This is a genomic window from Cupriavidus sp. HPC(L), assembly GCF_000307735.3.
In the GTDB taxonomy this organism is placed as follows: domain Bacteria; phylum Pseudomonadota; class Gammaproteobacteria; order Burkholderiales; family Burkholderiaceae; genus Cupriavidus.
Genome location: NZ_AMPR02000001.1, coordinates 1 through 115,343 on the forward strand (window position 1 = coordinate 1; position 115,343 = coordinate 115,343).

General features: G+C 65.5%; 86 protein-coding genes, 3 tRNA genes and 2 pseudogenes (1 of these 91 running past the window's edge). 44 read left to right on the plus strand and 47 right to left on the minus strand.

Annotated elements, in window-relative coordinates:
- The 8 genes and pseudogenes from B551_RS00005 to B551_RS00040 form a co-directional block, all read right to left on the minus strand.
- A pseudogene (locus tag B551_RS00005) lies at window positions 1-213 on the minus strand (amidase); the annotation flags it as partial.
- The gene (locus B551_RS00010) at window positions 210-887 is read right to left on the minus strand and encodes a DUF2848 domain-containing protein (RefSeq protein WP_006575512.1); all 678 of its coding nucleotides are present in this window, start codon (window positions 885-887) and stop codon (window positions 210-212) included. The pseudogene B551_RS00005 and the gene B551_RS00010, both read right to left, overlap by 4 nt.
- A gap of 33 nt (window positions 888-920) precedes the next feature.
- Window positions 921-1,604, minus strand: a complete 684-nt coding sequence (locus B551_RS00015; protein WP_052511220.1) for a GntR family transcriptional regulator — start codon at window positions 1,602-1,604, stop codon at window positions 921-923.
- A 388-nt stretch (window positions 1,605-1,992) separates the two neighbouring features.
- Entirely contained in the window at window positions 1,993-2,622 is a 630-nt protein-coding gene (locus B551_RS00020; protein ID WP_006575514.1) for a 2-hydroxychromene-2-carboxylate isomerase, read from the minus strand.
- Window positions 2,619-3,947 (minus strand): MFS transporter, encoded by a 1,329-nt coding sequence (locus tag B551_RS00025; RefSeq protein WP_023263252.1) that lies wholly within the window; start codon window positions 3,945-3,947, stop codon window positions 2,619-2,621. Before B551_RS00025 ends, B551_RS00020 begins: the two co-directional genes overlap by 4 nt.
- A gap of 38 nt (window positions 3,948-3,985) precedes the next feature.
- Entirely contained in the window at window positions 3,986-4,765 is a 780-nt protein-coding gene (locus B551_RS00030) for an aldolase (protein ID WP_006575516.1), read from the minus strand.
- Window positions 4,766-4,863: 98 nt separating this feature from the next.
- A complete protein-coding gene (locus B551_RS00035; protein ID WP_023263253.1) occupies window positions 4,864-5,757 on the minus strand; it encodes a LysR family transcriptional regulator in 894 nt (297 codons plus the stop codon).
- Between the two features lie 86 nt (window positions 5,758-5,843).
- Window positions 5,844-6,803: a GlxA family transcriptional regulator gene (locus tag B551_RS00040; protein WP_052511217.1), complete on the minus strand. Its 960-nt coding sequence runs from the start codon at window positions 6,801-6,803 to the stop codon at window positions 5,844-5,846.
- A 144-nt stretch (window positions 6,804-6,947) separates the two neighbouring features.
- On the opposite strand from B551_RS00040, the gene B551_RS00045 reads away from it, so the two are divergent.
- Both B551_RS00045 and B551_RS00050 read left to right on the plus strand, forming a co-directional pair.
- Window positions 6,948-7,640, plus strand: coding sequence for a DJ-1/PfpI family protein (locus B551_RS00045; RefSeq protein ID WP_006575520.1), 693 nt, complete (start codon window positions 6,948-6,950; stop codon window positions 7,638-7,640).
- Window positions 7,637-8,626 (plus strand): tripartite tricarboxylate transporter substrate binding protein, encoded by a 990-nt coding sequence (locus B551_RS00050; RefSeq protein WP_006575521.1) that lies wholly within the window; start codon window positions 7,637-7,639, stop codon window positions 8,624-8,626. Before B551_RS00045 ends, B551_RS00050 begins: the two co-directional genes overlap by 4 nt.
- A gap of 53 nt (window positions 8,627-8,679) precedes the next feature.
- On the opposite strand, the gene B551_RS00055 is transcribed toward B551_RS00050, so the two are convergent.
- The 4 genes from B551_RS00055 to B551_RS00070 form a co-directional block, all read right to left on the minus strand.
- A complete protein-coding gene (locus tag B551_RS00055) occupies window positions 8,680-8,994 on the minus strand; it encodes a non-heme iron oxygenase ferredoxin subunit (protein ID WP_006575522.1) in 315 nt (104 codons plus the stop codon).
- Between the two features lie 14 nt (window positions 8,995-9,008).
- Complete coding sequence (locus tag B551_RS00060) at window positions 9,009-9,479, minus strand: aromatic-ring-hydroxylating dioxygenase subunit beta (RefSeq protein WP_043436489.1); 471 nt, start codon at window positions 9,477-9,479, stop codon at window positions 9,009-9,011.
- Window positions 9,480-9,481: 2 nt separating this feature from the next.
- The gene (locus tag B551_RS00065; protein ID WP_023263256.1) at window positions 9,482-10,735 is read right to left on the minus strand and encodes an aromatic ring-hydroxylating dioxygenase subunit alpha; all 1,254 of its coding nucleotides are present in this window, start codon (window positions 10,733-10,735) and stop codon (window positions 9,482-9,484) included.
- 61 nt (window positions 10,736-10,796) lie between these two features.
- Window positions 10,797-11,792 (minus strand): 2Fe-2S iron-sulfur cluster-binding protein, encoded by a 996-nt coding sequence (locus tag B551_RS00070; RefSeq protein ID WP_023263257.1) that lies wholly within the window; start codon window positions 11,790-11,792, stop codon window positions 10,797-10,799.
- A 134-nt stretch (window positions 11,793-11,926) separates the two neighbouring features.
- Here B551_RS00070 and B551_RS00075 point away from each other — a divergent pair, with 134 nt between their 5' ends.
- The 9 genes from B551_RS00075 to B551_RS00110 all read left to right on the plus strand — a co-directional run bounded on the left by B551_RS00075 (window position 11,927) and on the right by B551_RS00110 (window position 37,243).
- On the plus strand, window positions 11,927-12,832 hold the full coding sequence (locus tag B551_RS00075) for a LysR family transcriptional regulator (protein ID WP_023263258.1): 906 nt from the start codon (window positions 11,927-11,929) through the stop codon (window positions 12,830-12,832).
- Between the two features lie 504 nt (window positions 12,833-13,336).
- Entirely contained in the window at window positions 13,337-23,974 is a 10,638-nt protein-coding gene (locus B551_RS00080) for a hemagglutinin repeat-containing protein (RefSeq protein ID WP_023263259.1), read from the plus strand.
- Window positions 23,971-24,234, plus strand: a complete 264-nt coding sequence (locus B551_RS25925) for a hypothetical protein (RefSeq protein ID WP_157071876.1) — start codon at window positions 23,971-23,973, stop codon at window positions 24,232-24,234. Before B551_RS00080 ends, B551_RS25925 begins: the two co-directional genes overlap by 4 nt.
- A gap of 265 nt (window positions 24,235-24,499) precedes the next feature.
- On the plus strand, window positions 24,500-26,275 hold the full coding sequence (locus B551_RS00085) for a ShlB/FhaC/HecB family hemolysin secretion/activation protein (RefSeq protein WP_083492473.1): 1,776 nt from the start codon (window positions 24,500-24,502) through the stop codon (window positions 26,273-26,275).
- Window positions 26,276-26,323: 48 nt separating this feature from the next.
- Window positions 26,324-26,923, plus strand: a complete 600-nt coding sequence (locus tag B551_RS25930) for a hypothetical protein (protein WP_023263262.1) — start codon at window positions 26,324-26,326, stop codon at window positions 26,921-26,923.
- A gap of 12 nt (window positions 26,924-26,935) precedes the next feature.
- On the plus strand, window positions 26,936-27,484 hold the full coding sequence (locus tag B551_RS00095) for an AAA family ATPase (protein ID WP_006575529.1): 549 nt from the start codon (window positions 26,936-26,938) through the stop codon (window positions 27,482-27,484).
- Window positions 27,485-29,015: 1,531 nt separating this feature from the next.
- On the plus strand, window positions 29,016-33,866 hold the full coding sequence (locus tag B551_RS00100) for an ATP-binding protein (protein ID WP_023263263.1): 4,851 nt from the start codon (window positions 29,016-29,018) through the stop codon (window positions 33,864-33,866).
- Between the two features lie 912 nt (window positions 33,867-34,778).
- Window positions 34,779-36,083 carry a hypothetical protein gene (locus B551_RS00105; RefSeq protein WP_157071877.1) on the plus strand — a complete coding sequence of 435 codons (1,305 nt, stop codon included), beginning with the start codon at window positions 34,779-34,781 and terminating at the stop codon, window positions 36,081-36,083.
- A 482-nt stretch (window positions 36,084-36,565) separates the two neighbouring features.
- Complete coding sequence (locus tag B551_RS00110) at window positions 36,566-37,243, plus strand: alpha/beta hydrolase (RefSeq protein ID WP_006575531.1); 678 nt, start codon at window positions 36,566-36,568, stop codon at window positions 37,241-37,243.
- A 19-nt stretch (window positions 37,244-37,262) separates the two neighbouring features.
- Here the strand turns inward: B551_RS00110 and B551_RS00115 are convergent, their stop codons facing one another.
- A complete protein-coding gene (locus tag B551_RS00115) occupies window positions 37,263-38,198 on the minus strand; it encodes a LysR substrate-binding domain-containing protein (RefSeq protein WP_006575532.1) in 936 nt (311 codons plus the stop codon).
- Between the two features lie 78 nt (window positions 38,199-38,276).
- The gene (locus B551_RS00120) at window positions 38,277-40,112 is read right to left on the minus strand and encodes a CocE/NonD family hydrolase (protein ID WP_023263264.1); all 1,836 of its coding nucleotides are present in this window, start codon (window positions 40,110-40,112) and stop codon (window positions 38,277-38,279) included.
- 389 nt (window positions 40,113-40,501) lie between these two features.
- Here B551_RS00120 and B551_RS00125 point away from each other — a divergent pair, with 389 nt between their 5' ends.
- Window positions 40,502-41,473, plus strand: a complete 972-nt coding sequence (locus tag B551_RS00125) for a tripartite tricarboxylate transporter substrate binding protein (RefSeq protein WP_006575533.1) — start codon at window positions 40,502-40,504, stop codon at window positions 41,471-41,473.
- Between the two features lie 89 nt (window positions 41,474-41,562).
- Here the strand turns inward: B551_RS00125 and B551_RS00130 are convergent, their stop codons facing one another.
- Both B551_RS00130 and B551_RS00135 read right to left on the minus strand, forming a co-directional pair.
- The gene (locus B551_RS00130) at window positions 41,563-42,087 is read right to left on the minus strand and encodes a YtxH domain-containing protein (RefSeq protein WP_006575534.1); all 525 of its coding nucleotides are present in this window, start codon (window positions 42,085-42,087) and stop codon (window positions 41,563-41,565) included.
- Between the two features lie 389 nt (window positions 42,088-42,476).
- A tRNA-Val gene (locus B551_RS00135) sits at window positions 42,477-42,553 on the minus strand.
- Window positions 42,554-42,704: 151 nt separating this feature from the next.
- Between B551_RS00135 and xth the strand changes: the two are divergent.
- The 3 genes and pseudogenes from xth to B551_RS00150 form a co-directional block, all read left to right on the plus strand.
- Window positions 42,705-43,508 (plus strand): annotated as a pseudogene (xth, locus tag B551_RS00140) (exodeoxyribonuclease III); the annotation flags it as partial.
- Window positions 43,509-43,771: 263 nt separating this feature from the next.
- Window positions 43,772-44,803, plus strand: coding sequence for a MerR family transcriptional regulator (locus B551_RS00145; protein WP_006575536.1), 1,032 nt, complete (start codon window positions 43,772-43,774; stop codon window positions 44,801-44,803).
- 146 nt (window positions 44,804-44,949) lie between these two features.
- Window positions 44,950-45,840: an SAM-dependent methyltransferase gene (locus B551_RS00150; RefSeq protein ID WP_006575537.1), complete on the plus strand. Its 891-nt coding sequence runs from the start codon at window positions 44,950-44,952 to the stop codon at window positions 45,838-45,840.
- Between the two features lie 42 nt (window positions 45,841-45,882).
- Here B551_RS00150 and B551_RS00155 read toward each other — a convergent pair whose 3' ends face one another.
- The gene (locus tag B551_RS00155; RefSeq protein WP_006575538.1) at window positions 45,883-46,653 is read right to left on the minus strand and encodes an aldolase; all 771 of its coding nucleotides are present in this window, start codon (window positions 46,651-46,653) and stop codon (window positions 45,883-45,885) included.
- Between the two features lie 53 nt (window positions 46,654-46,706).
- Window positions 46,707-47,684 (minus strand): tripartite tricarboxylate transporter substrate binding protein, encoded by a 978-nt coding sequence (locus B551_RS00160; RefSeq protein ID WP_043436492.1) that lies wholly within the window; start codon window positions 47,682-47,684, stop codon window positions 46,707-46,709.
- Window positions 47,685-47,819: 135 nt separating this feature from the next.
- Here B551_RS00160 and B551_RS00165 point away from each other — a divergent pair, with 135 nt between their 5' ends.
- Window positions 47,820-48,371: a helix-turn-helix domain-containing protein gene (locus B551_RS00165; protein ID WP_006575540.1), complete on the plus strand. Its 552-nt coding sequence runs from the start codon at window positions 47,820-47,822 to the stop codon at window positions 48,369-48,371.
- Between the two features lie 102 nt (window positions 48,372-48,473).
- Here B551_RS00165 and B551_RS00170 read toward each other — a convergent pair whose 3' ends face one another.
- A complete protein-coding gene (locus tag B551_RS00170; protein WP_006575541.1) occupies window positions 48,474-49,328 on the minus strand; it encodes a D-amino acid aminotransferase in 855 nt (284 codons plus the stop codon).
- A 377-nt stretch (window positions 49,329-49,705) separates the two neighbouring features.
- Complete coding sequence (locus B551_RS00175; RefSeq protein WP_006575542.1) at window positions 49,706-50,740, minus strand: alpha/beta hydrolase; 1,035 nt, start codon at window positions 50,738-50,740, stop codon at window positions 49,706-49,708.
- 210 nt (window positions 50,741-50,950) lie between these two features.
- Between B551_RS00175 and B551_RS00180 the strand changes: the two genes are divergently transcribed.
- The 5 genes from B551_RS00180 to B551_RS00200 all read left to right on the plus strand — a co-directional run bounded on the left by B551_RS00180 (window position 50,951) and on the right by B551_RS00200 (window position 58,859).
- On the plus strand, window positions 50,951-52,957 hold the full coding sequence (locus B551_RS00180) for an alkaline phosphatase (RefSeq protein WP_006575543.1): 2,007 nt from the start codon (window positions 50,951-50,953) through the stop codon (window positions 52,955-52,957).
- A 255-nt stretch (window positions 52,958-53,212) separates the two neighbouring features.
- Window positions 53,213-55,924, plus strand: a complete 2,712-nt coding sequence (locus B551_RS00185) for a pitrilysin family protein (protein ID WP_253281307.1) — start codon at window positions 53,213-53,215, stop codon at window positions 55,922-55,924.
- A gap of 144 nt (window positions 55,925-56,068) precedes the next feature.
- Window positions 56,069-56,800, plus strand: coding sequence for a glutathione peroxidase (locus B551_RS00190; protein WP_006575545.1), 732 nt, complete (start codon window positions 56,069-56,071; stop codon window positions 56,798-56,800).
- Window positions 56,801-56,950: 150 nt separating this feature from the next.
- The gene (locus B551_RS00195) at window positions 56,951-58,351 is read left to right on the plus strand and encodes a dihydrolipoyl dehydrogenase (protein ID WP_006575546.1); all 1,401 of its coding nucleotides are present in this window, start codon (window positions 56,951-56,953) and stop codon (window positions 58,349-58,351) included.
- A gap of 205 nt (window positions 58,352-58,556) precedes the next feature.
- Window positions 58,557-58,859: an H-NS family nucleoid-associated regulatory protein gene (locus B551_RS00200; RefSeq protein ID WP_006575547.1), complete on the plus strand. Its 303-nt coding sequence runs from the start codon at window positions 58,557-58,559 to the stop codon at window positions 58,857-58,859.
- 280 nt (window positions 58,860-59,139) lie between these two features.
- On the opposite strand, the gene B551_RS25420 is transcribed toward B551_RS00200, so the two are convergent.
- Window positions 59,140-59,469, minus strand: a complete 330-nt coding sequence (locus tag B551_RS25420) for a DUF2917 domain-containing protein (protein ID WP_172682419.1) — start codon at window positions 59,467-59,469, stop codon at window positions 59,140-59,142.
- Window positions 59,470-59,659: 190 nt separating this feature from the next.
- Between B551_RS25420 and B551_RS00205 the strand changes: the two genes are divergently transcribed.
- A complete protein-coding gene (locus tag B551_RS00205) occupies window positions 59,660-60,580 on the plus strand; it encodes a LysR substrate-binding domain-containing protein (RefSeq protein ID WP_052511221.1) in 921 nt (306 codons plus the stop codon).
- A 24-nt stretch (window positions 60,581-60,604) separates the two neighbouring features.
- Here B551_RS00205 and B551_RS00210 read toward each other — a convergent pair whose 3' ends face one another.
- Together B551_RS00210 and B551_RS00215 are read right to left on the minus strand one after the other, a co-directional pair.
- Complete coding sequence (locus tag B551_RS00210) at window positions 60,605-61,693, minus strand: porin (RefSeq protein ID WP_006575550.1); 1,089 nt, start codon at window positions 61,691-61,693, stop codon at window positions 60,605-60,607.
- Between the two features lie 237 nt (window positions 61,694-61,930).
- On the minus strand, window positions 61,931-62,854 hold the full coding sequence (locus B551_RS00215) for a LysR family transcriptional regulator (protein WP_006575551.1): 924 nt from the start codon (window positions 62,852-62,854) through the stop codon (window positions 61,931-61,933).
- 206 nt (window positions 62,855-63,060) lie between these two features.
- Between B551_RS00215 and B551_RS00220 the strand changes: the two genes are divergently transcribed.
- Both B551_RS00220 and B551_RS00225 read left to right on the plus strand, forming a co-directional pair.
- The gene (locus B551_RS00220) at window positions 63,061-63,486 is read left to right on the plus strand and encodes an OsmC family protein (protein ID WP_006575552.1); all 426 of its coding nucleotides are present in this window, start codon (window positions 63,061-63,063) and stop codon (window positions 63,484-63,486) included.
- 144 nt (window positions 63,487-63,630) lie between these two features.
- Window positions 63,631-64,368 carry a BON domain-containing protein gene (locus B551_RS00225; RefSeq protein ID WP_006575553.1) on the plus strand — a complete coding sequence of 246 codons (738 nt, stop codon included), beginning with the start codon at window positions 63,631-63,633 and terminating at the stop codon, window positions 64,366-64,368.
- Window positions 64,369-64,422: 54 nt separating this feature from the next.
- On the opposite strand, the gene B551_RS00230 is transcribed toward B551_RS00225, so the two are convergent.
- A complete protein-coding gene (locus B551_RS00230) occupies window positions 64,423-65,451 on the minus strand; it encodes a GlxA family transcriptional regulator (protein WP_253281309.1) in 1,029 nt (342 codons plus the stop codon).
- A gap of 275 nt (window positions 65,452-65,726) precedes the next feature.
- On the opposite strand from B551_RS00230, the gene B551_RS00235 reads away from it, so the two are divergent.
- The 6 genes from B551_RS00235 (at window position 65,727) to B551_RS00260 (ending at window position 70,390) form a co-directional block, all read left to right on the plus strand.
- Window positions 65,727-67,007 carry a M20/M25/M40 family metallo-hydrolase gene (locus B551_RS00235; RefSeq protein ID WP_023263270.1) on the plus strand — a complete coding sequence of 427 codons (1,281 nt, stop codon included), beginning with the start codon at window positions 65,727-65,729 and terminating at the stop codon, window positions 67,005-67,007.
- Between the two features lie 282 nt (window positions 67,008-67,289).
- Window positions 67,290-68,465 (plus strand): hypothetical protein, encoded by a 1,176-nt coding sequence (locus B551_RS00240; RefSeq protein ID WP_006575556.1) that lies wholly within the window; start codon window positions 67,290-67,292, stop codon window positions 68,463-68,465.
- 84 nt (window positions 68,466-68,549) lie between these two features.
- A complete protein-coding gene (locus B551_RS00245; RefSeq protein WP_006575557.1) occupies window positions 68,550-69,299 on the plus strand; it encodes a DUF892 family protein in 750 nt (249 codons plus the stop codon).
- 94 nt (window positions 69,300-69,393) lie between these two features.
- Window positions 69,394-69,717, plus strand: a complete 324-nt coding sequence (locus B551_RS00250) for a hypothetical protein (protein ID WP_006575558.1) — start codon at window positions 69,394-69,396, stop codon at window positions 69,715-69,717.
- A complete protein-coding gene (locus B551_RS00255) occupies window positions 69,714-69,992 on the plus strand; it encodes a DUF2795 domain-containing protein (RefSeq protein ID WP_006575559.1) in 279 nt (92 codons plus the stop codon). The genes B551_RS00250 and B551_RS00255 overlap by 4 nt, the downstream gene beginning before the upstream one ends.
- Window positions 69,993-70,144: 152 nt before the next feature.
- Window positions 70,145-70,390: a type II toxin-antitoxin system Phd/YefM family antitoxin gene (locus tag B551_RS00260; RefSeq protein WP_006575560.1), complete on the plus strand. Its 246-nt coding sequence runs from the start codon at window positions 70,145-70,147 to the stop codon at window positions 70,388-70,390.
- A gap of 167 nt (window positions 70,391-70,557) precedes the next feature.
- Here B551_RS00260 and B551_RS00265 read toward each other — a convergent pair whose 3' ends face one another.
- Window positions 70,558-71,523, minus strand: coding sequence for a LysR family transcriptional regulator (locus B551_RS00265; protein WP_006575561.1), 966 nt, complete (start codon window positions 71,521-71,523; stop codon window positions 70,558-70,560).
- 318 nt (window positions 71,524-71,841) lie between these two features.
- On the opposite strand from B551_RS00265, the gene B551_RS00270 reads away from it, so the two are divergent.
- The 4 genes from B551_RS00270 (at window position 71,842) to B551_RS00285 (ending at window position 79,270) form a co-directional block, all read left to right on the plus strand.
- Window positions 71,842-72,762, plus strand: a complete 921-nt coding sequence (locus B551_RS00270; RefSeq protein WP_006575562.1) for an alpha/beta hydrolase — start codon at window positions 71,842-71,844, stop codon at window positions 72,760-72,762.
- 193 nt (window positions 72,763-72,955) lie between these two features.
- A complete protein-coding gene (locus B551_RS00275; protein ID WP_006575563.1) occupies window positions 72,956-74,203 on the plus strand; it encodes an efflux RND transporter periplasmic adaptor subunit in 1,248 nt (415 codons plus the stop codon).
- Window positions 74,204-74,454: 251 nt separating this feature from the next.
- Window positions 74,455-77,655 carry an efflux RND transporter permease subunit gene (locus tag B551_RS00280; protein WP_006575564.1) on the plus strand — a complete coding sequence of 1,067 codons (3,201 nt, stop codon included), beginning with the start codon at window positions 74,455-74,457 and terminating at the stop codon, window positions 77,653-77,655.
- Window positions 77,656-77,782: 127 nt separating this feature from the next.
- Entirely contained in the window at window positions 77,783-79,270 is a 1,488-nt protein-coding gene (locus B551_RS00285; RefSeq protein ID WP_043436494.1) for an efflux transporter outer membrane subunit, read from the plus strand.
- Window positions 79,271-79,368: 98 nt separating this feature from the next.
- On the opposite strand, the gene B551_RS00290 is transcribed toward B551_RS00285, so the two are convergent.
- Complete coding sequence (locus tag B551_RS00290) at window positions 79,369-80,130, minus strand: SDR family NAD(P)-dependent oxidoreductase (protein WP_006576615.1); 762 nt, start codon at window positions 80,128-80,130, stop codon at window positions 79,369-79,371.
- Window positions 80,131-80,278: 148 nt separating this feature from the next.
- Between B551_RS00290 and B551_RS00295 the strand changes: the two genes are divergently transcribed.
- On the plus strand, window positions 80,279-81,214 hold the full coding sequence (locus B551_RS00295; protein ID WP_006576616.1) for a LysR family transcriptional regulator: 936 nt from the start codon (window positions 80,279-80,281) through the stop codon (window positions 81,212-81,214).
- A gap of 68 nt (window positions 81,215-81,282) precedes the next feature.
- The gene (locus B551_RS00300; protein ID WP_006576617.1) at window positions 81,283-82,227 is read left to right on the plus strand and encodes a cation diffusion facilitator family transporter; all 945 of its coding nucleotides are present in this window, start codon (window positions 81,283-81,285) and stop codon (window positions 82,225-82,227) included.
- Here B551_RS00300 and B551_RS00305 read toward each other — a convergent pair.
- Window positions 82,224-82,436: a DUF3820 family protein gene (locus B551_RS00305; RefSeq protein WP_006576618.1), complete on the minus strand. Its 213-nt coding sequence runs from the start codon at window positions 82,434-82,436 to the stop codon at window positions 82,224-82,226. The two genes, B551_RS00300 and B551_RS00305, sit on opposite strands and share 4 nt — an antisense overlap.
- A gap of 131 nt (window positions 82,437-82,567) precedes the next feature.
- On the opposite strand from B551_RS00305, the gene B551_RS27310 reads away from it, so the two are divergent.
- Window positions 82,568-82,969 carry a nucleotidyltransferase domain-containing protein gene (locus B551_RS27310; protein ID WP_369118716.1) on the plus strand — a complete coding sequence of 134 codons (402 nt, stop codon included), beginning with the start codon at window positions 82,568-82,570 and terminating at the stop codon, window positions 82,967-82,969.
- Window positions 82,869-83,375 (plus strand): hypothetical protein, encoded by a 507-nt coding sequence (locus B551_RS00315; protein ID WP_006576620.1) that lies wholly within the window; start codon window positions 82,869-82,871, stop codon window positions 83,373-83,375. Before B551_RS27310 ends, B551_RS00315 begins: the two co-directional genes overlap by 101 nt.
- On the opposite strand, the gene B551_RS00320 is transcribed toward B551_RS00315, so the two are convergent.
- Window positions 83,344-84,534, minus strand: coding sequence for an MFS transporter (locus B551_RS00320; protein WP_043436536.1), 1,191 nt, complete (start codon window positions 84,532-84,534; stop codon window positions 83,344-83,346). The two genes, B551_RS00315 and B551_RS00320, sit on opposite strands and share 32 nt — an antisense overlap.
- Before the next feature lie 166 nt (window positions 84,535-84,700).
- Here B551_RS00320 and B551_RS00325 point away from each other — a divergent pair, with 166 nt between their 5' ends.
- Window positions 84,701-85,627, plus strand: a complete 927-nt coding sequence (locus B551_RS00325) for a LysR family transcriptional regulator (protein ID WP_006576621.1) — start codon at window positions 84,701-84,703, stop codon at window positions 85,625-85,627.
- 115 nt (window positions 85,628-85,742) lie between these two features.
- Here the strand turns inward: B551_RS00325 and B551_RS00330 are convergent, their stop codons facing one another.
- The 10 genes from B551_RS00330 to B551_RS00375 all read right to left on the minus strand — a co-directional run bounded on the left by B551_RS00330 (window position 85,743) and on the right by B551_RS00375 (window position 102,385).
- Window positions 85,743-86,096 (minus strand): hypothetical protein, encoded by a 354-nt coding sequence (locus B551_RS00330; RefSeq protein WP_006576622.1) that lies wholly within the window; start codon window positions 86,094-86,096, stop codon window positions 85,743-85,745.
- A 145-nt stretch (window positions 86,097-86,241) separates the two neighbouring features.
- Window positions 86,242-87,990, minus strand: a complete 1,749-nt coding sequence (locus B551_RS00335; RefSeq protein ID WP_006576623.1) for an FAD-dependent oxidoreductase — start codon at window positions 87,988-87,990, stop codon at window positions 86,242-86,244.
- Window positions 87,991-88,013: 23 nt separating this feature from the next.
- The gene (locus tag B551_RS00340) at window positions 88,014-90,239 is read right to left on the minus strand and encodes a xanthine dehydrogenase family protein molybdopterin-binding subunit (RefSeq protein WP_043436538.1); all 2,226 of its coding nucleotides are present in this window, start codon (window positions 90,237-90,239) and stop codon (window positions 88,014-88,016) included.
- Between the two features lie 52 nt (window positions 90,240-90,291).
- A complete protein-coding gene (locus B551_RS00345; RefSeq protein WP_023263275.1) occupies window positions 90,292-91,275 on the minus strand; it encodes a xanthine dehydrogenase family protein subunit M in 984 nt (327 codons plus the stop codon).
- Window positions 91,275-91,955, minus strand: a complete 681-nt coding sequence (locus tag B551_RS00350; RefSeq protein WP_006576624.1) for a (2Fe-2S)-binding protein — start codon at window positions 91,953-91,955, stop codon at window positions 91,275-91,277. The genes B551_RS00345 and B551_RS00350 overlap by 1 nt, the downstream gene beginning before the upstream one ends.
- A gap of 177 nt (window positions 91,956-92,132) precedes the next feature.
- Window positions 92,133-94,835 (minus strand): sensor histidine kinase, encoded by a 2,703-nt coding sequence (locus B551_RS26945; protein WP_083492477.1) that lies wholly within the window; start codon window positions 94,833-94,835, stop codon window positions 92,133-92,135.
- Complete coding sequence (locus B551_RS26950; RefSeq protein ID WP_006576626.1) at window positions 94,727-95,107, minus strand: response regulator transcription factor; 381 nt, start codon at window positions 95,105-95,107, stop codon at window positions 94,727-94,729. The genes B551_RS26945 and B551_RS26950 overlap by 109 nt, the downstream gene beginning before the upstream one ends.
- Window positions 95,108-95,137: 30 nt before the next feature.
- Window positions 95,138-95,806, minus strand: a complete 669-nt coding sequence (locus B551_RS00365) for a response regulator transcription factor (RefSeq protein WP_023263277.1) — start codon at window positions 95,804-95,806, stop codon at window positions 95,138-95,140.
- Window positions 95,807-95,825: 19 nt separating this feature from the next.
- Window positions 95,826-101,378 carry an AAA family ATPase gene (locus tag B551_RS00370; RefSeq protein ID WP_023263278.1) on the minus strand — a complete coding sequence of 1,851 codons (5,553 nt, stop codon included), beginning with the start codon at window positions 101,376-101,378 and terminating at the stop codon, window positions 95,826-95,828.
- Window positions 101,379-101,536: 158 nt separating this feature from the next.
- The gene (locus B551_RS00375; protein ID WP_157071881.1) at window positions 101,537-102,385 is read right to left on the minus strand and encodes a hypothetical protein; all 849 of its coding nucleotides are present in this window, start codon (window positions 102,383-102,385) and stop codon (window positions 101,537-101,539) included.
- 231 nt (window positions 102,386-102,616) lie between these two features.
- Here B551_RS00375 and B551_RS25040 point away from each other — a divergent pair, with 231 nt between their 5' ends.
- Entirely contained in the window at window positions 102,617-103,666 is a 1,050-nt protein-coding gene (locus tag B551_RS25040) for an AraC family transcriptional regulator (RefSeq protein WP_083492478.1), read from the plus strand.
- A 121-nt stretch (window positions 103,667-103,787) separates the two neighbouring features.
- Window positions 103,788-106,784 carry a winged helix-turn-helix domain-containing protein gene (locus tag B551_RS00385; protein ID WP_157071882.1) on the plus strand — a complete coding sequence of 999 codons (2,997 nt, stop codon included), beginning with the start codon at window positions 103,788-103,790 and terminating at the stop codon, window positions 106,782-106,784.
- Window positions 106,785-106,796: 12 nt separating this feature from the next.
- Here the strand turns inward: B551_RS00385 and B551_RS00390 are convergent, their stop codons facing one another.
- From B551_RS00390 to B551_RS00425, 8 genes are all read right to left on the minus strand, one after another.
- Window positions 106,797-107,390, minus strand: coding sequence for an AAA family ATPase (locus B551_RS00390; RefSeq protein WP_006576634.1), 594 nt, complete (start codon window positions 107,388-107,390; stop codon window positions 106,797-106,799).
- 73 nt (window positions 107,391-107,463) lie between these two features.
- Entirely contained in the window at window positions 107,464-107,916 is a 453-nt protein-coding gene (locus B551_RS00395; RefSeq protein WP_157071884.1) for a M23 family metallopeptidase, read from the minus strand.
- Window positions 107,917-108,055: 139 nt separating this feature from the next.
- Complete coding sequence (locus B551_RS00400) at window positions 108,056-108,457, minus strand: OsmC family protein (protein WP_006576636.1); 402 nt, start codon at window positions 108,455-108,457, stop codon at window positions 108,056-108,058.
- 95 nt (window positions 108,458-108,552) lie between these two features.
- Window positions 108,553-110,769: an amylo-alpha-1,6-glucosidase gene (locus tag B551_RS00405; RefSeq protein WP_023263282.1), complete on the minus strand. Its 2,217-nt coding sequence runs from the start codon at window positions 110,767-110,769 to the stop codon at window positions 108,553-108,555.
- Between the two features lie 19 nt (window positions 110,770-110,788).
- A complete protein-coding gene (locus B551_RS00410) occupies window positions 110,789-111,907 on the minus strand; it encodes a glycosyltransferase family 4 protein (RefSeq protein ID WP_006576637.1) in 1,119 nt (372 codons plus the stop codon).
- A gap of 255 nt (window positions 111,908-112,162) precedes the next feature.
- Window positions 112,163-112,657, minus strand: a complete 495-nt coding sequence (locus tag B551_RS00415; protein WP_006576638.1) for a GFA family protein — start codon at window positions 112,655-112,657, stop codon at window positions 112,163-112,165.
- A 161-nt stretch (window positions 112,658-112,818) separates the two neighbouring features.
- Window positions 112,819-112,895, minus strand: a tRNA-Asp gene (locus B551_RS00420).
- A 37-nt stretch (window positions 112,896-112,932) separates the two neighbouring features.
- Window positions 112,933-113,008: transfer RNA gene (locus tag B551_RS00425), tRNA-Glu, on the minus strand.
- Window positions 113,009-113,163: 155 nt separating this feature from the next.
- Between B551_RS00425 and B551_RS00430 the strand changes: the two genes are divergently transcribed.
- The 3 genes from B551_RS00430 (at window position 113,164) to B551_RS00440 (ending at window position 114,827) form a co-directional block, all read left to right on the plus strand.
- On the plus strand, window positions 113,164-113,559 hold the full coding sequence (locus tag B551_RS00430) for a TM2 domain-containing protein (protein ID WP_197498343.1): 396 nt from the start codon (window positions 113,164-113,166) through the stop codon (window positions 113,557-113,559).
- Between the two features lie 38 nt (window positions 113,560-113,597).
- Window positions 113,598-114,065 (plus strand): DUF2127 domain-containing protein, encoded by a 468-nt coding sequence (locus tag B551_RS00435; protein WP_006576640.1) that lies wholly within the window; start codon window positions 113,598-113,600, stop codon window positions 114,063-114,065.
- A 165-nt stretch (window positions 114,066-114,230) separates the two neighbouring features.
- The gene (locus tag B551_RS00440; RefSeq protein ID WP_043436551.1) at window positions 114,231-114,827 is read left to right on the plus strand and encodes a phosphatidylcholine/phosphatidylserine synthase; all 597 of its coding nucleotides are present in this window, start codon (window positions 114,231-114,233) and stop codon (window positions 114,825-114,827) included.
- A 73-nt stretch (window positions 114,828-114,900) separates the two neighbouring features.
- Here the strand turns inward: B551_RS00440 and B551_RS00445 are convergent, their stop codons facing one another.
- Window positions 114,901-115,343, minus strand: the 3' portion of a protein-coding gene (locus B551_RS00445) for an aldehyde dehydrogenase family protein (RefSeq protein ID WP_023263284.1). The gene runs 1,051 nt beyond the window's last position; 443 of the gene's 1,494 nt are visible here — the last part of the coding sequence; the start codon falls outside the window, past its right edge; its stop codon occupies window positions 114,901-114,903.

Here is a 115,343-nt window from a genome sequence, read left to right on the forward strand (position 1 = left end):
GGCCAAGGGCGAGGCCACCAGACCGGCGGCCCGTGCCTGGTCGGCGGCGCGCGCGGCAGCGAGCGCACCGGCTCCGTCCACCTCGACGAACGCCGCGCCGCCGGCGCTGCGATGGCTGTCGATGCGCGCCAACGCCTGCTCGGTCAGCGCGACACTGGTGGTCTGTCCAGCGGCCAATTGGGCCGCCAGCGCTGCAATGGTCGGCTCGCTCATTCGGCCACCGCCAGGGTTTGCACGCGATAGGCGTGGCGCAGCGTGCGGTTGCGCACCGGGTCATGCAGTTCGACCTCGAACGCCTCGCCATGGCCCAGCTCGCCGATCACGGCCTGGGTGCCGCAGAACATCGCCGTGCCAGGCGGCAGCGAGGCCTCGCCGGTCAGGCGCTGGATCAGTTCGCGCGGATCGAGCAGGCGCGTGACCTTGCCCTCCTGGTACAGCGCGCGCTCGCCGTCACGCACACGCCAGCAGCGCATCTCGAGACTGTCCCAGTGGTCGGCCACATCGTCGAAGCGCCAGACCTGCGTGCCGACCGGCTTGTCGCACATCTGCTTGGACACCGTCACGTCGTAGGCCTCGACCTTGCGGTCGGTGTGGTCCGACCCGACGCCGACGTACAGCCCATCGTTACCCTGCAGCAGCACGACTTCGATTTCGCCGGACGAGTCGTCGCGCGGCACTTCGATGACCTCCGCCGTGGTCAGCAGCGACGCGGCCAGCGGATAGAAGGTCGGCACGCTGGCGGGCGGCTTCACGCCGATGGCCTGCAGCTCTTCGATATGGTGCTGGACGGCCTCGAGATCGCGGCCGGTCCAGCCGGCAATGATCAAACGTTGAATGTCGAGGGCGAGTTCGCCCCCGCCGGCGACTTGGAAATGCAGTGTCGGCATTGCGTACTACCTTGATTGGGGAAAAGAGGGTGGTTAGAGCGTCCGGATGATGTTCTTCCGGAATTCGTCGATATGCGTGCGGACCGCTTCCCGCACAGCGGGCACGTCCCTGCGCTCCAGTGCGTCGACGATCTCCAGGTGCTCCTGGTAGACGTTCTCGAGATGCTGCGGGTCGGACAGCGACAGGAACCAGAAGCGCGCCTGCTTTTCATGCAGGCCGCGCAGCAATTCGGCCAGTACCCGGTTGCGCGAGGCGGCTGACATCGCGGTGTGGAACTTGAGGTCCAACGAGGCCAGCGCGGGGATGTCGCGACCGGCGATCAGCGGTGGCGAGCGGTCGACGATGTCGCGCATCGCCTTGAAATCGCTGTCGTGCCCGCGCTCGCAGGCCAGCGTGGCGCACAGCACCTCATTGGTGGCGCGCACCTCGATCATGTCGAGCACTTCGTTCAGCGACAGCGGCGTCACCAGCACGCCCTTGCGCGGCATGATCGACACCAGCCCTTCGACTTCCAGCCGATGCAGCGCCTGATGGACCGGGGTGCGCCCCAGGCCGAGCATGGTCGCGACCTGGGCTTCGTTCAAAGGCTCCCCGGGCCGGAATTCGCACGAAATGATGCGCCGCTTGATTTCCGTATAGGCCATTTCACGCATGGCCGCCCCCGTCTGGGAGGCGGTCTGCTTGCCGGTTTCGTCGTCGGTTCCTACCAGTCGGATGGATGTCGCCACGGTCCGCTCTCGTTCTCGTCTGAAGTGAGAGTGATACTAGTGTGATATTTCACTGAGGACAAGGGTGGGATTTATCAGGGTTTACGCTGAGGGGTAGTACATCGAGGAGGCGGGGCGGATGGGGAGGCTGGCGACGTGCGTGGCAAGGACGCCGCTTTCGGTGCCTACTGGCTGCCGCGGAACTCGCGGTGGACTGACTCCCGGCATCGAGCTTCAAACGTGCGGCTCGCTGTTCCACCTCGGCCGCCGTGCGCAGCATAGGTCGTGGAGGGGGATAGTGGAGCGCCGCTGCCGGGATTCCCGCGGCGGGAACCGGTGCGAAGGCGCATAAAAAAATCGGGGCCACCGACAGGCCATGCGCCCCACCGACAGCCTCCTACGAGCCATCCGGGCGAGATCGTTCTTGGCTGGCCTCGATGGTTTCCTCCAGCATCTCCAGCCGGTCCTGTCCCCAGAACAGCTCGCCGCGATAGACGTAGGAGGGTGAGCCAAAGACGCCCGCCGCGACGGCCTCGTCGGTGTAGCGCCGATACTGTTGCGAGATCTCGGCCGTTCTCGCCTTCGACAGCAGGGCGCGATCGTCCATGCCATAGGCAATCAGGATTTGCCGAAGCGTCGCCTCCGATGAAATGTCCTGATCGTCGCACCATTGCGCATGGAGGATCGCCTTGTGCAGACGGCCCACGGATAGTCCAAGGGAATCGGCCGCGATGACGATGCACGAGGCGAGATCCGCGTTCGGACACATGAAAGCCGGCTTGGGGTTGATCGGCATGCCTAGCTTGTCGCACCAGCGACGCAGTTCCGTCAGGCGGTAGGCCTGGCGCTCGGGGGAGCGCTGGTGCAGCAGGATGCCCCCGGTGCGCGCATAGATTTCGGGAAGATCGACAGGCCGGTACCGGATCGCGATGTCGTGCCGCCGCACAATCGCCTCGAGGCGGTCGGCACCGAGATAGGCCCAGTCGGAGTTCATCCAGAAGTAGTAGTCGATGGCGGCCGTGCTCATGTGCGCGCTCCTTCGGTGGTTGCCGGCGGCACGGCGAATCGAAGCGGGCCATGCATCCGTGCCGCGCTGATTGCCGCAATGATGCCCAGCGCGCTCAGATACCAGACGATGTAGCGCGGGTCGCCATTGCCGTAGGCGAGCAGCGAAGTCGCGACGATCGGCGCCAGGCCTCCGCCGATAGCGCCCGAGACCTGCACCGCGATCGAAATGCCGCTGTAGCGCACTTCGGGCGGAAACTGTGCGGAAAACAGGCTCCCTTGCGGACCATACAGGCAGGCGTAGACGACACCGATGGCGATCACCATGGCGAAGGTGATCGAGCCGGGGTCGCGGTACTGCAGCATGCCGAAGAACAGCGGTGCGAAGCCGATGACGCCGACCGCGCCCGCCATGAAGACCCACTTGTAGCCCACCCTGTCGCCGAGCATGCCGAACAGCGGCATGGCGAACAGCGCAACCACCGCGCCCCACACCGTGGCGTCGAGCATGGCGATGCGCGGAATGCCGAGCGTACCGGTCGCGTAGGCCAGCGCAAAGGTCACCACCGTATAGAACCACGTCACCTCGGCCAGCCGGCCGCCGATGACGACGAGCAACTCCCTGGGGTAGCGCCGCAGCACGACCTTGGCGGGCACCTGTACCTTGTCCCCCTTGCTCTTCATCCGCTCGAAGTCGGGAGACTCGGCGACCTTGACGCGAATGAACCAACCCACCAGCAGCAGGATGACGCTGGCCAGGAACGGCACGCGCCAGCCCCATGTCAGCATGTCTTCGTCGGGCAGCGTCGACACCGCGGCCATCGCCAGGGAAGAGAGGATGAGCCCGGGCGCGACGCCGGCCTGCGGCAGGCTGCCGAAAAAGCCCTTCTTGCCTTCCGGTGCGTGCTCGACCGCCATCAGCACGGCGCCTCCCCATTCGCCGCCCACGGCCACCCCCTGCAGCAGGCGCATCAGTACCAGCAGCACGGCGGCCCAGTATCCAATGCTGTCATAGGACGGAATCAGTCCGATCAGGATGGTCGGAATCCCCATCAACAACAACGTGATCAGCAGCATCGACTTGCGGCCGACCCTGTCGCCAAAGTGTCCGAACACGATACCGCCAAGGGGGCGTGCGAAGAAGCCCACCGAGTAGGTGGCGAAGGCTGCCAGCGTGCCGGTGATCGGATCGAAGGCGGGAAAGAAGATCTTGTTGAAGATCAGGGCTGCGGCGGTACCGTAGAGGAAGAAGTCGTACCACTCGATGGTGGTGCCCATCATGCTCGCGAGTCCGGCGGTAATGTATTGGCGGCGCGACCGCGCCGCCTGTGGAACAGGCGCTGTCATAGCGGCTTCCTTGAAGTGAGATGGCGAAAGCCGACCGGTCAGGCCGCCGGCAACGGGGCGATGCCACGGGTCTGGCGCGCCCAGTAGTCGAAAGTCGCGTTGACGATCGAGGGCTTGAGCAGATAGTCGTGCGCTTCGCGCGCGAGGGCGTCGTCGACCGGCGTCAACGCGCCGAAGGCTTGCGCGCGGATCTGCATGCGCGCCGCCCGTTCCAGATAGACCGATAGATACGTCGCCTCTTCGCACGAGGCGCCCGCGGCCAGATAGCCATGGTGCGCCAGCACGATCGCACGCTTGTCACCCAGTGCCTCGGAGATCAGCACGCCCTCCTGGTCCGCGATCGGAACGCCCGGCCAGTCCGCCAGAAAGGCACAGTCATCGTGCAACGGCGTCATGTCCATATGCGCGATTACCAGCGGCTGGCGAGCGGCCGCCAGTGCCGACGCCCACGGGGAATGGGTATGGATGATCGATTGCACGTCGGGGCGAGCCTCGTACACCCACAGATGAAAACGCGTAGCCGGGTTGGCCATGCCTTTGCCCGTCAGCGTGTTCAGGTCGCGGTCGACCTCGATGAAATCGTCGGGGGTCGCTTCATCGAAGCCAAGGCCAAAGCGCAGGGTCCAGTAAGCACCGGGCCGCTGAGAACGGACGCTGATTTGTCCGGCCAGTCCGGCTTCCTGTTCTGTCATGGCGAGGATGCGGCAGGCATAGGCCATGGTTTCCTGCACGCTGCGCTCGACGGCGTGCAGGTGCTGCGCCATGTCGCGTGTCGCGCGGGCATCGAAATAGGCCTTTTCTCTGAAGGCGGTGCTCATACTGTCTCCTGGTCATGGATGGATGCGGAACGCTGTCGTTCCAGGAGCGAGTATGAAAAGCGAACGCCATGGGAGCCATGCAGCTCAGCTCATAGCTGCTATTCCAGCGGATTGGGCGGCAGTTTGGCCGAGATGCGCATGGCGCAATCGAGCAGATCGGCAGTCAGCGGCAGCGGCTGACGGTCGGCGCGCAGGATGGCGACGACGCGGCGATGCAGCGAGGGCCGTTGTATCGGCACCTTGCGCAAGCCATAGTCCGTCAGCAGCTTCTCGGGAATGCGGTTGGGCAGGATGCACGCGCCGACGCCGGAAGAAACCAGCCTGAGCATGGCATCGATCGTTTCGGCTTCGGCCACGAATTCCGGATTCAGTCCGCTGCTGTGAATCATGCGGCGAAGGGCGTAGTGCGGCGGAAATCCGACCAGCCGCAAGGTCGAGTCGGTCAGGTCGCTGGCCTGCAATGTCGACGTGTCCCGCACGATCAGGCACATGGCATCGTCGAACAACACATGCGATACCAGCCCACCGGAATCGACGGCGGCATCGTAGACGAAGCCCAGGTCCACCTTGCCCGCCTCGACCAGCGAGACAACTTCCGGAGAGCTGCGGCCCAGCAGCGACAGGTTGACGCTCGGATGGGTGCTGACGAAGGCCGCGACCACGTCCGCGGTGAAGTAGTAGCTCAACGTATGCACGGTGGCCAGCCGAACCGTGCCCTGGCTGACGCCATGCCGCAGGCGAATGGCGTCGACGGCGCGATCGATGGCGCCATAGGCGGGCAGGACCGCCTCCTGCAGTTGCCGCCCCGCCTCGGTCAGCTCGACGCCGCGTCCGGTCCGCACGAACAGCGGCTTGCCGAGGCTGGTTTCCAGGGCGGCAAGCTGCTTGCTGATGCCGGACTGCGTCTGATCCAGTTGCTCGGCGGCCTTCGACAGCGATTTGAGTTCCGCGATCCGGAGGAAATAGCGCAGTTGGCGGTCCATGGCTTCCATGGCCGCAGTGTGCGCCGGCAAGGGCCGGGCTGTCTCTCGGGGTTTGTCTGCAGCGGGGCGGCTGGCGTCAGGCAGGCGGCCCGCTGTTATGCGGTCTCGCGGCGATTCCCGCTCGCGGCCCGCACGATGCTCGACGGCAGACGGCCGGCGACCCGCAGGAACGACCGGCGCATCGCCTGCTCGGAAGTGAAGCCGCTGCGGCGTGCGACTTCCTTCAGCGAGGCTGCGGTCGTCTTGAGCATCGCCGTTGCATGTTCGACGCGAATACGCTCCAGCGCCGCCGATGGCGATTCCTGGGTCTGCTCCATGAATTTGCGATAGAACGATCGCACCGAATGTCCGCTGTATTCGGCCATGTCCTCGGCGCGCCATGGCTCCGCCGGCCGCGCCGCGATCTGCGCAAGCAGCTCCCCGAAGGCCCCGGCGCTGCTGGTTTGCAGGCGCAGCGCATCGCTGTATTGCGCCTGACCGCCAGGCCGGCGCATGTGCACGACCAAGCGTTTGGCAACGGCCGCGGCGCAGCTGGTGCCGGCATCCTCTTCAATGAGCGCGAGTGCCAGATCGATCCCCGCGGAAACGCCCGCGGAGGTGTAGACGTTGCCATCGCGCAGGTAGATCGGGACCGGGTCGACCCGCACGCCCGGATAGGCGCGGGCAAGCCGGTCAGCCGCACGCCAATGAGTGCAGGCGGCACGTCCTTCCAGCAGTCCGCTGGATGCCAGCAAGAACGCGCCCGTACAGACCGAGCAGACCCGCCGCGCGCTTGCCGCCAACGCGGTCAACGCGTGGCGCAACGCCGGTTCGTCGCAGGCCGTGTCGACGCCCGGTCCGCCGGGCACCATCAGGGTATCGACCGGCAGCGACAGTTCGCTCCAGGGTTCGGTCAGCACGGCCAGCGGTCCGGTGCCCTTCACCGGGCCACCCATTGTGCTGACGATGCGGACGTCGTAGGCGGGGCCGCGCTCGCCGGCGGCGGTCACGAAGGCCTGCACCGGGCCGGCGAGGTCAATTGCCTGGAAGCCGGGGTAAACCAGCAGGGCGACCACCGGTGACGCCGGCTTCGGCGCAGGCACGGCGGCTGGCAGCGGTTGAGGGCAAGTTGGCAGGGCCATGAGGAAGGGCGCTCCTAGTATGACTGGACGTCGTGTCCGCTGAAGCAAGCGTCGCCACGCGTTCTTGGGAGCTATTCGATGCTGGTGAATTTTGCGTTATTCGAAGGTGTCACACAACTGGACCTGACGGGGCCGTATGAAGTCCTGGTTCGCGCGCCGGGCTTTCAATGCGAGCTGGTCGCCAAGCAGGCCGCACCGGTTCGGTCCGATCGTGGCCTGATGCTGGTGCCGACCACGACCATCGCGCAGGCCTCGCCTTGCGACCTGCTGGTCGTGCCCGGCGGCCCGGGCACCGATGCCGCCCTGGTCGATCCCGAGTGGATCGCGTTCGTGCGTGAGCAGGCCAAGCAGGCGCGTTGGGTGTTCGGCATCTGCACGGGATCGCTGCTGCTCGGCGCGGCGGGTTTGCTGCACGGGCGTCGCGCCTCCGGCCACTGGCTGGCCCGCGATCTGCTGACTCAGTTCGACGCCATCCCGATGGACGACCGCACCACCATCGACGGCAAGTACTTCACGTCCGGTGGCGTGACCGCGGGCATCGACATGGCCTTGCGCGTGGTCGCCAACGTGCTCGACCAGGAGGCGGCCGAGCAGATCCAATTGCAGATCGAGTACGACCCCGAACCTCCTTTCGTTGGCGGCACGCCATTTACCGCTCGGCCGGAGATCATCGCCCGCTGCAGGAGTGCGGGCGCGCAGCGGCGCAGACTGCGCGAGGTCGCCGTACATGAAGCCGCGCAGCGGCTGGCCCTCGAATGGAGCCGGCAATGAACGCCGTGGCCATCCGTCTTCGCCGTGCCGCCGTTGTCGTCGCTGCGATCGCGGGCATGTTCCATGGCGCGGCAGCACGCGCGGAGGCGTACCCGGCTCGGCCGGTGACCATTGTGGTGCCGTATGCAGCCGGAGGACCGATGGACCTCGTGGCCCGCCAACTCGCGGTGGTTCTGAAGGACCGGCTCGGCACCACCGTAGTGGTCGAGAATCAGGGCGGGGCCGGAGGCACGATCGGATCGCAGCGAGTCGCGCGCGCTGCTGCCGACGGCTACACGCTGCTGCTGCATCATGTCGGGCTTGCGACCGTGCCGGCGCTGTATCCGTCGCTGAAGCTCGATCCGCGGCGTGACCTGGTGCCGCTGGCGCTGGTATCGGAAGTGCCGATGATGATCGTCGTCCCATCGGGTTCATCGATAGCGGGAATCGAACACCTCGCATCCAGGAGTCGTGGCGGCCAACTGAACTGGGGAACCGCGGGGCCCGGCTCGGCCTCGTCGCTTTGCATGCGGCTGGTCGGGGCAGCGATGCGCGGCCGCGATACCGAGATCGCCTACAAGGGCACCGGGCCTGCGCTGATCGACCTGATGGCAGGACGCGTCGATGCGATGTGCGATCTGGTCACCAACCTGAAGCCGATGCTCGATAGCGGCAAGGTCGCCGCAATCGCAACGGTGTCGGAACGCCGCAATCCCTTGTTCCCCGCAGTGCCTGCGCTCGTCGAGCAAGGCTTGCCAGTGGCCAGTTTCGCGGTGTGGTACGGGTTGTTCGCCCCGTCCGGCACATCCACGGCGGTCGTGCAGGCATTGCGCCGTGCCAGTGAGGCGGCGGTGGGCGATGCTGCGTACCGCACGGCGCTGGCCGGCGCCGGGGCCACTGTACCGAACGCCGGCGACGCTACGGGGAATCGACTCGGTGAGCGGTTGCTGCAGGACATAGCCCGGTTGCGCCCTTTGCTGACGGCTGCCGCGGAGGGCCGTCAATAGGGAAAACCGGGGACGCCGTCCCGCGAGTCGAGGCGGCAATCGTTGGGCAGCGGCTATCCCAGATCGACCAGGACCTTCCTTCCCTCGACGCGCACCGGATAGCTGCGAATGTTCTCTGTCACCGGCGCGCACACCGCCGCGCCGGTCCGCACATCGAACTTGCCCTGATGCAGCGGACATTCGATCTCGTGTCCATCGAGAAAGCCGTCGCACAGTCGCGCGTGTCCATGCGTGCAGAGATTGTCGGTGGCATAGATTTCGCCATCGACGGCGTAGAGCGCAATCTCGCGTCCGGCCACTTCGACAGCGATCACGTCGTCGTGCGGCACGCTGGAAAGTGGGGCCGCTTCGGTCCAGGTTTCGGTCATCGTTCGCTCCAGGATCAAATCGGATAGATCAGCGAGTTCGGAATCATCTCGCTGTCGAAGATGCAAAGCCGCGAGGCGAAACGCAGGCCGCCCGGCGTGCGCACCACCGTGTCCAGATAGCGGCCGGTGTTCAGCACATCGGTCAGCTGATCGGGCTTGGTGCGCAGCACCGCGTAATTGGCCTCGGACACGATGCGCTCGCCGTCGGCGCTGCGCACCAGCGGTGCGCCGACGATGTGGCGCTGATAGTAGGGATCGTGGAACAGCGTCTCCCGAATGCCGTAAATGCGATCCCGCAGCATGGCCTTGCTTTCGAACGACAGCGTCGCCAGCGGCAGGCCGCGTTCGTGGTTTTCGCGCGGCTGGACCCTGTAGAGGCAGTCGTCGGTGAAGAACTCGGGCCAGCGGTCCCAGTCGCCGTTGTCGACGACGCTGGCGTAGTCGGCGTACAAGGTCAGCAGCGCGTGGTAGTCGGCGAATTCCATCGTCATACCTCCATCACCTTGCGCCAGTAGGCGTACATACCGCGAATCAGCGTCTCGGTGACCATGTGGTCGGTGTTCTCCGCGGTGAGGCCGCCGAGTTCGGCCAGCACGCGGTGCCAGGGCTTCTGCGCGAAGCCTTGCTGCGAGCATTCGATCGCTTCGCCGTCGTCGGCCGAGACGAAGCCGGCGGGGCCGAACAGATTGGCCTGGCGCAGCCGGCGTCGCGTCATGGCTTCATCGTCGTCCTCGAAGCCGAAGTGGGTCCAGACGAAGTCGAACGCATCGGGTCCTCTCGGCTGGATATGCCGCGTCGATACCGAATTGACTTGCTGCTGGAAGATGACGCTGGGGAAAATCGTCATCATCACGGCCGTGGGTTCGCCCCACCAGGGCTCATGCACGATGTCGAGCAAGCGGTCGTCCTGCAAGGCCATCTGGTCCTTGAAGCTTGAGACACCGGAGGTGACCTCGCTTTTTCCGCCCTGTCCGCGTGTGGAAACCATCGCGGCATGACGCCAATGCGGATCCATCACGAGGCGCGCCTTGTTGTCCGCGCGCCAGAGGCCGAAGGTCACGAACCACGTATGCAGCAGTCCCGGATGGTACGGGTCCTTGATGTTCTCCTGCATCAGCTTCCAGTTGCCTGGAATGCGCTGTTTGTTGTAGCCGAGCAGCTTCAACTTGCGCCCGCTGAACAGGCGGTCGAAGTAGCCGAGGATGTCCGGGCCGAGGTAGGTCTCCAGCGATTCAACGTCGTGATCGAACGACGCGAATACCACGCCCCCGCGCGTGGCCACCTTCAATTTGGTCAGGCCGTGTTGCTCCGGCCGGAAGTCGGCGGGCATGCCCCCATTGATCTTGCCGTCCTGCTTGACGCCGCGACGAAACGGCACGCCCTGCAGATTCCCTTTCAGGTCGTAGTTCCACTGGTGATACGGGCAGTGGAAGTCCTTGCGGTTGCCGCTGCGCTCGCGGCAGAACTTCATGCCGCGATGCGCGCAGACGTTTTCGACTACGTTGATATCGCCGTCCGCATCGCGTATCACGATGACGGAGCGCTCCCCAATCGCGCTGCGCTTGAAATCGCCGGGATTCGGTATCTCGGCTTCGAGGGCGACGTAGTTCCAATGACCGCGATAGAAGCAGCGCTCCAGTTCCCGCTGGTAGAGCTGCTGGTCGGTATAGACGCGGAACGGGATGCGGCTGATGCCGTCGTCGGGCCATATCGGCTCGATGCACGGGGCGTTGATATCCATGCTTGGTCTCCTTGCATTTTTGATCCGATTTCCCGGTATCTTTTCGGATGCCGTCCAATCGTCAAGCGCCTGATGCGTAGAAGGCATCGGCGTAGATGTGGTCCGGCCGAATGCCGCGATCGCGCAGCAGTTCCGTCGCCGCTTCGACCATCGGCGGCGCGCCGCACAGGTACGCCCGCCAGCCGGTCAGATCGCCGTAGTCCTGCTCGACCGCCTCCGTAACGAGCCCGGTACGCAGATCGCGGTCGCTGCCCGGCAAAGTCGACACCACATCGATGCGCAGGCGAGGATGCCGCTGGGCAAGCTCGTTCAACCAATCGAGTCCGTAGGCATCGCGCGGCGATCGAATGCCGAAGTACAAATGGATCGGGTTGGTCAGCCCGGCCGCAATGGCGCCGCGCACAATGGCGAGCACCGGCGCGAGACCTGTCCCTCCGGCAATGCAAAGAATCGGGTCGTCATTGCGCGTGCGCAGATACGAGGTGCCAAGCGGCCCGCTGACGCGAACGGTGTCGCCCACCTTCAGCCGATCGCAGATATATCTGGTGACGCGACCGTCCGGAACCATGCGCACATGGAATTCCAGTTCGCCTTCACCCGGCAGCCGCGCCATCGAATAGGGGCGGATATGGTCCGGCGTGAACTGCAGCATCGCGTATTGGCCCGGGGAGAACGACAGCGGCTTGGCCGGTGCGAGCCGGATCAGCTTGATGTCGTGCGTCAGGTCTACGAGCGCCGTCACCGTGCTCTTCAGGATGCGAGCGGGGTGGACAACCACCTCATCCGGCTCAGGGATCTCGATGGTGCAGGGGCCCATTACCACGGATTGGCAGGCCAGCAGAGGGCGATGGTCTTGCTTGTCGATGCCGCCGTTGTTGGTATTGCCATCGACGGCGTGACGCACATCGCCCTCGATCAGCCGACAGCGGCAGGTGCCGCAGCGACCCGCCATGCAGCTGTACGAAATTGGCACGCCATGCTGCTGGAGGGCGGTCAGCAAATTCTCGCCCTGCGGCACATCGAGACGCTGTCCGTGGGGAAGGACGCGCACTTCCATATCGTCTCCGGTTTGTCGTTGTTGTTGTCGTTCTCGTACTGTCCGGCGCTCATCATCGGATATCGTCGCTGATAAACCAATAGAATCCGGCTTATATGACCCATTCACCAAAGTGATAATGAAAAGGGGGAGACATGCGGCTGCAAGACGTCGATCTGAATCTGCTCGTCGTGCTCGAGCACCTGCTGCGATTGCGTACGGTATCGGGCACCGCGCGCGAACTGGGCCTGACGCAACCGGCCGTCAGCAATGCGCTCGCGCGACTGCGGCGAATCTTCGACGACCAGTTGTTCGTACGCAGCGCCAAGGGGATGCTGCCGACGCCAGTGGCTGAGGATCTTGCCGAACCGGTCGCCTATGCACTGGACGCGTTGCAGTCGGCCTTGAACCGCAAGGTCGCCTTCGATCCGCTGCGCAGCGATCGCCGATTCCAGCTGGCAATGACCGATATCGGCGAAGTGCATTTCATCCCCAGGCTGATGAGCGCATTGCGGGAGCGCGCACCCGGCGTGTCGATCGCGACCGTGCGCAATACCGCGATCAACCTGGCAGAGGCAATGAGCTTGGGGCAGGTCGATCTCGCGTTGGGCCACCTGCCCGAGCTGCCATCGGAGTTCTACCAGCGCCGGCTGTTTCGCCAGCGCTATGTCTGCATGTTCCGTGCGGGCCATGCGCTGGACAAACGCACCGTGCGGCTACAGGACTTCGAGCGTGCCGATCATGTGGTGGTAACGGCCGCAGGCACTGGCCACGCGCGCGTCGATGAAATCCTGGCCAAGCTCGGAGTACGACGCAACATCCGCCTGCGCGTACCGCACTTCGTCGCACTGGCCGATATCGTCGCCACCACGGACCTGGTGGCCACCGTCACCGAGAAGTTCGCAGAGCGCAGCGCGGCATATTTCGGTCTCAAATCGATCAGCCATCCGGTCGATCTCCCGGATATCCAGATCAATCTGTTCTGGCATGGACGCTATCACCGCGATCCCGGCAATCAGTGGTTGCGGGATTTGATTTTTGAGTTGTTTGCGGAGGGGTGAGGCGGCGTGCCGACTGTCGGTCCAATGGGCAGGCCGCTGAATGGAACTCGTCCCCACTTCGGTAGGGATCAATTTCATATCCAATGGACCGTTAATCAACCGGTGACAACGCGATCTGCCGGTTGGATGTGCGTAGGCAGCGAATCAATAAAACAGACCCGCCAGTTCCGCTGCGCACTTGTATAACGCCGATGTTGCGTAATCCCACTCATTGGGGGTGTCGCCTTCCGGTGCCTTGCGCGACCATTCCGCGCTTGCTTGTTACCCACGCTGTTCTTCCCGTATTCCCCTGCTTGGGTTCTACGTCGCGGCGTGTGTCAATAGGAATGCGCAGATAGTAAGAAACTTTATTAACTGAGTTAAAAAATACTAAATTCGTCGTTTAATTAGAAATCGAGAAATTCCTCTAATTCGACGGAAGTCCTAAAGAATCAATCTTTGACATTTGGCCTGCGAGTTCCTCGCTATAGTGCGCCAGCCAATCTCTTCCGCATCGTCATCTCCATGAACCGCCGCTGCTATCGCCTCGTCTTCAATCAACATCGCCGCATGCTGATGGCGGTCGAGGAGTCTGCCGCCGGCATGGGCAAGGGACGCCACGGCGCATCGCGCGCGGAACGCGCCACGGCTAATGGCGGGACGCATCAGGTCGTCGCGCGCTTCGGGTTGCCCGCGGTGACATTGGCGGCGTGGCTTGTTTGGGGACTGCCGGTGCATGTCCGGGCGCAGGTGGTGGCGGATCCTAACGCCGGTGCTCACCGGCCCACGGTCGTACAGACCGCCAATGGCCTGAATCAGGTCAATATCACTCGCCCATCCGCGGCAGGGGTGTCGACCAATGCGTTCACGCAGTTCGATGTTCCCCGTGCGGGGGTCATCCTGAACAACTCGCCGGAGATCATTGCGACGCAGCAGGCCGGCTATATCAACGGCAACCCGAACCTGTTGCCCGGCGGGTCCGCGCGCATCATCGTCAATCAGGTCACCAGCGCGTTGCCCAGCCAGTTGCGCGGATACCTGGAAGTCGCGGGTCCACGCAGCGAGGTCATCGTCGCCAATCCAAACGGCATCCTGGTGGATGGCGCAGGATTCATCAATACCAGTCGAGCCACGTTGACCACCGGAGTGCCGATGTTTGGGGGTAGCGGTAGCCTGGATGCGTATCGGGTTACCGGCGGGCAGATCAGCATCGATGGCGCCGGCCTGAATGCCGCCAACGTCGACCAGGTTGATCTGATCGCGCGCGCGGTGAGGACGAACGCAGCGCTCTACGCCAATCAGTTGAACATCGTCGCCGGCGCAAATCGCGTGGAACGCGGAACGTTGGCGACGACGCGCATCGAAGGCGTCGGCGGGGCGACCGCGCTTGGCATCGACGTCAGCCAGCTGGGCGGCATGTATGCCAACAAGATCCTTCTGGCGTCCACCGAACTGGGGGTCGGCGTTTCCAACCGAGGCGTCGTGGCGGCGCAGGCCGGCGAGCTGACGCTGACGACCGAAGGCCGACTGGTATTGGGAGGACAAACGAACGCGGGCGGTAGTCTTGTCGCCCGAGCGCGCGACGGGATCGATAACAGCGGCACCACTTATGGTGCTGGCGCCGTGTCGATGGAGACTGGCGGCGCATTGTCGAACAGTGGAATGCTGGCGGCGCGGCAAGGACTCGCCGTCAATGCCGGCGGTGTATCTTCCAGCGGCACGCTCGGCGCTGGCGTCGGCAGCAATGGATCCGTGGGGACGGACGGTGACCTGACTATCGTGTCGACCGGCGCGCTATCTGCGACGGGCCGAAATGTGGCTGGCGGCAGTGTCACGCTGCAAGGTAGCGCCTTGAATCTGGCCGGCAGTCAGACGGCCGGCAATCGTAACGTGAACCTGACCGCAGCCGGTGGCAATCTCGATCTTGCCGGCGCGGCGACAAGCGCCGGCGGTCGTATCGACGTCCAGGCGCAAGGTGCCCTGATCAACGATCGCGGCCGACTATCGAGCGGGAATGCCGTCACGGTGACCGCCGGCGCAGTATCGAATGAGTCCGGTCAGATTCTGGCGCAAGGGCCGATGATCATCCGGTCCAATGGAGCAACCAATAACACCCAAGGGGCGCTGCAATCCGCTGGTGCTCTGACAATCTCTACTGCGAACTCGCTCGATAACGCCGCAGGCCGGATTGTCTCCGTCAACGGCGATGGCTTGTCGATCGATGCCGGCACAATCGTCAATGCCGGCGGCAACACCGCGACCGGCGAAGAAGGGGGCGTGATCGGAAGCAACGGCAACGTTCGCCTTGCCGCCCAGTCGCTGGGCAACCATGGCCGGATCGAAGCAAGCGGTGACGCCAGCCTTGTCGCCGGTTCGCTGAGTAACGACAGCGGAAGCATAGCGGCGGGCGGCGAATTGACCGCCGATGTCACCGGCTCGCTGACGAACCGTGGCGGCAAGCTGGTAGCGGCGACCGCGACCGTCTTGGCGAATGCGTTGGATAACTCGGCCGGTCGCATCGAGGCGGCCCATGTAGCGATTGAGACAAAGGGTCACCTTGCCAATCGTGGCGGCGTCATCAGCCAGTACGGGCAGGGCGACACCAGGGTTGCCGCGGGTGGGGTGCTGGACAACAGCGGCGGGACCTTCGCGACAAACGGTCAGAACCTGACTGTGACAGCCGGTGCCGTCGACAACAGCGGCGGCAAGATCGAGCAAGCTGGTACGGGCGCGCTGATGTTGTCCAGTGCGGGCCTGGTCCGAAATGAACAAGGCACGATTCAGACCAATGGATCTCTGCTGACGCAGGCGGGCGCGATCGGCAATCGGACTGGCACGCTGTACGGGCAAGCCGGTCTCGTACTGCGCAGCAATGCAGATATCGACAACACCGGCGGCGACATCCAGACTGCGGGAGATTTGACGGTCTCCGGAAGCGGTACGCTGAGCAATGCCAATGGCATGTTGGCCGCAAACGGCATGCACAGCGCGATGGCGGTGTCCGCGAACTGCATCGACAACAGCGCTGGCCGACTGGTCAATGCCGGCGACGGCGCCACGGCGGTGACGTCGAACGGCGATCTCGGCAACAACGGCGGGGTGCTCGGCGGCAACGGCGACACGACGATCGTTGCGCAGAGCCTCGCCAATGCCTCTGGAGGCAAACTCACATCGGCAGGTGCGCTCGCCCTCGAGGTCGCACGAAATCTGGACAACCGGGGCGGCACGCTGTATGGGCAGACGCGGCTGCGGATTTCCAGCGGTCGGGACTTGGACAACCGTGGTGGCAACACGCAAACCGCCGGCGACCTTTCCGTCGCGGCGGGTGGTGCGCTGGTGAACGCGGCCGGCACGCTGGTCACCAACGGCTCGCGCAGCACCATGCTGGTGTCAGCGGATCGTCTCGACAATAGTGGCGGCAAGCTGACCAACGCCGGCGATGGCGCCACGACGTTGACCGTCGCGGGATTGCTGGGCAACGCCGCCGGTGTGCTCGGCGGCAATGGCGATACTTCTGTTGCTGCACAAGGGCTCGTCAATACGTCGGGCGCCAGCCTGGTGGCAGGTCGAACGATGACGCTGGACGTCGATGAGAACGTCGACAATCGCGGCGGCTCGATATACGGGCAGACCGGCCTCAGTGTCAGCAACGGTGGCGTCTTCGACAACACCGGCGGCGATGTGGAAACCAATGGAAAGCTCGTTGTCGCGGTTGGCGGTGCATTGAACAATACGGATGGCACGCTGGCGGCAAACGGGGCCCACGGTGCCATGGCAGTATCGGCTTCGAGCATCGACAATAGCCGCGGCAAACTTGCCAATGCAGGCGACAGCACGACCACCGTGACGGCGACAGGTACGTTGACCAACGGTCGCGGCGTACTGGGCGGCAATGGCGACACCACCATCGCGGCGCGTGAACTGGTCAATACCGATAACGGCAGCGTCATCGCCGCCCGTGATCTGAAACTGGAGATCAAACAGTCGCTGAACAATCGTGGTGGAGCTCTGTTCGGGCAGACTGGCCTGACCCTGAGCACGGGTGCTGGCATCGACAATGCCGCGGGCGATATTGAGACTAGCGGCGACCTCGCCATCACCGCACTCGGTGCAATCAGCAACGTCGGCGGTACGCTCGCCGCCAATGGTCAGCACAGCGCCATGACCGTGTCTGCGGCCGGTATCGACAATAGCGGTGGGAAGCTTGTCAATGCAGGTGATGGAGCGACGGAGGTCACTTCCGTCGGCGCGCTGACAAACACGGCAGGGGTGCTTGGAGGGAACGGCAATACCACCGTGACCGCGAATGGCCTGATCAATACGTCGGGCGGCAGCGTCGTCGCAGGACAGGGCCTGGCCTTGCATGTCGCCCAGAATGTCAATAACAGCGGCGGTACGCTCTATGGCCAGACGGGTTTGGTCGCATCAAGCGGTGCGGGCTTCGACAACAGCCACGGCGATATACAGACTACGGGCGACATGACGCTGTCGGCGGGCGGCGCGCTGTCGAACGCGGGCGGCACCCTTTCCGCCAATGGACAACACGGCGCCATGTCGGTATCCGCAGCATCCGTGGACAACAACGCCGGACGGGTGGTCAACGCGGGCGACGGTACAACGAACGTCAATACCGCCGGTGTCATCTCCAATTACGCAGGGGTGCTTGGCGGGAATGGCAACACCACGATAGCCGCGCAAGACCTCGTCAATACCGGTGGCGGCAATGTGACCGCGGGCCGTGATCTCGCGCTTCACGTCGCGCGTACCGTCGACAATCGCGGGGGAACCGTCTACGGCGGCACTGCGCTGTCGTTGTCGCAGGCAAGCGCTTCCCTTGACAACCAGGGTGGCACATTGCTGGGCGGGCAGGATGTCATCGTCAAGGTTGCTTCGGTAGGTAATGCCGGCGGTATTGTTCGTGCCAATCGTGATATCGGTGTCGAAGGCGCCGTTGGCGGCAGCGGCGAAATGACGGCAGGCCGCAATCTGACGCTGGCCGTGACGGGCGACTACCTGAACGATGCGGCCAACAAGCTGAAGGCAGATGGCGAACTTCGTCTATCCAGCACAGGCACGCTGACCAACACCGGCACACTCGCTGCCGCCGGCAATCTCTCGGTGACGGGCACGAATGTCGTGAACGGCGCTGACGCTGTCCTCACAGGTGCATCCACCACCGTCAATGCGGGCAATGCGATAGCGAACGCGGGCCGCATTGATGGCGACACCGTGCATACCACCAGCGCCTCGCTCGACAATACCGGCACGATCATCGGCTATACGGTGCAGGTCCAGGCAGGCGACATCCTCAACAACGGACCCGCCGCGATCATCGCGGCCGCGCAGGACCTCAGGCTCTACGCCGGCAATTCGGTATCGAACCTGGACGGCGCGACGATCTATAGCGCAGGCAACCTGCAGATCGGTCGCGATGGCACGCGCGACGGTAGCGGGATGCTCGCAAACCAGACCGGATCGCTGCTGAATCGGTCGGCCACGATTGAGGCGGATGGAGATGTGGATATTGCCGCGCGGTCGGTGACGAATTCGCGTACAAGCGTGGTGACGGAGGCGGGCACGCCGACGTCTACGACTCAGACGCTCAAGGCATGGCTGGCTGGCTTGCCAGACTTCGAGTTGACGGGGCACCAGAGCATTACCTTCCCACAATGGCGATGGCCTGGTGGCGCCGCAAAGATCAGCGCGGCAATGATGCAGGCGCTGCGGAACCCGATCACGATTGAAGTACCGAAAGCCGATGTCACGAACGTTGATACGGCCAACAAGACCCTTTCATTTACGAAGGCACCGATCGAGGAGTTCTACAACAGGGCGCCCAAGATTTGCGACGACAATAACTGCCAGCCTTGGGAAGAGGTTCTGACGCGGCCGCTCACAACTCAATCGACACAGCATTACGAGTCTATCGAAGACACAGGCGCCAGCTACAAGATAACGTTCTGGCCGGACTACGACCCCGCTCGCCATATTCGACCCGATCAAGTTCGGATTCGCTTCGACCTCGGAGTCGACAATCACGACTACAGCGAGATCGAGCGAACCACCACGACCTCGGTCAGTACGGATCGCCTCGTCAGCGCGACCGCAGCTGGCATTGTCCGAGCACAAGGCGCCATCCGCATCAATAGCGATGGCGGCGCCATCCTGAACCAGTCGTCCACGATGGCAGCCGGCGGCGATCTGGTCCGCCGCGCCATCGGTGGCTCCGTCGGCGACATCGGCACGGCGCTGCAGCAAACCACCACCACGACCGACACCTCGACCTTCTACTGGCATCAGAAGTCGGGCGGCAATAGCGACACCAAGGTGGTGCCCTATCCGACCATTCCCGTCGCTTCCACAACGGTCATGGCGCTCCCGGCGATTGCATCGTCCAACCAGTCGGTGCAGACGACGGCCCGCGATGTATCGGTGACAACGGTGGATCGTGTGGGCAACACAGTGACCGGTAGTGGTGTCGCCGGAGCCGGGAAGACGAACGGTGGTGTTTCGGGTGGAAACGCGACCGCTGGCAGCGTCACCGGCGGTGATACGACGGCCGGCGGTGTCACCGGCGGGAACATGAGTGGCGGCAATGTCAGTGGTGGCGGAGCAGCCGGAGCCCAGGTTGGCGGTGTATCCGGTCAAGCGGTCCGTCCGCAGACGGTTGGTACGGCGCAGGGCGGTCTCCCCAACCTGACGCTTCCGACGAACGGATTGTTCCGGATTCAGCCCGCACCCAATGCAACTTACCTCGTTGCCACTGACCCTCGCTTCACCCAGTACAAGTCCTTCATCTCCAGCGACTACATGCTGGGCGAACTCGGGCTGGACCCTCACAAGGTGCAGAAGCGGCTTGGCGACGGCTTCTACGAAGAGAAGCTGATACGCGACCAGGTGACACAGCTCACTGGCCGCACCTTCCTGGCTGGTTATTCCGACCAGATGGAAGAGTACAAGTCGCTGATGAACAATGGCGTCGCTTACGCGAAAGCATTCGGGCTGACGCCGGGGATTGGGCTGTCCGACGAACAGATGCAGCAGCTGACGACGGACATGGTCTGGCTCGTTTCCCAGGACGTGACGCTATCCGATGGGACCACCCAATCGGTGTTGGTGCCAAAGCTCTATCTGGCGCAAGCCAATACGGTCAATCTGAACGACACCGGCGCCTTGGTGACCGGCAAAACCGTTTCCATCGACGCCAGCGGCAATGCCGACAATAGCGGACGCATCGTCGGCGACGTCGCAACCCAGGTCCTTGGCAATAACATCGTCAACCGCGGCACCATCGGTGGTGCCGGCAGCAACACCGTAGTCCAGGCGGCGCTCGACGTTCTGAACAAGGGCGGAACCATCACGGGCAAGGACGTCGTAGTTAGCGCGGGCCGCGACGTGGTCAATGAAACGCACGCCATCACGGCCTTGCGGACGCTTTCCAACGGCTACAGCGCCGGCGGCACCGGCATCGGGTCCGTTGCTTCCATCTCGGCCAGCGGCACGACCGCCGTACTGGCGGGGCGCGACATCAATATGAGCGGCGGCCGCGTGGACGCAGGCGAGAATGCGCTGCTTGCAGCCGGCCGGGACCTGAACATCGGAACCGTAGCGCTTGGCACCACCCAGGACGCCGTGTCGCGCGGCGGACAGAGCTACAGCCACGATCAGGTCGTGACGAACGCCGGAAGCACGCTTCACGCAGGGGAAAATCTTGTTGCGGTCGCAGGACGCGATGCCACGCTCAGTGGTTCAGAGATTCAGGCAGGCGGCAATGCGTCGCTGCTCGCCGGACGCGATACGACGGTGACCGCGGTGATGGACACTCACACGCATAGCGAAGGATCGCTGGGCGGCAAGGGCGCGCAATATACGCAGTCCTCGTATGACGAGACTGCGCGGGGAAGCACCGTGCAGGCAGGTGGCAATGCCACCTTGGCGGCTGGGCAATCCGCGCTCGCCTCCGCGATGCTGCAGAGCAATGGCATCTCGCCGATCCTCGATACCAACAACGAAACCAGCAGCGGCAATCTTTCGGTGCTCGGATCCAGCGTAACGACGGGTGGTGAGTCTGGCGGTGGTGGTGTGGCACAACTGATCGCCACCGGCGACGTGACCGTCGGCACGGTCAATGAGACGCATCATTCGGATAGTTGGTCCGAAAGCAAGAAGTCCGGTTTCCTTTCCAAATCGAAGACCACGAAAGAGAGCAGCCAGCGCGACAGCATTGCGGTTGGCTCGATAGTGTCTGCAGATAGCGTAGAGGGCAGCGCCGGCCGCGATATGGTCATTAACGGTTCTACCGTCGCGGCGACAAACGACGTGACGCTGAACGCGGGCCGGGATCTGTCGATCACAAGTGCCGAGAGCACCAGTTCCAGCTACAACTTCGAGCACACTACCAAGTCGGGCTTTGGCGCTACCGGCTCCGGCCTGTCCTATGGCAAGCGCGATCAAAAGGACACGATCAATCAAAGCTCGGTGACGCAGACCGGTAGCCTGGTGGGCAGTACGGACGGGAGCGTCCAGATGTCCGCAGGCAATACGTTGAAGGTCAGCGGCAGCGAACTGATCGCCGCGAAGGACATTTCCGGGATCGCGGCCGACGTCACCATCGAGGCGGCCAAGGGAACTCGGCATCATGATGAAACCCATGAGGTGAAACAAAGTGGTTTCACCCTTGGCGTTTCGGGCGGGGCAATCGGGTCGGCAATCAGCGCGGGCCAGAAAATCAACTCGGCGAGCCAGAGCAAGGATGGTCGCGCCTCGGCGTTATGGGGAATCGCGGCCGCACGCGATGTGTTTGATGCGGGCAGTGTTCTTCCGGCCGGAAAGAACCCGACCGAAGGGGCGGCGATTACGCTTTCCTGGGGTAAAAGCCATAGCAAGCAAACGTTCACTGAGGACAGCACGACCCATACCGGCTCCAGCGTGACCGCAGGCGGCAATACAACGTTCGTCGCGACAGGCGTGGACGCTAGCGGCAATCGCACCGCCGGGAATATCAACATTGTCGGTTCGGACGTATCTGCCACCAATGTCGCGTTGGGTGCAAAGAACGAAGTCAACATCGTGTCGGCGACCGACACGGCGGAGAGCCACAGCACCAACAAGTCGAGCAGCGGCAGCATTGGCATTTCCTACGGCGCGCAGGGATTCGGCGTGTCAGCGTCCGCCTCGAAGGCCAAGGGAAATTCGGACAGCGTTAGCACAACACAGGTCAACAGCCACATCAGCGGTACCGATTCCGTCGCGATCGTATCCGGCGGCGATACCAATATCCTGGGTGGCGTCGTCACCGGCGGTAAGGTTGCGGCCAATGTTGGCGGCGACCTGAACCTGCAAAGCCGTCAGGACACCGAGGAGGTCCACGCCCGGCAGGAAAGCAAGGGCGGTGGCTTCAGCATTAGCCAGGGCGGTGGGTCAGCCAGTTTCTCGGCGTCCAAGGGCAAGGCTGACGGTAGCTACGCCAATGTCACCGAACAAACAGCCATTCGGGCTGGTGACGGCGGGTTCGATATCACGGTCAAGGGCAACACGGATCTTGATGGTGCGGTGATCTCCAGTACGGCGACTGCTGACAAGAACAGCTTGACCACTGGAACGCTGTCGTGGAACGACGTACGCAACCACTCGGACTTCAGCGCTACGTCTTTCGGACTCTCGGCCGGTGGCGCTTTCGGAGGCCCGGTGGGTCAAAGCAAGAGCGGTCCGACGTCGGGGAAAAACACCGGTGGCATCAGCCCAATGATCCCGCAGAGTGACAGCGGCAGCCAGGAAGGTCTCGCAAAAGCCGGGGTTTCCGCCGGGACCATTACGATTACCGATACGGCGAATCAGAAGCAGGACGTCGCGACGCTGAATCGGGATACCGCTTCCACGAACTCGACAGTGGGCAAGAACCCGGATTTGGCCAATGTATTGAGCGAGCAGGCCGACATGATGGCCGCCGCACAGGCGGCCGGTGAAGCCGTAGCGCGCACGGTAGGCGATATCGCGAACAGCAAGCAGAAGGACGCGCAGCTCGCCCTGAAGAAGGCTGAACAGGCTTACCAAGAGGATCCTAGCGATGCCAATCGCGCCGCCATCGCCGAAGCGCAAGCCGCCGTTGACGGTTGGAAAGAGGGCGGGCAGTATCGGGCGGCGTTGCATTCGGCCGGTGGTGCCTTGATCGCCGGGATCGGAGGCGGCAGTGCATTGGCGGGTGCGGCCGGAGCGGGGTTGTCATCGTTGGCGGCGCCGAAGCTCGCCGAACTTGGAAACACTGTGGCCGGCAGTATCGGAACGGGTAATGCCGATCTGAATGAAGCGCTGGGCAATCTGGCTGCCAACATTGCTTCCGGAGGTTTGGGGGCCGCCGTGGGAGGCGGAACGGGTGCCGCGACCGGCGCGAATGTGGATCGGTTTAACCGGCAATTGCACCCTAGCGAATACGAATTTGCGAAGAAAAACGCAAGGGTGGTGGCGGAAAAGCTTGGGATTTCGATCGAAGAGGCTGAGGGAAGAATCGTTGCTGAGATCCTTCGTAATTCCGATAAGCAAACTGCCGAAGACACTGGCGGGAAGCACGATTACGAAGTGAGAAGTGTTATTGGCTGCAACAATCTCAATTGCGATGGATATAAGAACGACAAGAGTTATGCAGATCATGGCTATAACAGCCAATATATTTCTCTATATGAAGAATCGTACAGGTACGGGCAACAGCAGATTGGCGCCGGAATGAGCAGCGCTCAGCTCAGAGAGAAAAATCTGATATACGAGCGTTTTGGTAAGGGGGCGCTCGCTATCACCGCATGTGCAATTTCTGGCGGAACGGCATGCCAAGCGGCCGCATCTGGGTTCGGCATGGGAGCCGCTACAAGTTACATTACGAATCGTCCGTTCACTACGGCAGAAGCCTTCGGGAGTGCATTGGGCGGCTTCGTTGGGGCAGCGTACGGTGCGAATCTGAATTCCTGGGCTGGAGAGCTTGGCACCTGGTATGAGAAGCTAGTATTGGGGGGCGCGAAGATCGCGCCAGTTTTTGCTGGTAAGCAAACGGCTATTCCAATCGGAAACGCTACAGCCCTAGGTGGAGCAGTAGACCCCCTTTTCGATCCGGGCACTAACCCTTGGTGGGGCTTGAGAAATACGATAGAGAACATTAAGGAACAGAATAGATGAGTCTCGAGATCGGTGTGATTTTGATTTGTGTCGCTTCAATGTTTGTAACGTGGCTCGCCTTCGGTAGGAGATTGAAGGGCACAAAATCGGCGAGATTAATGTATTGGCTTAAATCCAGTTTATTTATGGCCTTGTCTATTTTTGTGTGGATTTTATATAAAGAGCCGGAAATAGGTTTTGTGCGAGCCGTTGCGATTGCGGCGGCGCTGGGTGGCTTTGTAAGCTTGGTTAGCTCGCAATGGATATTTTTGTTTCCGTAGCATTCCGTTGCTATGGGTAGCGGTTAAGTAAGGATTTCTGCGATTGGGCATGCAGCATGATCGGTCGCCCTGTGCTGGGATAAGTCTCCTGCACGGTTCTGCGTGCTTTCTCCTCTGTGCGGCAGAAAGCAAAAAATAGTCATATCTCGTTCGTGGCCGCATGGTTAGCGAACCGCCCTTTTTTTCGGGAGTGGGGCAGAGCGTCTCGCGGCGTCTCGAAGGCGGAATCCGCACGAGATCGTCACTGGCACTGCCATGAAGAAGCATGAAATTGCAGAAGAAGCTCGCTGCTCTTGCGCGTTGGCTATGCGCCGGGGGTGCCTTGGTTTTAGGTCAGGTTTGTCAAGGCCAAGTTCCGGCCGTCGGCTCCGTACAGTCAGCCGCGCAAGCCGCGATCGAGCAAGAGCAACGCATCCGTCAACAACAGGAAGCACGTGAACGAGCGCAGACGGTTGATTCTCCAGGGGTACGCGCCGCCGTGGCAGCGCAAACGGAATTTCCGACGCTGTCCGCGGAGACACCCTGCTTCCGCATCGAAACCTTCGTTCTCGACGTTCCCGCCGATCTGCCGGCAGCTGTACGCGAACAGGGCGCTTCAGAGCTGCCGCAGGACCCCTTTGCATTCGCGCGTGCATGGCTGGACCACTACCAGGGCAGTTGTATTGGCAAGCATGGTGTCGACTTGCTGGTCAAAGGCGTCTCGCAAGCCGTCCTCGACCGCGGTTACGTGACCAGCCGTGTGCTGGTGCCGGAGCAGGACCTGAGCACCGGCGCGCTCCGTTTGATGTTGATACCCGGAGTCATTGGCGAACTGCGCTTTGCCGAGCCAGAGCTATGGGGTACGTGGAGGAGCGCGTTTCCAACTCGTGGCGGCAATCTCCTGAATTTGCGCGATCTCGAACAAGGGCTCGAGCAGATGAAGCGCGTCGCGAGCCAGGACGTCGATATGCAGGTCGTGCCGACCGCAACGCCTGGAGTCAGTGATGTCGTTATCGCGGTCAAGCGAAGCAAACGTTGGACGGTGGTCGCGTCCGTCGACGACTCGGGCAGCCGTTCGACCGGCAAGCGACAAAGCAATGTCAGCCTCGCCATCGACAACCCGTTGGGCCTGAACGATCTGTTCAACGTGGGCTATTCCCATGATCTCGAATTCGGCGACAAGGCTCGTGGCACCAAAGGTTGGAATGGCTTTTATTCCGTACCGTGGGGCTATTGGACCGCGACACTGTCTGCCTACGGTAGCGACTATTTTCAACAGGTCGCCGGCGTCAATCAGACGTTCGTGTTCAGTGGCGAGTCCCAGAACGTGGACCTCAAGCTGCATCGGGTGATTCGCCGCTCGCAGAACGACGTGTTGGGTCTGCAATGGCGGTTAACGCGCCGCTTTGGCAAAAGCTACATCGAAGACACCGAGATCGCGCAACAACGGCGCAACAACACCGTGGCGGAATTCGGCATCACCGACCGGCACTACTTTGGCGCTGCACAACTGGACGCCAGCCTTCTGTATCGGCAAGGTGTTGGCGGCTTCGGATCGCAAGCCGACACGCTGGCGGCGCAAGGCGGACCGACCTGGCAGTTCAAGATGGCGGTGGCCGATATCAACCTTTCCGTGCCGTTCAAGCTGGGTCAGCAGTCGATGCGGTATGTGACCACATTCCGTGGTCAGTTCACCAACGACCGCTTGTACTTCGTCGATGCCATTACGATTGGCAGCCGCTATACCGTGCGCGGTTTTGATGGAGAGAACTTGCTGGCGGGCGATCGTGGCTTCTATTGGCGCAACGAGCTGCAGCTTCCGGTCGCGAATACTGGGCAGGCACTCTATGCGGGACTGGACTACGGTCGCGTATTCGGGCCTTCGACTGCCGCATTGGTCGGCACTCAACTTGCGGGCGCCGTACTCGGATTGCGCGGCGGCGTAGGAACCGGATTGGGAGCGTTCTCCTACGACGTGTTCGTCGGTACGCCCGTGTACAAGCCAACGGCTTTCCATACGGCCGGCGTCACCGGCGGGTTTCAATTGGTGTATCAGTACTAGACACCGCTTTCCAATCCGACAATCCTGTTTCCATTCCACAGTTCCATCATGAAAAGCAACCACGCCAAGCGGATCGGCTCATTTGTCTTGACTGTCAGCGGAGCGCTTCTCCTGACTTCGTGTTCCCTGATACCCCAGCCGAAACGATACCTGTCCGAAAAGGCCGTTGACTACAATCGGGCCGATTCGGCGCGGGTTCGGTTTTACGTGGAGGCGGGAGTTTCTGCCTCATATCGCGCCGAATCGACATGCTACTCGGGATGGTATGAGGAGGACAGCAAGCGCGTGGCCGTTACCGGCACAGGACTCTTTGACAGCTGGAAGTATTCGTCACACAGTACGACGATTGGGATGCCGCAAAGCCCGCGTCCCTGGATGCGTTTCGAAGGACTCGTTTTCAAATCTGCGATCAACGAATATGTCGTAAAGGGCGCGAAGCCGCTCACGATCTCCATGTCGGAAACGTCGCAGAATTGGCGGTGCGATCCGCCTTCCGTATCGTTCGTGCCAGAGCCTGGCAAAGACTATGACGTCTTCATGTCGACCCAATATAGACGGTGCTGGATCGATATCCGCGAGATCGACGCCGAGGGCAAGGATGTTCCAATCAAGCCGAACGAGGCATCGCGCTGCAGCGCCAGTTCCTGAGCCCGTTGTCCGATGATCGATCCCGCTTTCCCCAAAATCCTGATCATCACCGGCCTGATGGCCGCCGGCAAATCGTCGGTCGCGCAGGCCATCGCGGAACGCCTGCCAAAGTCCGTCCACCTGCGTGGCGACACATTCCGCAAGATGATCGTGAACGGACAAGCGGAAGTGACACCGGAACTCTCTCCAGAGGCGCTGCAACAACTCTCGCTGCGCTACCGAATCGCCTGCGACGCATGTGAGGCCTATGCCGACGCGGGCTTTACCGTGATCTATCAGGACGTGATACTTGGCGAGTATCTGAACGAGGTTTTCACGAGGCTGTCCCGCTGGTCGCCGGGTGTACTAGTGCTGAGCCCTTCGTTGGATGTGGTCGCGCGGCGCGATGCCGAGCGGCGCAAGACGGCGTATGCCGGCGATTGGACGCCGGCCTCGCTGGCCGCGGGGCTTCAACATACACCGCGTATCGGCTTGTGGCTCGACACCTCGGCCATGACGGTGGAGCAGACGGCCGACTTCGTATTGGGGCACGCCGCGGAAACCACCGCAGGAAAGCGTTAGGACGCGAGCGTTACCGCCGTCATCCGGATCTCGCCATAACTGTCGTTTGCCATCGCACGGGAGAGACGCGTGCCTTGCGGACCAACCGCTTACAGGAACCCTCGCCACTCCGTTGCCGGCAGGGTTGTCGTATATCGGAGAATCTGTCTCCCTTCGCCATCGTGTATGTGCGTTTTGTGCCGGGACCAGGAACGGTCAGTCGCTCTGCTTGAATGACGGCTTGCGACCCATTGCGGTCAATGGGGGAAAACGGTTTGCTATGACCGCTCACGAGTCGCAAGTAGCCATACGGAGGCCACGACCACACGTGGTTATGCCCCAAGTTCAAGGCCACTACCCATCAGGGGAACCGAGCGGTGCGGAGGCTCGGCAGGCGCGCTGTTTGAAAACGAGTGCTCGGCTTTCTTTTCACTACGGTCAACTTCTTGTTATTCGCTTGTAGGCTTACGTGCAGCTCGGAATGTGGCCATCAAACAGTCGGTTTCCGAACACGCTAAAAAATGGCATCCGAGACCATTGGAACCCCAATCGTCGAGTTAACATTCTCATCAAGTTTTCAACGTCCCGGTTGTGTCATTGAAATAGCGGATCGGCTACCGCGACAAGCGTATGAGCAGGCTGGAAAGCGTTGCCGTGTCTGCGGCGGCCGTGGCCCCCAATGGCCTGTCGAGGCAGACGAAGCCTGGGATTATGACCATGCGACGCACACTCAGACACTCAAGGGGGTGATCACGCTCTGCCCAGACTGTCATCACATCCGCCACTGGGCCAAATCTATGGTCGATGGTCGAGAAGAACAGACCTTTCGTCACCTCATGGCGATTAACGGCTGGACCCTGGCTCAGGCCGAACACGCCACAGACGAGGCAATGACGTAGTGGGAGGAGCGCTCACAACATAAATGGAAGAGCGACTATAGCTGGGTGACGCGGACACATGGCTTCGTACTTGATAAGGCAAGTGCCGCGAGGGCGGAGACCGCAAACGTCGAGCTGATTGCCGTCGCCCGTCAAGGCGCGGAGGAAGCTGAGCAATCCTATGTCGATGCAATTCTCAAGGCCCGTCCGCGCCCCGCATCGGGACCAGAACGTAATCCGAAACGGTCAGTGATCGGTATGCTGAAATCCCTGTTCCGGTAAAAAAAACAGCTCAGATCCTTCCCGGCGTATGAACGCGGAAATTTCGATCTTCAGTCCGGATGTCGAACATGAGACAATGTTATAAGCGTTCTCAGTAATCCGCGATGTTGCGTGGGGCCGGCGAACGGCGAGCAGACCTGACTCATCTCGCTAGTTGGGAACGTCCGTTGTCGGGCGGGGTGTCTCTCCCTAGGGGAGTCGAACGCCGCTCTAACCTGAATTTTCGCTTCCGTAAGGAAAGACCGAGTTTCGACAAAGACGGCGTGCCGTTGGCGAACGGTATAAAGCGCGGGCTTGTGGGCCTTGGCTGTTCCGATACCGACGATCTCTCCCTACATTCATCGCCAATGTCGAAAACCAGACCCTCCACGCCCAAGGTGAAAGCGCCGCGAATGCTTGCGACTGGCGGCGGCAACGCGACTGCGTCCGGCGTGAACTTCCAGCAGAGCCTTGGTGGGCTGTTCGGGCTCTGGATGCTGACTGAGACGCCGATCGACCCGCGCCTTCAACTCGGCAGCGCCATCGTCACCAGCATTCGCATGGAAACCGAGGCGCCACTGGACGACACCTTCGCCGCGACGAGCGACGGCGGTGTCATTTGTGGCCAAGCCAAGAACACCCTCTCTCTGTCCGAGATGCTCGAAAGCGAGTTCGGAAAGACGGTCGATCAGATCGTGCGTCAGTTCCGGCTCTGCCGTGACGGTACAGGCGACCTCGGATGGAACCGGCCGCTCGACCCGTTCAAAGACCGATTGCTGATCGCTGTCGGGCCCGGCTCGCCGGCGACCACCCGCGTCAACTTGGCGAAGGGCCTGGAGGCCCGACGGCAGCCCGGCGCACCGGTGCTCACGGCTGGCGAGACCAAGGCGCTCGCGCAGTTCGACACCTGCGTCCGCCTCGCCTGGGCCATCGCCGCGCCGGGCGAACCGCTGACTGAAGACGTCCTGCTTTCGATTTCGCGCCTCACCTACGTCTATACGATCGACCCTGAAGGTTCCGACCGAACCGCTTGGGCCGCCGCCTTGGGGTCAGTCCTGAAGGCGCCGGCGGACGCCCCGACGGTTATCAACTTGCTGGAGCGGGTCGCAGGAGACCTGATGGCTGCGCGCGGCGGCCGAACCCTTCACGCACTCCGCACCGACCTGATGGCCCGCGGCGCCCAGCTCGCGGCTCGGCCCGACTATCGCAAAGATATCGCAGCGCTTACGGCCTACTCGCTGCAAACCGAACAGACCTTAGCCGGTTTGGAGGTCGTTGAAGCCGAGACGGGTATGCCCGTCGGCATTGCTCGCCACTGCCAGGCTGCGGTCAATGCGGCGGCACTCAGCGGCGACCTGTTGCTGATCGGTGAGCCCGGCGCTGGCAAAAGCGCGGTGATCAACGCCCTCGGGCGTGCCCTTCGAGCGAAGGGCAACGACGTAGTCCAGATGGCGGTCGACCGGTTCTCGGTCGAGTCGCTGGAAGGCCTGTCTCGCGCCCTCGGTCTGGACCATGATCTGCCGGCGGTGCTGGGTGCGTGGGACGGGCCGGAACCCGCCTTCCTCTTGATCGACGCGCTGGACGCGAGTCGCGGCGGATCGGGCGAGGCGGCGTTCAAGCGGCTCGTCGAGTCCGTCGTGGAACTGGGCGGGCGATGGACCGTGATCGCCTCCATTCGGACGTTCGATCTGCGGCTGGGGCAGAATTTCCGAAGCCTCTTCAGGGGAACACCCCCTGATAGAGCCCTCCAAGGTGACGGGTTCGCCAACGTGCGGCACGTTCAGGTGCCGCCCTGGTCCGAGAGCGAATTCGCGGAATTGCTCGCCAAGGCACCGCGGCTGGCGGACATGCTCCAGAACAGCACCGCCAAGCTGCGGGAGCTGGCCATCGTGCCGTTCAACACCCGCCTTCTCGCCGACCTGGTCGCGACCGGCGCCGTCAGCCAGGACTTCTGGGCCATCGACTCCCAGATCGCGCTGCTGAACCTCTATTGGGACCGCCGCGTGCGGGACCACGGGGTCGCAGCCGAGGTTTGCCTGCGTTCGGTCGTCGAGGACATGGTTGCCAACCGCGCCTTGAGGGCTCAGCGGGTTAAGGTGGCCGCCGCCAACCCCGCCATCCTGGACACCTTGACCCGCGAGGGCGTGCTGGTCGTCACTAACGGCGAGCGATCCGTCCAATTCCGGCACCATCTTCTGTTTGACTACGTCGCCAGCCGCGTGTTCCTCGACCCCGATGGCGTTGTTGACGGCAGCGCGGCCTTCCCCAAGGCGGAAGGGCTTGGTCTCGTCCTCGCCCCCGCCATGGGCTTTCTGCTTCAGTCACTCTGGGCTGAAGACGCCGATCACAATCGGTTCTGGACCGCGGTCAGCAACCTCTTGGGCCGCGCGGACTGCGATCCGGTGATCCGCAGCATCGCCGCTCGAATGGCGGCCGAATTGCCGACGACCACCGACGACATCGATGCCTTCGCAAAAGCGATCGGCGCGGAAGTGGCCCCCGCCGTCGCCGCCCTTCCCCACGTCGCCGGCGCCATGGCGGTTCGGCTTGAGGATGAACCCGGGATTCCCCTGGCGCCGTGGGTTCATCTCCAGCTTCAGCTGTCAAGGAGGCCAGGGTCAAACGCCGGCGTGCTGCGAATGATGGCGTACATGCTGACCGAGCGCGTTCAAGATCCGGCCTTGCGCGCCGATATGGGATCGGCGGTCAGGGCGCTCCTAGGCCACGGCTACACCTTGGACGACACGCAAAGCTTGGCCACCCCCGCGATCGGCTTCGTGGCTGATACCATCGCAACAGACGTGGACGCATCCGTGGCCTTGCTGCGTGCGGCGCTGACCGATGATCGCTTCGACCGATTTGCGCCCCAGGAACTGCCCGCGCTAGCGCGGAAGATCGACGCCATCGCCAAGGCCTCACCGGCATTCGCGGCGGAAATCTACGAGAGCGCCTTCGCGCGCCAGGTGAGCGACGACCGTAAAACCTCCATGGGCAGCGGTCGAATTCTCAACCTGACCTCCACCGCCCGGCAGGACTTCGAGTCATCGCGGTGGTCGCTCAAGGAATACTTCCCTCGGTTCCTAGACGCATCGCCGGTCGCGGCGATCCAAGCTTTGCTGGTAGCGCTCGCTGGTTACGTTGCGCGCGAACACTCCCGTTCAGAAGGGGTGAACCCGCTCCAAGTCACTGTCGCTGGTGATGTGGTGCATCTCCAGCAGGACCTCAGTTACATCTGGGCCCATGAGGTCCACCCTCAACACGCCCACGACGCCGACGCCCTGTTGTCGCAATTCGAGACCTGGCTCGAGACCGGCGACGAGGCGGCGGTTTTGGCGTCGGTCGAACATGCTGTGCGCGAAGGCAGTCTCGCCGTCATGTGGTCGCGACTCTTCATGGCGGCTGCGGCCCGGGGCGGCGCCCTGGCTGCACGGCTACTTCCATATGCAGCGCGACCCGAGTTCTTGATCACGCCCGACACGCGCAAGGACTCCATCGACCTCTTGGCGGCTCAATATGATGGGCTATCGGTCGAAGCGCGCGAAGCGCTTGAAGGCGAACTCATCGATCACCCCTTCGACGATTTTCTCCACCCGAAGGCCGCGAAAGAGGGGTTTCTCCGGCGTCTCTTCGCCACCATCGGCGCTGAGCGGCTGGCGACTCAAGCAGCCCGCGACATCCTGGCCGCGGCTCCTGAGACCGAGATTACCAACAACCGGCTCCACAACGTCGAGGTGAGCTGGGGCAAGGCCGACGACGATTTCTACTGGCTCAGCCAGGAGAACAAGGCGAACCCAATCGTACGCGAGACCGGCGCAGAGCTTGACCGGGCTCGCCGCGCACTGGGCTTGGAAGGCGACCGCAAGGGTCCCGTCGAGTCCGTGACCGAAGCACTCGCAGCGCTGACGGCGCTCAAAGCCCGCTTGGACAGCGGCGCCATCCCGGACGACTCCCTAGTGCACAGAGCGGAGGGCACGTTCGCGGAAGGCGTTCATAAGGTGGTCAACTCCAGCCACGTGTCGGCTGACACGCCGGCGGAGTTGATCGACCAACTCCTGAGCTGGATCGAGTACGCCAGCCACCTCAAAAATCCGGAGGCCGAGGACGATACCGAGGCCAAGTTCGAGGAGTTCTCGAGTTGGGGTTCGCCGTCGGCGAGGCTTGAGGCGGCGGAAGCGGCGCTCGACCTTTGCCTGAAACGGCCTGAGGTTTACCCAGGGCTGGAGCCGTTGATCGACCGCGTCTTGGCCGATCCCCATCCCGCCGTTCGCTTGAACGCCGCCCTTCATTTGATCCGTATCTGGGAGATGGATCGCGCGGGATTCTGGGCGCGAGCGACCCGTCTGGTCGAGGTCGAGGAAAATCGGAGCGTTCTGGATAGCTACGTCTGCAACTGCTTGAGCAACATCCAATGGTATGACGCAGCGCGTCCAGTTGCCGACCTCATCATGATTTTGATTGAGCGGTGCCCGGCAAGCGACCGGCGCAACGCGACGATCCGCGGACATTTGGTTCAGATGACACTGCAGTTTTGGCTGCGGTTCGGCTTCACGGACGCCGAGGAGCATGTCCGAGCCTGGTTTGCACAGACGGTCGACAACGTCGAAGAGGTCCGCGATGCGATCCAGTGGATGCGGGCGGCCTACACGGCCGGCTTGCGGGGCCCGGAGGATCCAGACCCGGCTCGAGATCGAGCGACGGCGATCGAGTTGACCATCCAGGCGGTTTCTCAGGCGGGCGACGTTCTGACCCACTATGCCACGCGCTCAGCTCCCACAGAGGCCGAGATTGAGCGCGCCCGGAGCGCAATGCAGATCATCGATACCGTCTGCCAGCAGCTCTACTTCAGCTCGGGCGCGTTCCAACATGGGGACCGGAACCCGCCACCGATGACAGTGCAAGGCTCCGCTGTTTTTCTTCACGAGACGGCGCCCATCCTGCGCCAGATCGGCGAGCACGGCGGGCCGCACACGGTCTACTATCTGATCCAGTTGTTGGAGCACCTAGTCGAAGCCGATCCCGCCGGCGTGTTCGATCTCATCGCCTTCGCCGTTCTCAAGGGCGGACAGCAAACCGGCTACCAATTCGAGAGCTTGGCGGCCGACCTCATGGTGAAGCTGGTCGGGCGCTACCTCGCCGACCACAAGGAAATCTTCGACGATCCGCAACGGCGAACCGCGCTCGTTGACACGCTGGAAGTGTTCGTTGCGGCCGGCTGGCCGTCAATCCGTCGGCTCTTCTATCGGCTTCCAGAGCTGCTGCAGTAGACGATTATCGTTCATCACACTGCGCTGAGATCGGGATAACGACCACACACATTGTGCGGCCCTAGTTGCGGGCTCGCATGGCGCGCATGTCCGGTTAGCGGCTTAGTCCCAAAGACCGCTTCTGGCGCTGCGCAGCACTTGCGCGGAGGTAAGGGAGCGGAGCATAAGCGTGGCCTTGACAAGCCATCGAATCCAAATGAGACCCTTCTTTCTCCATGGTATTTTGCGTGGTATCGACAGGATCGATTGGAATAAGTGATTGATTTAAATCATTATTTAATGCAGAAAGATAATCGAGTGGGGATGATGCAGCTCGTTGGCGCAAGTCCGATCCCTGCACGGTCACCGGACCGTTTTCGGACGTTTGGGGCACCCGTGGCAGGCGGCCTCCCTCCAACTGGACAGAGCGCTACGCTATGGCGCGCTCTGCGCGTGTGGCTGCCCGCGGCTATTTTGGACCGCCTCGGGCCGGTTCACATGTTTCCTTACCTATCTGTCGACTAGGGCAAGGTAGGATCCCCCGTCTACTGCGCGGAAATGGCCGCTGTTGGCCGGCTTCGGCCGGCGACTCACCATCGGCTACGGTCGTCGCTGACCGAGCCGAAGCAGTCACCCGAAACGGCTACTCGCGAGCGACTGTTTTTGGGCGGTCTAGTCACGGTAGTCGGTCATGGCACATGACGAGGCCACAGCGCTCCAAATATCTCCATGGGCGTTTACTGTGCCTCGAGCCACCGCTCGGCATTCAGTTCTCTAAACCTTGCCTTAGCGGGGACCTTTTGCCGTAAAGTCGACAGAGATGCCGGGCAGATAGAATCTGGAAAACTGTCGATTCATTTCAAACCTGGGTCTCTTGTGAACCGGATTGATCAGAAACGACCGGATCCACATTAAATCTTCGGAGATATCGCTGTGGCAACTGTAATCGTCGCGATCGTGCTGATCGCCCTCGCCTCTGTCTTTCTGGCTTACAAAGCCGGACAAAGGCGAGCTCCTCGACTTGGTGAGTCTTCCACAATTGCGGCTACTCCTGTCGATGTCGCGTCAATAGACGCTGATTCGGTATCTATGCAGCCGGTGCACGAGGATTTTCACAACGTCGAACTCGTCGATTCCGAGGGCGTCGTCGTGATGGACGTTGCGGAAATGTCCGGCATACCGTCTACTGCGAGACGTCTCGATCCGTCGAGCGACGAAATCAACAGATTGGGCCATCTTGCTTCCGATTTACTCAAAGCGGGGGTGAGCACCCCTGGCAAGACCATACGACTGGTCTTCAAGCCCGAAATCGCGCAGGGCCTGAAAGACGGAACCTATACGCTCATGCGAACAAAGTCCGGAGAGGTTCTGGCCGACGCCGTCGATGTGACCGGGCAGGTGGCGGGCAAAGGACGGATTGTGCAGGTGGGCTCGGCCCGTCAACTGGCCGCAGGGGCATTCCAGCTCGTCAGTATTGCTGTGGCGCAGGCGCATCTAGCGGATATAGAGCGCAGCCTTGGAGAAATCAAAGGTGGCATTTCTGAGCTTATCGACAGGCTTGAAACCACGGACCAATCCAGCATTTCCGGCGCCATTGCGTACCTGAGCGAAATCGCACAGCACATGAAGGATGTGCAGCGTCCCATCGAACTGTCGAGCGAAAAATCCCATGTGATTGAGAACATAAATCAAATGGGATTTGTCTGGCGAAACAAGGTTCAGGGCGACCTCGCCGATTTGACGCGGCGCATTAGAGAGGTAACAGACAAGGATACGTTCGGCACGGAGAACACGCACAAGGAACTTCTGAGTTTGGTGCAGAAAATCCAGCCGCTGCTTGTACGTTATAGTCTTTTGTTGCAACTGGCCGCAGTGACGAACATGATTGTCACCTACCTGGATCCTGCAGCGCGCAGATATACGCGTATGCGCCCTGAAGTCGAAGAGTGGATCAAACTGGTCGATACGTTTCGCAGCGAAGCGATTGGGAGGGCCAATGCGCTACTTCAGAAGTCCCGCGTCACTAGCGACGAGCTGCTGCGTTATCGCAGGACGGAAATTCATCGTCTCGTAAATGAACAGGAGCTAGAGGCGAGGCTTCAGACGTCGAACTTTGCCGGGCTCATGCAAAAACTGGATCAAAGTACGCGGGAGCTCACCCGTGGCAACGGAGAAGTCAGCCTCGCACTGCGATACGACAACAATGGTCTGGTTGGGGACGCTGCATTTGTCCAATGAAGACGCCGCAGTTGCATATCGGCCCGTCAATTGGTCGAGCCTAAGTTCGTCTGTACTCCTCGGCCTGTAACCGTCCGGGACGCGTTCTTGAGCGCACATGTAATGGGATTGAGGGATCGGTACCCGACGACTGCCCTCGGGCGGGCAGTGTGTGCAGAATATATGAATCGGTCGGATAGCGGTCACTGGACCTGGTATTACCGATCGACCGCTTCTGGCCGGAAGGAATCACACACACGCAGCCGACGGCGTACTTTAGGCCAATCCGACGGCGTTCGCCGCGCGGCACGAGAAGCCTCCTTGACCAAGAGCGATAGCTAAGTCTGTGAAGTGCGACGAAGTACGCGCTCGCCTTGGTGGCAAAGCTCTCAGATCCCGTGGCAAACGACAATAGGCGCCCAAAGCCCGCGTTTCCCAATTGCCTTACCATGCGGTCATTGCAAAGCGGACCCTCTCCGCATCCAAACAATCGAGCACAAGCCATGGCATTGACAATCACCCCCGGAACGACGACCCGCACCCTGATTCGCGGCGAGGCAGGCGATATCGAGCTGCTGATCGACGCACCAAAGGAAGCGGTGCAGGGCATAGCCGTTGTCGGCCACCCGCATCCGATGCAAGGCGGTACGGCCGACCACAAGGTGCCGCACCAATTGGCGCGCGAATTGACCGCCCACGGTTTTCTGGCGGTCAGGCCAAACTTCCGCGGTGTTGGCGGAACCGAGGGCGAGCACGATGCGGGTGTTGGAGAGACCAACGACATGCTGGCGGTAGTCGGCCATCTGCGCGAGCAATACCCGGATTTGCCTCTGGCACTGGCTGGGTTCTCGTTCGGGGCCTTCGTTGCCGCGCTGGCATCGGTGCAACTCGCCGAGCGCGGCATCACGATCGATCATCTGATATTGACCGGCATGCCCTCCGGCCCTGTTGCGAATCACCGCAGCTACGATACGCCGGAGGTGCAAGCCAACGCGCTGGTGGTTCATGGGGAGAACGACGAGCGCGTCGCGCTGTCGGCCATCTTCGATTGGGCCCGCCCGCAGCAGTTGCCGGTCGTCGTGGTGCCGGGCGCGGACCACTTCTTCTCCGGCAAGCTGCCTGTACTCAGGCGCCAGGTCGCCAGCTATCTGGAGCGTCCAGCCTCGCCCCCCGAGGCGTGAATCCACTGTCGGCCGGCGCCTAGCCCGGCAAGGCGCCGCCGATCAGCCTGACTCCCTTCCACTGCCCGCTCTCGACCATCTGCGACACGATGGCCTGCAGCGCGGCCTCGACGCTGCGGCACGCCAGGCTCAGGCTCGCGGACGACGACAGGCACAGGCTGACGCGCCGCTCCAGCGTTGCGTCGGAGATAGACATCGCGGCGAGCTGGTCCTCTTCGTCGCCGGCCAGCGCCGACCACGGCAGGATGGTCCACCCCAGCCCTTCGCGCACCGCGGACAGCAGCACCGATACCGCGCTGGTCTCCGCGACGAGGCGGCATTGCAGGCCGGCGCTGACCAGCGCGCGATCGCACAGCACGCGCACCGAATTGGGAAAGCTCGGCAGCAGCAGCGGAAGCGCCGCGGCCTGCGCGAGCGTGATGGCGTGCGGATGCCCGGCAATCGGCCGGCCGACCAGCATCAACTGCTCGTCGAGCAGCGGGGTCGATTGCATGTTGGGGCGCTGCTGCACGTCCATCGCGACGGCGAGGTCGAGCTTCTGCAGCGCCAACGATTCCGCGAGGTCCGCGCTTGAGCCTTCGACGATTTCCAGGGTGATATCGGGGAAGTGCTCGGTCACATGCCGCAGCAGCGGCAATGCAAGCACGCGCGAGGTGCTGGTCGGCAGGCCGACGGTGACGCGGCCGCATGGTACGTCGCGGCCATGCTGCACCGCGGCTTTCGCCTCTTCCATCTGCCGCAGCACCATCTTGGCGTGGCGGTAGAGGATATGGCCGGTGTCCGTCGGTCTCGTGCCAGAGGGGCCGCGTACCAGCAATCTGGCGTCGAGTTCGGCTTCGAGGTTGGCGACGTGCTGGCTCAGCGAGGGCTGGGCGATATGGAGTGCATCGGCCGCGGCGGTGATGCTCTCCAGTTCGACGATGCGCGCGAAATAGCGCAGCTGCTTCAGGTCCATATTCGGCGAGGCGGTGGCGGGGCACGCCGGCAATGTAGCATCCCGGCGATGCCTCGCCGCCCGTACTCGCATCCGGGACTAGCCGCGAATCGGCAGATCGAGATACGAAGCCAGTTCGCCACCAAGCCGGATCGACAGCCGCGGCGGGCGCCCGTGCGGCACCTGCGGGAAATGCCCGCGGTCCGCGCCGGCGATCGACAGGCGCAGCCGGCTGCCGGCAGCAAGGGTCCAGGCGACGGGCAGCATCGCGAAGTGCAGGCGCTCGGTCTGCCCCGGTACCAGACGCGCCGCGTCGGCCTTTGTGAACGTGCGGTAGGGCCAGGTCGTGCGGTATTCCGGCGGGCACGGCGCGGTTTTGCGATGCAGCGCGCGCAGCATGCCTTCGGTGATGTAGCGCACTTCGCCGGACGCCTCGACCTCGGACAGGAACACATGCAGCGCGGCATCGGGCTGCGAACTGGCCAGGCCGATGTTCAGCACGACATGGCCGGCGATGGCCAGCGGCGCGGTCAGCAACGCGCCATCGAAGGACAGCAGGTCCCGCTGCCGCTCGCTCCAGTCCGGGTAATAGTCCTCGATATTGGCCGCGCCGAGCCGCTCATAACGAGTTTGACGGCCCGTTGACCAATTGAAGCTGGCCATGGTGTCCCGGTCCGATTCCGTGGCCGGACATGCGGGCGTCAGGCCTTCCGCATCGGCCGCCAGATACAGCCGCTGCGTGTCCTCGACCGGCGGCCATGTCGGCGCTGCGTGCCATTGCTCGTCGTGCACGCTGTAGTAGTGGACTCGCGCTTCGTGCTCGAGGCCCGTCGGCAATTGCATCAGATGATGATCGAAGAAGCGCAATACCTCGGCCAGCAGCGGGAAGTCGGATGCCGCGCGGCTGCGCCATGGCGAGATATTGGTGCGCGCACCGTGATCCCACGGGCCCAACAGCAGCCGGCTGTCGTGATTGGGCAGCGACAGGAAGCGCGTGATCGCGCCATTCGCATAGCCGCCGCCGTCGTACCAGCCCGAGACCGAATACACCGCGACATCCTGCGCAATGCCGTCGAGATAGCGGTAAGGACTGCAGCTGCCCGAATCGAGCGCCGGATCGTGCTGCGTGGCGCCATCGCGGAAGGCGAACTCCGGCGCCAGATCGGCCAGCGCGAAGTTGTTGCGATGCTGCTCGATGGCCGCCTGCACCAGGCTGCCGTCGGTGTCCGCGTCGACGCGTTCGGGGCCATCGAAGCGTGGATCGTTGAAGTACGGATAGCGGGCCAGCAGCGCCCGGTCGTCCTGATCGAGCGCAACCATCAGTTCGTCGTAGGCCTGCACCCACACCTTGGACAGCAGGCCGCCGGGGTACAGCTGCTCGCTGTAGATATCGGAGACCGCGAACAGCGGCGCGATGGCCTTGACCGCGGGGTGGCCGGTGCTGGCCAGGAAGCAGGCCGCGGCGCCCAGATACGAGATGCCGGTCGAACCGATACGGCCATTGGACCAGGGCTGCGCCACGATCCAGTCGGCGATCTCGAAATAGTCGTCCCGCTCGGTCGGCGAGCGCAGCGCGTCGCGCGTGCCGAAGCTCGCGCCGGTGCCGCGCACGTCGACCACCACCACCGCATATCCCTTGGGCACGAAGGCATCGCGGTACTTGGCGGTGTTCGGACTCGGTTCCGCGCCCGGCTCGCGCAGCCGGAAACGGCGGAAATAGGGAGTGAAGATGACGATGGTGGGATAAGGGTCCGGCGAGCCTTCGGCCTCCAGTGGCTGTGGCACGAAGACATCGACGGCGAGCTGGCATCCGTCGCGCATCGTCACATAACAGGACAGCGGATGATCCGGAATGGCGAAGCGCGAAGGGCGCGTTTCGAGATAGGCGCTGGCCGGTGTTTTCCAGGCATTGCCGCGGAGATCGATATCGGACATGAAACTTGCGTTGAAGTCGGTGGGTTCTCGGCAATGGTAAGCAGCGCCCCGGAAGCCGCGGAAAGACGAAATGTCGATGGGGACATAGGGCTGGGCTATGGCATGCTGCGCCGCGGCACCTTGGTTCGTCTATCGCCGCGTCGGGATGCCCCATGACAGGGCCGAACGCCGGCGCGAAATCGCATGACGTGCACCGTGGCGATTCGGCATGCCCCCGGGGAGGGCAGGCGGCAGTCCGTCATAGGATCGACCTATGACGGCATCGAGATTCCGTATTGGTTCGCTCCCGCGCGAATTCTTACCATCGCTCTACGAGCCGGATCGAGGCGCGCCGATGTGAACGCCGCCATCGACACCATTTCTATTCGCATGACTGGGGAGAACTGCAGATGTACCGTTCCTTGATGGGCGCCGCGATGGCGGCCCTGATGACGCTGTCCGGCGCCGCCGTCGCGCAGGACGCCTATCCCAACCGTCCTGTCCGGCTGATCGTGCCGCAGTCGGCGGGCTCGGGCGGCGATGTGGTGGCACGGATGCTGGGCGACAAGCTTAGCCAGGAGCTGGGCCAGTCCGTGGTGGTCGACAATCGCGCCGGCGCCAACGGCATCATCGGTACGTCGTTCGTAGCCAAGCAGCCGGCGGACGGCTATACGCTGCTGCTGACCGGTGTGTCGCAGGTCAGCTTCAATCAGCATCTGTACAAGTCGCTGCCCTACGATCCGCAGAAGGACTTCACCTTCATTGCGCCGGTGGTCGATACGCCGTTCGTGCTGGTGACCAGCAAGGCCAGCGGCATCACGTCGATGGCGCAGTTCATCGAGAAGGCGAAAACCAAGCCCGGTGGGCTGACCTTCGGCAGCGCTGGCGTCGGCAATTCCACGCATCTGGCGATGGAGATGCTGGCCGACAAGGCGGGCATCAAGCTGACGCATGCGGCCTACAAGGGCTCGGGTCCGGCGCTGACCGGCGTGATCGCCGGCGAAGTCGATGCGATGGTCAGCGTGGTCGGTTCGGCGCTGCCGCAGATCACCGGCGGCAACGTGGTGCCGGTGGCGATCGTCGGGCAGAAGCGTGCAAAGGAGTTGCCCAATGTGCCGACCGTCAAGGAAGCGGGCCTGGACGTGCCGGTGATGCCGGGATGGTATGCGTTGCTCGGGCCGGCCAATATGGACGCCAAGGTGGTGGCTCGGCTCAATGCCTCGGTGCAGGCCTTCCTGGCCGATCCGCAGGTCAAGAGCAAGCTGGCTTCGCTCTATCTGGAGCCGCTGTCCGGTTCGGCCGACGCGATCAAGCAGCGCGCCGTGACGGACGCCAAGGTCTGGGGCGAGTTCATCAAGCGGCGGGGGATTCAGAACTCGTGATCGAAAGCCTGTGGCGTTGAGCCGGCAGGCGTCGACGGCGGCCTGTCGCCCTCGCGAGCGCGGGGACGACAGGAGCTTCTGCGATACCGCTAACTCTGCAGCTCCGGCACGTTGCCCGCTTCGTCGTGAACGGTCAGGCGATCGTCGATGTCCTGCACCCCGGCGACCCCGCGTACCGCGGCCAGCAGTGCCTCGTGCTCGGACGACAGGATGTGCCCGCTCAACCATACGCGTCCGCCGACTACCGCGACGTCGATGGCGCCGGGATGGCCGACCAGACGGCCCATTTCCGCGCGAACCCGCTCGGCAATGGTGTCGTCATCGGCCGCGTGCTTCCCCAGGCCGGTCGCGCTGCGTACCTTCGCCGCGATGCCCTGCATCCGGTCGGTGATCCGTTTGGCCTGCTTCTCCGCCAGATCCTGCATGTCGTGGCGGCTTGCCTCGGCCTTGTCGCGCAGCTCGGCGCGGCGCCGGCGACCCGACTGCGGATCGAACAGGTACATGATCGCGGCGCCAACCGCCGCCGCGACGGCAAACGGCAGCAGCCCCGGCCTGTTGCCGTGCATGTCGCGCTGCGTGCCTTCCCGCCGCTCCTCGTGCATTCCGTCGTTCATTTGCGCCTCCTTGGGAACAATGGCTTCACGCCCCGCCCGGCGGCGGGGGCGCGCTTAATGCGCCGAGCATCAGCTGTGCCAGTCCGAGCGCGCGCGAGGAGGGCCGGGCAGGCCGCGTCCATCGCATGGCGAGCGGGATCGGCAGGTCCGCGCAAATGCGAACTTACAGCGGCGTGTAATTCGGAAAGGCGAGCGAAACGGAAAACGACGTAGCCAATGCACGTGGCGTAATGGCGTCATGCAGCCGGCGTGATGCCAAGCGTTACGGCAACGAGTGAAGGGAACGGAAACGGCTGACTGGAAAACCGGGATGCGGAACGCGATCTCGGTGGGCAAGGTCGTCGCCGGCGCCGGATAGCTATGCCCCCGGCGCCGTCGTCGATTTGCGTTGGTAGGCTCGATTGGACTCGAACCAACGACCCCCACCATGTCAAGGTGGTGCTCTAACCAGCTGAGCTACGAGCCTGTGGAAGGCGCGGATTATAGAGAAGCTTTTGCGGACGCACAAGCCCGTCGGGCAAAAAATGCAGCGGGGCGTTTTCCGCTGTGGGACGCCGCCCGATTGCCGCGGCAGCGCGGCTCTCCTAAAAAGGGAGCATTGGCAAGCCAATCCGCCCATCGCCATGCTGAAAATCGCCACGTTCAATATCAATGGCATTCGCGCCCGCCTGCCGGCATTGCTGGAATGGCTCGGGCGCGAGGCACCGGATGTCGTCTGCCTGCAGGAATTGAAGACCGCCGATTCCGGTTTTCCGGCCGATGCCATTCGTGCCGCCGGATATGGCGCGATCTGGCACGGCGAGAAATCGTGGAACGGCGTGGCAATCCTGTCGCGCGGGACCGATCCGATCGAAAGCCGGCGTGGGCTGCCCGGCGACGACAGCGACAAGCAGAGCCGCTACATCGAGGCCGCGGTACATGGCGTGCTGGTCGGCTGTCTGTATCTGCCCAACGGCAACCCGCAGCCGGGACCGAAATTCGAGTACAAGCTCGCCTGGTTCGAACGGCTGCTGAAGTATGCGGCCACGCTGTACGACAGCGGCCATCCTGTCGTGCTGGCCGGCGACTACAACGTGGTGCCGACCGACGAGGACATCTATAACCCGCGCTCCTGGCTCAAGGACGCGTTGCTGCAGCCCGAAAGCCGCGCCTGTTATCGGCGCCTGCTCGAGCAGGGATGGGTCGATGCCTTGCGCGCAAACTATCCGGACGAACGGATCTACACGTTCTGGGATTACTTTCGGCAGCACTGGCAAACCAATTCGGGTCTGCGCATCGACCATCTGCTGCTGAATGCGACGCTGGCGCCGGCGCTGCGCGAGGCGGGCGTCGATCGCTGGGTCCGCGGCGCGCCCCAGGCGAGCGATCATGCGCCGGCCTGGATCACGCTGGACGTTGGCGGCGCCGCGGGCGGGCGCAGGGTATCGGCGAAGACGGCGACGAAATCGCCGGGCGGCGCACCGGCTGCGAAGAAGGTGACCGCTGCAAAGAAGGTGAGCGCTGCGAAGAGGACGGCCGCCGTGAAAAAGACCATCGCGGCGAAGAAAACCACTGCTGCAAAGAGGCCTGCCGCCAAGAAGGCCACCGGCGCGAGGCAAAGCGCGACTAAGCGACAATGACGCCCGTCGCGGCCACGGGGCCGTGTCCATGTCGTTTGTCGATTCACCTTCCGCTCGCTTTGCCCATGCTTCTGAAAGTCGGCACGCTCGCCAAGCAAACCGGCCTGACCGTCCGCGCCCTGCATCACTACGATCGCATCGGGCTGCTCAAGCCGTCGGGCCGCTCGGCGGCGGGCTATCGTCTCTACAACCGCGACGACGTGGCCCGCTTGCACGCAATCCAGGTGTTGCGGCAGTCAGGCCTGTCGCTGGCCGCGATCGGCGCGTTGCTGGCGGACGAGGGGCCGCCGCGTCATCGCATCGTCACGCAGCAGATCGAAGCGCTCGATCGCGAGATCGCGCGGGCGACCGAGCTGCGCGGGCGGCTGGTGCTGCTGCAGACCGTGCTGGCCGCGGGCGGCGAGCCGGAGATCGAGCACTGGCTGGCGGCCCTGCGCCAGATGCGCGTCTATCGCCAATATTTCAGCGAGGCGGAACTCGAAACCATCTTTCGCCAGTGGATTGCCACCGAGGCGGAATGGCAGCCGCTGCTGGATGAAGTCCGCGAGGCCATGGCACAGCAGTGGCCCGCGGACGCGATCGGCACGCAAGCGCTGGCCGCGCGCTGGATGCATCTGGCCATGCGATGGATGCAGGGCGATATGGAGCGGGCCGTCCGTTGGGGCGAAATGATCAAGCAGGCCGCGCAACAGGGCTTTGGCGGCATCGACGCCGCGATGGTCGCTTATATGGAGTCGGCCGTCGCACTGCGGATGGCGGCGTGGCTACGGCATCTGTCGCCGGACGAACTGGCGCGGCTCGACAAGCGCCTAGAACCCGAATGGCAGGCCCTGGCGCAGCGGGCCCGCGCGCTGATCGCCGCCGGCACCGATCCCTCGGCGGCCGCGAGCCGCACGTTGCTGCACGATTGGGACGCGCTGGTCGATCGCATGGTTGGACACGAGGCGGGGCTACGGGAAAAGCTGCTGAAGGCCTATCGCGACGAGCCGCTGCTGCAGATCGGGCATATGGTCGATGCCGAGGTGCGGGAGTTCGTCGAGGCGGTGCGCGCGCACGCCGGCGAGGCGGGGCGCGGCGGCGCTGACGGTCGGCGCTGAAGATCGGCGCTGACGGTCGGCGCTGAAAATCGGCGCTGAGAAGCAGGTCAAGCCATGACATGACGGCACCCGCCACGGGTGCGGGGGTTGACCCTGACGTGCACGTCAGGGTCTATGCTGCCCGGCTTTCGCAGCACGAGCCGATCATGTCCCAAACCGAAACGACCGCGCTGGCCCAGGGCCGGCCCAGCACGACCGCCCTGATGATGGCCATCGCGCGCGCCGTCCACCAGTTGCTCGACGAGCCGATCGTGCTCCCCGATGCCATTGCCTTGCCGATCCTCGGCCCCGAGCTCGAGCGTGGTGTCCGCGACGATCCCTATCGTTATAACGACCCGATGGCGCGTCCGATGCGCGCGGCCGTGGTCGCGCGCGCGATGGTGGCCGACGCCGAACTGGCCGAGGCCTCGCGGGCTGGCGTGCGGCAATGCGTGGTGCTTGGCGCGGGCCTCGACACGCTGGCGTGGCGGGTGCCCGCCGCGGCCGACGGCATGCGCGTCTTCGAGGTCGACCATCCGGCGACGCAGGCGTGGAAGCAGGGGTTGATGCGGCAGGCCGGACTGAGCATGCCGGACTGGGCGACGTCCGTGCCCGCCGACCTTCAGCATGCCTCGTTGCAACGCGTGCTGGAAGAAGCCGGCTTTCGCGGAGACCGGCCCGCCTGTTTCGTGTGGCTGGGCGTGACGCCGTATCTGACCGACTCCGCCATTGAAGCGACGCTGCGCTATGTCGCCAGCCTGCCGCCGGGCACCCGCATCGTGTTCGACTATCGGGTCGATGCCACCATGCTGCCGCCGTTTGAACGCGTGATGGCCGTGCATATGGCCGAGCAGGTTGCCGCGCTGGGCGAGCCCTGGCTATCCGAATTCATGCCGGAGCAGCTGGCGAAACGGCTGACTGCAATGGGCTTTGGCAGTGTGACGGACCTCGACGCGCCGGCGCTGAATGCGCGTTACTTCGCCCGCCGCAAGGACGGGCTGCAGACCGCGGGCGGCGGCCTGCGCGTGCTGTGTGCCCGCGTCGGCGAAGGGCGATAGCGCGGCGTCGCCGCGCCGATCCGATCGAGTTCAGCCGCGTGCTCAGCCGCGTGCCGCCAGCGTGCGCCGCGCGTAGTACTCGAACGTCAGCTGCGAGCGTCGCGGCGTCAGGATCCAGTCGTGCGCCTCCCTGGCCAGCGCCTCGGGCAGCGGCTTGATCGTGCCCGCCGCCATCGCGGCCAGCTGCATGCGGGCCGCGCGCTCGAACAGCAGCGCCATCACGCAGGCCTCCTCCACCGAGGTCGCGGCGATCAGCAGACCGTGGTGGGCCAGCAGGATGGCACGCTTGTCGCCCAGGGCCGCCGAAATGATTTCGCCCTCCTCATTGCCGACCGGCACGCCGGGCCATTTTTCGAGGAAGGCGCAATCGCCGTACAGCACGCAGGTGTCCATGTGCGACACCGTCAGCGGCACTTCCAGCATCGACAGCGTCGCCGCGTGGAACGGATGTGTATGGATGATGCAGTTGACGTCCGGCCGCGCCCGGTAGATCCACGAGTGAAAGCGGTTGGCCGGATTCGGCATGCCGCCGCCTTCGAGCACGCGCAGGTCTTCGTCGACCAGCAGCAGGTTCTGCGCGGTGATCTCGTCGAAGCCGAGCCCCAGCTGCTGTGTGTAGTAGCGGCCGGGTTCGTCCGCGCGCGCCGTGATCTGGCCGGCGAGGCCGGAATCGTGGCCGCCGTCGAACAGGATGCGGCAGGTCAGCGCCACCTTTTCGCGCAGCGATCGCTCCGGTACGGTCAGCCGGGTTTGCATCTCGCCCTGTGCACGGGCGATCAGCTCGTCTTTCTTCAGGTCGAAGGTATCAGCCATATTGCAGGTTCCGTTGGGATGTTCAAGGAGGGCCGTCGGTCATGTCTTCACTTCTATTCGGCCTTGATCTTTGCCGCGTCGACCACCGCCGCCCACTTCTTTTTCTCGGCGGCCATCATTGCAGCGTATTCCTGTTGCGTGCCGGCCAGTGCTTCGCTGCCTTGCGCCGCCAGGCGGCTGCGCAGGCTCGGACGGGCCAGCGTGGTACGCAGTGTCGTGGACAGTTTCTCGACCACATCGGCGGGTGTGCCGGCCGGAACGTACAGCGCATTCCACGAGCTCGTCTCGAACGACGGCAAGCCGGCTTCCTGGCTCGTGGGCACCGCCGGCGCCGCGGTGGAGCGCGTGCCGTTGGCAATGGCCAGCGCACGCAGCTTGCCGGCCTTGACCTGCGGCATGACGACGGGCACGGCGTCGATCACGGCGGCCACGTGGCCGCCGATCGCGGCATTGACCGCTTCGGCGCCGCTCTTGTACGGCACGTGATTGATCTTCGTGCCGCTCAGCAGCTTCAGCAACTCCATGCTCATGTGCGGCGCGCTGGCGCTGCCCGCCGAGCCGTAGTCGAGCCGGTCAGGGTGGCTGCGCGCATAGGCGAGGAATTCCTTGAGGTCGCGCGCCGGTACGCCGGTCGCCACCGCCAGCATGAACGGCGACTTCGACACCATGCCAAGCGGCGTGAAATGGCTCTCCGGCGAGTAGGGCAGTTTGCCGGCCGGATAGATCAGCGGATTGACGATCTGGGTGCCGACCGTGCCCATGAACACGGTATAGCCATCGGGCGCCGCCTTGGCGGCGGCCTGCGCGGCGACCAGCCCGCCGGCTCCAGGCCGGTTCTCGATCAGCACGGTCTGGCCAAGCGCGCCGGACCATTCCTGCCCGACCAGGCGGGCGATATTGTCGGTAATCCCGCCGGCGCCAAACGGCACCACCAGCCGGATCGGCTTGGCGGGAAACGGTTCTGCGGCTACGGCATTGACGGTCAGCAGGCAGCAGCCGGCCACCGCCACCATCCATCGGGGCGCTTTCATCTGGAACTCTCCGTTGTATGTCATGTCATTGCCGGCATGACACAATGTGTCCTACAGAATGTGTTGTGTCAAGTAGGACATGTTGTGCCCGGAGCGCCGATATAATGCCGCGGTCGCTTTCGCTACCGCCGTCCCATGGTCAATCTGGCGCATCGCCTTCGCACGCTCCGCCGCCAACGCGGCCTTTCGCTGGAAACGCTGGCCGAGCAAACCGGCCTGACGCGCAGTTATCTGTCCAAGCTGGAGCGAGGTCTCAGTTCGCCATCGATCGCCACGATCCTGAAGATCGCCGATGCCTATGGCATGGGGACGGGGCAGCTGCTGGGCGATGCACGCGACAGTGCCCACGAGGTCGTCTGCATTTCTCGCGCGGGCGAGCGGGAGCCGTTGTCGCCATCGGCGCGCGAGGGCACCTATCGTTACGAGGCCATCGCCGCGCAGCGCAAGGTCAAGGCGATGGAGCCCTTCATTATGTATCCGCCGCGGGAGTTTCCCGACGAAGCGCGCTCCGCGCACAGCGGCGAGGAGTTCCTGTTCGTGCTGAAGGGCCAGGTCGAGGTGATGCTGGGGGAAGAGACCATCGCGCTGTCGATCGGCGATTCGCTGTACTTCGATGCCGATCTGCCGCACCGCATTCGCACGGTGGGACGCGCGCAGGCCGAGGTGCTGGTCACCACGGCGAAATAAGAACCACAGCCGCAATGACAAAGCCGCCGGGGCGCATCGCTCCCGGCGGCTTTGTCATGATGTGGGCGGAGACGGCTGGCGCCGGGCGCCTTCGAGGCCGTTTCAGGCCGTCCTGGCCTCTTGATAAGCGGCGTACAGGCGCTTGAATACCGGTCCCGGCGCGCCGCTGCCGATGGTCTTGCCGTCGATCGTCACCACCGGAAGGATCTCCTTGCTGGCCGACGACAGCAGGACTTCGTCGGCGGCAAATACCTCGTCGCGGGTGACCGGGCGCGACACCAGCGGAATCTCGAAGCGTGCGCACAGCTCTTCGATCAGGCCATAGCGGATGCCCTCGAGGATCAGATTGTCCTTGGGCGGCGCCGCGACGGTGCCATTCTTGACGACCCAGACGTTGGACGCCGAGGCCTCGGTCAGCATGCCGTCGCGGAACTGGATGGCCTCGGTGACGCCATGCTCGGCGGCATTCTGCGCGGCGAGCACATTGCCCAGCAGCGACGTCGACTTGATCTGGCAGTGCAGCCAGCGCTTGTCCTCCATCGTGACGCAGGCGACCCCACGCTCGGTCGCCGCGGCCGGCGGCAGCGACATCGGATTGGTCATGATGAAGACGGTCGGCGTGATCTCCTTCGGGAACGCGTGCATGCGCTTGGCGACGCCGCGCGTGACCTGGATATAGATCATCTGGTCAGGCATCGGATTGGCCTGCATCACGCGCGCGATCAGCGCCGACCATTGGCCCTGGTCATGCGGATTCGGAATACCGATCGCGTCGAGGCTGCGCGCGAGCCGCGCCAGATGCTGTGCCGCGCGGAACGGCTTGCCGGCGTAGACCGGGATCACCTCGTAGACGCCGTCGCCAAAGATAAAGCCGCGGTCGAGCACGGGAATGCGCGCCTCGGACAGTGGCGTCAATTCGCCGTTCAGATAAACGATGGCGTCGGAGCTGGAATTCATGGTCTGAATGGGATCGAAGTGAGAGGAACAGCGTTCAGGCATTGTTCCACAACGGGTCGCGGGCAGTCATGCCGAATCCGCATAACGTCGAAGCCCCGGCCCCGCCGCCCAGGCTGCCCCGAAAGCAAGCTCGGCCTTGCTTGTAGGACGAATCCTTGCCGTAATCAGCCATGCGCCGACGGCGCCGCCAGGTCCCCTCCGGAATACTCCGGGGAAAACGACTGACAGCGTGGCGCCGTGCTCACCTTCGTGCTGCTGACCCTCGCCGCGATCGGACTGATCGCGATCGTGATCTACCTGTCCAGATGACTGGCGGACGGACGACCGGAGTCGTGCGCCTGGGCACGAGCCAGGGCCGGGCGCGCTTGCAGCGCGCTTCAGCTGGCGCCGTCGGTGCGCAGCGGCGCGGCCGCGACAGGCAGGCCCGGCGGCTCCAGGCCACCACCGCTGTCGTTGGCGGCGGTGTGCTCGGTTGGGGGCGCGGGCGTTGGCGTTGGCGTTTCGTCGAGCCGATTGCCATGCGCGTCGAGGTCGGGCCGGCGCGCAAACAGCAGCGCAAAGTCGCTGAGCGCCTGCCACGTGCTCTGGTGCGCAATGATGTCCGAATGATTGCTGCCGGGGATGGTCTCCACCGCCACCGGTCCCGGCCACGCCGCCATCAGCCGCTCGGAGCATTCATGCGGAACCACGTCGTCGACCTCGGCGAGCAGCACCTTGGTCCGCTGTACCACCTTCTTGCAGTGCGAGATCGAATCGAAGTGATGACGCATCAGCTGACGCAGCGGCACCAGCGGGAAACGCTTGCGCACGAGCTCCAGCAGCGAATCGTAGGGCGTAATCAACTGCAGGCTCTCGAAGTCCTGCAGGTCCGCCAGCTGGATCGCGACCCCCGTGCCCAGGCTGCGGCCCACCACATGCACGCGCGTGCCCGGCAACACGCGGCGCAGGTGCAGCAGGAACTGGCTGGCGTCGGCCACGGCGGCGGCCTCCGAGGGGCTGCCGTCGGAATGGCCCAGGCCCCGATAGTCGAACGTGGCGAAGCCGACTTCGGCCGGCAGCCAATGTAGAAATTGCATGGTCTCGAGCACGTCTTCGCCGCGACCTGGCAGATAGAACAACAGATCGGTGACGGCACAGTGCGCGTCGCCGCGATACACGTAGCCGCGCAGCATTCCGCCTGGAATGGTGTGCGAATAGGCGGTAATGCCCTCCGGCAGCTCGCGCGGCGGGCGCCGGCGCGCGTCGAACAGCAGGCGGCCCTGGTTGATGCCGAGGTAGGTCCAGTAGCTCAAGAAGCCGGCGGCCGTCAGCACGGCGGCGGCGCCGATGGTCTTGTAGGGCAGGTGCGTCAGGACCTGGCGAAACAAGTAGCGATTCGCATTGCGGTTTGGCTGGCGTTTCTGTTCTTCCATGAGGCGCACCTTATACGAATTCGGCCCCGCGCGGCAAATCGACGCCAAATGCGGGGCGGATAGCGGCAATTGCCGGCAGTACCTGATTTGAGCGGACCCGCGCGTTGCGGCATCGCATCGGCATTGCGGCTATGCCCTCGCGATAGGTGGATCGATTTCCTATGCTGCCTGTGTCCCCTCACCTGTCCCTGTCCTGACATGGAGAACAACATGGATCGTCGCCAGTTCTTGAAATGGGGAAGCTTCATCACCGTCTCGGTCGCCACCACGGGGTTGGCCGGCTGCGGCGGTGGCGATGACAATCCCGATCCGCCCGAACCGGACCTGTTCGACTTCCGCCACGGGGTCGCCTCGGGGGATCCCCGCCCCGACAGCGTCGTGCTGTGGACGCGCGTCGAGGGCGACAACGGCAGGCGTCACGTCAATGTGCGCCTGCAGGTGTCGACCCAGGAGGACTTCTCCACGCTAGTCGTCAACGACCTGTTGCGTGCACTGCCGGATTGGGATTACACGCTGCGCACCAAGGTCACCGGCCTGAACGCCGCCACCACCTACTACTACCGCTTCCGCGTCGGCAGCCGTTTCAGTCCCGTCGGCCGCACGCGCACCGCCCCTGCGGCCGGCACGCCGCTGTCGCAGCTGAAGTTCGCCTTCGTCAGCTGCCAAGACTGGAGCATCAACCACTGGGCCGGCATGGAGGAGCTCGCCCAGCAGGACCTCGATTTCATCGTGCATACCGGCGACTACATCTATGAGGCCGTGGCCGACGGCGCGCCGGTCAACCTGGTCGAAAGCCGCCATACGCCGCTGTCGCTGCCCAATGGCACCACGCTGCCGAGCGGCTTCCGCTACGCGACCACGCTGGAGGACTACCGCTATCTGTACAAGGCCTACCGGAGCGATGCGCGGCTGCAGGCGCTGCATGCGCGCTTCCCGATGATCGCGATCTGGGACGACCATGAGTTCTCCGACGACTGCTGGCAGGACCGCCAGAGCTATGACGCCGACGACGACCAGACGCCGCAGACCGCGCGGCGGCGCAGCGCCAACCAGGCGTGGTTCGAGTACCTGCCGGCCGACGTGACGCTGGATGTGAACAACCCGTCGTTCCAGAATATCCAGATCTATCGCGCCTTCACCTTTGGCAATCTGGCGACGCTGCTGATGACGGACGAGCGGCTGTATCGCGCCGACCATCTGATCTCGGAGGCCAATGCCGGCGGCGATGTCGGCAGCCGCTTCTTCATCCGGCGCGACACGCTGAAAGCCGCCGAGGACGCGAAGATCGCCGCGGCGGGCGGTGCACTGACGCCGGTGTCGATGCTGGGCGATGCGCAGCGTGCCTGGTGGCAGGACCGTATCGGCGGCGCGGCGACGACGTGGAAACTGTGGGGCAATCAGGTCTCGCTGCTGCGCATGCAGGCCGATCTGACCGAGGCGATCGCCGAGCTGATGGTGTTGCGGCTGATCGCGAGCAATACGGCGCTGACACCGCTGCGCGACCAGATGGAGACGGCGCTGACAGCGGACCTGCGCGCGGCGGTATCGTCGGGGACCTATCCGAACAACGTCGCCTACGCCAATCTGCGGCAACTGCTGTCGACGCAGGCGGGCATCGACGCCGCCAACTTCGACGCCAATATCAAGCCGACGCTCGACAGCCGCCTGCCGCCGGCTTCGCTGCTGGCGACCTATGTGCTGAACGCCGACCAGTGGGATGGCTACGACGCCGAGCGCCGCAACCTGATGGCGTTCCTGAAGACGAACAACGTGCGCAATGTGGTGGCGCTGACCGGGGATATCCACGCGTTCTTTGCCGGCGTGGTGATGGACGACTACGATGCGGCGACACCGACGCCGGTGATGGTCGACCTGGTCGGCGCAGGGCTGTCCAGCAATACGCTGATGAGCACGTACAAGAGCGTGGTCGACAACGATCCGCGCCTCGCCGAGATCAAGGCGCTGATCTACGAGGAGGTCAGCGGCGCCGTGGTCAACACGCTGAATCGCACGCTGCAGCATTTCAATCCGTGGATGCGCTACGTGGAGACCAACGTCACCGGCTATGCGATCGTCACGCTGACGCCGGACCGGCTCAATTGCGCGTTCCATATCCTGAAGGGACTGGTCGACGGCAATGCGCCGCCGCAGCCGGCGACGGCCAGCGTCACGACGGTGGAGGTGCCGGCGGGCTCGGCGGTGGTCAACGTGGTGTAGCGCACCACGCCGCCGCGGCTCCCCTCTCCCTTTCGCGGGAGAGGGGAGCAGTACGACTCGGGATGTCGCGCGTCACGCGCTTTGGTACGATGCCCTCGTTGCCCGAGCCACCACGGAGTCCCCATGCGTCGCAGCGTTGCAGGCCGGGTTCTGCCCGCCGTCATAGGGGCCGCGTTGTGCGGCGCCAGCCTTGCGCATGCCGCGCGCTCGTCCTCACCGGCCGATCAGGCGCCGGTGCCGCCCGTGGTGCCGTCCATGCCGGCCCAGCCCACGCCGGTCGCCACCGCGGAAGGCATCACCGAGTACCGCCTGCCCAACGGGTTGCGCGTACTGCTCGCTCCCGACGCGGCGCAGCCGACCACCACGGTCAATATCACCTATCTGGTCGGGAGCCGGCACGAGAGCTACGGCGAAAGCGGCATGGCGCACCTGCTCGAGCACCTGCTGTTCAAGGGCACGCCGAGCCTGCCCGACGGCGCGACCGGCCGGCAGATGGCCAGCCGGGGCATGCAATTCAATGGCACCACCGCGTACGATCGGACCAACTACTTCGCCACCTTCGCGGCCAGCGAGGAAAACCTGGACTGGCTGCTGCGGATGGAGGCGGACCGGATGGTCAACAGCACGATCTCGCGCAGCGCGCTCGACAGCGAGATGACGGTGGTGCGCAACGAGCTGGAGCGCGGCGAGAACAGCCCGACCGGGGTGCTGCTGCGGCAGCTGGCCGCCAGCGCCTATCACTGGCACAACTACGGCAAGGCGCCGATCGGCGCGCGCAGCGATATCGAACACGTCGGCATCGACGCGCTGCAGGCCTTCTATCGCCGCTACTACCAGCCCGACAATGCGGTGCTGGTGATCACCGGGCAATTCGATCCGCAGCGCGCGCTGGCCAGCGTGAGCCGCTATTTCGGCGCGATTCCCCGGCCCGCCCGTGTGCTGGCGGAGCAGTACACCGTCGAGCCGCCGCAGGAAGGGCCGCGCGAGATCCTGCTGCAGCGGCCCGGCGATATCCAGGTCGTGGCCGCGCAATATCACATCGGCCCGGGCGCGCATCCGGATACCGCCGCGATGACGCTGCTGGTCGATATCCTGACCGCGATTCCCGGAGGACGCCTGTACCACGGACTGGTCGAGCAGAAGAAGGCGGCGTCGCAGACTGGCTTTGTGCGGGCGTTGAAGCAGCCGGGCAGCGTGGTGTTCCTGGCGCAGGTCGGCAAGGCGCAGCCGCTGGAGCCGGCGCGCAGCGGGCTGCTGGAGCTGGTCGAAGGCATCGCCGCGCGGCCGATCACGCAAGAGGAGCTCGACCGCGCGCAGCGGCGTGCGCGCAATGGCTACGAACGGATGCTGAACGATCCGGCCAGCTACGGCGTGGCGCTGTCGGAGGCCATTGCCAAGGGCGATTGGCGGCTGATGCTGATTGCCCGCGATCAGATCGAGCGCGTGACGCTCGACGACGTCAACCGCGTGGCACGCCACTATCTGCAGCGCGCCAACCGCACGCTGGGCCAGTTCATTCCCGTCGATGTGCCCGGCTACGTGGCGATTCCGCCGGCGCCCGACCTCGCCGAGCTGACGCGCGACTATCGGGGCAAGCCCGGCGCGGCCCCGGTCGCGCCGTTCGCTCCCACGCCCGCCAATATCGAGGCGCATACGGTGCGCGCCACGCTGCCGAACGGCATGGCGATGGCGATGTTGCCCAAGCCCGCGCGGGGGCAGCGTGTGCAGGGCCAACTGGTGCTGCGCATGGGCGATGTGCAGAGCCTGCGCGGGCTGGACGCCGTGGGCACGCTCACCGCCGGCATGCTGATGCGCGGCGCCGGCGGGCGCGATCGCCAGCAGCTGATCGATGCGTTCGAGGCGCTGAGGGCGACGGTCGGCGTCTCCGGCGATGCCGAACGCGTGACCGTCGGCTTCCAGGCGCCGCGCGAGCACCTGTCGCAGGTCCTGACGCTGCTGCGCGACGTGCTGCGCGAACCGAGCCTGCCGCTGGCGGAATTCGAGGTGCTGCGCGCCAGCACGATCGCCGGCATCCAGAGCCAGGTACGGCAGCCCGAAGCCCTGGCCCCGGTCGTGCTGGGGCGGCACGGCAATCCCTATCCGAAGGGCGATCCGCGCTATGTGCCCACGCTGGAGGAATCGATTGCCGAATTGCGCGCGGTCCGGCTCGAGCAGGTGCGGGACTTCCATCGGCGTTTTTACGGCGCCAGCCATGCGCAGTTCGCGCTGGTCGGCGACTTCGATGCCGCGGCCGTGCGGCAGCAGGTGGAGGTCCTGTTCGGCGACTGGAATGCGCCGATGCCGTTCGCGCGTGTGGAGCGCGATTTCGTGCCGCTGCATCCGGCGAGCCTGGCCGTGCCGACGCCGCACAAGGCCAACGCCAGCTTCATCGCGGCGCTGCCGATCGGCATGACGATGGACCATCCCGACTATGCGGCGCTGGCGATCGCCAACCGGATCTTCGGCGGCAGCTCGATGAAGAGCCGGCTGGCCGATCGCCTGCGCCAGCAGGAGGGCATCAGCTACGGCGCCACCAGCTATCTGCGGATCGGCGCACTCGACACCGCGGGGCGTTTCGGCATCCAGGCATCCTTCGCGCCGCAGAACCTGCCGCGGCTGAAGGCTGGCGTGCAGCGCGAATTGCGGCGATTCCTGCGCGAAGGCGTGACCGGGGACGAACTGGCCGAGGCCAAGAGTGGGCTGCGGCAACAGGGGCTGGTCACCCGCAGCCGCGACGAGGCGTTGGCCTCGATGCTGGCCTATCAATTGTTTGTCGGCCAGACCATGGCGTTTACGGAGCAACTGGAGGCCCGCATCGAGCAGGCCACGGTCGAGCAGGTCAATGCGGCGATCCGGCGGTATCTGGACCCGGACCGCTTTGTCGAGGTCTATGCCGGCGCCTGGCCGGACGCCCGCGGGGCCGAGGACCCGGGCAAAGTCGCGGCCTCGCCGGAGGGGGGTCTATAGCTTTACCTAATGACGGCGGTTTAAACGATAAATTGTACAAATCGAGGGGGCATCGCCAGAATGGGGCCTTCGCTGCGAAACACAAAGCACGCAGCACAAGAATCTGAACCCTGACACTGACCATCCAACCAAGGAGCGATCCCAATGCTGCAATCCCGTGAAGGCCAACGCGTCCCCAACGTCACGTTCCGCGTCCGCGAGAACAATGAATGGAAGAACCTGAGCACCGCGGAGCTGTTCGACAACAAGACCGTCGTGGTCTTCTCGCTGCCCGGCGCATTCACCCCGACCTGTTCGTCGACCCACCTGCCGCGCTACAACGAGCTGGCGCCCGTCTTCGCCAAGCACGGCGTCGACGCGATCCTGTGCGTCTCGGTCAATGACACCTTCGTGATGAACGAGTGGGCCAAGGACCAGGAATCCGAGAACATCGTGATGATCCCCGACGGCAACGGCGAATTCACCGACGGCATGGGCATGCTGGTGGACAAGACCGACCTCGGCTTCGGCAAGCGCAGCTGGCGCTATTCGATGCTGGTCAAGAACGGCGTGGTCAACAAGATGTTCATCGAGCCGGAAGAACCGGGCGACCCGTTCAAGGTCTCCGACGCCGACACGATGCTGGCCTACGTCGCCCCGAACGCCAAGAAGCCTGACCAGGTCGTGGTGTTCTCGAAGGAAGGCTGCCCGTTCTGCGCCAAGGCCAAGCAGCTGCTGGCGGACAACGGCTACCAGTACATCGACGTGCCGCTGGAACACAAGATCCGCGGCAAGGTGCTCGGCGCGGTGTCCGGCACGATGACCGCTCCCCAGGTGTTCATCAACGGCAAGCTGATCGGCGGCGCCGAGCAGGTCGAGCAGTATCTGGCTGCTTGATCTTCCGCAGCGCCTCTTTTCCCCGATTCCACTGAATTTTCCGTGGCGCGGTCCGGCAGTCGCCGGACCCGATGGCGGCGTGCCGCCATCGGGTCCGTGGATTGAACCGCCCCGAATACAACGAACGTCTCTCCGAACAGGAATTTCGCCATGCAAACCATCGACACCGACATCGCCGTGATCGGCGCAGGCACCGCCGGCCTCGCCGCGTATCGCGCCGCCAGGGCCGCCGGCAAGCGCGCCGTGATCATCGAGGGCGGGGAATACGGCACCACCTGCGCCCGCGTTGGTTGCATGCCGTCGAAGCTGCTGATCGCGGCGGCCGAGGCCGCGCAAGAGCTGCGCCATACCGCGCCGTTCGGCGTCCATGTCGATGGGCAGATCCGCATCGACGGCCGCGAGGTGATGGACCGGGTGCGGCGCGAACGCGATCGCTTCGTCGGCTTCGTCGTGCGCGGCGTCGACAATATTCCGGAGCAGGACCGCCTGCGCGGCTATGCCCGCTTCATCGACAACACGGTGCTGCAGGTTGGCGACGATGCCAGCGGCACCGTGGTCCGCGCGAGCCGCGTGGTGATCGCCACCGGCTCGAGCCCGGCCGTGCCAGCGCCGTTCCGCGTGTTCGGTGACCGGCTGGTAGTCAACGACGACGTCTTTGACTGGCAGGATCTGCCGCGCCGCGTGGCGGTGTTCGGTCCCGGCGTGATCGGCCTTGAACTGGGGCAGGCGCTGTCGCGTCTGGGCGTGCAGGTGCGCGTGTTCGGCGTGCGCGGCGGCGTCGGTCCGTTGACCGACCCGGCGATTCGCGCCTACGCCGCCCAGGCCTTCCAGCAGGACTTCTATCTGGACCCCGATGCCAACGTCACGGACATGGCGCGCGAAGGCGACGAGGCGGTGATCTCGTTCATCGATCGCGACGGCAATGCGGTCACCGAGCGCTTCGACTACGTGCTGGCCGCCACCGGCCGCCAGCCGAATGTCCGCAATCTCGGCCTGGAAAACACCGGCCTGGAGCTCGACGCCCGCGGCGTGCCTGTATTCGATCCGGCCACGCTGCAATGCGGCTCGGCCCCGATCTTCATCGCCGGCGACGCCAACGACGTGCTCCCGCTGCTGCACGAGGCCGCCGACGAGGGCAAGAGCGCCGGCGAAAACGCCGCCAGCTGGCCGCGGGTTTCCCCGGTGCCGCGCCGCGCGCCGATCGCGGTGGTGTTCTCGGACCCGCAACTGGCGATGGTCGGCCAGCGCTACGCCGACCTGCCGGCCGACAGCTTTGTCACCGGCGAGGTCAGCTTCGAGGACCAGGGGCGCAGCCGCGTGATGCTGAAGAATCGCGGGCTGATGCATGTCTATGCCGACAAGGCCAGCGGCCGTTTCCTCGGTGCCGAATGGATGGGCCCGCGCGCCGAACATATCGCGCATCTGCTGGCATGGGCATATCAACAGCAATTGACGATCGATCAGATGCTGGCGATGCCGTTCTATCACCCCGTGATCGAAGAGGGCCTGCGCACCGCGTTGCGCGATGCACAAGCCAAACTGCGTGCCTGAGCCGGGTAAATGCCGCCGTGGCGGCATTCCTTCCATTGCCGTTATGCGTGCTGCCGCGCATCCCCGCCTCGACATCGCGGGGGTGCGAATTATTATGTAATTGCCGAATATTGTGATTCTGTCTTATTGGATTACATTTTTTATGGTGACGCGAACATAACCGTGAGCTAGCATAACGGCACCCTACAACTGGCAAGGAATGACGATGGCGACTTACAAACAATTGCTGGCAGAAAAGGAAAAACTCGAAGCGCAACTTGAGGAAGCCAGGCAAACCGAAGTGGCGACGGTGATCGCGCAGATCCAGCAGCTGATGGAGGATTACGGTTTGACGGCAGAGGATCTCGCGCCGCGCCGCCGTGGCCGTCCTCGCAAGTCGGCAGCCCGCTCCGGCACGCCGGCCCCGGCCAAATATCGCGATCCGAAGACCGGCAAGACCTGGTCCGGCCGCGGCCGCGCACCGGCATGGCTGGGCAAGAATCGGGATCGTTTCCTGATCACCGAGTAAGGTTGTGCGTGCAAGACCGTGCGTGATTGCAATTCACCAACGGTAATGCGCCGAATGGCAATATCCGGCGCGAGCGATGTCCTGCCAGGGGACGCGATTGACGCGGTTTGCCGCCGTGCCCCCGCATGATTCTGTGCGATAGCCGGTCCCGGGGGCGCAGCATACCCGTCCGTTTTTTGCGGGAATTCCCGTTTTTTGAACCGGTTCCGCCAAGCCTGCTTGCAGCAAGACATTGCGACAAGACATTGCGACAAGACAATGCGCAAGCCATTGACGGCGCTTAATTAAGTCTCTTCTTACAATCGAGCCGATCCTCCGTATTGCGACGGGTCAACGCAATACGGGCCGGCCGCCGCCGAATTGCCGAAACGATAACGGTAACGGTGCGCGGCGCATCGAAACGCTCGCCTCGCGCCAATACGATATCCCGCGCCGCTTCCGTGCGATCGTCCGATTCGCAGGTCAACCATACCGACCCTTGCAGGCAAAGCACGGTGTATCCTTGGCCGATCACCAGCCGAAGCGGTTCGGCGCCGATTCTGTCAACGCGGCCAATACGACCGATCGGGTCAATTCGGACAATGCCGTCGGGTCCGGCGAATGCATGCATGGCGATCTCCGTGCGTGCCCAGTAGCGGTGGGGCGCCATGTCATTGTGGTCGCGCGTCCGATAGCCTGGCCGGATGTTTCGTCATCCCCGGCATTCCGGCGCATCATGACCGGCGCCAATGACCGGCGCCAATGCGGCGCCAATGACGACCCAGCGCTACCATGACTGCGCATATCCGCATCAACCAGCCATGACGAAGATCAGTCCGGCCGCTTCCCAGGCCTTGCGCGCCATGTCCCTCGACGCGCTGCGCGGATTTGACAGCGCGGCCCGTCATTTGAGCTTTACCGCAGCGGCCGACGAGCTGTGCCTGACGCAGTCGGCCATCAGCAAGCAGATCAAGAGCCTGGAGGACGGGCTGGGCGTGCCGCTGTTCCTGCGCGGGGCCAAGGGGTTGTCGTTGACGCCCGAGGGCCGTCTGCTGCAGCAGGCCGCCCGCGAGGCGATCGAACGGCTGGCCGGCACGGTCGAACGCCTGATCGCGCCGGAGCGCAGCGCGATCTCGGTGACCACCACGCCGTCGTTCGCCACGCTATGGCTGGTGCCGCGCCTGGCGCGGTTTCAGGCGGAGGCGCCTGATGTCGACGTGCGTGTGGACGCCTCGGAGGCGGTCGCCAATCTGGACCGGGACGGTTTTGATCTGGCTATCCGGCTGCGCTCGCCGGGACAGGCCGCCGCCGCGCTGCTGCGCGAGCGCTTGATGCTGGTTGCCGCGCCACCGGTCGCCGCCCGCATCCATTGCGCCGGCGATATTCGCGGCGCGACGCTGCTGGTCTATCACGATCCCAATGCCCGCTTCGGCTGGATGTCCTGGGGCGAGTGGTATCGGCGGCTGGGGCTGACGGCCGCCGCCAGTCAGCCCTGCCTGTATTTCTCGCGCTACGAGCACGTCGTCGCCGCGGCCGCGGAAGGGGCGGGCATTGCGATCGGGCGCACACCGCTGATCCTGCCCCTGCTGGCTCGCGGCGAGCTGCAAGTGGTACTGCCGGAGGCCGGGATGAACGGCATGGAGTACCAGATCGTGCTTGCGGACCATGCACAGGCACGGCCCGCGGTGCACCGCTTCGAGGCCTGGTTGACGCGCGAACTGACGCGCGACGTCACCGGCTGACCGGAGACGCCGCGGCCCACGCCATCAGAAGCGGTGGCGCACACCCACCCCGTAGTTGTTGCCGTGGGACAGGCCGCCGACCTTGTCGTAGTAATAGGCGACATAGACATCGGTGCGCTTGGACAGGTTGTAGTCGTAGGCCACCGCCGCCGTATTGCGCTCGATATCGGCGACGTCGTTCTTGACCTTGCCGTAGGCATACGACAGCAGCAGGCTGCCGGCGCCGATCGGCACCGACGCGCCGATCTGTCCGTTGCTGTGCTTGATGTCGCCGGTCGCGCCGTCGATATCCGATCGGATGTGCTGGCCCTGCGCAAACAGCTTGACCACCTTGAAGTCGTAGCTGAGGCCGGCCTGCACGGCGTTCTGCTTGCGAAAGCCGACCATCGCGGCGGGCGAGGTCACGTCTCCCGGCGTGTTGTTGAACTTGACCTGCTGGAACGCGACCGTCGCGGCAAACGGCCCGTTGAAATACAGCACGTTGCCGCCCCACTTGTTCTTGCCATTGTCGCCAGCCTGCTCGCCGAACGCATAGATCGCATTGAAGCTGAGCCCGCCGAACTTCGGCGACGAATAGACCAGCGAATTGCTCCACCCGGAATCGCCAATGATGCCCGGATCGTAGACCGTGCCGCCATTGCTGCTGACATAGGTGTGGAAGATGGTCGGCGAGAAGTGGTACGAATCGACCAGCGGATTGAACAGGATCGTCGACAGGAAATACGGCGTGGTATTTCGGCCGAGCCGGACGGTGCCGGCTGACTCGCTCTGCAGCCCGACGTAGGCGCTGCGCGTGAACATGCCGTCGGCATCGAACCGGCCCGCGCGGCCGCCGTCGGCCCGATAGAAGCCATTCAGATCGAAGATCGCCTTCAGGCCGTTGCCCAGATCCTCGGTGCCCTTGATGCCCCAATACGACGTCTGCATGCCGCCGGCACCGAGCACATAGGCGCGATCGCCGCCGACCGCCTTGTTGCTGCCGACGTAGGTGTCGATCTGCCCGTACAGCGTCACGCTGGACTGCGCCAGCACGCCCCCGCTCGCCAATGCCGCCACGGCGGCCACCATCGCGGCCGACAGCGCGCGCGCCGGCCGGAATATCGTCGTTGTCATGCGAACCTCCATCGTTGACCCTGATTTCTCTCGTGCTGCCTTCTATCGAGGCGTCGTTGTCGTGATGTCCCCGCTCGGCTGGCTCGGCCGATTTACCGGGGTGTTCGGAGCAGTGTGCGGAAATCGGGCGGGACCGACCACCATCATTTTTCGTGCGACGCGAGCACAAAATGTGTGCGGTGGCGGAACGAGCCGTGCAGAGTCCCGGACGAGATGGCGGGGACGGCGTCGCGCCCGTTATGCGGCCAACGTCAGCGGCGCGTGCAGGCCGCCGATGGCGGTCTTCAGATGCTCGGCGAATGCGGCGGCAGAGGGCGGCAGCGCGCGGCCCTTGCGAGCGGCCAGCACCAGCCGGCCCAGCGCCAGCTCGGGATCGTCGAGCGGCACCGCGGTCAGCGTGCCCTGGCGCGTTTCGCGCAGCGTGCCGGCATGGAACTGGAAGCAGATCGCATCGGTCTGCCGGACGAAACCCTTCAGCGTCTCGACCGTGGTCGCCTCGAGCATCACCGACAGATGCAGCCGATTGCGCGCGGCGATCGCCTCGATCAGACCGCGGCTGGCAAAGGTGGCCGGGCCGAGGGCCACCGGGAAGGCCGCGCAGTCGGCCAGCCGCAGCGTGCGCCGTGCGGCAAGCGGATGGTCGGGCCGCATCATCGCGCAGAACGGCTGTGGCGCGGCCGCGAGCTCCTGCAGCAGCGGACTGGCAGGGGGATCGTGCGCCAGCAGCAGGTCCGCTTCGTCCTGCTTCAGCGCTTGCATCAGCGCATCGGTCCCGCCGATCTGCACATGGAATTGCACGCCGCGATGGCGTGTCTGATAGCGGCCGATCGCGCCGGGCAGGAAATCGGTCGCCACCGACTCCGCCGAGGCGATCCGCACCGAGCCGCGCACCAAGCCGCGCAGCTGTGCCATCTGTGCCGCCGCCGCGTCCAGGTCGGCCAGGCTGCGCCGGATGGTGGCCACCAGCACTTCGCCGGCCGACGTCAGCCGCACGCCGCGCGGCAGCCGTTCGAACAGCGGCGTGCCGATCTGCTGTTCCACCTCGAGAATCTTGCGGTTCAGCGCGGTCGACGCGACATGCAGCTGTTCGGCCGCCTTGCGGATCGAGCCGCAGCGGGCCACGGTGTCGAGATACAGATAGACGCGGGGAGGGTGGAGCATCGGCTCGGGGGCGCGCGGCAGGAATCGGAACGATCACTGGCAAGCAAGGATCGTGCGCGGTCTCGAAGCCCTGGAGACAACACGGGCGTGGCCGCCCTGCGCTGGCCGATCTTCCGTTCGCATCCTATTGTGGGACGTGGTTGGGTCGGTCCGATCGTATGCGGGGCGGCCCGTGTCTCGTAACAACACTGACGGAGCGCATGGCTATGCAGAAGATTGGATCGGCAAGGTGGCAAGGCGGCATCAAGGACGGCGGCGGCACGATTTCGACCCAGAGCGGCGTGCTCAAGGATGCGCCATACGGCTTCAAGGCACGCTTCGAGGGCGGCCCCGGCACCAATCCGGAGGAGCTGATCGGGGCTGCCCATGCCGGCTGCTTTTCGATGGCCCTGTCGCTGATTCTCGGCGAGGCGGGCATGGTGCCGGACAGCATCGACACCAAGGCCACCGTCACGCTGGAAAAGGAGGGCGGCGGCTTCAGTATCACGGCCATCCATCTGGACGTGGCGGTGCGTATCCCCGGCGCGGACCAGGCCGCCTTCGACAAGTGCGCGCAGACCGCCAAGGAGAACTGCCCGGTGTCCAAGCTGATGAAGGCACCGATCACGATGAATGCCACCCTGAATGCCTGAGTACCCGCCCGCCGCCGTGCCGCGCCCAGGCGGCACGGCGGCGAGATTTCCCGGGAACCGGGCGCGCAACGCGCTTTCTATAATGGACAGGGCGCAGCGCCCCGCCATCCGGCGCTGCTGCCCGCCACCTCAGGAGGCAACATCATGCAGAGCAGCGAAGCGGTGCTCACGCAGGCCCGCGCGGCGCTGGCCAATCTGCCGTTCCACGGCCAGCATCTCCATCCCACCATCAATTTGCGCCTGTCCGACGGCGCACTGATTCTCGAGGGCGACGTCCCGGATATCGTCGCCAAGACCCGGGCCGCGGCCCGGATGCGCAAGATCGACGGCGTATCGTGCGTGATCGACCATCTGCGCGTGGCCAACGGCGCGGCGCCCGCCGGCGATGGCGAACTGCGCAACGCGGTCTGCGAGCGGCTGCTGCAGGCCGTGGATTTCCGCAGTTGCAAGATCTGCGTGCATGCCAAGGGCCGGCTGGAAACGCTGCGCGAGGCGGTCGGCGAGCGCAGCGGCTGGATCGAGGTCAATACGGTCGATGGCATCGTGACCTTGCGCGGACAGGTGATCAGCCTGTCCCATATGCGGCTCGCCGGCGTGCTCGCCTGGTGGTCCCCCGGCTGCCAGTGCGTGGTCAATGAACTCGAGATCGCGCCGGCGGAACGCGACAACGACGAGGAGATCACCGAGGCGCTGCGCCTGGTGCTCGAGTCGGATCCGCTGGTCAATGCGGACCAGATCGCCATTCGCACCGAGAACCGCGTGGTCACGCTGGAGGGCTATGCGGGCGAGGGCGCACGCCGCCAGGCCGAACGCGATGCCTGGTACCTGCACGGCGTCGAGGACGTCATCAACCGGATCGAACGCCGGCCAGATGCCGTCTGAGGGCGCGGCGAGCGTTACGCCAGGGTTTGGCGCTGCCATGGGCCCGGCCTATCCTCAGGCCGCGGTCCCTTCGCGCAGCCCGTCCTCCACGCGCCAGTAACGGCGCCGCGCCCGCAGCGCATAGCGGGCGCGATAGTCCGACATCGACATCCCGGTCGCGCGCTGGAACAGCCGCCGGAAGGTCGCTGCATCGCTGTAGCCGCACGCTTCGGCGATCGCCTGCGTGCCGTGCAGCGAGACCTCCAGCAGTGTCTTCGCCCGCTCGATTCGCAGCGCATGCAGGTAGGCCAGCGGCGTCATGCCGGTAACCTGGCGGAAATGCCGCAGCAAGGTCCGCTCGCTGACCGCGGCCGCGCCCGCCACCTCGGCCAACCGGTATGGCGCGCCGATATGGTCCCGCAGCCAGCGCCTGGCGCGGAATACCGGGCTGTCGGCGGTCGGGGTGAGCCAGCGCTGCGCCGTCAGGGCCGGCGTCAGCAGCTGGCGTTCAGCCTGCAGCAGCAGCACGCGGGCACTGGCCTGGGCCAGGTCGGGATCGTGCAGATGGCCGAGCACGCGCAGCATGAATTCGGTCTGCAGGGCCGGCGCCACGCTGTGGAAGACGCGGCCGTGCACGCCCATCGGTTCGTCGTGGGTGAAGTCGCACAGCCGGTAGCGGCGCGCCATCCAGCTCTGGTAAAGCCACGGTGCGCCGATGCGGGCGCCGTCGAGCAGTCCCAGTTCGGCGGCATAGGCGATGCCGTTGAACGACGCCGCGATCCAGCCGCCCGCCTGCGCATGCCGCTCCACCAGCTTGAGCACCGCGCGTTGCTGTTCGAACAATTCGCCGAGATGCGGCGCGTTGCGCGCCATCACGCCCGGGATCACCAGCAGTGAACGGGTTTCGCCCTGTTTGCGGCCGCGCTTGGCTGCGCGCGAGCGGCGGCGTGAGCGGACCAGGCCCGGTACCGGCATCGGCAAGGCCCGTCCCGTTTCGCCGATGACCTGCCAGCTGAGCCCGCACTCGCGTCCCGGGCGCTGCAATTGCGCGATGCCGCTGGCCGTGCGCAGGACGTCGAGCGCGGCGAACAGCGAGCCCGGCATGGCATGGGGCAGCCACAGCAGCCGCACATGCAATGCCGGCGCCGGGCGGTCCGTCGCCGGTAGCGGGCCCAGTTCGGGGAAATTCGGCGCAGACGCGTCGTCGTCGGGGCAGGGCGGTGGAGGCGCTGGCATGGCGGGATCGACATCGGAAATGGCGATATTGGTCCTCCCCGATGCGGCGGACAAGCCCTAGCATCCCGGATTGACTCCCCGCACAACGCGGCCCCTTGCCGCCAACAACATTCGCTAACCGGGCCTTCACCTCAGGAGACTTCATGCAGCCACGCCTGCAACCCGCCGTACGCCGCCTCGCCGCGGCAGCCCTGTTCGCTTGCGCCGCCGGCGCTGCCACCATCGCAGGCCCCGCCCAGGCCGCGCCCGATGCGACGCTGCTCGAGGCGGCCCGCGCCGCGCAGCCGAAACTGATCGAATCGCTGAAGGAGATGGTGTCGATCGAATCGGGCAGCCGCAACGCGGCCGGATTGGCGCAGATGGCGGCGTATGCCGAAAGGCGGCTGGCGGCGCTGGGCGCAACCACCGAGCGCGTCAAGCCGAAAAGCGGGGACAGTCCGATCGTCAAGGGCACGCTGACGGGCAACGGCAAGGCGCGCATCATGCTGATCGCGCATATGGACACGATCTATCCGCCCAATACGCTGGCCACGCAGCCGATCCGCCAGGATGGCAACAAGCTGTACGGGCCCGGCATCGCCGACGACAAGGGGGGCATCGCGGTGATCCTGCACGCGCTGGAAATCCTGCAGGCGAGCGGCTGGCGTGACTACGCGCGCATCACGGTGCTGCTGAACGCCGACGAGGAAATCGGCTCGGAGGGCTCGGGCGAGCTGATCGCCGCGCTCGGTGAGCAGCACGACGTGGTGTTGTCGTGCGAGCCGACCGCGGCCAAGGCCGTGGTCAAGGCCGAGGCGCTGCTGCTTGGCGCCAGCGGCACCGCCAGTGCGACGATGGAGGTCAAGGGACGCGCCGCGCATGCCGGCGCCGCGCCCGAGCACGGCCGCAACGCACTGCTCGAACTCGCCCATCAGTTGCAGCAGACCCGTGATATCGCCAAGTCGGTTCCCGGCACGCAGCTGAACTGGACCGGCGCGCAGGCGGGCGTCGTGCGCAACCAGATTCCCGAGGTCGCGGTGGCGACAGCCGACGTGCGCACCACCGTCAAGGACGGTCCGCAGAAGCTGAAGGCCGCGCTCGAGCGCAAGGTCGCCGAGAGCCGGCTGGTTCCCGATACGCACACCACGGTGTCGATGGAAGAGGGCCGTCCGCCCTTCGTCGTCAACGAAAAGGGCCGCGCGCTGGCCAAGCGGGCGCAGCAGATCTACGCCGAACTGGACGGCCGTCAGCTTGCGCTGGCGGAAGGAACCGGCGGCGGCACCGACGCGGGCTACGCCGCGCTGTCGGGCAAGCCCGCGGTGGTCGAGAGTTTTGGACTGGCGGGCTTCGGCTATCACGCGCGCGACGAGTACATCGAGATCGACTCGATCGTGCCGCGGCTGTATCTGATGACGCGCATGCTGCAGGAAATCGGCAGGCAATAGCGCTGCGCTTTCAATTGGCGGCAATCTGAATCCAGTCCCGCGTCATTCCGATCTTTTCAATGCGCCCGCCGGCAATAACCGGCGGGCGCATTTTTTCTTGCGCAATGCCACAGAACCCGCCAACGCAAGTTTTGCAAGGCGTGCAGGGATTGTCTGTCGGATTCACAACGTGGGGCGCGTGCTGGCGCGGAATTGGATCGGCACGCCCGTTGCTAGAGCTAGAAACGCGTCGCCGGCGGCTCACCGCACGGCGTCTTTCGCTCACCCCACAACGGAGTTTCCATGGACACCTTGACCGATCTGCTGGATGCCAAGGGCTGCCCGCTGGGCCAGCAACATTTCACTTGGAAGGACCTGGTCCAGGCGCCGATCAGCAAGCTGGACGATGACGCATTCACCCGCGTCCGCATCATTCTGATGAATGGCATCGAATCCGATGCGCTGCGGCTCAAGCACATCATGTCGCGCTGCAATCGGGAATTGCGGATTCCGCTCGCGCAAATCCGCCGCGTCGAGCATCACCAGGCCACGATGATCAACTGGCTGATCGGCGCCGATCATTCCCCGCTGGAGACGACGATCGCCTATGAACAAGTGGCCATCGAGGTCACCGCGGCGGTCGCGCAGACCGAGCCCGATCCGTACCAGGCGCAGGCCTATCGCTTCGGCCTGCTTGAGGACTTCGATCATCTGTACCGCTATAGCGCGCTGCTCGACCGGCTCGAAGGCAAGGACGCAAATGCGATCACGCAGGGCCATACCGACATCGTGCCGGGACGCTCGACCTGGGTCGAACACCGCGCGCCGCAGGACGACGTGCGCGAGAGCTACGACCGCGCCAACGCCGCGCTGATCACCAAGATCCACGCCGCGATGATCACCGCGGCCGAGTACCAGACCCACGACTACTACATGAACATCGGGCCGCTGTTCTCCGACCCGCTGGCGCGCCAGCTGTACGCCGAGATCGCATCGATCGAGGAACAGCACGTGACCCAGTACGGCTCGCTGATGGATCCCGATGAAAGCATGATCGAGAAGTGGGTGATCCACGAAGCGATGGAGGCCTACAACTACTACAGCTGCGTGCAGCAGGAGAGCAATCCGCGCATCAAGGCGATCTGGGAACGCTTCCTCGACTACGAGCTGGGCCATCTGCATGTCGCCTGCGAAATGCTCAAGCGCCACGAGAATCGTGACCCCGCAGAGATCCTGTCCGGACCGCTGCCCAAGCCGATCGACTTCGCCAGCCAACGCGATTTCGTGCGCAAGGTGCTGGCGGACGAGGTCGACCTGCGCGCCAACGGCATGGACTTCGTGCCGCTCGACAAGGACAGCCCCGCCTCGATCGAATACCGCCGCGTGATGAATGCCGACGGCTCGCCGTCGCAGCTGGTTTCCGCCGGCTATGTCTGGACGCCCGGCACCGAACTGGCGCGGATGCACACCGCCGCCTGAGGCGATCGCTGAAGCCGCTACGAAGCCGCCACGAAGCCATCTCGCTGGACCAGCGAACTGGACAACCGAAACTGGAGAGAACGCATGCAACAGACCACCCAGATGGGCGTCAACCGCACCGGCGCGCAGATGTCGCCGATCGACACCGAGACCATGGAGCGTTATGCCGAGAACATGGGGCCGGACAGCGGGATCGACGACATGAACGTACCGGCCGAATCGCAGCCGGCCGCCGAGGTGCGTGCCCAATATATCGACGAGGCAGACCCGGTCGGTTCGGTGCCGCTGCCCGGTACGCTCAAGGGCGCGATGAGCACGACGATGGACAAGCTGACCGGCAATCGTCCCGAGGTGCTGATCGACAAGCTCGGCGAGCGCCTGGCGTTCGAACGCACCGGCACGCGCCTCTACGAGCTGATGATCGCCAAGTGCAAGGAGATGGATACCAGCGCGGTCGATCCCGACGTGCTGGGCACGCTGATGCATTTCCATGATGAAGAGGCTGAGCACTTCGCGATGGTCGACGAGACCATGCGGGCGATCGGCGCAGACCCGACTGCGGTCACGCCTTGCGCCGACGTGGCAGGCGTCACCGCCATGGGAGTACTGCAGACCATCGCCGATCCGCGCACGAACTTCGCGCAATGCCTCAATGCGCTGCTGACCGCGGAGATGACCGACAACGCGGGTTGGGAATTGCTGATCAAGCTTGCGACCGAGACCGGCCATACCGAGATGGCACAGAAGTTCCAGCAGGCGCTGACGGAGGAGGAGCAGCATATGGCCACGATCCGGCAGTGGCTGGAGCGTGCAGTCATCACGGAAGCGACGTAAGACGAGCGCACCAGCACCAGCACCAGCACCAGCACCAGCACCGGCGCCGGTTGCCGCGGCGGACCCGCGGCACCGCCCGCCTGAAGGAGGGCGCATGAAGGAAATGTTCTATCGCGACCATCTGATCGCCGCGCACGCGGTGCCGGTCGGCGCCAGCGCGGGCGTGCGCTACGGCTACCAGGGCGAGATCCTGCCGGCCGGCGCGCGCGCGGCCACGACGCAGGAGGACTTGCCCGCGTCCTTCGCCTCCGATGTCGAGACGGCGTTCGACAACGCGGCCACCGCGATCGAGGCCTGCCTGCTCGAGGGCCGGCGGCTGATCGATATCCGGCTCGACGGCGCCGACACGCCGGCGGCATCGTCCGACCCGGCCCGGGCCCCCGGCTCGGGCAATAGCAACCAGAGGAGCATGCAATGACCCAGAAGCAGACCGACCAAGGCAAGAGCGGATCGAGCGGCAAGGGTGCCGCGCAGGGTGGCAAGGGCGGTGAAGGCGGACGCGAGGAGCCGAGCCCGATCGACGTGCAGAAGTCCCTGAAGGGCATCGATTTTCCCGCCACCAAGGACGACATCCTCTCGCGCGCCCGCGACGGCGGCGCCAGCGAAGAGGTCATGGCCGAACTGGAGCAACTGCCCGAGCGCGACTACGATTCCCCGGCGGAGATCTCGCGGGAGTTGGGCAAGCTGCATTGAAGCTGATGCGCTCGACGCGCGGCATGGGCGGTGGAGCGCGAAGGTGAGGCTCAGGTACACCTTCTGCTGCGACTTTTCGCAAAAGCGCGCTGCGGTCTTGCGGCGCGCTCATCGATTGTCTAGATTGGCCCGTCTACCGTGGAGGGGCCAGCATGCGCACGATCAACCTGGATGAAGCTTCCGCCGACTTGCCGCATCTCGTTGAGATGGCGGCGCAAGGGCAGTCGTTTGTCATCGCGAAAGGCGGCAAGCCAATGGTCAGGGTCGTTCCGGTCCAGGCCATCCATCGCTCCGGTGAAAAGCGGATCGGCATTCTGCAGGATCGGTTCAACGTTCCCGAGGATTTCGACCGGCTGTGCAGTGATGAAATCGAAGTACTCTTCACTGGCCGGATATGAAGCTGCTTTTCGATACGCATATCTTGCTGTGGGCGTTGATCAAGCCCGGACGTCTTCCAGCCATCGTGGAAGACATGGCCCTCATTACCGCGGATCCAGTGGTCGCACGTTATCCCGGCCCGGTGCGGCACGTGTGACACTGGACCGAAGAGAGCCCAGACGGGTCCTTACGACACCGCCTCCAACACTGGCGCCACTACCGGCCGCGGTCCGGGAAACGAATAGCGATAGCCCATTTCCGGATCGCGCGCGAATATTTCGGCGGCCCAATCGACGAAGACGCGGACCTTGGCCGACAAGTTCCGGTTTTGCGGATACATGGCCGAGATCGGCATGACTTCTTCCTGCCAATCGCCCATGATTTCAACGAGTCGGCCGCTTTCCAGATACGGTTGGGCCATCACACGGGAGATGACGGCGATACCGTGGCCTTCCAGCGCGCAGCCGATATAGACCTCGGGATCGTTGGTCGAGATCGCCGACGGTAGCAGCAATTCATGGCGTTCGTCGCCGCGCGTCAGGATCCATGGCATTTCGCGGCCGGTGCGCGACGACAGGTAATTGATCGCGCGATGCTGCATCAATTCATCCGGCGTGGTCGGCGTGCCGTGCTGCTTCAGATAAATAGGCGAGGCGTAGAAAGCCAGGCGCAATTGGCCGATTCGGCGCGCCACCATCGTATCGTCGACGGTATCGCCGACCCGAATGACCACGTCGACGCCTTCCTTCAGCAGATCGATCGGTTTGCCATTGATCGTCAGTTCGACCTTCAGGTCCGGATAGCGCGCGAAGAACTCATGCAGATTGGGCACCAAGGCCAGCCGCGCCAGCCCGCCGACCGTATCGACCCGCAGCGTGCCGCGCGGGGTCTGGTTCTGATGCGTCAGCGATTGCTCGGCTTCGTCGACATCGGCCAGAATGCGGACGCACCGTTCGTAATAGGCGGCGCCTTCCGACGTCACGCTGATCCGGCGCGTGGTCCGGTGCAACAGCTTGACGCCCAGATGCGTTTCCAGATTCTGGATCAGCCGCGTCAGCGTGGCCTTGGGCAAATCGAGCGATTCTGCCGCGCGCGCGAAACTACCGACATCGACGACGCGGGTAAAGGCTTGCATTGAGACGAAGCGGTCCATGGCGGCTGTCCAATAAGAAAGCCATAGCGAGCGGACAGTGCCGCGCGGCTGGCGAGGGCGAATGTTACTCACTCTGCGAGGCGTATGCACGGTAGGGTCTTTCATTGGCATAACCGCAACAGTGGAGCGGTTATTGGCCGAATGGGGGACGATCTACCGGAACGAACCCGGGGCCGGCACGATTATTCCATCCGCAGAATAGTGCGTTGGCAAACTGCGCCTTTATCCCGCCTACGTCAATCACCATAATTCGGTGCAACGCAACATGCAAACCATGCGTCGAGCCGTTTCCGGCGGCCGCGCAACGGAACCCAGACCATGACCAAGCCGACGCAAGATACCGCTTCCCAGCCCGCCAAGGCCGGCGCCGCGGCGCGTGTGGTGCGGCATGAGATCGCCAGCGGCGAGCGCACCATTGCTGTGCACGTGTGTTATCCCGCCGGATATCCGACCGCGTGGGCGCCGTCTCCGCTGCCATGGTTGCTCTATCTGCATGCCGGCAGCTTCGTCGACGGCGGCATCGAGAAGGCGGCCCATCTGACCCGCCAGTTGGCCGGCGCGGTCCCGGCGGTAGTGGTCGCGCCCGAATACTCGCTGGCTCCGGACCATCCGTTCCCGGCTGCACCGGAAGACGCCTTCAATACCGCCGAATGGGTATTGCGCCAGGCGCGCCGGCTCAAGGTTGACAAGATGCGTTTCTCGCTGGTGGGCGAGGAAGCGGGCGGCAATCTGGCGATTGCGGTGGCGCAGATGCTGCGCGATCGCGGCCTGCCGGCGCCGCGCGCGCAATGGCTGATCCGCCCGGTCACCGACCCCTGCCTGCAGCACGCCTCCTGCGCCGGCCAGGCGCACGTGCCGCTGGAAACGCTGCAGCGCATGGCCGTTTGCTATCGCGATTACCTGCCGACGCCCGCGGCGTCGGTCCATCCCTACGCCGCGCCGGCGCATGCGATGCGTCTGGCCGGCCTGCCGCCGACGCTGATCCAGGTGGCCGAGCTCGATGCCCTGCGGCCGGAAGGCGAGGCCTTCGGTCGCAAGCTGCTCGACCGCGGCGTGGCGGCGGAAACCCGAATCATGCCCGGCGCCTGTGGCGCCGGTGTCGAAGCATCCCACGACCGATGTCAGGTATGGGTCGATGAAGGCGCGCGCTTTCTGCGAGAACGTTTCGCGGACAGCGACGAAGCCTCGCCACAGGCCGAACGCCGGCCGGCAGCCAAGCCTTCCGGTTGGGCGCCGTGACGTGCCCGCGGCCGCGCCGGTGCTGACACGCTAGCGCGGACCGCCATTCGAGAAGTCAGCCGCGTGTGAATGTCTCCGGACCCCGCGTCGGCGCCCCAGGGTCTGCATACCCGCAAGGCGTCGAACGGGCCCGGCGGGCGGCGTTCGTCCTTTTGCTTTTCCGGTTGAAGAAAACCCGAAACGGAGTGAAGAAATGAAGCTGCAATCCCGACGTAGCCTGATCGCCGTCGCCATCGTGATCGTGCTGGGCACCGGCCTGGCCACCACGGTCCTGCGCCCCTGGCATGCCGGCGAGGCACAAGCCGTGCCGAGCCCCGCCCCCAGCGCGGCGGCGGTCGATGTCGCAGCCGCCATCGGCAAGACCATTACCGAGTGGGACGAATTCTCGGGCCGCCTGGAGGCGATCGATCGCGTCGAGGTGCGGCCGCGCGTCGGCGGCACCATCGACGCGGTGCACTTCCGCGAAGGCGCGATGGTCAAGAAGGGCGATCTGCTGTTCACCATCGACCCGCGTCCTTACGCGGCCGAGGTGGCACGCGCCGAAGCCGCGCTGGCCGCCGCGCAGGTGCGCGCCAGCCATGCGCAGAGCGAGCAGGTGCGGGCGCAGCGGCTGCTGGACGACAACGCGATCTCGCGCCGCGAATTCGACGAACGGATCCACGCGGCGCGCGAGGCGAACGCCAACGTGCGCGCCGCGCAGGCGGCGCTCGATTCCGCCAGGCTGAACCTGGCCTACACCCGCATCACGTCGCCGGTGACCGGCCGCGTCTCGCGCGCCGAGATCACGGTGGGCAATCTGGTCGCGCCGGGTGCCAATTCCCCGGCGCTGACCACGGTGGTGTCGGTGTCGCCGGTGTACGCCAGCTTCGAGATCGACGAGCAGAGCTATCTGCGCTACACGGCGCCGGGCGCCGCGGGCGGCGCCAACGGCAAGGGCATGGCGGTGTATCTGGGCCTGGCCAACGAGGAAGGCCATCCGCACGAGGGCCGCATCCAGTCGGTCGACAACCGGCTCGATCCGCGCAGCGGCACGATCCGCGTACGGGCGGTGTTCGACAACCCGGACGGACGCCTGCTGCCGGGGTTGTACGCCAAGGTCAAGCTGGGCGGCAATGCGCCGCATGACGCGGTGCTGATCAACGACCGTGCGATCGGCACCGACCAGGGCAAGAAGTTCGTGCTGGTGGTCGACAAGGACAACAAGCTGAACTATCGCGAAGTCCAGATGGGGCCCAACTATGACGGTCTGCGCGTGATCCGGTCCGGCCTGAAGGCGGGCGAGGTCATCGTGGTCAATGGCCTGCAGCGCGTGCGGCCGGGCGACACGGTTGCGCCGACGCCGGTGCGCATGGCGCTCAAGCGCGAGCTCGAGCGGGGCAATGCCACCGAGAAGAGCGCGGACAACCAGCCCGAGCAGGCGAAGAAGGAGTCGGTCGGATGATAGAGAACCTGCACGCCGCCGGCGCCTGACGATCCGGTACTCCCCTCTCCCGCCTGCGGGAGAGGGGTTGGGGAGAGGGCAGGGCAGTCGATGAACCGACCGCGCCATTGCCAGCGCATGGCCCTCTCCCCGGCCCTCTCCCGCAAGCGGGAGAGGGAGGACACCGATCCCGCGCCATTTCATCGCCCATATGCTTTTCCATGGCGTCCCCAGCGGACCGCCAGGGGGCTCCCTTTTTATCGAGACCCGTCATGAACCTCTCGAAATTCTTTATCGACCGGCCGATTTTCGCCGGCGTGCTATCGGTGCTGATCTTCCTGATCGGTGCGATCGCCATGTTCAAGCTGCCGATTTCCGAGTATCCGGAAGTCGTGCCGCCGTCCGTCGTGGTGCGTGCGCAATATCCCGGCGCGAACCCGAAGGTGATCGCGGAAACCGTGGCCTCGCCGCTGGAAGAGCAGATCAACGGCGTCGAAGACATGCTGTACATGTCCTCGCAGTCCAACAGCGACGGCCTGCTGACGCTGACCGTGACCTTCAAGCTGGGCACCGACCCGGACAAGGCCCAGCAGCTCGTGCAGAACCGCGTGTCGCAGGCCGAGCCGCGCCTGCCCGAGGACGTGCGCCGGCTCGGCATCACGACCGTCAAGAGCTCGCCCGACCTGACCATGGTGGTCCACCTGGTCTCGCCGAACGATCGCTATGACATGACCTACCTGCGCAACTACGCGGTGATCAACGTCAAGGATCGTCTGGCCCGTATCCAGGGCGTGGGCCAGGTGCAGCTGTTCGGCTCGGGCGACTACGCGATGCGCGTCTGGCTCGATCCCGAGAAGATGGCCGAGCGCCAGCTCGCCGCCAGCGACGTGGTGCGCGCGATCCGCGAGCAGAACGTGCAGGTGGCGGCCGGCGTGATCGGCGCCTCGCCGTCGCTGCCGGGCACCGACCTGCAACTGTCGGTCAACGCCCAGGGCCGCCTGAACTCCGAGGAGGAGTTTGGCGGCATCATCGTGCGCACCTCGCCGGACGGCGGCGTGACCTATCTGCGCGATGTCGCGCGCATCGAACTGGGCGCGTCCGAATACGCGCTGCGCTCGCTGCTCGACAACAAGCCGGCGGTCGCGATTCCGATCTTCCAGGCTCCGGGCTCGAACGCGATCCAGATTTCGGACGACGTGCGCAAGACCATGGAAGAGCTCAAGGAGAACTTCCCGGACGGCGTCGACTACAGCATCGTCTACGATCCGACGCAGTTCGTGCGGCACAGTATCGAGGCGGTCACGCACACGCTGTTCGAGGCGATCGCACTGGTGGTGCTGGTCGTGATCCTGTTCCTGCAGACCTGGCGCGCATCGATCATCCCGCTGCTGGCGGTGCCGGTATCGATCGTCGGCACGTTCGGCCTGATGTACGCGTTCGGCTTCTCGATCAATGCGCTGTCGCTGTTCGGTCTCGTGCTGGCGATCGGTATCGTGGTCGACGATGCGATCGTGGTGGTCGAGAACGTCGAGCGCAATATCGAGCAGGGTCTGTCGCCGAAGGAAGCCACCTACCAGGCGATGCGCGAAGTCAGCGGCCCGATCATCGCGATCGCGCTGGTGCTGTGCGCCGTCTTCGTGCCGCTGGCGTTCATGACGGGCCTGACCGGCCAGTTCTACAAGCAGTTCGCGCTGACGATCTCGATCTCGACGATCATCTCGGCATTCAACTCGCTGACGCTGTCGCCGGCGCTGTCCGCGCTGCTGCTGCGCAGCCATGACGCACCGAAGGACTGGCTGTCGCGGGCGATGGACCGCGTGCTGGGCGGCTTCTTCAAGCGCTTCAACCGCTTCTTCGGCGCCAGTTCCGAGCGCTACGGACAGGGTGTCAAGGGCGTGGTCCGCCGCAAGGGCGCGGTGTTCGGTGTCTATGCCGTGATGCTGGTGCTGACCTGGGGCATCTTCCAGCTGGTACCGAAGGGCTTCGTGCCGGCGCAGGACAAGCAGTACCTGGTCAGCTTCGCCAAGCTGCCTGACGGCGCGACGCTGGACCGCACCGAGGACGTGATTCGCCGCATGTCCGAGATCGCGCTGAAGCATCCCGGCGTGGAATCGGCGGTGGCGTTCCCGGGCCTGTCGATCAATGGTTTCACCAACAGCCCGAGCGCCGGCATCGTGTTCGCCACGCTCAAGCCGTTCGAGGAGCGCAAGTCCGAAGACCTGAGCGGCAACGCCATCGCGGCGCAGCTGAACCAGCAGTACGGAGCGATCCAGGACGCGTTCATCGCGGTGTTCCCGCCGCCCCCGGTGCAGGGTCTGGGCACCATCGGCGGCTTCAAGCTGATGATCGAGGACCGGGCCGCGCTGGGCTACGACGCGCTGTTTGCCGCGACCAATGCGTTCGCCACTAAGGCGCGCGCCACGCCGGAACTGGCCGGCATCTTCAGCAACTACCAGGTCAACGTGCCGCAGCTGGACGTTCAGCTCGACCGTGTCAAGGCCAAGCAGCTCGGCGTGCCGGTGACGGACGTGTTCGACACGCTGCAGACCTATCTCGGTTCTGCCTACGTCAACGACTTCAACAAGTTCGGCCGTACCTATCAGGTCAAGGTCCAGGCGGATGCCAGCTACCGCCAGCATGCCGAGGACATCCTGCAGCTGAAGACGCGCAACGCCGCCGGCGAGATGGTGCCGCTGTCGTCGCTGGTGCAGGTCAAGCAGAGCTTCGGCCCGGACAGCGTGGTGCGGTACAACGGCTTTACCGCCGCGGACATGAACGGCGGACCGGCGCCCGGCTTCTCTTCGGGCCAGGCGCAGGCTGCGGCCGAGCGCATCGCCGCGGAGACGCTGCCGAAGGGCATCAAGTTCGAATGGACCGAGCTGACCTATCAGGACATCCTGGCCGGCAACGCGGGTGTGTGGATCTTCCCGCTGTGCGTGCTGCTGGTGTTCCTGGTGCTGGCCGCGCAGTACGAGAGCCTGACGCTGCCGCTGGCGGTGATCCTCATCGTGCCGCTGTCGTTGCTGGCCGCGCTGACCGGGGTCTGGCTGACGCGGGGGGACAACAACATCTTCACGCAGATCGGCTTCATCGTGCTGGTCGGGTTGTCGGCGAAGAACTCGATCCTGATCGTGGAGTTTGCCCGCGAGCTGGAGCATCAGGGCCGCACCATCGTGCAGGCCGCGATCGAGGCGAGCCGCCTGCGTCTGCGCCCGATCCTGATGACCTCGTTCGCTTTCATCATGGGCGTGGTGCCGCTGGTGGTGTCGACCGGTGCCGGCGCGGAGATGCGCCACGCGATGGGCGTGGCCGTGTTCGCCGGCATGCTGGGCGTGACGTTCTTTGGCCTGTTCCTGACGCCGGTGTTCTACGTGGCGCTGCGCAAGCTCGCCACGCGGGGCAAGGCCGAGCCGGAGCCGGCGCCGGAAGCACGGCCGGAACGCACGGTGGCATTGGCCGAACCGCAGCATTGAGCGCATGCCGCGGGGTTGCTCCCCTCTCCCGCAAGCGGGAGAGGGAGCACGCCGGCGGCAAGCCACGAACTGAAGAGCGACGACGAGCCGACTGCAAGTCGACAACGAAGAATTCGAGGATGAACAAATGACAGCAAACCTGCAATCGTGGATGCCGCGGCTGGCCACGCTGGCCGCCGCGCTGGTGCTGGCAGGCTGCTCGCTGGCGCCGACCTACAAGGTGCCGGAAACCGCGACCATGCCGGCCTTCAAGGAGGCCGAGGCCGCGCAGGCCGAAGGCGCGCAATGGAAAGTGGCCACACCCGCCGAGGGTGCCGAACGCGGCCAATGGTGGAAGCTGTTCGGCGATGCGGGGCTCGACCGCCTGATCGAAGCGGCCAACAGCAATAACCAGGACCTGGCCGCGGCCGCGGCGCGGGTCAAGCAGGCGCGCGCGTTCACCGGCGTGGCCGAGGCCGATCTGTATCCGCAACTGAGTGTGGGTCTCGATCCGACCCGGTCGCAGCCGTCGGCAGCGTCGCTCGGCTTGCCCGACGGCACGCCGGTATCGCCGCGCACCGTGCTGCGTGCACGTGCCATCGCCAGCTACGAGCTCGACCTGTTCGGCCGCGTAGCCGACAGCGTGCGCGCCGCGCGTGCCGAGGGCGAGGCCGCCGAGGACCTGTTCCGCTCGGTGCAGCTGACACTGCAGGCCGATGTCGCGCAGGCCTATTTCACGCTGCGCACGCTCGATGCCGAGCGTCAGCTGCTGCGCGCCACCATCGCGCTGCGCGAGGACGCGGTACGGCTGCTCAAGCGCCGTTTCGATGCCGGCGAAACCACCGACCTGGACCCGGCACGCGCCGAAGCGGAGCTTGGCACCGCGCGTGCGGATCTGGCCGACGTCGAACGCCGTCGCGCCAATCAGGAGCATGCGCTGGCGGTGCTGACCGGCGTGCCGCCGGCCCAGTTCGCACTGGCCGAGCGGCCCTTCGACGCTGCGCCGGTCGCGATTCCGGCCGGCCTGCCGTCCGAACTGCTCGAGCGCCGGCCCGACATCGCACAGGCCGAGCGCCTGATGGCCGCGGCGAACGCCCGCATCGGCGTCGCCAAGTCGGCCTTCTTCCCGCGCATTTCGCTGACCGGCGTGTTCGGCTTCGAGTCCAGCGAGCTGTCCAACCTGTTCCGCTGGTCCTCGCGTGCGTGGCTGCTCGGTCCGCTGATCGGCTCGACCATCGCGGCGCCGATCTTCGACGGCGGCCGCAACCGCGCCAATCTGGCGGCGGCACGGGCCCAGCATGAGGAAGCGGTGGCAGCCTACCGGCAGACCGTGCTGGTGGCGTTCCGCGAGGTGGAGGACGGGCTGGCCGACGTCCGCTGGCTGTCGCAGCAGGCGAGCGCGCTCGACAGCGCGCTGGCCGGCGCACGCCGCGCCCAGCGGATCTCGCGCAGCCGCTACGACGCCGGCGCGGTCGACTATCTGACCGTGATCGATGCGGACCGTACCGTGCTGCAATCGCAGCGCGCGGCCAATCAGGTGGCGGGCCTGCGCGCCGCCGCGACGGTGGCGCTGGTGCGGAGCCTGGGCGGCGGATGGGGGCCGGTGCAGGCGCCGAGCGACGCGGCGGCACGTTGATCGTGGCGAGGCAATAACGCAGAACGGCCGCTGCCAGCGTGGAGCAGGCAGCGGCCATGCCGCAACAAGAGGCCGGTCTTTCACCGGCCTTTTTTTTATCAAAGCATCATGCCGCCCGAGGCCTCGACGCGTTGCGCGTTGATCCAGCCCGTACCGGGTGCGAACAATGCCGCCACGACGGCGCCGATGTCGTCCGGCTTGCCGGGCCGGCCCAATGCGGTCACGGAGGATACGAAGGCATTGACCTCCGCGTTGTCGCGCACGGCGCCCCCGCTGAAATCGGTCTCGATGGCACCGGGCGCCAGCGTGTTGACGCTGATGCCGCGCTCGCCCAGCTCCTTGGCCAGATAGCGCGTCAGCACTTCGACGCCGCCCTTCATCGTCGCGTAGGCCGAGTAACCGGGCAGCGCAAAGCGCGCCAGGCCGGTCGACACATTGAGGATGCGCCCGCCGTCCGCAATCAGCGGCAGCAAGGCCTGCGTCAGGAAGAACGGTGCCTTCAGATGGATGCGCATCAGTTCGTCGAACTGGTCTTCGGTGGTTTCGGCAAAGCTCGCATGCAGGCCGATGCCGGCGTTGTTCAACAGGAAGTCGAAACGGTTGCGGCCCCAGCCGGCCAGTACGGACTCGACCTGCGCGGCGAAGCCGGCGAAGGTCCGGCTGTCGCCCACGTCCAGTTGCAGCGCGGCGGCGCGCCGGCCCAGCCCCTCGATTTCCGCGACGGCACGCTCGGCCTCGGCACGATGGCCCCGGTAGGTCAGGATCACGTCGGTGCCCTGGCGGGCGAGGTGGATCGCGGCATTGCGGCCGAGGCCGCGGCTGCCGCCGGTGATCACGGCGATGGTGGAGGTAGTGGTCATCAAGTGGACTCCGGTGGAAGTTCGGGTTGCGTTTCGGATGCGGTGGCGCCGCATGTGTCCACTTTATTGATTCGACCGGAGCGCATAAACTGCCGCCATGTGGCAGCTATGTTTGCAATACGTAAACAATTGACCAACGATCCGGCCCATGGATTCCCTCGACACGCTGCGCATCGTTCTGCGCGTCGCCGAACTCGGCGGTTTCGCCCGGGCCGCGGACAGCCTCGCGCTGTCCAAGGCCGCGGTATCGATCGCCGTGCAGCGGCTGGAGGCCAGCCTTGGCACGCAACTCTTCCATCGGACCACGCGCCGGGTCCAGCTGACCGCGGACGGGCAGGCGTTCTACGAGCGTGCGCGGGATCTGCTCGATGACATGGACGAGTTGCACGGCATGTTCCAGCGAGACGGTGGCGCGCTGAAGGGCCGCTTGCGTGTCGACATGCCGGCGGGCATGGCATCGCGCTTCGTGATTCCGCGACTGCCGGAATTCCTGGACCGGTATCCCGAGCTTTCGATCGAGATCAGCGGCACCGACCGTCGCGTCGATGTCGTGCGCGAAGGCTTCGACTGCGTGGTTCGCGTCGGCACGCTCGACGACAGCAGCCTCGTGGCGCGGCCCCTGGGGGCGATACGGCTGATCAACTGCGCCAGTCCGGACTATCTGCGTCGCCATGGCACGCCGCGCAGCATCGAGGATCTTCGCGATCATCGGCTGGTGCACTACGCCGGCACGTTGGGGCAGCGCCCGGTCGGATTCGAATATCCGGACGGCGGCGGCCATGCGGCATTGCCGATGGCGGGCAGCGTCACCGTCAACAACGGCGCCGCCTACGAAGCCGCGGCCGTGGCAGGGCTTGGCATCATCCAGGTACCCGCCATGGCGATGCAGTCAAGGCTGGCCGCAGGAGAGCTGGTCGAAGTCCTGCCGGGCTGTCCACCGCCGCCGATGCCCGTGACACTGCTCTATGCGCAGCGGCGCAACCTGCCGCGGCGCGTGCGCGTCTTCATGGATTGGATCGCACAGGTCCTCGAACCGCATCTCGAACCGATGCCGTCAAGCCCGCGCAGCGCCTTGCCGGCATGAGCCGTTGGTGTCCGGCGACGGCAGCCTGCTTGGTGAACTGCACACGCCGCTGCGGTACAGTCGAGGCCATGAGCAAGCCCCGTCCCACCGAGCCCACCCACGACCCTGGCGATGCCGCGCTGCGGCAGCGCGCCGCGCGCCGCAGCACGCTGGTCAGCGTCGCGGTCAATCTGGTGCTGACCGCGGCCCAGGCCATCACCGGCATCCTGGCCGGCTCGCAGGCGCTGCTGGCCGATGCCGTCCATTCGCTGTCGGACATGCTGTCCGATTTCATCGTGCTGTTCGCCGGCATACACAGCGGCAAGGGGCCCGACGAAGACCATCAGTACGGGCACCAACGCTTCGAGAACGCGGCTTCGCTGGCGCTTGGCGTGCTGCTGCTGGCCGTCGGCGCCGGCATGCTGTGGTCGGCCGCCGGCAAGGTGGACCCCGCCGCGGACACGCCGCCGGTCGGCATGGTGGCGCTGTGGGTGGCGCTCGGCACGCTGGTGTTGAAGGAATCGCTGTTCCGCTATCTGCTGGCGGTCGCGCACCGCGTTCGCTCGAGCATGCTGGCGGCGAACGCGTGGCATTCGCGCTCGGACGCCGCGTCGTCCCTGGTGGTCGCGCTCGGCATCGGTGGCAGCCTGCTCGGCTACCGCTGGCTCGACCCCGTCGCCGCGATGGTGGTCGGGCTGATGATCATCCGCATGGGCTGGCGTTTCGGCTGGAACGCGATGCAGGACCTGATGGACCGCGGCGCCGATGCCCACACCGTCGAGGCCATCCGGCACAGCCTGTTGTCGACCCCCGGCGTGCTGGGCGTGCATGACCTGCGCACCCGCAAGATGGGCGACCTGATCCTGGTCGACGTGCACCTGGAGATGGAGGCGATGCTGACCGTCGAGCAGGGCCATGCCATCGCAATGGAGGCCCGCCGGCGCGCGATGGAGAATCGCGACGTGCTCGACGTGATGACCCACATGGACCCGGTCCGCCGCGGCGGCGCCACGATGGACCGCGCGGCCGGCTAGCGCTTGCGCAGCGGCGCAAGCAGATGCGACAGGCCGTTGTGGTCGAGCTCCTGCATCAACGCCAGCAGCCGCCCGATTTCGCCGGGCGGAAATCCTTCGCGCGCAAACCAGTTCAGGTAGTTGCCCGGCAGGTCGGCGATCAGCCGGCCCTTGTATTTGCCGAACGGCATGGTGCGGGTAACGAGGAGTTGGAGGTCTTCGGGTTGCATGGCGGCTGCGAGCAGTTCGGCCGGGATGGGAACGCTTGTCGAACTGTTCGGGTGAGTCGGCGAGAACTACAATCGTATCCGACATGCCATCCATGGAACCGTCCACCACCTCGATCGCAGCCCAGCAGGCGATGCATGTCGCCCTGCTAGGCGCTCTCGGCCGCTGCCACGGCGCCATCGATGCCGCCTTTGTATTCGGCTCGTTGGCACGCGGTGCTGCGGCTCCTGGCAGCGATGTCGACGTCTTCATCGTCGGCGACATCGATTTCAGAGAAGTCGTACGGCTTTTCTATCCGGTCGAAGGTACGCTCGGTCGTGATGTCAATCCCGTGGTATTGACAGCGCGGGCATGGCGGACTCGGGTAAGCGAGCGTGATCCCTTTCTCTCCGACGTGCTGACCAGGCCGAAGTTGTTCCTGATCGGAAGCGAGCATGTCCTTGCAGAACTTGGTGGGGATCAGTCTCGACGTGGTGGTCCCGGATCGGAGGCACATCCAGCGACTTCTGGCCGCGGTCAGGCGAAATCTCGCTGATGCCCATATCGAGGGTCTGAGCAACGAGAACCGCTTCGATGTCGCCTACAAGGCGATCATGCAACTCTCCATGCTTGTGTTGCATGCCTGCGGATACCGTACGCCGACTAGCCGCGCTGGGCATCAGCGTACGGCGATCCGGGCCTTGCAAGTGGCCATGGGACTACCGGTTGAACGACTGATCGCGCTGGACACCTTGCGCAAGCAGCGCAATGCCACGGACTACTCCGGAGATACCTTGCCTCCCGCACTGGTAGTCGAATGCATCGAGGCAGGCAAGGCATTGCTTGGCGACGTCTTGCACTGGCTGCATGCCGAGAAGTCGGAATTGCTCTCCCAGGGCAGCAAGGACCCAAGGCGACTGTGCAGTGCCATCAACCAGCTTCGACCCCCGCCGCAGCCGTAGGCAGCGACGAACGAGTCCGCTCCAGCCGCACGCTCCAGGCCGCGACCGCCAGTGCCGATAGCGGGGCCAGCGCGGCGACCCAGGGCAGGGCGGTCAGGCCCGGTCCGTGGTCGATCACCATGCCGCCGAGCCAGGCGCCCAGCGCATTGCCCAGATTGAAGGCGGCGATATTGAAGCTCGATGCCAGGTTCTGTCCCGGGCCGCGCGCGTGCCGCAGCACGCGCAGTTGCAGCGGCGACACCGTGGCGAAGGCGGCGATGCCCAGGATGCCGACGAAGGCGACCACCGCGAACTGGTTGTGGATGGCGAAGGTCATCAGCGCCAGCACCGAGGCGAGTGACGTCAGTGTGGCGAGCACCGCGGCGACCGGACGGCGGTCGGCCAGCCGGCCGCCGAGCAGGTTGCCGACGATCATGCCGGCGCCGAACAGCAGCAGGATCGGCGACACCGCCGCCTCGCCATAGCCGGCCACCTTCGTCAGCAGCGGCTGCACGTAGGTGATCACCGCGAAGATGCCGATGGCCTGCAGGATCGTCATGGCAAGGCCCAGCATCACCTGCGGGCGCACCATGGTCGCCAGTTCGTCCTTCAGCGAGGCCGGCGCGCTGTGGTCGCGGCTGGCCTTGACCAGCAGGCCGATCACGGCCAGCGACACCAGTCCGATCAGCGTCATCGCCCAGAAGGTCGAGCGCCAGCCCAGATGCAGGCCGAGCCAGGCGCCTGCCGGCATGCCGAGCAGCGTGGCCAGCGTCAGGCCCGAGAACATCACCGAGATCGCCGAGGCACGGCGATCTTCCGGCACCAGCCCGGTCGCCACTACGGCGCCGACGCCAAAGAAGGTGCCATGCGTCAGCGACGTGATCACGCGGGCGATCATCAGCGTGGTGTAGTCCGGCGCCAGTGCGCAGGCCGCATTGCCGACGGTGTAGATCACCATCAGCGCCAGCAGCACCGCCTTGCGCGGCATGCGCCGGGTCAGCAGCGTCAGGATCGGCGCGCCGGCGGCGACGCCGAACGCGTAGCCGGACACCAGCATGCCGGCCGACGCAATGGACACGTGCAGATCGGCGCTGACCTGCAGCAGCAGGCCCATGATCACGAATTCGGCGCAGCCGATGCCGAAGGAGCCGGCGGTCAGCGCGTAGAGGGCCAGCGGCATGCCGGCGCGCGCGGGCTTGGCAGTGGGGTTGTTATTGGGCGGGATGGTGGCGGTAGGCGGGGCGGCCATGACAACTCTCCTATTGGAAGGTCCGCAGTTTGCCCGCCCCCATCTTTTTGAAAAACCGGCGGTATCATGAATCAGTTTCAATATTTGATTGATAGTCATGGACCGTATCGGCGATATCGCGCTGTTCCTGCGCGTGCTGGACCTCGGCTCGATCAGCGCAGCGGCGCGCAGTCTCGACCTGTCGGTGGCCGTGGCCAGTCAGCGCCTGAAGCGGCTGGAACAGGATCTGGGCGTGCGGCTGCTGCATCGGACCACCCGCAGGCTGCACGCGACGCCCGAAGGCGCGGCGCTTGCCGAGCAGGGCCGGGGGCTCGTCGAGGAACTGGAGGCGCTTGGCAGTTCGTTGCGCCGGGCCGGTGGCGAGGTCACCGGTACGCTGCGGGTGACCACGGCGTCGTCGTTCGGCCGCCAGTACCTGTCGCCGTTGTTGCCCGAATTCATGGCGCGGCATCCGCAACTGCGGCTGAACATCCATCTGGACGACCGCGTGGTGGATCTGGTCAGCGCCGGCTTCGATCTGGCGGTGCGCATCGGCGCGCTCGACGATTCGACGCTGGTGGCCCGCAAGCTCGCCAACAATCGGCGGCTGCTGTGCGCGTCCCCGGAATATCTGCGCCGTCATGGCACGCCGCGCACGCCCGACGACCTGTCCCGGCACGAATGCCTGGTGCTGGTAGGAAGCCAGGGGCGGCAGGACCTGTGGCGGCTGGAGGGCCCCGACGGCCGCGAGATCGCGGTACGGGTACGAGGCCGGATCGAGGCCAATACCGGCGAATTGCTGTCGGACGCGGCGCTGGGCGGGCTCGGCATCGCGCTGCATTCGTACTGGCATGTCTGCGCGATGCTGCGGGCCGGCCAGCTGGTGCAGGTGTTGCCGGACTACCAGATCGCCGACACCGGCATCTATGCGGTGATGCCGCAGAGACGGCTGGTGCCGCCCCGTGTGCGGGCACTGGTTGATTTCCTGGCCGAGCGCTTCGGCGATGTTCCGCCGTGGGAACGCGGCGGCAGCCGCGGAGGCTGAACCGAAACGGATGCGCGCCCGCGATCCTTCAACAAAAGCCGGTGGCGCGCGGCGGCGGCCACGCCATGGACCGGACGAGCCGGTCGTGGGCCGGTCGCCACCGCCAACACACCTGTCACGATTTCAGCTTCGATTTGCCGCCCTTGTGCGCGCCGTCCGAATAGGGATTGCGCGGACCGCTCCTGGCGCCGTCGCTGTAAGGATTGCGCGCACCGGCCCTGGCACCCTGGCTGTACGGGTTGCGCGCGCCGGCCTTGGGCCCCTTGGCCTTGCCGTTCGATGCGAGCGTCGAGCGCTGCTCGGTACGGGCGCCCTGCGTGTACGGGTCGAATCGGTCCGAACGCGCGCCCTGCGTATAAGGATCGAATCGGTCCGAACGTGCGCCCTGCGAGTAGGGATCGCGTGCGCCGGTGGTCTGTGCGTTGGCCGATGACATTGCGCCGAACGTCACCATGGCGGCGATCGCCATGCCAACGAGTCCGCGCGTGGAAGCCGTCGAAATCGGCGCCGTCGTCTGCGAAGGGAAAGGTCTTTTCAGCATCATCTACCTCATCGTCTGGCGCCGCGATTGCCGGCGCGGATTGCATGGAACAGTGGATCCGTTCCACGTTGGGTCATGCGCGGGCCGCTGTCGCGGTCAGCGCATGGTCGCTCAGGAAGCGGTGAATCTGGGACACGACGGCGGCCCCCTCGCCAACGGCCGAGGCGACACGCTTGGTCGATCCAGAACGCACGTCGCCGATCGCAAAGACGCCTGCCGCACTGGTTTGCAGCGGCAGCTCCGCGCTCGAAGGCGATGGCAGGTCGGCGCCGGTCAGCACGAAGCTCTTGCTGTCCAGCGCGATGCCGCAGGGGCCCAGCCAGCCCGTCTTGGGATCGGCGCCGATGAAGACGAACAGATGGCGCGCAGACATGGCACCTTCGATGCCGCCGGCGCCGCGGTAGTGCACGCGTTCGAGCCTTCCCTCGCCCTCGAGCTGCGTCAGCTCGGTCCGGGTATGCACGGTGACGTTCGGCAGCGAGCCGATGCGATCGACCAGGTAGCGCGACATGCCGAGCGCGAGACTCGCGCCCCGGATAAAGATGTGCACGTGTTCGGCGTGGCTGGCGAGGAAGACGGCGGCCTGCCCCGCGGAGTTGCCGCCTCCAAGCAGCAGCACCGGCTCCTTGCGGCAGAGCCTGGCTTCCACCGGCGTGGCCCAGTAGTAGACCCCCGAACATTCGAGGCTGGCCAGATTGCCCAGATCGGGACGCCGGTATTCGGCGCCGCTGGCGATCACCACGGTGCGCGCGCTGATGCGCCGGCCATCGGCGAGCTCGACACAGCGCGGATGCCGGTCACAGTGCAGCGACGTGACCTCGCACGGAATGCCGATATGCGCGCCGAACTTCTGCGCCTGCACGAACGCCCGGCCGGCCAGCGCCTGGCCCGTGATGCCGGTGGGAAAGCCCAGGTAGTTCTCGATGCGGGCGCTGGTGCCCGCCTGCCCGCCGGGCGCACGGCAATCGAGCACGGCGACCGACAGTCCTTCGGAAGCGGCGTAGACGGCCGCGGCCAATCCGCCGGGTCCGGCGCCGACGATGGCCACGTCATAGACATGGGCCGGGTCGAAGTCCGGAATCAGGCCCAGGCAGGAGGCCAGGTGGCGCTCGTCTGGATTGCGCAGCACCCGGCCATCGGGGCATACCACCAGAGGAAACTCGTCGTGTCTTGGCGTCAGCCGGGCCAGCGGCGCGATGGCGTCGGCATCCTGCTCGGCATCGAGCGTGGTATGCGGAAAGGCATTGCGCCGAAGGAAGTTCTGCAAGCCCCGGGTTCGCGCATCGCCCGGCCGACCGAGCAGGACGACGCCGTGGCCGCGCTCGAGCACCAGCACCCGTCGCAGGATCAGCGCCCGGATGATGGTCTCGCCGATGTCCGCCTCGTTGATCATCAGCTTGCTCAGTTCGTCGGGACGCAACAGCACCGCTTCGACATCCTCGACCACGCAGGCATCGACGACGGCCGGCTTGTTCGACAGCTGCGTGACATCCGAGGTGAACTCCCCGCGGCGGCTATAGACGTGGATGGTCTGCCCGGCGCGCAATCCATCGCGGCCGGAGATCCGCACCTTGCCCGACAACAGCAGGAACACGCCGGGGCATGGACTGCCGGCCCGGTACAGATAGTCGCCGGCGGCGAAGTGGCACAGCGAGCCGAAGCGGCGCACCCGTTCGATGTCGGCGTCCGCCAGCACCGGAAACATCTGGTGAAAGCGCGGATGATCGCGCACGCCGCCATCGGCTACCAGCGCGCCGTCATCGTCTTGCGCCTCGACCTGCTGTCGCGCGCCTGCTGCGTCGGGCGGGACCGTCGGATCCATGCCTGCTCCTGGTTGGCCGCCCGCTACGCCCGGGCCGGCAGGTCCATCAGCTTTTCCATCGTGATCGGCAGATCGCGGATCCGTTTGCCGGTCGCATGGTGGACCGCGTTGGCAACCGCCGCCGCCAACCCCGTGATGCCGATTTCGCCGATTCCGCGCGCGCCGAACTCGTTGAACGCTAGGTCCGGATAGTCGAGCAGGATCACGTCGATCTCCGGCTGGTCCGCGTGCACCGGCATCACGTATTCCGCGCAGTTGTTGTTGCCCGGAATGCCGTTGCGCTCGTCGAATTCCGTCGCTTCGAACAGCGCCATGCCGACCCCCATCACGATCGCGCCCTCCACCTGATTGCGCGCCATGACCGGGTTGATGACGCGGCCGACATCGATCGCGCTGACGACCCGCGCGACGCGCAGCCGCGAAATGCCCGGGTCCCAGCGCACTTCGACGAAATGGGCGCCGAAGGACATGAAGGACACCTTGTCGGTCGGCGTGCCGCCCGTATGCGCATGGCCTTCGGCATTGGCGAAGCGCCGGGCGCGAAGCACGTCGGCAAAGTCGATCGCCCGCTTGCCATCGGTCAGCTGCCCCTTGCGCATGCGCAGCGCTTCCGGCTTGACGCCGGCGAACTCGCCGCCGGGCTGCGTGGCGATGCCGCCCAGTTGCGCGATGGCGTTGCGCGTCGCCTCGGCGATCGCCGGCAATACGCTGGCGGTCGCCCACGACCCCCCGGAGACCGGCGCGGCGGGGAACGATGAGTCGCCCAGCTTGACTTCGATCCTGTCCAGGCCGAGCCCCGTCAGCTCGCTGACGGTCTGCGCGGCGATCGTGTAGGTGCCGGTGCCGATGTCCTGGATCGCGCAGAAGGCGATCGCGGTACCGTCGTCACGCAGCTGCACGCGCGCCTGCGCCGGCGTACGCCACGCGTCCCAGTTGCAGACCGCGACCCCATATCCGGCGATCTCGTTGCCGACCCGCATCGAGCCGATGCGCGGATTGCGCCTGGTCCAGCCGATCTTGTCGGCGCCCTTGGCAATGGCCTCGCGCAAATGATTGCTGGACCATGGCAGATTCAGGCTTTCGTCGCGCGTGGACAGATTGGCGAGCCGGAACTGGACCGGGTCGGTGCCGCAGGCCAGCGCCAGTTCGTCGATCGCCGATTCGAGCGCGAACAGCCCGGGGGCCGCGCCGGGCGCCCGCATCGACGTGGGGGCGCCGCGGTGCACCTCGGCAGTGTGGTGGCTGACCAGGACGTTCGGGCACGCGTAAATGCTGCTTGTCATGCCGCCGCAGTTCTCGACGTACTGCTCGATGAAGGACGTCGTATTGATCGACTCGTGCCGGATCGACGTGATCCGGCCTTTCGCGTCGGCGGCCAGCCGCAGCCGCTGCTTCGTCTCCGGCCGGTGTCCCGTCGCGGTAAACATCTGCGCCCGCGGCACCACCAGCTTGACCGGCCGGCCCGTCATCCGGGCCGCCGCGCTGGCCGCCACCGAATGCGGCCACAGGAACAGCTTGCAGCCGAAGCCGGAGCCGATGAACGGCGCTTCGACCGTGACGTACTCGGGCGGCAGTCCGAAGATCTGCGCCAGCGTGTTGCGATGGACCGTGACGCCCTGGGATGCCTCGTAGACCCGCAGGCGGCCGCCGTCCCACCAGGCGACGGTGGCGTTCATCTCCATCGGATTGTGGCTCTCGACCGGCGTGTGGTAAGTCGCATCGACCCTGACCGGCGACCGGTCGAAGACCGCCGCCGCCGACCCGCGTGCGTGTCCACGCCCGCCGTCCCGCGGCTTGCCGGCGGCGAGCGCCTGTTCGAGGTTCGCCAGCGCCTTCGTCTGCTGGTAGCTGACCTTTACCTTGTAGGCCGCTTCCCGCGCGTGCTCGAAGGTATCGGCGATGACCAGCGCGACAAACTGGCCGGCGTAGTGGATGGTCGCGTCCTCGAACGGCAGCCGATGCTCGTCGGTGATGGCCGTCGTCAGGATCGCCGTTGCCGAGATCGGATTCTTCGGAATGCGATGCAGCGGCAGGAAGCGATCGTGATGAAGGACATCGACCACGCCTGGCGTGCGCATGGCTTCGCTGACGTCGATGTGTTCGATGCGGCCGCTGGCGATGGTGCTGAAGACGCCGTAGGCGTACAACATGCCCGGCAAGCGCCGGTCGGCGGTATAGGGGGCGGCGCCGGTCAGCTTGAGGCGGCCATCGATACGGCGCGGCGAGGCGCCAATGGCGTTGGTAGTCACGCGGATCTCCGGAAACAGGATGGGCTGCGGATCGATAGGTGGCAAACGGGCGCTACGCGAGCAGGGTCGACAGGTTGCGGGACACCGCCTGCTGGCCGAGCAGGATCTTGAAGCCGTTCTGCCCGTACGATTTGGCCCCGGTCATCGCCGCCGCCGCGGCCGACTGGATCAGCGCCGGCGTCGGCGTCTGGCCGCGCAATACCGCCTCGGCGCCTTCGGCGCGCCACGGCTTGGTGCTGACGCCGCCCAGCGCAATGCGGATATCGCGCACGGCGTTGCCGTCCATCACCAGCACGATGGCGCTCGATGCCAGCGCAAACTGATACGAGGTACGGTCGCGCAGCTTCAGGTAGGCGGACCGGCTTTGCGCCAGCGGCGGGTCGAGCGTGACGTGCGTAATCAGCTCGCCGGGCTGGATCGCATGCTCCTTCCACGGCTCGCTGCCTGGCAGCAGGTGGAACTGCGCGAACGGCACCTCTCGTCTTCCATTCGGACCCTGCAGCTGGATCGTCGCGCCGATCGCCACCATGGCCACGCACATGTCGGACGGATGAGCGGCAATGCAGTGTTCGCTGCCGCCGAGCACGGCATGGACATTGCGATTCAGCCCTTCGATCGCAGGGCATCCCGACCCCGGCGTGCGCTTGTTGCACGGCGAGACGCCGTCGCGGAAGTAGCCGCAGCGCACGCGCTGCATGATGTTGCCCGCCGTGGTGGCCTTGTTGCGCAGCTGGGTACTGGCGCCGGACAGCAGGGCCTGGGACAGCACCGGGTAGTGGCGCTGGATGTGGGGATGCCGCGCCAGTTCCGTATTGCTGACCATGGCGCCGATGCGCACGCGGCCGTCTGCGCCCACTTCGATCTGGTCGAGCCCGAGCCGGTGGATGTCGACCAGCCGGGCAGGTCGCGTGATGTCGAGCTTCATCAGGTCCAGCAGCGTGGTGCCGCCGGCAAGATAGACCGTGTCGCCGGCACCGGCATGCAGCGCGATCGCTTCGTCGATGCTGCTCGCGCGCGAGAATTCGAAGTTGCGCATCAGCTCTCTCCTCGCAGTTTGCCGCGCGCGTCCTGAATCGCCGTGACGATGTTGCGGTAGGCACCGCAGCGGCAGATGTTGCCGCTCATCGCTTCGCGCAGCGATGCGTCGTCGGCGGGGATACGCTTGTCGCCGATCACGCCGACGGCGCACATGATCTGGCCCGCCGTGCAGTAGCCGCACTGGTAGGCGTCGTGTTCCCAGAACGCCTGTTGCACCGGATGCAGCCGTTCGCCTTGCGACAGGCCCTCGATCGTGGTGATGTCATCGCCCTGGTGCATCACGGCGAGGGACAGGCACGCATTGACGGGCACGCCGTTGACGTGCAGCGTGCAGGCGCCGCATTGGCCGTGGTCGCAGCCCTTCTTGGTGCCAGTCAGGCCCAATTGATCGCGCAGTACGTCGAGCAGGATCGCGTTGTTGGCCACGGAAAGCGTGTGCGTTTTTCCGTTGACCTTCAGCGTCAGCGCACGCGCATCGGCGGCTTCGCGGCCGGCAGGGCCACCGGCAGGGCCGCCGCTGGGCGCCGCGGATGCCGTCGGGATCCAGCCGACACTGGCTGCGCCGACGCCGGATGCGCCGACCGATTGCAGGAAACGTCGCCGCGTCAGTCGTGGTTTCAACGCGCCGGTCGCGTCGTCGAGCTGGTGCTCGCCGTCGTGGTTTGCTGTATCGCCCATGGGCCTGATCTCCGGGTGGGGGAAGGAGGAGATTTCATGGTAGTGGGCGGTGGGGCGTTGCGGACGCGGTCCGCGCGACAAGACCCAATGCATGCCGATTCGGGCCAAACCAGGCCGATACAAGCGCAATACAAGGCCAGCGCAACGAGTCTGCCGTGGACCCGTCGCCCGCCGGCTTCAGCGCGCCGGAACGAGGAAGCGGAACGTCGCGCCTCGCGGCGGATTCGGCAAGGCGCAGATCTGTCCGCCGAACGCTTCCACGATCGACCGGCATATCGCCAGGCCGACGCCGAGCCCGCGCGGCTTCGTCGTAAAGAAGGCTTCGAAGCAGTCCTTGCCGTCGGCCGTCGGCAGCCCTGGTCCGGTGTCCCGAATCTCGACTATCACGCGGCCCATCGGGTCGAGTGCGCTGACGACGCGCAGTTCGCGCGGATGTCCAGCGGCGTCGGCATCCATCGCTTCGACGGCATTGATCAGCAGATTCAGCACGACCTGCTGCAACTGCGTGCGCTCGGCGGCCGCGAACAGCGGGCCCGGATGCAGCGCCAGCACGATGCCGATGCCCTTGCTGTCGGCCTCGGCGGCGACCAGCGGCAGCGTCTGGTCGATGACCGCGTTGATATCCACCGCTTCGACACGCGCCGGTGCCTTTCGCATCAGGGCCCGCGTGCGGTCCAGAATGTCGGTCGCCCTTGCGCTGTCGCGCATCACGCGCTCGAGCGCGCGTACGGTGGCCTCGATGTTCGGCGGGTTTGCCGCGAGCCAGCGCAATCCGGCATTGGCGCTGGTGACCAGTCCGGCCAGTGGCTGCTTGACGTCGTGCGCGATCCATGCCGACAGATGGCCCATCGTGACCAGCCGGTTGGTGTGGGCCAGCTCCGCATGCAGCATCCGATTGCGGCGCTCGATGGCGAGCGCCCGCGCCTCGGCCTGCTTCTGCTGGCTCAGGTCCAGCACGATGGCGATCCCTTGCTGAACGGCCTCGTCGAAGGCGGTGGCGCCCATCAGGACCGGAAGCCGGGTGCCGTCCTTGCGAAAGTACTCTTTCTCGATGGGACGCAGCGCGCCGGTCCGCCGGATTTCGTCCATTTCAAGAACGACCTGGTCGCGCCATTCCGGCGGCGTCATCTCGAACCAGTTCATCGCGCCGTTTTCGACATCCTCGCGGCTGTAGCCGACCATGTTCAGGAAGGCCTGATTGGCGTCGAGCAGGCGGCCGTCGAGATCCCACAGCACGATGCCGATGACGTCGACCTCGAACAGCCGGCGCAGCCTGTATTCGCGGTTCTGCAGATCGGCGTACAGCCGCGCGTTCTCCAGCGACAAGGCGGCCAGCGTCGCAAGAAGTTCGAGCAGGTCCAGCCGGGCCTGCGCGAAGACGCGGGCCATCAGGTTGTTCTCCAGATACAGCGCCGCCTTCAGCCTGGCATGCGCGACGACCGGCAGGCACAGTACCGATCTGACGCGATGAAGGGCCACGTGGGGGTCGTGCTGAAAGCGGCTGTCGGCGGCGGCGTCGTCGACGAGGACCGTTTCACCGGTTCGCAATGCAAAGCGGATCAGGCCTTCCGGTACCGCGGCGCTCCATTTGCCGTCGTCGGGCAGGCTCACCCGGGTCCCTTCGCCGTCGATGGTGACTTCCGCAGCCAGCGAAAGGGTATCGTCCCTCGACAGCAGAAGCACCGCACGTGCTGCGCCCGCGTGCTGGGCCAGCGTCTGCATCAGGGTGATGGTCAGGCGCTCGGTCGTGCCGTCGCCATAGGCCGCGCCCGGCTCTATCCCGTCGCCTGTCTGCGGATCGGTCTGCCCGGACGCGCCTGCACGCGCCTGAATCGCCAATCCGTCCGGCAGCCGGGCACGGGCCCGCGGATGGAACCGACGGAGCAGCCTGACCTTGGCCTCGGCGCCCCAGCGACCATAGCAGTCCAGCGCGTCGTCGATGTAGGCGGTGGCGATCCGGCCGAGCCCACGGGTTGCATAGAAGCGGCTGGCCAGTTCGCGTGCGAGTCCTTCGATCAGCAACGAGCCGTGCAGCCGGGCCGCGCGCGCGCTGTCGTCGTACAGCTTTTCCGCCGCCAGCCCGTCGCCATCGAGGTCCGCGATCTCGGCGCTCAGCAAGAGATGGCGACAGGCGGCCATCGCCGTGCCCGTGGCCCGCGCCCAATCGCCGATCAGCGCCCGATGCCGGGCCAGGCGCGCGCGCAGGGGCTCGGCGTTTCGCGTGGTGACATTGCGCAGGGTCGCGCAGATCGCCAGCGCGGTGAAGAAGTGGCATTCGGCCTGTTCCGGGTGGTCGGCATCGAAGGCATCCGCATTGTGCCCGGATCGCTCGCCAAACACGGCTGCAGCGGCAGCCAGAGCGGCGTTGGGATCGCCCGCCAGGTAGTGGAGCATGACCTTGCTGGCCCAATAGGAATGAACCAGCAAGGTCATGCCCGAACCGGCGACGCTGCTTTCGAAGCGCCGGCCATCGAAGGCGCCATCGTTGAAGTCCGCGAGATGGCAGGTCTTTCCCATCAGGCATGCAAACGTCCGCTCCGGGACCTCCACCAGCTTCGCGGACTCGGACGATCCCGAGGCCCGTGCCAGTTCGAGGTAAGCGAGGACTTCGTCGTAGTCCTGTTGCAGCGCGTGGCCGCGCATCAGCAGATACATGCCGATCCGGTTCGCCAGCCGGCAGGCAAGGCCGGCATCGCCGCTTGCCGCTGCTTGCCTTGTCGCCTGGCGCAGCAGGTCGACGGGCTCGTACTCTGGTACGGATGTCGAGGCGATCATCGTCTGGAGCCAATGGCGTGCTCGACGGCGCTCAACAACTGCTGGGCCTCGAATGGCTTGCGCAGTATCCGTACCGAATCCGGCGGCAGCGCATGCGTACCGCATTCGGCTGGATCGTGTGCCGTCATCAATACCACCTGCAGGCCCGGCCGCCTTTGCTGCAGGATCGCGGCAAGCTGCCATCCGTTGATCACCGGCATGCGAATGTCCGAGATCAGGCATGCGATGGCATCGAGATAGGGGCACTCCAGCAACGCGGTGGCCGTTGCAAAGCACAGCGTGGCGTGGCCTACGGAGGCAAGAAGGTCGGATATCGACTCGACGATCGTCGGGTCGTCGTCGATCACGGCAACCACTGAGTCCGGCGCGAATACCATTGCCTTTACCTTTGCTTTTCCAGCCGGCCGCTATCCGCGGGAATGGTCCGCCTGCGGATTGCCGCGTCGAACCGGCGCGACGTCCTGGCAGCCGAAGGCATTGAGCTGTACCGACATGCGAACCAGCTCGGCGAAGGAGCCGGCGGCCATCTTGCGCATCACTTGCCGCCGATGGATTTGCAGCGTGACTTCGCTGATGCCCAGCTGCGCCGCCGCCTGCTTGTTCAGCAGGCCGCTGACCGCCAATGCGAAGACTTCGCGCTCGCGGGGTGTCAGCAGTGCATGGCGCCGGAGCAGGTCCGCCACTTCGGTGCGCTGTGCCAGCGTCTGCCGGTGTTTGGCGAGCGCGGCTGCCACGGCGGTAACCAGTTGATCGTCGCTGAACGGCTTGGACAGGAAGTCGATGGCACCGGCGCGCATCGCGCGCACCGTCATCGGGATGTCGCCATGGCCGGAGATGAATACGATCGGCGGATGCGCGCCGCCGGCCAGCTCGCATTGCAGGTCCAGGCCATTGACGTCCGGCAGCCTGACATCGAGAACCAGGCAGGACGGCGTCTGCGGCCGCTCGCAGGCGATGTACTCCTGCGCGGACCGGCATGCCACCACGCCCATCCCCATGGACTTCAACAGGTCCGTGGTGGCTTCCAGTACCGACGGGTCGTCGTCGATGACGAATACTGTGCTGTCCCGATTCATGTCCGTTCCATGGCGGTTGTCATTGTGGCGGCGGCGCGCCCTGCGGCGCACCGGTCTCGGTGGCGGCCCGTGGCAGCACCACGCGCAGGATGGCGCCATGCGGCCGGTTCGACGTCGCCGCGATGTGGCCGCCGAACGCTTCCACGATCGATCGGCAGATCGACAGGCCCATGCCGAGCGCGCCGCGCTTGGTCGTGACGAAGGCGTCGAAGCAGTCGCGGCCGTTCAGCGACGGAAAGCCGGGGCCAGTATCGCGAACCTCGATCAGATAACCGTCCGGATGATCGCCGTCCGTCAGCACCGTCAATGTGCGGGCGGCCTCGGACGCGCCGCTCATGGCGTCGATCGCGTTGACCAGCAGGTTCAGCATGACTTGCTGCAGCTGTACCCGGTCCGCGGTGGGCCGCATCGGCGAGCGGCCGAACGTGGTCTCGATCGCAATGCCCTTGCGGACCGCCTCCGGCGCGATCAACGAGATCGTCGTGGCAGCCACCTCATTGATATCGACCGCTTCCGCGGCGGGAGCGACCTTCCTGACCAGTTCCCGTGTCCGGTCAAGGACTTCGGCCGCATGCATGCCGCCGCCAACGATGCGCTGCAGCGCATCCCGGGCCTTGTCCAGGTGCGGCGTTTCTGCCGCCAGCTCGGCCAGTGCCGCCATGCCGCTGGCGGCGATGTCCGCGAGCGGACGCTTGACGTCGTGCGCGATCCAGTCGGACAGTTGGCCGATCGTGGCGAGGCGGTTGGCATGGGCGAGCTCGACATGCAGCTCGCGGCTGCGCCTTTCGCTGTCCAGCGCCCGCTGCTCCGCGGCCTTGCGGTCCGACAGGTCCAGCACGAAGGCGACGCCGCTGCGCGCTTCGTCGAACATGGCCGCGCCGATCAGGATCGGGACGCGCGTGCCGTCCTTGCGGATGTACTGTTTCTCCCAAGGCGCCATCGCGCCTGTTTCCCGCAGCTGCTGCAGCTTTGCCGACATCTGGGTTCGCCATTCCGGCGGGGTCATCTCGCGCCAGCTGATGCCGCCCCGCTCGACATCGGACCGGTCATAGCCTGTCATCGCGAGAAACGCATCGTTGGCGTAGGTGACGTTGCCATTCAGGTCCCAGAACAGGATCCCGATGACGTCGGATTCCACCAGCAGCCGCAGCCGCGCTTCCCGCTTTTCCAGCTCGGCATACAGTCTGGCGTTCTCGATCGCGGCGGCAGCATGCGTGGCCAGTATCTCGAGGATGTCGAGCCGCGTCGCGCGGAATGCGCCCGGGGTGTCGTTGTGCTCGAGATAGAGCACGGTCATCTGCCCACCGAAGCCCGCTATCGGCAGGCACAGGACCGAGCGCAGGCCTTGGCGGGCCACGGCCGGCTCGCCGGCAAACCGCTCGTCGCCGCGGGCATCGTCCACGATCAACGTCTTGCCGCGCTTGACCAGATGCCGGAGGATCGCTTCGGGCCAGCGCCGCGGCGCGTCGCCATTGCCGAGGTCGACCGCCACGCCGTCCGCGGCGAAGCGGGCCGAAGCCATGGTCTCCACCTCGTTCGAATGATGCAGGCGAAGCAGCGCCCCGCATTGCGCCCCCGTGGACTCGAGCACGGCACGCATCACCGTCACCAGCAGCCTGTCGAGCGCGAAATCGTCGTTGACCGGCGACGGCCGCTTGACGAAATCGGCAAAGCTGAACTGGTGCAGCGGCATCATTGCCGTCGGAGCCGGCTCCGCTGCATCCGCCGTGAATCGACTGGCGATCGGATGGGCACGTTGCAATTGATCCGCCTTGGCCCGGGCGCCCCACTGCCAGTAGGCCTCGATGGCGTCGTGCAGGTAGATGGCCGCGATGCGTTCGAGCCCTCGCTCCTGGTAAAAGCGCGCGGCCAGCTCGGCCGCCAGCGCCAGGACATGCCTGAATCCGTTCTTGCCGGCGGCCCGTGCACTGCGTTCGTACAGCTGGCCGGCTTCCAGCGTGCGACCTTCGATCCGGGCGATCTCGGCGCCCAGCAGCAGGTGCTTGTCGGTGAAGGTGCGCGATTGCGATTCGGCGGCCCATTTGCGGATCGTCAGATAGTGCTCGTCGAGCTGCGCGCGCAGCGCCGGACGCCGCTCCTCGGGTGCCGAATTCCAGGCGGCCGCGGCGGCCAGCCCGGTATAAAACCGGTACTCGAGATGGCGGACCAGGTGGATCTGGCCGGGCGGCCCTTGCTGGAATCGCTTCGATGCCGCGAGCGCCGCGTCGTACTGGCCGGCCAAATAGAGCAGCATGGTCATCGACGTCCAGTAGAGTTGGGAGACGACATTCAGCCGCGGTCCGCGGACGTCGGCTTCGAACGCGGCGCCGTCGAAGTCGTCACCCGTAAAGTCAGTCAGGCTACGGGTCTGTCCGCGCAGGCAGGCAATGGTGCGCTCCAGTGTCGTCAGCAGCGCGATGCCGTCCTGAAATCCGGTTTCCCGCGCAAAACCGAGGTAGGCAAGGCACATCCGGGCGTCCTCCGCAAGATCGCGGCCCTGCATGAACCGATGGATGGCGCAGTGGAAGGCGGAGAAGCAGGCGAAATAGATGTCGCCCGCCTCGATGCCCTTCTGGTAGGCCAGGCGCGACCATTCGGCGCTTTTCTCCAGCGGCTGCGTCCAGGCCGCCGTCAATGCCATCGTATTGAACGTCCTGGAAGTTTCACGGCTGGTGGCGGCCTGGGCGGCTTGCGCGGCCCGCTCGCATGCGTCCAGGGCCAGGCGATATCCCTCGCGGTAGCGCCCCAGCGCGGGGCCCATCAGCAATCCGAACAGCGCGAATCCCTGGTTGGACGAGCGGGCCGATCCATGGTCGAGGCTCAGCGTCACCATGTTGCAGACCACGACAATGGCCAGCCTGAAGTCGGTGAAGCTGGCCGCCGGCCACGTATCGGCGAGCAGCCGCATCGACATCAGCCGCAGCGGATCGGTCATGGCCGGCAAGCCGGCGATCGACCGCACGGCATGCTCGTCGAACCGGCGCCAGGCCGATTCGAGGGCGAGGTGCACGTCGTCGGCGCAGGGATGGGCGTCCAGCGGGATGCCGAGCCGGTTCAGTGCCGCGACCGCCGTGTCGACGGCCAGATCGTTCTCCGAGCTGACCATGTGCAACTCGATCTTCAGGCGATTGGCCGCGGCGATCTCCAGTTCGGTGCGGGCGAGCGTGAACAGCTCGCCGATCATGGCCTTTGCCTCGGCCACGCCGCCGGCAAGGAAGCGGCATTCGGCATGTTCGAGCGCGAGCTCGTATGCCAGGGCGCGCTGATCGCGTTCATCGGCGCTGGCCAGTTGAGCGCGGCCGGTCGCCAGGTAGTCGCATGCCGCCGCGTAAGCGGTGGAGGCCCTTGCCTTGCGGCCGGCGCGCAGATTCAGCGCCGCAACGTGCGGCCGTTGCGCCGCCGAGATCGGTCCGCCGCGATTCAGATGGCCGACGATCTCAAAAAGGTGGTCGTCGAGATCTCCGTCCGTCGTGTTGTTCAGCAGCAGCATCCCGATGCGCCGATGCATCTGGCTCCTGGCGGCATCCGGTTGCAGCGCATAGGCGGCCTCGTGGACGCGGTCGTGAGCGAAGGCGTACTCGCTCGAATACCGCAGCACCAGTCCGAGCGCGATCGCTTCCTCGAGATGGCGGCGGACGTCCTTCTCGCTGGCCGACAGTGCTATGGCCAGCTTGTACGCCGGCGTCCGGCTTCCCATGCAGGCCAGCACCGTGACCGCGTGGAGCGACGCCTCGGAAAGGCGTGTCAAACGCTCGACCATCAGACCGACGATGTTGTCGGCGATCTCGCGCCGGCGAATTCGCTCGAGGTCCCAGCCCCAGCCGCGGCTCGGGACGTCATAGACCAGCAGGCCATCGTCCGCCAGCGCGGCGACGAACTGCACGATGAAGAACGGATTGTCGCCAGTCTTGTCCAGGATGCACGCGCTCAGTGCGGACACCGCGCTGACAGGACATTTCACCGCGTCGGCGATCATCTGCGCGACCTGCGCCTTGCCGATGCCGCGCAGCGAAATATCCAGCGGCGGGCTGGGCTGGGCGTGAAGTTCATCGAGCAGGCTGGCGAGTTCCGGCCGGCCTTCCACTTCGTTGCTGCGGTACGAGCCGATCAGCAGCAGGTTGGCCATGTCGGGATGCGTTGCCAGGTCGCGAAACAGGTCCAGCGTCGCGGTGTCCAGCCACTGCAGATCGTCCAGGAACAGGACCAGCGGATGCCCGGGACGGGCGAATACCCCGATGAAGCTGCGGAACACGCGCAGGAAGCGCGCGCGCGCCTCGGTGCCGGAAAGCTCCGAGATCTCCGGCTGCGGGCCCAGCAGATGCTTCAAGTCGGGGATCAGGTCGACGATCAGGCCGCCATGGCCGCCCAGCGCCGCCTGCAGCGGCGCACGCCAGGCCTGCAGATCATGCTCGGTCTTGCCGAGCAGCTCGCGGACCAGAGGCTGGAGTGCTTGGGCCACGGCTGTGTACGGCTCGGCGCGCTTGTACTGGTCGAACTTGCCGATCGCGAAGGGGGCGGTCGATGCCGCGAGGGTCTTGCGCAACGCGTCGATCAGCGCGGACTTGCCGATACCGGAATAGCCGGAGACCAGCACCACCCGGCGCTCGCCCGCATTGGCGACGTCGGCATAAGCGGCTTCGAGCTGCGCCAGCTCGGCGTCGCGGCCATAGAGTCCTTCGCGGAAGCGGAATCGTTCGGGCGATTCGCCCGCCCCGGGGGGAAACGGCCGAATCGTCCGGTCGGCCTCCCATTGCGCCAGGCAACGGGCAAGATCGGATGCCAGCCCGCTCGCGCTCTGGTAGCGGTCGCACGGGCTCTTGCCGAGCAGTTTCATCACGATGTCGGAGAGCTGCGCCGGCACCGATTCACGCCGGTGCATGGGCGGAGCCGGTTGCCTGGCCAGATGGCCATGGATCCATTCCGCCGGGCTCGATGCGGTCAGGGGCAACGTGCCCGTGAGCAGTTCGTAAAGCGTGACGCCCAGCGAGTACAGGTCGCTTCGTTGGTCGACGCGCCGATGGATGCGGCCGGTCTGCTCCGGTGCCATATAGGCGAACGTGCCGAACGTTGGGGCTTCGTCTCCCGGATCCTGGCCGGGCGGCACCGCGATGCCGAAGCCGGTCAGGCGGGCGGTGCCCGTCGCCGCATCGAACAGGACGTTTCCCGTACGGATATCCCGGTGAAGCCATCCCGCCTGGTGCATCTTCGAAACGGCGGTGGCCAGCGCGATCGCGATGGCCAGGAATCGCTCGATGGCCAGCGCCGGCCCGGCCAGCCGCGACGCGATGTCGCCGCCCGGATCGTGCAGCAGCAGTGCGCCGCTCTGCTCGACGAAGGCAAGCGGAACGACCGCCCATTCGCCATCGAGCCGCTCCTTCAGCCGGTCTTCGTGGCGCAGGCGGGCGCAATCCGGCTTGCGGCCGGGGCGGCCGACCGCTTCGACCACCAGCAGCGCAGATGCAAGGGGCTTCGCAGGGGAGGGGTGTCCGCGATAGATCCGGCGATCGGGCTCGTCGGACAGCAGTTCGATGTGGCCGCCGAACCAGTCGCCAGCTGGGCGCGGGTCATGCATCGCGACGATCTCCGTGCACGTCCTGTCTCCCTTGTCGGACTGGTCCGCGTAGTCGTGTAGCCGCGGCCAGCGCGGCCGTCGGGGTGCCATATGATCGCGCGAACCGTGCCGACTATCCAGCCCGCGGTATGCCGCTCGACATCATACAAAGCCATGATTTACGTGCGGGCCCAAATGCTGTTGCCTGCGGGCCCTTGGACAGGGCGCGGAGGCGCTGCCGCTGCGCCGAGACACCCGGCGGCGTCGATCCTGCCGCTGGCGATCGCCGTCGCGGCAAGGCGGTCGGTCCAGTGGCCGCTGACGATCAGGCCGCCACGATGCGCGAGCCGGACGCCCGCCGCGAACGGCTGGCAACAGGTGGCGTGGCCGGACCCTGTGGCCTGAAGGTGGACATAGGCCAGGGCTTCGGTGCCGACCGCGCGTACGGCCGCCTGCGCACGCGCCAGTTCCGCCGCCGTCGTCGGCAGGCTCAAGGTCAGCCCGACGCGGCCCGGCGGCCATGTGTTCAGCAGCGCCTGGACCGCGTCGCGCAGGAAGCCGCTGTCGGCCGACGTCCGGCCGATCCGATCCGGCCACGTACCGAGCGTCGCGGCAAGCTCGACCCCATCGAAGCCCGCGTCGATGGCCTGCTCCGCCGCGGTACGGTACGCGTCGAGCGCCGCATCGATCTGGTCCTCGTTCAGCGGCAAGCCGACCGCACCGGCCGATGCGCCGATGCGCGCCACGGCAATGCCGCCTGCCGCATGGATCGAACGCGTGGTCTCGAGCCAGCCATTGACCTCGCTGGCGCAGGCGATCCCCGTTGTCAGCGGATGACCCTGTCCGGCCAGCGCGCCGTCGGCCAGCGCGCAGACCCTCAATCGGCCTTCGGCGGTTCCGTGGCTGTCGGCCTGGCGGGCGCAGCGGACAGGGTCCGCCGGGGCGCCGACCATGAAGAGCCGGTGTCGCAGGCGTAGCGCGCCCAGGGTCAATGGCAGGAGCAGGGCTCGAAAGGGTTCGGCGGTCATGGTTGGGTGAGGCAGTGCCGCGGGGACACCGTTGATGTTGGTCCAGCGGTGCGGCAGGGGCGAGTTATTCGTTGCTAAGAATCGCCCGGCATGGACGCGGGCCGGCAGGAGGTGGGGGCAGGAAGGATCAGGCGCCCGCAGCGTTCTTAGCAAGTCTTAACTCGCGTTATGCGGAGTCGCCGACAAGAATGACCGCAATGCATTTCTGTCTCCACTGAGCCACAGATCCCCATGAATACGCCGCCAGCCGCCACGTTGGGCCTTGCCGCAAGGCGCATTCCGCCGCCTCCGACCGTCCACGCCGCGACCTCGCTGCTCGAGCCCGGCATCCCGCGACATGTGATGGACAACGGGGTGCCCGGGCGCGGCGCTCCGTTGTCACCGGGCGCCCGGGTTCAGGCACGGCGGGGGGCAAGCTGGCTGATGCCGGTCACGGTGTGGGAGTCCTCCGCGGATGGCGAGGCCGCGCCCGTACCGCCGCCTGTAGACGGCCATATCCTGGAGTGGCATTTGTCGGCCTCCACCGTGCAGCGGGTGTTGCCGTCCGGCCACATCATCGAAACGCTGCCGCCGAACGGCTTCCTGCTCCGCCCGATGGGGCTGTCGCTGCGGGTGAAGACGGCCGGCCCGACCTGCTACGTCCATTTCCATTTGGCCGACACCTTTCTGCGTACCGTCGCCGTGGACTGGCTCGGCGATGCGGCCGACTGCGACGGCTTGCTTTGCTGCGGGCAACTGATGAGAAGCGATGCTCAGCTTGTGTCGATGCTCGATGTGTATTTGCGCCGCGCGCTGGACCCTGACGAAGCGCCGACCCGGCTCGAAATGGACAGTCGCGCCCACCTGATTGCGTTGCAGGTCCTGCGGCGCCATTCCACGCTGGTCGAGGGGCAGCTCCGCGCCAGGCGCGGCGGCCTGGCGCCCCATCAGTTGAAGAAGGCCTGCGAGCTGATGACGCGCGATCTCGCCGAGGATATTCCGCTGAGCGTGCTGGCTGGCGAGATCGGCGTTTCGTACCATCACTTCTGCCACGCCTTCAAGATGTCCACCGGACAGCCGCCACGGCAATGGCTGGTCGAGCGCAGGGTCGAGGCCGCGTGCGAACTGTTGCGGACCACGCGCATGACGGTGACCGAGATTGCCGCTGCCGTCGGATATGACGACCAGAACCAGCTGCTGCGCGTGTTTCGCAGCAGGCGCGGGACCACTCCCGGCGCGTATCGGCGCGAATTCCAGGATGTCGCCGGCACCGCGGCCGTGGCCATGACCGTGGCCGCATGACGGCTTGAGGCCGAGCATGGAATCGGCTCGCTCGCCGCGAGCGCCCTGCAATGTGTCATACAATCGCCCGCTTTTTCGCCGGGCATGCCTTTGCCTCACCCGATTGGACTAATAGAAAGCTGTGATTCCGGCGCGCGCCCGCGTCACGGTATCTTCGCGCCGGAAGCCGTCATCGAGTCGGGGACGCAATGGTCGGGCGATTTCAATTCCTTGTTCCGGGAGCGAACGGCGCTGCCCTGATGGCGCGGCAGGGGCCATAGCCATGGCGCCCGAAGCGACGCTGAACTTCGGCCCTTTCAGCCTGCTCCCGCGTCAGCGCGTATTGCTGGAGGGCGGGGTGCCGGTACGGCTCGGCAGCCGCGCGTTCGATCTGCTGGTGACGCTGGTGGAGCGGGCTGGCGAAATCGTTCCGAACGCCGAACTGATGGCGCGCGTCTGGCCAAATGTGATCGTCGAATCCGGCGCGCTCAGGGTCCATCTGGCCGGCCTGCGCAAGGCGCTTGGCGATGGCCGGCAGGCACAGCGCTACATCGTCAACGTGCCGATGCAGGGCTACTGCTTCGTTGCTCAGGTCACGCCGGGAAGCGCGCCGGATTTGCCGGTAACGACTGCCTCCGAAGCAGGCGGAGCGGGCGGGATGGCCGGCGCAGGCGGCCCGATACCCACGGCAACAGGCACCGTGCCGGCCCCGCATGCGCCGATGGCGATGCCGCTGCCCGCGCAGGTAGCGCGCGTGATCGGCCGGGACGAGGTCGTCGCCGAACTGGTGCGGGAGCTGCCGCAGCGGCGGTGCGTCACGGTGACCGGACCGGCCGGAATGGGCAAGACCACGGTCGCACTCGCCGCGGCAAGGCAGCTTTCCCCTTCGTTTGACCAGCACGCGGTATTCGTCAATCTGGCGCCGCTCAAGGACGCCTCGCTGGTCACCAACACCGTTACCGCCGCGCTCGGGATTTTCGCGCCCGGTGCGGCATCCTTGCACGTCCTGCTGACCCATCTGCGGGACCGTCGCGTCCTGATCGTGCTGGACAATTGCGAGCATGTGATCGAGTCCGCCGCGGAACTGGCCGAGGCGCTGCTGACAGGCGCGCCTGGCGTCCACTTGCTGATGACCAGCCGCGAGCCGCTGCGCATCCACGGCGAATGGGTCCAGCGGCTCGGCTCGCTCAGCGTACCTCCCATGCTGGAAAAGCTCAGCGTGCACCAGACACTCGGCTATGCGTCGGCGGACCTGTTCGTCGAGCGCGTCAGGGCCAGCCTAGATTCGTTCGAGCTATGCGAAGCCGATCTGCCGGCCCTTGGCCGGATTTGCCGCGCGCTCGACGGCATACCGCTGGCACTTGAACTGGCGGCCGCGGGGGTGGACCGGCTCGGCATGCGTGGCGTGGCTGCCCATCTCGACGATCGGCTCGGCCTGCTGACCCGTGGACGCCGCACCGCGCTGCCGCGCCACCAGACTCTGCGGGCGGCGCTGGACTGGAGCTATGCGCTGCTGCCCGAACCGGAGCGCTGCCTGCTGCGAAGCCTGTCGATCTTCCGTGGCCGGTTTACCGCGGAAGGGGCCAGGGCCCTGATGGACGGTTGCGCGATGGCCGGCGATGTCGACGAGCATCTTTACAACCTGGTCAGCAAGTCGCTGCTGATGTCGGACGTCAGTGGGGAGGTCGCGCAGTACTGGCTGCTGGAGACCACGCGCGAGTATGGGCTGGCGCAGATGGAAAGCCATGGCGAAACGGCCAGGGTGTCGCGCCTGCATGCCGGCCACATGGTGCAGCTCGCCGACGCGGCCGAACGCGCGAGGCCGCATCAGCCGCAGGGCGAATGGCTGGCGCGCCATGCCTACCTGCTCGACGACTTTCGCTTCGCGCTGCACTGGAGCCTGTCCGAGCGCGGGGATCTGAACATCGGCGCCGCGCTGGCCGGCGCCTCCGCGCCGCTGTGGTACGCGCTGTCCCATATGGCCGAATACCTGTCGCTGGTCGAGCGACTGCTCGAACTGCTGCCCGGTACGGACGCGCTCGACCCCGCTCGCGAGATCGCGGTGCGCGAGGCCCACGGCCATGCACTGTGGAACAGCCGTGGTGCAGGACCCGCTGCCATCGCGACCTTCGAGCGTGCGCTGGAGCTTGCGCAGCGGACCAATTCGATTCCAGACCAGCTGCATGCGTTATGGGGCCTGTGGCTGGTCAGCAATTCGTTGGGGGACTATCCGCTGACCGTCCGCCGGGCCAATCAGTACGGGGAGCTGGCTCCGCTGACCGGCAATCCGGCCGATGCGGTGGTGCATGACAGGATGATGACGCTGAGCATGCATTTCACGGGCCAGCATGCCAGGGCGAACTTCCACGCGCGGCGGGTGCTGGCACAACCGTTGAACGTCAATGTCAGCGCGCGGCGCAGTGGCTTCCAGTTCGACCAGCGCGTGGCGGCGCTGATGACGCTGGCGCGCATCCTGTGGCTACAGGGTTTTCCGGAGAGCGCGCTCGATCATGCGGAAGGAGCGGTCGAGCGGGCGCTGAACATCAACCATTCGCTGTCGCTGTGCTTTGCCATCTCGGTGGGGTGCGGGCCGGTGGCGTTCTGGAGCGGCGACGGCGAGCGGGCCGAGCGCTATACCGCTCTGTTGCGCAAACGCGCGGCGGAGTACGCACTGACGTTCTGGGGCCATTTCGGAGAAGGCTATGCGCTGGTGCTCGGCCGTCGTCGCGGCGAGGTGGACCACGCCGACGTTCCGGCAAATTGGCCGCGATCGCTTCGGGACACGCTCTGCACACTGGACGCGGACCTGGTCCAGACGGCGGATTTCGAACGCGGCCGGACCGGGGTGGTACCGTGGATCTCCCCCGAGCTGTTGCGGATCGAGGGCGAACGCCTGCGCCGTCTTGGCGATGCCGAGGCCGCGGAGCGATCGATGCGGGCGGGCCTGGCGATGGCCGACGAACAGGGCGCCCGGTCCCTGTCGCTGCGCTGCGCGATGAGTCTGGCGGACCTTCTGGCTGATGTCGGATCGCGCGGCCCGGCGATCGACGTGCTGGCGCCGGTGTATGAAGCCTTCACCGAGGGATTCGGCACGGCGGATCTGCAGGCAGCCTCGTGCCTGTTGAAGCGGCTGGCGTGAGGGCGCCGGTGGTCAGGCGATCGCGCTGGCGCCGATGCTGTCGAGCACGAAGCGGACGCGGGTGGCCACGTCGGCTCGCGGCAGTTCGATCAGCGTATAGCCGCAATCGCGATACGCCTGCGCGACGGCATCAAAGGTGCGCTCGGCTTCGTCCAGCGATTGCTTGCGCTCCGCGTCCTGCCGATAGATTTCCGGCCACGGCGGTGCGATAAACACCTGCGGCCGATAGCGAAACGCGGCGGCGGCCCGCAGCAGATGCTCCGGCACCGGCAGTTCGCACAGCCGCAGATAGCCGATGACGTCCGGCACGCCGCGATCGAACAATACCGGGCCCGCTTGCCGCTGCCCCATGCGATAGGACCTCAGTTCCCAGCCGAGCATCGCCTCGGCGAAGGCCTGCCGGTCGCGCCACGGCAGCGCGGGGCCGTCGATCGCGACCTGATCCTGGATGATGCCGCGGCCCGCTTCTTCCGAGCGGGCGTAGCCTTGCTGCTCGAGCGCATCGATCAGCGTGCTCTTGCCCGAGCCCGGGCCGCCGGTGAAGACGATCAACCGGGCGGTATTGTCGGTGCCGCGGGCGGCGGCATGGCGGCCCGTCAGGCCCATGTCTTGTGCTGACATTGCTCCTTCCTCAAGTTGGGAGTATGGGGTGCTTCGGTTTGGCGCACTCGCGCCGCGGCTACTTCGACGTGGCGATGCGCGCCGTCAACAGCGGGTAGGGATTGATCGCGCCGGCCGGCGTATAGATGCCGTAGTGCAGATGCGGCGGCGTACCGCGCGCGTTGCCGGTATTGCCGACATAGCCGAGCACGGTGCCCGGCATGACGCGATCGCCGGGCGCGATCTCGCCATAGCGGTCGAGGTGGGCGTAGTAGTGCATCTGCCGGCCCGGTCCCATGACCCAGACGACCTGGCCGCCGAGATTGTTGGTGCCGACGCGGGACACGATGCCTTCGGTCGCCGACACGACTTCGCGTCCGCGCGGCGCGAAGATGTCGATGCCCTGATGCCGGCGGCCGCCGGAGCGCGCGGCATTCCAGGTATCGCGCAACGCGTTGGCCGATACGCCCGCGACCGGCACCGGCAGCGCTTTCGGCGCCGGCATCGCGGCCAGGCGGATGCCGTAGACCATGCGATCCAGCACCGGCTGGACGCGCGGCCAGGCCCACCACGCGGCGGCCGCGAAGGCCGCGATCCACAACCAGCCGGACCGCCTGCGCAGGAGCGACACGGTGGTCAGCCTGCCGCGGTGATCGCCGGCCCGCGCGGAATCAGGCGGTCCTCGTGGTGGCAATCGACACGCCGGCCTGCAGCGTGCGGGTGACCGGTGTCTTGCCGGCGATTTCCAGCAGGCGTTCCCACTGCTCGTCGCTCAGCGATGCCGACGTGTGCAACGTGCGTTCGATCCGCGTATCGCCGTCGCGGTTCTTCAGCAGCGTCAGCTCGACGCAAAGATCGCCGAGGTCCCAGCCCTTGCGGTCCGCATACATCCGCAGCGTGATCGCGGTGCACGCGCCCAGCCCGGTCAGCACATAGTCGTACGGAGCCGGCCCGGCATCCTGTCCGCCGGCCCTGGCGGGCTCGTCGGACACCAGCTGATGCTTGCCGGTGGTGATCTCGTGCCGGTAATTCGGTCCGGCGGCGCGGACGCTGGCGTGGGAAACCGGGGTCATGGCGGGTGGCTCCTGTCGGGTCGGTTCACGAAAATGGCTGACATCGCGGGGCGAATACTGTCCCGGCCGCGCGAATCCACCGGGCATTTTATGCCTCAATTCGTCGTCAACACCCGCACCGGGCCGCGCCGCTCCAGCATGTCGACGACGACATGCCGGCCCGAGCGCCGCAGCGCGACGTCGGCCGAGCCGCCGCCGACCGCGAGGTTGCGGAAGACCACCTCGTCGAGGAAGGCCGGCAGCGCCGGCTCGTCGAAGGTGATATGCACGCGTTCGGTGTCGAAGCCCAGCCCCAGGCTGGCCTGCAGCATGTACAGCGGCGCGGCCGCGGCCCAGGCCTGCGGGATGCAGGCGACCGGATAGAAGGTCGGGCCCTGCGTGCCCTGGCGCGGGAAGCCGCAGAACAGCTCGGGCAGGCGGCGCAGGTCGATATAGGTGGACGCCGCGAACAGGCCCTCGAAGATCCGTGCCGCCTCGCGATGGAAGCCGTAACGGGCCATGCCGCCGGCGATCAGCGCATTGTCGTGCGGCCAGACCGAGCCGTTGTGATAGCTCATCGGGTTGTAGCGCGCCTCGTTCGACGCGACGGTCCGCACGCCCCATCCGCAGAACGACGTTCCCGACATCAGCGTGCGGACCACCGCGGGCGCGCGCTCGGGAAACGCGATGCCGGTCAGCAGCGCATGGCCCGCGTTCGACGTGCGCACCCGGCAGGGCCGCTTGTCGCCATCGAGCGCGAGCACGTAGGTGCCAAGCGCCTCGTCGAAGAACGCCGCGTCGAAAGCCGCGCGCAGCGCCTCGGCGCGCGCGGCGCATTGGGTGGCGCGCTCCGTCATGCCCAGTTGCCCCGCAATGTCGGCGCCGGCCTGCCAGGCACCGTAGACGTAGGCCTGCACCTCGGCCAGTGCGATCGGTCCCTTGGCCAGCGTGCCGTCCGCGTGGAACACCGAGTCCTGGCTGTCCTTCCAGCCCTGGTTGACCAGCCCTTCGGTGGTGCGCCTGCCGTACTCGACGAAGCCGTCGCCATCGCGGTCGCCATAGCGCTCGATCCACTGCAGCGCGGCCTCGAGGCTCGGCCACAGCCGCTGCAGCGTGCCCAGGTCTCCGGTGCGATGCAGATAGGCGCCGGCCAGCATCACGAACAGCGGCGTCGAATCGATGCTGCCGTAGTAGCGGCGGAACGGCACCTCGCCGAGTTCGGCCATCTCGCCGTGCCGTACCTCGTGAAGGATCTTGCCGGGCTCGGCATCGGCGGCGGCATCGTTGTCGGTGGCCTGATTGGCCGCCAGGTAGCCGAGCACGCCGCGCGCGATATTCGGGTCCAGCCACAGCGTCTCCAGCGCCGTGATCAGCGCGTCGCGGCCGAACACGGTGCTGAACCACGGAATGCCGGCGTAAGGGTACGGACCTTGCGGCGTATCGGTGATCAGCATGTACAGGTCGGACACGCTGCGCCGGACGGCCTCGTTGAAGATCTCGTTCGACGTGACGATCGAGGCCGCGCGCGAGGCCGAGTTGCGCAACGCCCGCCTGGCATCGCGCAGCGCGCTGAAGAATGTGCAGCGCGTCTGCTGCGGAATCTCGCCGATGCCGCAGCGGATCTCGACGAACAGCAGCCGCGCCTCCTTCGGCTGCAGCTCCATCGTGAAGCGGGCGCAATTGCCGGTCAGCCGTGTCGGCGCCGGATCGAACAGCAGCGCGGTGTGCCGGCTCTGCTGGTCCAGTCCGGTATAGCCGAGGATGACCCGATTGTTGGTAATGCGGGCCGGATGGTGTTCGCCGCGGCGCTCGCGCTTCGAGCCGCGGACTTCGAACAGGTCGGCGAAATCCGCGGCAAACGCCAGTTCGAGCTGGATGCGGCGCGGCTTGTCGTCATAGTTGCGGATCAGCAGCCGCTCGTAGCACGTCGCATTCCACAGGAAGCGCGAGCGGCGCAGATGGAGCACGTCGTGTTCGACCGTTAGCTGGCCATCGCCGTCGAACAGATCGGGATTGGTCAGGTCGCAGGTCAGCGTCGCGTTGTCGTCGCGCAGCGTCGACGACAGCAGCATCGGCCGCGCGCCATCGATCGACAGGAACAGGTGCGACAGATGGCGGCAGTCCCGATGGAATACGCCCTCGGGACTGCCGGGACCGGACAGTGCATCGCCATTGTGGTCGAACACGGCGAAGGTATCGCCATGCTTGAGCGTGCGCGGCCTTCGTTCCTGCAGCGACGCGGCGGCCGGGATGAAGAACTGGGCGAGCTGGGTACCGCCGGGCCCGCTGGGCGCCGGCGCGTGGGTAGCGGCAACAGTGCTGGCGGTTGGCATCGTCGCGATCCTTTGCGGTTCAGGCGAGGGCACGCAGACCGACGCGATCGCTGCCGATCGCGTTGCCCACCGTTGCTCCCATGGCACGGCGCAGCAGCGCACCGGCGTTCAGGTCGGCCAGGCTGCGATAGATCTCGACATACCGCTGCGCCATTTGTTCCACGGTGAAGCGGCGCTCGAAGGTGGCGCGGATCCGGCCCCGGTCCAGTTCGTCGATGCGTCCGACCGCTTCCGCCGCCTGCTCGATGTCGTCGACGATAAAGCCGGTCACGCCCTCGTCGATGACTTCGGGCACCGAGCCGCAGCGATAGGCGATCACCGGTGTGCCGCAGGCCATCGCCTCGATCATCACCAGGCCGAACGGTTCCGGCCAATCGATCGGGAACAGCAACGCGCGGGCATTGCCGAGGAATTCGGCCTTCTGGTGCTCGTTGATTTCGCCGATGAACCTGACTTTCGGATGCGCGGCGATCATCGGCGCGATGACCTCGTCCCAATAGGCCTGGTCGGCCTTGTCGATCTTGGCGGCGATCTTCAGCGGCATGCCGGTACGCGCCGCGATCTCGATCGCGCGATCGGGCCGCTTTTCGGGCGAGATGCGGCCGAGGAAGGCCAGATAGCCCCCCTTCGGATCGGCGGTGAAGGGCAGCAGGTCGCGCGGCAGCCCATGGTGCACCGTGCCGACCCAGTTGACAGGCGGCATCGGCCGGCGCTGGTGGTCGGAGATCGACACCAGCGGAAACTCGGGAAACGCGCGATAGAACGGCGCCAGATCGGGCAGATCGAGCCGGCCATGCAGCGTGGTGACGGTGCGCTCGGCGATATCGCGGATCAGCGGGAAATGCAGCAGGTCGATGTGGAAGTGCAGCACATCGAAGTCGTCGGCACGCCGACGGACCTCGTCCAGCATCATGACGTGATAGGGGATCGGGTCTTTCACCCTGGGATCGAGCCGTAGCGCGATGTCGGAGCCGCGTACCAGCTTCGCGGCGGTCCTGGAGTCGCCGCTGGCGAACAGGGTCACGTCATGACCCTGGCGGACCAGCTCTTCGGTCAGATAGGACACGATGCGCTCGGTGCCGCCGTAGAGCTTGGGTGGGCAACGCTCGGCAAGCGGGGCGATCTGGGCAATCTTCATCAGCAAACCTCCTCTTCAAGCGAAGTTGACTGTCCGGAAGCCGCGCGGCCGCGATGGCCGGCGCGGCGTGGGTGCCGTTCCAGAGAAGACGGGCCGACGCCAAAATAGGGGCGGCTGTGTGACCTTCAAGAGCCCGCCTCCCCAAATTTTTTGGGCGGCGCAGCTGCGCCGCCCTTCTGGATTAGTTATATGCGATGCCGAAACGGTGTGAAGAGCGGGCCGCATGGCGGCTTTGCGCAAAGGGATGTTCGGTGTTCAGCGCTGGCCGTCGCCGAGACCATGACGGGCATGCCATTGCGCCAGCGATTCCTCGGGCCACTGGCCGCAATGGACATGGCCCTTGCCGCGCGGCACGTCGACCCAGGGCGCCGCAAAGTCCAGCGCCGCCTCGACGACCTCGGGCGGCCGCGGCAGCGGGGTATCGATCGCCGACGCATGCGGATGGACCAGCTCCGGCCAGCGCGGGTCCCATAGCCACAGCGGGCTGCCGCATTGCAGGCAGAAATGGCGCGATGCCGGCGAGCGGGTCGCGCGCTTGCCCGGCTCGCGCATCACGGCGTGATAGATGCCCAGATGCTTGCGGCCCCGTACGCGCAGCGTGTTGGCGTCGGCGCCCAGATTGATCGCATAACCGCCCGAGCCCGCCGTCTTGCGGCAGATCGAGCAATGGCAATGCATGAACGGGTAATACGAAGACGACTCGACGCTGAAATGCACCGCGCCGCAATGACAGGAGCCTTCCAGATGCATGGCGACCTCATCTTCCAGAGTGGTGGATCGAGGTTCCTATTGTGGAAGCTGATCGCTGGAATACCAATCGAATGCCAATCCGCAGGCCGGGATGCAGGGAAGGCGCCGCGCAAAACAAAAAGCCCGCCGATCTTGCGATCGGCGGGCTTTCTGCTTGTTGCTGGCGGAGTGGACGGGACTCGAACCCGCGACCCCCGGCGTGACAGGCCGGTATTCTAACCGACTGAACTACCACTCCTTGTCGGCATCCGGACGCCTTTGGCGACCGGTCAAGCTGGCGTCCCCTAGGGGATTCGAACCCCTGTACTCACCGTGAAAGGGTGATGTCCTAGGCCTCTAGACGAAGGGGACTGGAACCGTTTCGCTAACGCTGTGTTTTGCGTCGCGAGGGGCGCAAGTATAACCCCGTTTTTTTCGCGTGTGAAGCCTCTTCGATGCAATTGGCGAATTGGCGGGCAGGGTAGATGCCTATGGCATCATTCCGGCACGACAACATGAGGATGGACATGATTCAGGACACGCACAGCAAGCTGATCGGTTATTTGCTCTGGATCTTCGGATTCACCGGCTCGCATCGTTTCTACTATGGCAAACCGGTAACGGGCACGATCTGGTTCCTGACGCTGGGCCTGCTTGGCATCGGCTGGCTGATCGACCTGTTTCTGATTCCCGGCATGGACCGGGATGCCGACCGCCGTTTCACCTCCGGCCGCGTGGATTTCAATATCGCCTGGATCCTGCTGACCTTCCTCGGCATCTTCGGCGTGCATCGGATGTATATGCGCAAATGGCTGACCGGCCTGCTGTATCTGGTGACCGGCGGCTTCTTCCTGATCGGCGTGCTCTACGACTTCTGGACGCTCAACGATCAGGTGTCCGACAAGAACCGCGTGTTTTCCTGAGCGGCGGACCGATTCGAATGCGCACGGAGCGCTGACCGATGGCAGGCAGGCAAGGCGCCCTCGGCCTGAAAGGCATCGCGCTGCTGGAGGCGGCCAAGGGCGCGCTGGTGGTGCTGGCCGGGATCGGCCTCGCGGCGCTGCTGCATCGCGACGCGCAGGCACTGGCCGAAGCCATCGTCGCGCGGCTGCACCTGAATCCGGGCAGCCGCTATCCGACGATCTTCCTGTCGCTGGCCGCGCATCCCGACGATCCCCGCCTGTGGGCCATCGGCGCGTCGGCCGCGGTCTATGCGGCGATGCGCTTCGCCGAGGCCTATGGGCTGTGGCACGAGCGCGCCTGGGCCCAATGGCTGGGCGTCTGGTCCGGCGCGATCTATATTCCGGTGGAACTTTACGAAGCGGCGCGGCATCCGACCTGGATACACATCGGCGTGGCCGTCGCCAACGTGGCGATCGTTGCCTATCTGGCCGCGAGCCTGGCCCGCCGTCGCGGCACGCCGCGATGACAGGCGCCTGATGCCGGCACGATATCTGCAACGCCTGTAACGGGAACGGCCCGGGGTTGCCAAGGGACGATCGAAGACCGACCACGCGAGGAGCCCGATATGCCTGAATCGAACGATCCGACCCGATCATCGGCCGATCCATCGGCAAGGCCGCGGCATTTCTCGATGATCCGCGAGCTGGCGCTGGCCGACGTCTTCACGCTGGCCAATGCGGGCTGCGGCATGGCGTCGGTGTTCTTCGCGATGTTCTACATCGACAGCCAGTCGCTGCGGCATTTCCTGATCGCGGCGGCCTTCGCGCCCGCGGCCTTCTTCTTCGACGTGATCGACGGCCGTGTCGCGCGCTGGCGCCATGCGCATTCGGCGCTGGGCCGCGAGCTCGATTCGCTGGCCGACATCATCTCGTTCGGCGTCGGTCCCGCGGCGCTGGCCTTTGCCGCCGGCATGCGCGGCGGCTGGGACCTGATTGCGCTAATCTATTTCGTCTGCTGCGGCGTCAGCCGGCTCGCGCGCTTCAACGTCACGGCCGAATCGCTGTCCGGGGCCAGCGGCAAGGTCGCCTATTTCGAGGGCACGCCGATCCCGACCAGCGTGGTGCTGACCGGCGTGCTGGCGCTGTGCGCCTGGCAGGGGCGCATCGGCGACGCGCTGTTCGGCGGTGCCTGGACGCTCGGTCCCGCGGTGCTGCATCCGCTCGTGCTGCTGTTCGTGCTGTCGGGCTCGCTGATGATCAGCAAGACGCTGCGGATTCCGAAGTTCTGAGGCGGCGATCGTCTATCGCAGGCCCTTATCGCAGCCCTTATCGCAGCCCTTATTGCAGCTCCTATCGCAGCCGCTATCGCAGCGACAGCCACACGGTCTTCGGCTCCGTGAAGTTCTGCAGCGCCGCGTCGCCATGCTCGCGGCCCAGTCCCGAGTCGCCGGCCCCGCCCCACGGCAGCCGGACATCGGTATAGCCATAGGTATTGATCCAGACGGTGCCGGCCTTCAGCTCGCCGGCGACGCGGTGCACGCGGCCGATGTCGGCGCTCCAGACGCCGGCCGCCAGGCTGAACGCGGTCCCGTTGGCGATGCGGATCGCATCGGCCTCGTCGTCGAACGGAATCACGCTGGCCACCGGGCCGAAGATCTCTTCCTGCGAGATGCGCATCTCGTGCGCGACGTTGGCGAAAACCGTGGGCGCGACGAAGTAGCCGCGCTCGCCGACACGCATGCCGCCGGCCACCGCCGACGCGCCTTCCTGCTTGCCGATCTCGATATAGTCGAGCACCGTCTTCA

What these genes read in the sequence shown, in the direction of transcription:
- B551_RS00010 (WP_006575512.1), bottom strand. Translation starts at nt 887, where the DNA reads ATGCCGACACTGCATTTCCAAGTCGCCGGCGGGGGCGAACTCGCCCTC.
- B551_RS00020 (WP_006575514.1), bottom strand. Translation starts at nt 2,622, where the DNA reads ATGAGCACGGCCGCCATCGACTACTACTTCTGGATGAACTCCGACTGG.
- B551_RS00025 (WP_023263252.1), bottom strand. Translation starts at nt 3,947, where the DNA reads ATGACAGCGCCTGTTCCACAGGCGGCGCGGTCGCGCCGCCAATACATT.
- B551_RS00030 (WP_006575516.1), bottom strand. Translation starts at nt 4,765, where the DNA reads ATGAGCACCGCCTTCAGAGAAAAGGCCTATTTCGATGCCCGCGCGACA.
- B551_RS00035 (WP_023263253.1), bottom strand. Translation starts at nt 5,757, where the DNA reads ATGGAAGCCATGGACCGCCAACTGCGCTATTTCCTCCGGATCGCGGAA.
- B551_RS00045 (WP_006575520.1), top strand. Translation starts at nt 6,948, where the DNA reads ATGCTGGTGAATTTTGCGTTATTCGAAGGTGTCACACAACTGGACCTG.
- B551_RS00050 (WP_006575521.1), top strand. Translation starts at nt 7,637, where the DNA reads ATGAACGCCGTGGCCATCCGTCTTCGCCGTGCCGCCGTTGTCGTCGCT.
- B551_RS00055 (WP_006575522.1), bottom strand. Translation starts at nt 8,994, where the DNA reads ATGACCGAAACCTGGACCGAAGCGGCCCCACTTTCCAGCGTGCCGCAC.
- B551_RS00060 (WP_043436489.1), bottom strand. Translation starts at nt 9,479, where the DNA reads ATGGAATTCGCCGACTACCACGCGCTGCTGACCTTGTACGCCGACTAC.
- B551_RS00065 (WP_023263256.1), bottom strand. Translation starts at nt 10,735, where the DNA reads ATGGATATCAACGCCCCGTGCATCGAGCCGATATGGCCCGACGACGGC.
- B551_RS00070 (WP_023263257.1), bottom strand. Translation starts at nt 11,792, where the DNA reads ATGGAAGTGCGCGTCCTTCCCCACGGACAGCGTCTCGATGTGCCGCAG.
- B551_RS00075 (WP_023263258.1), top strand. Translation starts at nt 11,927, where the DNA reads ATGCGGCTGCAAGACGTCGATCTGAATCTGCTCGTCGTGCTCGAGCAC.
- B551_RS00080 (WP_023263259.1), top strand. Translation starts at nt 13,337, where the DNA reads ATGAACCGCCGCTGCTATCGCCTCGTCTTCAATCAACATCGCCGCATG.
- B551_RS25925 (WP_157071876.1), top strand. Translation starts at nt 23,971, where the DNA reads ATGAGTCTCGAGATCGGTGTGATTTTGATTTGTGTCGCTTCAATGTTT.
- B551_RS00085 (WP_083492473.1), top strand. Translation starts at nt 24,500, where the DNA reads ATGAAATTGCAGAAGAAGCTCGCTGCTCTTGCGCGTTGGCTATGCGCC.
- B551_RS25930 (WP_023263262.1), top strand. Translation starts at nt 26,324, where the DNA reads ATGAAAAGCAACCACGCCAAGCGGATCGGCTCATTTGTCTTGACTGTC.
- B551_RS00095 (WP_006575529.1), top strand. Translation starts at nt 26,936, where the DNA reads ATGATCGATCCCGCTTTCCCCAAAATCCTGATCATCACCGGCCTGATG.
- B551_RS00100 (WP_023263263.1), top strand. Translation starts at nt 29,016, where the DNA reads ATGCTTGCGACTGGCGGCGGCAACGCGACTGCGTCCGGCGTGAACTTC.
- B551_RS00110 (WP_006575531.1), top strand. Translation starts at nt 36,566, where the DNA reads ATGGCATTGACAATCACCCCCGGAACGACGACCCGCACCCTGATTCGC.
- B551_RS00115 (WP_006575532.1), bottom strand. Translation starts at nt 38,198, where the DNA reads ATGGACCTGAAGCAGCTGCGCTATTTCGCGCGCATCGTCGAACTGGAG.
- B551_RS00120 (WP_023263264.1), bottom strand. Translation starts at nt 40,112, where the DNA reads ATGTCCGATATCGATCTCCGCGGCAATGCCTGGAAAACACCGGCCAGC.
- B551_RS00125 (WP_006575533.1), top strand. Translation starts at nt 40,502, where the DNA reads ATGTACCGTTCCTTGATGGGCGCCGCGATGGCGGCCCTGATGACGCTG.
- B551_RS00130 (WP_006575534.1), bottom strand. Translation starts at nt 42,087, where the DNA reads ATGAACGACGGAATGCACGAGGAGCGGCGGGAAGGCACGCAGCGCGAC.
- B551_RS00145 (WP_006575536.1), top strand. Translation starts at nt 43,772, where the DNA reads ATGCTTCTGAAAGTCGGCACGCTCGCCAAGCAAACCGGCCTGACCGTC.
- B551_RS00150 (WP_006575537.1), top strand. Translation starts at nt 44,950, where the DNA reads ATGTCCCAAACCGAAACGACCGCGCTGGCCCAGGGCCGGCCCAGCACG.
- B551_RS00155 (WP_006575538.1), bottom strand. Translation starts at nt 46,653, where the DNA reads ATGGCTGATACCTTCGACCTGAAGAAAGACGAGCTGATCGCCCGTGCA.
- B551_RS00160 (WP_043436492.1), bottom strand. Translation starts at nt 47,684, where the DNA reads ATGAAAGCGCCCCGATGGATGGTGGCGGTGGCCGGCTGCTGCCTGCTG.
- B551_RS00165 (WP_006575540.1), top strand. Translation starts at nt 47,820, where the DNA reads ATGGTCAATCTGGCGCATCGCCTTCGCACGCTCCGCCGCCAACGCGGC.
- B551_RS00170 (WP_006575541.1), bottom strand. Translation starts at nt 49,328, where the DNA reads ATGAATTCCAGCTCCGACGCCATCGTTTATCTGAACGGCGAATTGACG.
- B551_RS00175 (WP_006575542.1), bottom strand. Translation starts at nt 50,740, where the DNA reads ATGGAAGAACAGAAACGCCAGCCAAACCGCAATGCGAATCGCTACTTG.
- B551_RS00180 (WP_006575543.1), top strand. Translation starts at nt 50,951, where the DNA reads ATGGATCGTCGCCAGTTCTTGAAATGGGGAAGCTTCATCACCGTCTCG.
- B551_RS00185 (WP_253281307.1), top strand. Translation starts at nt 53,213, where the DNA reads ATGCCGGCCCAGCCCACGCCGGTCGCCACCGCGGAAGGCATCACCGAG.
- B551_RS00190 (WP_006575545.1), top strand. Translation starts at nt 56,069, where the DNA reads ATGCTGCAATCCCGTGAAGGCCAACGCGTCCCCAACGTCACGTTCCGC.
- B551_RS00195 (WP_006575546.1), top strand. Translation starts at nt 56,951, where the DNA reads ATGCAAACCATCGACACCGACATCGCCGTGATCGGCGCAGGCACCGCC.
- B551_RS00200 (WP_006575547.1), top strand. Translation starts at nt 58,557, where the DNA reads ATGGCGACTTACAAACAATTGCTGGCAGAAAAGGAAAAACTCGAAGCG.
- B551_RS25420 (WP_172682419.1), bottom strand. Translation starts at nt 59,469, where the DNA reads ATGCATGCATTCGCCGGACCCGACGGCATTGTCCGAATTGACCCGATC.
- B551_RS00205 (WP_052511221.1), top strand. Translation starts at nt 59,660, where the DNA reads ATGACGAAGATCAGTCCGGCCGCTTCCCAGGCCTTGCGCGCCATGTCC.
- B551_RS00210 (WP_006575550.1), bottom strand. Translation starts at nt 61,693, where the DNA reads ATGACAACGACGATATTCCGGCCGGCGCGCGCGCTGTCGGCCGCGATG.
- B551_RS00215 (WP_006575551.1), bottom strand. Translation starts at nt 62,854, where the DNA reads ATGCTCCACCCTCCCCGCGTCTATCTGTATCTCGACACCGTGGCCCGC.
- B551_RS00220 (WP_006575552.1), top strand. Translation starts at nt 63,061, where the DNA reads ATGCAGAAGATTGGATCGGCAAGGTGGCAAGGCGGCATCAAGGACGGC.
- B551_RS00225 (WP_006575553.1), top strand. Translation starts at nt 63,631, where the DNA reads ATGCAGAGCAGCGAAGCGGTGCTCACGCAGGCCCGCGCGGCGCTGGCC.
- B551_RS00230 (WP_253281309.1), bottom strand. Translation starts at nt 65,451, where the DNA reads ATGCCGGGCTCGCTGTTCGCCGCGCTCGACGTCCTGCGCACGGCCAGC.
- B551_RS00235 (WP_023263270.1), top strand. Translation starts at nt 65,727, where the DNA reads ATGCAGCCACGCCTGCAACCCGCCGTACGCCGCCTCGCCGCGGCAGCC.
- B551_RS00240 (WP_006575556.1), top strand. Translation starts at nt 67,290, where the DNA reads ATGGACACCTTGACCGATCTGCTGGATGCCAAGGGCTGCCCGCTGGGC.
- B551_RS00245 (WP_006575557.1), top strand. Translation starts at nt 68,550, where the DNA reads ATGCAACAGACCACCCAGATGGGCGTCAACCGCACCGGCGCGCAGATG.
- B551_RS00250 (WP_006575558.1), top strand. Translation starts at nt 69,394, where the DNA reads ATGAAGGAAATGTTCTATCGCGACCATCTGATCGCCGCGCACGCGGTG.
- B551_RS00255 (WP_006575559.1), top strand. Translation starts at nt 69,714, where the DNA reads ATGACCCAGAAGCAGACCGACCAAGGCAAGAGCGGATCGAGCGGCAAG.
- B551_RS00260 (WP_006575560.1), top strand. Translation starts at nt 70,145, where the DNA reads ATGCGCACGATCAACCTGGATGAAGCTTCCGCCGACTTGCCGCATCTC.
- B551_RS00265 (WP_006575561.1), bottom strand. Translation starts at nt 71,523, where the DNA reads ATGGACCGCTTCGTCTCAATGCAAGCCTTTACCCGCGTCGTCGATGTC.
- B551_RS00270 (WP_006575562.1), top strand. Translation starts at nt 71,842, where the DNA reads ATGACCAAGCCGACGCAAGATACCGCTTCCCAGCCCGCCAAGGCCGGC.
- B551_RS00275 (WP_006575563.1), top strand. Translation starts at nt 72,956, where the DNA reads ATGAAGCTGCAATCCCGACGTAGCCTGATCGCCGTCGCCATCGTGATC.
- B551_RS00280 (WP_006575564.1), top strand. Translation starts at nt 74,455, where the DNA reads ATGAACCTCTCGAAATTCTTTATCGACCGGCCGATTTTCGCCGGCGTG.
- B551_RS00285 (WP_043436494.1), top strand. Translation starts at nt 77,783, where the DNA reads ATGACAGCAAACCTGCAATCGTGGATGCCGCGGCTGGCCACGCTGGCC.
- B551_RS00290 (WP_006576615.1), bottom strand. Translation starts at nt 80,130, where the DNA reads ATGACCACTACCTCCACCATCGCCGTGATCACCGGCGGCAGCCGCGGC.
- B551_RS00295 (WP_006576616.1), top strand. Translation starts at nt 80,279, where the DNA reads ATGGATTCCCTCGACACGCTGCGCATCGTTCTGCGCGTCGCCGAACTC.
- B551_RS00300 (WP_006576617.1), top strand. Translation starts at nt 81,283, where the DNA reads ATGAGCAAGCCCCGTCCCACCGAGCCCACCCACGACCCTGGCGATGCC.
- B551_RS00305 (WP_006576618.1), bottom strand. Translation starts at nt 82,436, where the DNA reads ATGCAACCCGAAGACCTCCAACTCCTCGTTACCCGCACCATGCCGTTC.
- B551_RS27310 (WP_369118716.1), top strand. Translation starts at nt 82,568, where the DNA reads ATGCATGTCGCCCTGCTAGGCGCTCTCGGCCGCTGCCACGGCGCCATC.
- B551_RS00315 (WP_006576620.1), top strand. Translation starts at nt 82,869, where the DNA reads ATGTCCTTGCAGAACTTGGTGGGGATCAGTCTCGACGTGGTGGTCCCG.
- B551_RS00320 (WP_043436536.1), bottom strand. Translation starts at nt 84,534, where the DNA reads ATGCCGCTGGCCCTCTACGCGCTGACCGCCGGCTCCTTCGGCATCGGC.
- B551_RS00325 (WP_006576621.1), top strand. Translation starts at nt 84,701, where the DNA reads ATGGACCGTATCGGCGATATCGCGCTGTTCCTGCGCGTGCTGGACCTC.
- B551_RS00330 (WP_006576622.1), bottom strand. Translation starts at nt 86,096, where the DNA reads ATGGCGATCGCCGCCATGGTGACGTTCGGCGCAATGTCATCGGCCAAC.
- B551_RS00335 (WP_006576623.1), bottom strand. Translation starts at nt 87,990, where the DNA reads ATGGATCCGACGGTCCCGCCCGACGCAGCAGGCGCGCGACAGCAGGTC.
- B551_RS00345 (WP_023263275.1), bottom strand. Translation starts at nt 91,275, where the DNA reads ATGCGCAACTTCGAATTCTCGCGCGCGAGCAGCATCGACGAAGCGATC.
- B551_RS00350 (WP_006576624.1), bottom strand. Translation starts at nt 91,955, where the DNA reads ATGGGCGATACAGCAAACCACGACGGCGAGCACCAGCTCGACGACGCG.
- B551_RS26945 (WP_083492477.1), bottom strand. Translation starts at nt 94,835, where the DNA reads ATGCGGTACGCATGCGCTGCCGCCGGATTCGGTACGGATACTGCGCAA.
- B551_RS26950 (WP_006576626.1), bottom strand. Translation starts at nt 95,107, where the DNA reads ATGGTATTCGCGCCGGACTCAGTGGTTGCCGTGATCGACGACGACCCG.
- B551_RS00365 (WP_023263277.1), bottom strand. Translation starts at nt 95,806, where the DNA reads ATGAATCGGGACAGCACAGTATTCGTCATCGACGACGACCCGTCGGTA.
- B551_RS00370 (WP_023263278.1), bottom strand. Translation starts at nt 101,378, where the DNA reads ATGCATGACCCGCGCCCAGCTGGCGACTGGTTCGGCGGCCACATCGAA.
- B551_RS00375 (WP_157071881.1), bottom strand. Translation starts at nt 102,385, where the DNA reads ATGACCGCCGAACCCTTTCGAGCCCTGCTCCTGCCATTGACCCTGGGC.
- B551_RS25040 (WP_083492478.1), top strand. Translation starts at nt 102,617, where the DNA reads ATGAATACGCCGCCAGCCGCCACGTTGGGCCTTGCCGCAAGGCGCATT.
- B551_RS00390 (WP_006576634.1), bottom strand. Translation starts at nt 107,390, where the DNA reads ATGGGCCTGACGGGCCGCCATGCCGCCGCCCGCGGCACCGACAATACC.
- B551_RS00395 (WP_157071884.1), bottom strand. Translation starts at nt 107,916, where the DNA reads ATGGTCTACGGCATCCGCCTGGCCGCGATGCCGGCGCCGAAAGCGCTG.
- B551_RS00400 (WP_006576636.1), bottom strand. Translation starts at nt 108,457, where the DNA reads ATGACCCCGGTTTCCCACGCCAGCGTCCGCGCCGCCGGACCGAATTAC.
- B551_RS00405 (WP_023263282.1), bottom strand. Translation starts at nt 110,769, where the DNA reads ATGCCAACCGCCAGCACTGTTGCCGCTACCCACGCGCCGGCGCCCAGC.
- B551_RS00410 (WP_006576637.1), bottom strand. Translation starts at nt 111,907, where the DNA reads ATGAAGATTGCCCAGATCGCCCCGCTTGCCGAGCGTTGCCCACCCAAG.
- B551_RS00415 (WP_006576638.1), bottom strand. Translation starts at nt 112,657, where the DNA reads ATGCATCTGGAAGGCTCCTGTCATTGCGGCGCGGTGCATTTCAGCGTC.
- B551_RS00430 (WP_197498343.1), top strand. Translation starts at nt 113,164, where the DNA reads ATGATTCAGGACACGCACAGCAAGCTGATCGGTTATTTGCTCTGGATC.
- B551_RS00435 (WP_006576640.1), top strand. Translation starts at nt 113,598, where the DNA reads ATGGCAGGCAGGCAAGGCGCCCTCGGCCTGAAAGGCATCGCGCTGCTG.
- B551_RS00440 (WP_043436551.1), top strand. Translation starts at nt 114,231, where the DNA reads ATGATCCGCGAGCTGGCGCTGGCCGACGTCTTCACGCTGGCCAATGCG.